This window comes from Bradyrhizobium sp. UBA2491 (assembly GCF_002341725.1).
GTDB lineage: Bacteria > Pseudomonadota > Alphaproteobacteria > Rhizobiales > Xanthobacteraceae > Bradyrhizobium.
The window spans coordinates 1-113,118 of sequence record NZ_DDOP01000078.1; the positions used below are offsets into that span (position 1 = coordinate 1).

A 113,118-nucleotide genomic window follows, 5' to 3' on the forward strand; every position below is an offset into this window, starting at 1 on the left:
ATATTGCAGGCCGAATGACACGGCAATCCTGAACTTGCTTCCCGCACAGGGTTCGGTGGAGTTGCAGCATGATGCGGCCGGCAAGGTGCATCACTTCCATACCCATCCGGTCGACGAAATTCTGATGATCGTCAGCGGCCGGCTGAACTTCTCCTGGGATGGTGGCGAACGCGTGGTCGGTGCCGGCGACACGATCCTGCTGCCTGCCGGCACCCGGCATCAATCCGAGGCGCTCGAGGGCGGCGCAATCTACGTGATCGCGACGCAGCCGCCCGCCAAGCCGATCAAGACCTGATATCCGGGAGAAAACGCGAACACTTCAGGACAGTGAAGGATCGCGTGGCGGCTCAACCGCCAAACGTTCGACCAGCTCGATGACCTCGCAACGCTGGCCGGGCGCAAGTCGAAGGAAAGCCTTCAACAGTCGCAGGCTTTCCAGTGTTTCGCTCGATGGAGCTCCGAGCTTCTTCTGCAGCTCTGCAACGTATGTGGGATTTTTCATCTCGCACCTTAAGTGAGGATCACGAATGGCATACCCAGGTAAACGTGAAGGCTTGGCCCAGAAGGTCGACACCGCAGCACAAGAGGCCGAACGCCTCGGCCTGACCACGGCAACCCTCATACTTCGGATGGCACGCCTCGAGATCGATCGGGCGGAGCCCGAAGAAGTTGAAAGTATGCCAAGGAACAACCTGCGCAGCAAGCCGAACTGAGACCCGGGGCACGGGCCAGTTCCAGCTCCCTGGCCGTCCGTCGGCACGGGTCGGGGAGTTGCCTGCTTGAGCGACATTCCAGCAGGCGAGAGGCATTGCTCTCGTCTGCCGTCAGCTTGTTGTAAGGATGCTGAATTTACGGCGCAGCCCCGACCGCGTTAGCCTGTATTCCCGGCCTTGCCGAATGCGCCTGCCTCGGCCAATGCCGCGAGGCGGCGGTTGTCGTAGCCGAGCGTCCTGCTCAATACATCACGCGTGTGCTGGCCGAGCAGTGGAGCGGCAACCGGGTCGACCGCCGGCGTCAGGCTCATGCTGACCGGCGACTCGATGTTCGGAACCGAGCCTGCGGTCGGATGCGCGATCTTGCTGAGACGATCCCGGTCGCGCACCTCGGGCGCGTTGAAGCCCTCCTCGACCGTTCGCAGATAGCCAACCGGAATGTTGGCCTTCTTCATCTTCGCCATCCAGTTCTCCAGCGTGTCGCTGGCAAACACGCCGGCAATGATGCCGCGCAGCTTCTCCTTGTTGGCGGTCCGCGCCTTGCGTTGAGCAAACTCGGGATCGGTGATGAGATCCGGGCGCTCCAGCACGTCTGTGACAAGCCGGCGATAGAGCCGGTCATTGGCGCAGGCCATGTAGAGCGGACCATCGGACGCCCGGTAGACGCCGACCGTCGGAGAACCATTCGGAGAGTTTCCGAAGCGGCCCGGGTTGTTACCGTTGATGAGATAAGCCATGCCGTAGAAGCCGGTCATTGACACCGCGGTGTCGATCAACGCGACCTCGACCTGCTGGCCTTGACCGAGCCGATCGCGCGCAATCAACGCCATCAGGATGGCATTGCAGGCCGACATGCCCGTTGCCATGTCCACGATCGGCGGACCAGTGCGCACCGGCTCGCCGTCCGCAAAGCCGTTCAGCGACATGAAGCCGCTTTCAGCTTGCGTGATCGGATCGAAGCCGGGGCGGAGCGCGAAATCGCCCTTGCGGCCATAGGCGGAGATCGAGCAATAAATCAGCCGCGGATTGGTCGGCGCCACCGACGCATAGTCGAGACCGAATTTCTTCATGACGCCGCCGGAGAAGTTTTCTACCACGACGTCGGCCTTGGCAATCAGTTCGCGTGCGACCTCGAGCGCAGCGGGATTGTTGAAATCGAGCACAATGCCGCGTTTGTTGCGGTTGAGGCTCAGATAGGCCGCGCTTTCTCCGCCGATTTCGGCGTGTTCGTAAGCGCGCGTGTCGTCACCGCCGTCCGGATTCTCGATCTTGATGACCTCGGCTCCGAAATCGGCCAACGTTTGCGTGCAGGCCGGCCCCGCGACGACGCGAGTGAAGTCGACAACCAGCAGGCCATCGAGCGCCGTCGGAACTCCCTCCCCGCGCGGCGCGCGCCCTGGCAATTCTGGTCCGGTCATGATCCGACGCTTCCTCTGTTATTTTGTCAGGCGAAATACCGCGACCCTGGCAGGACCGCCGCCGCACGCCTTTTAGCGGAAGCCCATCGTTAAGACCAAACCCGGATTTTGCAGGGCGGGACCTTCGCCTGACATGGCTGCGATCGGCAAGGATTGTCCTGGCGGTGCCGGAGCGCCGATGCGAAAGAATGACTTGAACAGGAGAACGGCAGACTGGCGGGCCGGTCAGGGACCTCCACCCGCGGAAGAGTAGCGGGTGACGACGCGCCGTCGTCACCCGCTCCGTCATGAAGCACCGTCGCGCTACTCTGCGATCATTTCCCCGGAGCCACCGAACTCGGCCGGAAAATCCTTCAACTTCGGCAAGCCATCGCGGATCGGCAGCACTGCCTCGGAATAGTTGACGTGGACGCCCGGGCTGAACTTCAGCGTCGGGATCGTTGCCGTGAACACGTCGACGAGCCCAAGCGTCGGGTGGTTGGTCATCAGGTGACCGCCGCATTTGGTGCAATATTTGCGCTGGCTCATCGCGGTCTTCTCGAAGGTCGCGATGTGGTCGGCGCCCTTGGTGACCTCGACTGCTTCAGGCTTCCACAGGCTGAATGCATTCACCGGGCCACCGGACCATGAACGGCACGAACGGCAGTGGCAGTAACCCATCGCCTCCGGTTCGCCCGTGACCTTGAGTTCGACGGCGCCACAAAAGCAGTTTCCTGTGTGATTCATCGGTCGGTTCTCCTTGGGTGAAGTGGTAGGACTCCGCGCCGGCATCGACCCACGTTACTCGTGATGTTCGCGATGCAGGACAGGACGTAAGCGGGCTTAGTCGCTGCGAACTCCCTGGTGGACGTACCAGACCGTTCCCCGCACAAGAGGGCAATCACGTTGCGCTCGGATGCAGGCAGGTCGTCGACGCGAACGAAGTTACATGAGAGTCCGCGCCGCTGTCGACCATCTTCCGCAAGACATGCTCAAGCACGTCGTCCACCACAATCAGGGATCGAGTTCAGTGTGAGGCAGAGCACAGTGCCGTAACACGATGCGATGTGCCGCGCCGGATGCTTGCGTTGCAACCGGCGCGTGAGCACATCACGCTCAATCAGCATTGCCGGTGCTTCGCGGGAACCCGATGCACCGTGACAAGCCCGTACATCAGCGCCAACCGATCCAGGCATTCCTTGAAACGCCGCGCGAAATAGTCCTGCCAGCGCTGCGTGCGTAGTCCGCGTCGTTGCCCGACCTGTTCCATGGTCATCCCGAGGATCAGAACGTCGTGCACCAGTGCAGAGCCATCGGCGCCAAGCTCATGCTCGGCACGATTCAAGCGAAGCGTCGCCTGGCGCTGTCGTTCCGTGATCGGCTCGCGCAGCTCGCCGCCATCGACATATTCGCGGGTCGTATCCACGGCGCGGGGGCCGCGCTCGGCCTTCTCCCAATCGTTCTGAAAAGCCCGGCCGCTCCGATACTGCGTATCGTCGATCTGGCGGTGGGCATGCAGCCGGCCGAGCGGATCGTTACGTATCGAGCGAAATGCAACGATCTTGTCGCCCGGCTCCAGCGCCATCGGATCGTCGACCTCGACGGTCGCCAGCTCGGCGTTGAACGGCAGATCCTGGGCGCGTCGATCGTGCGCTCCAGCGGGGTCGTATGGCTTCCGGCGTTTGGCGCGAGGCATTGCTGATCTCCAAATGTCTGCTGATGAGCGCGCGGAGGCTTCCGCGCGGTTGCGGATGGAAAGTTCGGAGGTCGGGAGATGAACCGTCTCAGCCGGCCCCGACGGCTCGCAGCCAGCCATCGTTGAGTACCGGTTTCGCCGAGGCCTCGAGGTCGCGGCTCAGGCGAAAATGTGGGGTGCAGTAGCTCGCGCCCGGCCGGCAGGGATGACCGCAGAAGGTCATTGTCTCGACGTCGGCGTCTCCGCCATAGGGATAGCGGCAGTCACCGCGTTCGAGCTCGAGCAGGGAGAGGTGCCGCGGCATAACCCCCGCGCAACGAAGCGGTGGCATCTCCACCGTCTCGGTGAATATCCGTGGCGAACCAAGCAGATCGAGCGTCGGCTCGGCCGGGCGCTCGCGCAGGCATTCGCCTCGTGGCAATTCCGGCGGGGGCGGCTTGGGCGGATCCAGTCGCCCCGGCAGGGACGGCTCGGGCCGATCGAGCCCCGCCAGCCCCATGCGCTGTGCCCGGCTGAGCGCCGCGTTACGCGTATAAGCCGTGTTGAATGCTGCGTTAATCGCGTCGGCGATCTCCGAATAGGACAAGCCGCGGGCGCGCAGGTTTTGCAGGGCTGCCGAGTGCTCCGGCAGCCAGTTCGTCATTTCCATTCCAAATTCCCATTTTTGTCATTCTGCCGGCGCCTCACACAGCTTCCGATATTCCGAAGAAAAAGTCAAGCTTGATTTCTGATAATCGTAACGGTAATGATGTATCCGGGTTTGGAGAGGATGAACCATGCTGGATGCAGCACTGATCGAACGAGCACTGGAAAAGACAGGCAAGAGCAAAGGCGGGCTTGCCCGCGCAATGGGAGTTCGGCCCGGAGCGGTGTCCGAAATCCTATCGGGAATACGGTTGATCAAGGCGTCCGAGATCGCCCCGATCGTCGAGTATCTGGAGCTGAACTCGGTGCCGATCGTGGGCCGGGTCGGCGCCGGCGCCTCGATCGAGCCGGAACTGGAGCAGGTACCGCCGGAAGGTCTTGGCGAAGTCGAACTTCCGTTCCCGATGACCGAGGAGACCGTCGCCTTCGAGGTTTCGGGCGATTCGATGCTGCCGAAATATGAGAATGGCGACGTCATCGTGGTCTATCGCGAACAGCGTTATCCGCTGTCGAGCTTCTATGGGGAGGAAGCTGCGGTTCGGTTGAAGAGCGGCGAGCGCTATCTGAAGACGATCGAACGCGGCAGTTCTTCCGGTACGGTCAACCTCAAGAGCTTCAATGCCAAGCCGATCAACGGCGTAAAGCTCGAATGGATCGGCGAGATTTGCGTCACCCTGCCCCGCGGCCAGATCGAACGACTGCGCGGCAAGACGGCGTCGAAGGGCCGCAAGTCCGGCAAGGCACAGGGCGGACGATCGTCCGAGAAGTAACTGCGTCAGAACCGGACGGACCGATTCGCGTGCCTTCACGCCGAATCGGTCCGGCCAGTTGCGCCGAGTCTCGCATGTCGACAATATCGCTTGACAAACTTACGATTATCCGAAATAATCGCCGGTGACAGTGAAACGCACCGAACGATTGGCAATGCAGTATTTTGTCGTGATGATCGACTATGGCCGCAGAGGCCGGGAGGCGATCGTCGACCCCGAACTGACGCGACGCGAGGTCGTCTCGCGGATCGCATCAGGCGAATACGCAAACATCAGCTTCATCCATGAGATCGTCGAATCATCGGTCGAGGACATCACGGACGACATCCTTGCCGAGGCCGCCCTGCCTGAGATCTCCCTCACCGGGGCGAACCTGCAAGCCAATGCACTTGACCACGCCCGCGATCTGCGCAAACACGAACCGGTCTGATGTCCAGGCCGCCCGCGTGGTGATTTCGAAAACGTGATTTTCCCATGACGGCCCACTTGGCCGGAACCGGAAACGAACTAGATAGGGTTCACGCAAAGTCTATTCGGACTGCGTGTGGGTTCCCTTGTAGATTGGCGATCTCGTTTCCCGGGCCGGTGATTTCTGCTTCCGATGAATCCGACAAAAAATGCCGAGATCGCCGCGGCGGATAGCGATCTCAGGATTGCGCTGCTGCTCGGCATCGCGAACTGGTTTCTGTTCCTCGACCATGTCCCGCACAATGTCGTCAACGCGCTGACGATGCGCAATTTCGGCTTCAGCGGCGCCACCGACCTGTTTGTGTTCGTCGGCGGCTATGCGACGACGCTGATCTATACGAGGATGGCGGTGGAACGCGGGATGCTGGTGGCCGCCACCCGGATCTTCAGGCGTGTGTGGCAGCTCTACGCCGCCTATATCGTTCTGTTCGTCATCTATGTCGAATTGATCAGCTATGTTGCGGCCCGGACCGCGGCCCCCGAGATCATCAGCGAATTCAACATCACCGGCTTCATCGATCACGGAATCCGGACGCTGATCTACGGCCTGTTCCTGCAGGCCAAGCCGCTCAATCTCGATGTCCTGCAACTCATTATCGTCCTGATGGCGTTCCAGCCCATCATCGTGTGCGGGTTGTTCTACGTACCGAACGCAACGCTCGCGGGCTCCACCGCCCTTTATGCGACCGCTCGCGTGCTCGACTGGAACCTGACGTCATACCCGGATGGCCGTTGGTACCTGAACCCGTTTTGCTGGCAATTGCTGTTCGTGATGGGTGGCTGGCTTGCGCTCGTCGGCCAGCGATACGCACCTGCGATCCGTTCGTTGCAGAACATTCCGGCGCTGCGCGCCGCGGCATTGCTGTATCTGGTGCTCGCGCTCGCGATTGTCGTGAGCCGCGATATCCCGGCACTCGCCCAGGCGATGCCGGCCGGGTTGACCGATATGCTCCTGCCGAGCGACAGGGAGGATGTCGCGCCACACCGCATCCTGCATTTCCTTACGCTGACGTTCCTGTTCACTTTGCTGGTGCCGCGCAACTGGGCGTATTTACGATCCTACGCCTTGCAGCCGATCATCAAGTGCGGCGAGGAGTGGCTCGCCGTGTTCTGTGCAGGCGTTTTCCTGTCCTTTGCCGCGCATCTGGTCCTCATCACCGGCCCGAACTCGGTGGCGAGACAGGTCGCGGTCAGCATCGCCGGCCTCGCCGCAATGACTGCGGTCGCCTACTACGTCTCATGGTCGAAGCAGCAGGACAACAAATCGGCGGTCGGAGCTCATTCCTGAGACCCGTTCCAATCGGAACGAAAGAGGCTCTAGTCGATCAACGAGGCCCGCCTTAGCCGCGCCTCGCTGTCGTGCAACATGATAGCGTCGAATCCATCTTGTGCAGCCGCGTCGGTCGCGCACGCAAACAGACGATAGAACTGCGCGCCGTCATAGGCCACCAGCAGGAGATCAACGCCGGCGTTCAGCGCCTCGACAACCGCTGTGCAAACGTTGTGTTGATAGATCGCGCCCATCACAAGGTCGTCCGTCATGACGAGGCCCTGGTAGTTCCAGGTCTTCCTGATCAATCCGTCGATGACCGCCTTTGAATGCGACGCGGGCCGTCGAGGATCGAGAGCACTCACTGCCACGTGCCCGACCATCAAGCGTGCGCTGGTCGTCGACAACACGTCGCGGAACGGACGCCAGTCGCTCGCTTCCAGTTCGCTGACCGGCGTATCGAGATCAGCTGTGAAATGGTGCGTGTCGGCACGCACGCGGCCCAATCCTGGAAAGTGCTTTACGGTCGCGTTGACGCCGGCGGACTCGAGGCCGTGGATGTAGGCGTCCGCGATCGCGCTGACCTTGGCGGGATCGTCTGAAATCGCCCGCTGATTGATGAGCGTGTTGAAATCAAGCCGATTGCGCTTTGCTTCCGGTCGAAGGTCGAGCACGGGGGCAAGATTGAGGTTGACACCGAGCGACGCCAGCTCGCTTCCATGGATACGCCCGAACTCCTCTGCTTTTGCCTTTCGCTGGTCTGGCGCCAGATCGACCAATGAGGCGAGCGCAGGCAGCCGCGTCAGCGGCGGTGCCAGATGAGAGACGATGCCGCCCTCCTGATCCGTCGCCACAATCAGCGGTGGCAGCCCCGCCGCCCGCCGCCTCGCCTGCAAGGCAGCGATTTCTGCCTTCAATGCCTCGGCCGTCCGGCCTGCAACATTGCGCCCTGTGACATAGATCCCCCCAATCAATCCCTTTTCTGCCAGCGGAGCGACCTCGTCCAGCGACCGATAGCCAACGATGAAATGCTGCCCGAGCGACCGCGCGAGCGCCGCCTCGGTCCGCAGAACCCGCTGCTTGCGAAATTCGAACACACCGTGCGCTGCCAGCAGCACGAGCGGCGGCATACACCACAGGATGACCAGGAGCCTTCCTGCCCACGGCCGCCCGCGCCATCCGCCGAGGCGGAGCAACATGAACACGACGGCGCCACTTGCGATCACGAGCATCAGATTGCCCATCCCACGCATCGGCACCAGATACGGATCGTTGCTGTTGATGCCCACAAGCACGAATACAAGCCCGACGATCCAGAGCAACGTAGTACGGACGATTTGCATGGAGCCACGCATGACTGAAGAAGCAGACCTGATGCGTCCGTATCAGACGGGATTCACTGGCGCGAGCCGATAAGTCGCGTCTGCACGCAATCTGCATAAGAATCCTGAACTCTTGCAGATCGTGTTCCCGGCATTTGCACATGTACGCCTCAAGGTTCGTCCGAGCGGCACCTCGATCCCAAACCCAGGCAAGCGGATCGAGACGCTGCGGCCGACGCACCCCAGCGATCCCGAGGTCATCATGACAAGCTTTGCGCCACCGGAGATCGAAACCCGGTCAGTCGACAACAAGCTTCTCCCGGTCAAAATCGCGGCAACGCTCGCTCTTGCGGCATTGGCCGATTGGTTGTTCTACGACCAGCGTCTCGGACTTTCCGTCGTCATTTTTGCAGTCGCGTTCGCTTGCGCGTCGCTGTTCGTCAACCTCGGCAATCTCGACCAACATCAGCTACAGACGGGAAGCCTCGGGCAACGGGGTCAACCTGGATATCGACTATCTGGTCCGGCTCGGGCCACAGGCCCTCCCGGCAATCGATCGAGGGCTCGCGCTCCACGCTTTCGATCCCATCCTTGTTTACCACCGCAATTGCCTTGTAAAAGAGCAGCGCGAGCGGATGGTCTCCTGGCGGAGCTGGGGCTTCCGCAACTGGCGGCTCCAGCGCATGCTGGATCGCCAGCAGGGTTCAGCCGCGAGCTAGATGGCTTCGTATCCGGAGTGAACTTGTGACCAACCGCATTCTTGTCGTCGACGATGACCTCCATATCCGGGAGGTCATCCGCGTCGCTCTGAAAAAGGCGGGTATGAACGTCAGCGAGGCGCGCGATGGGAAGGAGGCCCTGGCCCGGTTTTCCGCCGAGCCACCGGACCTGATCGTGCTCGATATCGGCATGCCGGAATTCGACGGCCTCGATGTCTGCCGGGAGATCCGCAAATCATCCGACGTGCCGATCTTGTTCCTGTCCGCCCGCGACGATGAGATCGATCGCGTCCTCGGGCTCGAGATCGGCGGCGACGACTATGTGACTAAGCCCTTCAGCCCGCGCGAACTCGTCGCGCGGGTCAATGTGATTCTGCGACGGCTGGCGCCACGGCCGGGCGTGCCGGAATCGGGTGCCCTCTCCAAGGGGCAGCTCTCGGTCGATCCCGAACAGCACGTCGCAACATTCGGTGATACGCCACTGCATCTGACCGCGATCGAGTTCGGCATCCTGCGCGCGTTCCTGACGCGACCTACCGCGGTGTTCAACCGTGAGCAGATCATGAGCGCAGCCTATCAGCTCAATATCCAGGTCTCCGACCGCACCATCGACAGCCATATCCGCAACATCAGAGCCAAGCTCGCCGCGGTGAAATGCGACAATGTCATCGAGACCGTGCATGGCGTCGGGTTCAAGCTCGGCAGGTGCGAGCCTCCCGCATGACGTCTTTCCGTGCCCGACAGAAGTGGCGCCCTTCGCTCAGCTTCGTCATCTTCGCCGTGCTTGCCCTGGTCGCCGTGCTCCCGTTGCTCGGACTGTTCTTCTTCCGGCTCTATGACAACCAGCTCATTCGCCAGACCCAGGCCGAACTGATCGCGCAGAGCCGCGTGCTGGCCGTGATCTATGCACGGGACGTGCAGGCGCAGCTTGCCAATGGCATCCCGCTCGGCGCCGCAGTTCCACCCGAGGCGCTTCCCGATCCGGGCGATCAGGTGACGCCGATCCGGCCCGAGCTCGATCTTGCCGGCAACGATCTTCTGCGGCGACGACCCGACGCGCTTCCTGCGCCCAAGCCGGCAGATCCGGCTCACATCGCCATCGGCGCGCGGCTCATGCCTCTCGTGCTGGAGACCCAGAAAGTGACGCTGGCGGGTTTCCGGATTCTCGATCCGCAGGGCGTCGTCATCGCGGGACGCCAGGAGGTCGGACAATCCCTCGCCCATATCGAAGAGGTGGCGGCGGCGCTGCGCGGCCAGTATAGCGCCGCGCTGCGCATCCGTATCCCCGACAAGCCTCCGCCGCCGATCTATTCGATCAGCCGCGGCGTCGGTGTCCACGTCTTCTCGGCAATGCCCGTCATCGTCAACGATCGGGTTGCCGGCGTGATCTATGCGTCGCGGACGCCGAGCAACATTTTCGAGCATCTCTATCGGGAACGCGGCAAGTTTCTGCTGGCCGCGATCGTCGTCGTCCTGGCGACAATCGCCATCGGCTTGGTGTTCTCGCGCACCGTCACGCGGCCGATGCGTGAGCTGGTCGACCGCGCCGTGCAGATCGGCCGTGGCGATCGCGATGCATTCAAGGCGCTGGACCATTATGGCACCCGTGAACTCGCGCAACTCTCTGACAGCTTCTTCGGCATGGCGCAGCAATTGTCGCGCCGCTCCGACTATATCGCCACCTTCTCCGCGCACCTGACGCATGAGTTGAAATCGCCGCTGACCTCGATCAAGGGCGCCGCCGAGTTGCTCCTGGACTCGCTGCACAGCAAGACGGCAACGCTCACACGGACCGAGCAGACGAACTTCGTGTCGAACATCCTCGGCGATGCCGAGCGCCTGGAGGCCATGAGCCACCGGCTGCGCGAGCTGGCCCGCGCCCAGGGCGTGCCGGAGAACGAGCAGACACAGCTCGCAGACGTCATCGATCGCCTGAGGAACCAGTTTCCAGCTCTCGCCATCAGCACCGGCGGTTGCCTTGAACGTTCGATCGGCATGTCCACCGAAAAGGCCATGATCGTGTTGGCCCATCTGGCCGACAACGCGATCCGTCACAATGCAAAATCGCTGGCCATCGAGGCGGTCGGCGAGACGTCCGGCATCCGTGTCACTGTCGGCAATGACGGCAATCCGATTTCCGAGCCCAATCGCGACCGGATCTTCGACGCGTTCTTCACCACCCGCCGCGATGCGGGCGGCACCGGCATGGGGCTCGCGATCGCGCAGGCGGTGATGGTGAGCCACGGCGGCTCGATCCGCCTCCTGCCCGCCAGCCGCGGCGTCGCCTTCGAGCTGGAATTCCCCGCTATCTGACCCGTCGCAGAACCAGCGACCACACCCAGGCAATTTCCCGCGTGATGGACAAAGCTGAGATTGATATCCCGGTGCTTCCCCAGGGCTTCGTTGTCATCAGGCATGTGCAACCGAGCCATGCTTGACGCGCAATTTCGTTTATGCGCAGCTGCTCAAAACAACATTGATATTCAGGGGCAGGAGATATGAGCGGGCTTCGGCGCGTATTGGCCGGTTACGGCTTCCTCATCGCATCGGTCAATCTGGCGGCAGCGGCGGAACCGATCAAGCTGCGGGTCGCCGACTCCTTTCCGAAGGGGCACTATCTCGTCCGCCTGGTGCTCGAGCCCTGGATGGCCGAGGTCCAGAAGCGTACCAACAATGCGGTAACGTTCGAACACTATCCGGCGCAGCAGCTCGGCAAGGCCGCCGATATGCTCAAGCTGACGCAAACCGGCGTCGCCGATATCGGTTATGTCGCACCCGCTTACGTCTCCGACAAGATGCCGGTCTCCGAAGTCGCGATGCTCCCCGGCATGTTCGAGCATTCCTGCCAGGGCACACTCGCCTATTGGAAGACCGCGCGGAGCGGCGTAATCGCACAGCAGGATTATACCGCGAACGGCATCCGCCTGCTGCTCGCGGTGAGCCTGCCGCAGTACCGCATCTTCACGGTCAAGCAACCGGTGAAGGAGACCGGCGACGTTACCGGCCTCAAGCTGCGATCGACCGGCGGTGCGCAGGACCTTACCTTGCGTGCCATCGGAGCCGTGCCGGTGCGCATGGCCGCGCCAGATGCCTATGAATCCCTGCAGCGCGGTACCATGGATGGTCTGCTGTTCCCGCTGGAGAGCGTGGTCGCATACGGCGCCGACAAGCTGGTCAAATATTCGACCGACGGGGTCGGCTTTGCCAGCTTCATCGTCGCCTATTCGATCAGCGACACCGTCTGGAAGAAGCTTCCACCCGATGTTCAGAAGGCGATGGCCGACGTTGCCGAGGAGATCATTCCGTCGGCATGCCAGCAGGTCCAGAAATCCGACGATGAGACCAAGAAATCGCTTGAGGCCGCCGGGGTGCGGTTCGAGACCTTGCGGCCGGACGTGAATGCCAAGTTCAAGGATTTGATGAAAGGCGTCGCCAAGACCTGGGCCGACGGCCTCGATGGGCGCGGCAAACACGGCAGCGACGCGCTGAAAGAGTTCGATGCGGCGGTTGCAGCCATTCCCGCCAAGTGATCGAGCAGAGCCACTGGGAGAGCAATTTTGTTTGACGGAGTCTTGAGGGCGCTCGCGGCGATAGAGAAGATCGCCTCCACGATCGCCGCCGTGTTCATGTTCGCGATCATGATCATCGTGTTCGGCGATGTCATCATGCGCTACGCATTCAACAAGCCATTCTCCTGGGCCTACGACCTGATCTCGATCTATCTGATGGCCGGCATCTTCTTCCTGGTGCTGTCCGAGGCCTATGCCAACCACGCTCATGTCAGCGTGGATATCCTGCAACAGAAGTTTTCGCCGGCGATGATCCGCGTTTCGGAGATCGTGACGTGTGTCGTCGGCATCGCGGTGTTTTCGCTGATCGCCTACCTCGGCTTCCTGCGCGCCGTGGACAGCTTCAGGTCCGCCGACGTGATGGCCGGCGCGATCCCATGGCCGATGTGGCCGTCGATCGGACTGGTACCGCTCGGCGCTGGCCTGATCACGATTCGCCTGACGTTGCACCTCATTGGACACCTCATCTCACTCGCCACCGGACGCAGCCTCATTGCTCTGCCGGCCTCCCATGCTGCCGGAGAAACCTTCGAATGACGCTCGTCCTGACGATGCTCGTGCTGTTCGCGCTGCTCGCGATCGGCACGCCGGTTGGTTTCGCAATGGCGGGGTCCGGTGCTCTGGGCCTCTACATGATCGGCGGCATGCCGATCCTGTCGGGTATTCTGCAAACGGCACCGCTCTCGGCGGTCACCTCCTATGAGCTGATCACCATCCCGATGTTCCTGCTGATGGCGGAATTCGTCCTCGTCAGTGGCATTGCCGACGATCTGTTCAAGGCCACCGCGGCCTGGGTCGGACGCATTCCCGGCGGCCTCGGCATGGCAACGGCGCTGGCGGGTGCCGGCTTCGGCGCGATCTGCGGCACCAGCACCGCATCCGCCGCCACGTTGTCGGCGACGAGCTTGCCGGCGATGCTGAAGCAGGGCTACGAGCCGAAGATGGCGGCTGGCGTCGTCGCGATATCCGGCACGCTCGCCATGCTGATCCCGCCATCGGTCGCGCTCGTGATCTACGGCCTGCTCGCCGAGGTGAACATCGGCGCGCTGCTGATCGGCGGGGTCATCCCCGGCATTCTCGTGACCTTCACGATCATGGCCACGGTCTGGTTCCTGGCCTGGCAGGATCCGTCGCGTGCGCCGGCGGCACCTTCGGTCTCGCTCGCGGAAAAGTTTCGTATGCTTCGCGTGGTCGGCCCGATGCTGTTGCTGTTCGGCATGGTCACCGGCGTCATCTACACGGGTGTCGCCACGCCGACCGAGGCGTCCGCGCTCGGTGCTTTCGGAGCGTTCGTGCTCGCCGTGTGGAAAGGCAAGATCAACCGCAAGACACTGCGCAGCGCATTGATTCGCTCGGCACACGGCACCTGCATGATCGCCATGATCCTGTTCGGCGCATCGATCTTCGGTTACTTCTTCACGCTGACGCAGGTGACGCAGAACCTGGTGAGCTGGGTCGGCAGCCTGGCGGTACCGCCGTGGCTGATCCTGACCATCATCCTGTTCGGCTATATCGTGCTCGGCTCGTTCATGGATCAGATCGCGATCCTGGTATTGACCGTTCCGATCGTGCTGCCGCTGATCAAGTCGCTCGGCTACGATCCGCTGTGGTTCGGCGTCATCAAGATCGTCACCGCTGAGGTCGGCATGATCACGCCACCGGTGGGCCTCAACTGCTTTGTCGTAGCGCGCTACTCGGGGCGCCCCGTGGGCGAGGTCTTTCATGGCGTGTTTCCACACTTCGTCGCGCACTTGATTGCAATTGCGATCCTGGTGATCTGGCCGATGATCATTCTCTGGCTGCCGATGAAGATGGGTTACTGACGAACTACAAGGGAGAAGACATAATGTTCGTTCGATTGGGGAAGCCGCTAGCGCTCGCGGCGTTGATGTTCGCTGCGACAGCGGGTGCTGGCAGTGCACAGGAGAAGATCACACTTCGCCTCGTCGACAGCCTGCCGAACGGCCATGTGATTCATGAGCTCGTCGGCAAGCCATTTTCCGAACTCGTCACCAAGCTGACCAACGGCCAGGTCACCTTCCAGCACTTCCCGGCGGAGCAGCTTGGCAAGGCCAAAGACATGGCCCAGCTCACGGCCGTCGGCGTCGCCGACGTCTCCTACATCGTGCCATCCTATTCGTCCGACAAGTTTCCGCTGACGGCGGTCGCCGAACTCCCCGGCATCTTCGACAGCGAATGCCAGGGCTCGCTTGCCTTCTACAAGGTCTCGCACAATGGCGGCATCCTGGAGACCAAGGAGTTCGCGCCGAACCAGCTTCGACCGCTGGTCACGCTGGCGCTGCCGGCCTATCAGATTCAACTGGCGACCAGCCGCGAGGTGAAGACGGCGAAGGACCTCGAGGGGCTGAAGATCCGCACCACCGGCGGCGCCATGGACCTGATGATGCGCTCGATCGGCGGCGTGCCGGTGCGGATGGCCGCGCCCGAAATCTATGAATCGCTGACCCGCGGCACGCTCGACGGGCTGATCTTCTCCTACCAGAGCTCGGCGTCCTACGATTTCGGAAAGATCCTGAAGTCGGGCACCGAGGGGCTGAACTTCGGCACCGCGATCTTCACCTATTCGATCGGCGAGATGAAGTTCAAGTCGCTGCCCGAGAACGTGCGCAAGGCGCTGGTCGAAGCCGGCGAGCAGACCACCCGCGAGGCATGCAAGCGGTTCGAGGACGGCGAGAAGGCCGCGACCGACAAGATCAAGTCGCAGGGCATGAAGGTCATCAACTTCAGCGCCGACGACAAGAAGGTGTTCGACACCGCCTTCAAGTCGGTGGCACAGGATTGGGTGAAGGACGTCGACAAACGCGGCAAGCCAGGCAGCGAAGTCTTCAAAGCCTTCACCGAAGCGCTGGCCGCCACCCATTGAGCAACACGCTGACGAGAAAGACACCAACCAAGCCGGCGGGCCCGCTCGCCGGCGTCAGGATCACCGACCTCACCAGCGTGATGATGGGTCCCTACGCGACCATGATCCTCGGCGACTACGGTGCCGACGTGGTCAAGGTCGAGAGTCCGGATGGCGACGTGATGCGCCACGCCGCCCCGATGCGTCATCCCGGGATGGGCGCGATGTACCTGCAGGGCAACCGCAACAAGCGCTCGATCGTGCTGGACCTCAAGAAGGCGAGTGGCCGTGAGGCATTGCTGCGGCTGGCCGCGACGGCCGACGTATTCGTCCACAACGTCCGTCCCGCCGCGATGGCGCGCCTGAAGCTCGGCACCGACGATCTTCTCGCAGCCAACCCGCAGATCGTCTACGCCAGCCTGCACGGCTTCGGTGAGACCGGCCCCTATGCCGGCCGGCCTGCTTATGACGATCTGATCCAAGGACTGACGGCGCTGCCCGCGCTCACCGGCCAGATCACCGGCGAGCCGCGCTACTCGCCGGCCACCATGGCCGACCGCATCGTCGGCCTCAACGCGGTCCACGCCATCCTGGCGGCGCTGTTCCATCGCGAGCGCACCGGCGAGGGCCAGGCCATCGAAATCCCGATGTTCGAGACCATGGCGCAGTTCGTGCTCGGCGATCACATGGCCGGTCGCAGCTTCGATCCGCCGATCGGACCGCCCGGCTACTCCCGTCTGCTATCGCCCGACCGCCGGCCCTACCAGACCAACGATGGCTACATTTGCGCACTGGTTTACTCCGACAAGCAGTGGAATGCGTTCTTCGCCAAGATCGGCCTTGCCGACGAGGCCGACCGTGATCCGCGGCTGAACAGCATCTCGGCGCGAACCAGGAACTATGACTTCGTCTACGACTGGTTCTCGCAGATGATGAAGACCCGCAGCACCGCCGAATGGATGCGCTTCTTCGCGGAGGCGGACATTCCGCACGCGCCGCTGCATGATCTCGACAGCCTGATCGACGATCCGCATCTGGCCGAGGTCGGATTGATCCAGTCGCTGGACCACCCGACCGAAGGCACGCTGCGGGTTGCCGGCCCGGCGGCGACATGGAGTCGGACGCCGCCGTCGATCCGGACCTATCCGCCGAACCTCGGCGAGCATGGCCGCGAGATTCTGCGCGAAGCCGGCATTGCCGAGACCGAGATCGCCGCCCTCATCGCGGAGGGCGCGCTGATCGAGCCTAACCGCTGATCATTTCCGGCGCGACGCCAGGATCTTCTCGGCGGCGCGCAGATGCGGCTTGTCCAGCATCTTGCCGTCCATCTTGGCGACCCCGGACGGATTGTCGGCGAATGCGGCGATCACCCGCTCCGACCACGCGATCTCCTCGTCGGTCGGCATGAAGGCCGCGTTGACGACATCGACATGCTTGGGATGGATCACGGCCTTGGCCAGGAAGCCGTCCTGCCGCGCGGCGATCGCCTCGGCCTTCAATGCGTCGAGATCGTTGATGTCGGTGGCGATGGTGTCGATCGCGACCACGCCGGCCGCCGCCGCGCCGATCAGGCAGAGATCGCGGGCCAGAATGAACGGAGAATGATAACGGCCATCGGTGCGGTTGCGGGTCGCACCGAGCGAAGCCGCGAGGTCTTCCGCGCCCCACATCATGCCCCAGAGCCGCGGGCTCATACTCTCGAAGTCAAGGATTTTCAGTACCGCTCGCGCCGTCTCGGTCGCGACCGTGACGATCCGCGTCGTCCCCGACGCAATGCCGGAAGCGGCCTCGAACGCGTCGAGATAGAGCGCGAGCTTGTTGACATCGGTGGCGCCGGCGCATTTCGGCAGCACGATGCCGTCGGGCTTCCCGGGCATCACGGCAGCTAAGTCGCCGAGCGTCAGGTCGGTATCAAGCGCGTTGACGCGGATGTAGAGCTTCTGTTCCGGATTGCGCGCGTCGAGCATTTGCCGCGTGATCCCGCGCGCCACCACCTTCTGGTCCGGCGCGATGGAATCCTCGAGATCGAGGATCAGCGCATCGGCCGCGGTCTTCTTGGCGCTCTCATATTTCCGGGGGCTGTCGCCGGGAACGAACAGGAACGATCGCATCGCCTATGCCTTCGGCTTGCAGTGCATTAGCCCGGTGCGCCGGCAGCTTGCCACCACCTCGCCGCGCTGATTGGTCATGGTGTGCTCGAATTCGACGATTCCCTGGGTCGGCCGCGACTTGCTGGCCCGCTTGCCGATGATCTTGGTGTGCGCCTTTAGCGTGTCGCCATGAAACACCGGCTTCGGGAACTTGACGTCGGTCATGCCGAGATTGCCGACCGTCGTGCCCAGCGTCGTGTCGTAGACGCTCATGCCGATCATGATGCCGAGCGTATAGAGGCTGTTGAACAGCCGCTGACCGAATTCGGTCTTCTCCGAGAAATGCGCGTCGAGATGCAACGGCTGCGGGTTCATGGTCAGGAGGCTGAACATGGTGTTGTCCATCTCCGTCACGGTCCGGCTGAACTCGTGATGGAATTCCCGCCCGACCTCGAACTCTTCGAAATACAATCCAGCCATTTACCGTCCCTTGTAGTTGGGCGTCCGCTTTTCGACGAACGCATTCAGCCCTTCCTGGCAGTCCTCCGTCGAGGCAACCACCACGAAGCTTTCCGCGGTGTTCTCCACCGAACGGCGGAAATCGGCATCGACCGCGCGCATAAACGCATCGCGGCCGATCTTCATCACGATCGGTGACTTCGCCGCCAGCTTGCGCGCGATCTCCCGGGCCCGCTCCAGCGCGGTACCCTTCGGCACCACCTCGCTGAGCAGGCCCATCCGATGGGCGGTCGCCGCATCGAAGGGCTCGCCGAGGAACAGCGAGCCGAACGCCTGGTGCTTGCCGACCAGCCGCGGCAACTGCACGAAATGGATCGCCGGGATCAGGCCGACATCGATCTCGGGATAGCCGAAGGTCGAGCCATCGCCCGCGACGATCATGTCGCAGGAGATCGCGATCGTCATGCCGCCGGCGCGCACCGCGCCGTCGATCGCCGCGATGGTCGGCTTGCCCATCCGGTACTGGGTATCGTTGAGGGCGAAGTACAACCGCTCGAGGAACGTCTTGGTCTCGATCGCGGGCTTGCCCCTGACGATATCGAGGTCGAGGCCAGCGCAGAACACCTTGTGGGCGCTGCTGACGATGACGGCGCGCACCGCCTCGTCATCGCGGGCTTTTGCCAACGCCGCGAGCAGCGCGTCGATCAGCGGGATGCTGAGGGCGTTGACCGGCGCGCGGTCAAGCACGATCTCCGCGATCTGCCCGGTGACCGAGTAACGAACGAGGTCCGTGCTCATGATGTCTCCCTTATCTCTTGGCTTGCCGGACCGCGCCTGATTGCAGCAGGCCGTCGATCTCGGCAAAACCAAATCCGGCCTCTGTCAGCACAGCGCGGCTGTCCTGTCCGACATCCGGCGCAGCGCAGAGGTGATCCTCGGACAGGCTTGCGATCCCCGGCGTCCGCGGCGAGTATACAGCGCCGACGCCGGGCGTGTCCTGACGCACCGATGCATTGGTCGCCTCGACATGAGCGTTGCGCAGCCATTCACCGGGATTGAGAATCCTCTCCGCGATGATGTCGGCGGCGTGCAGCCGAGCCAGCCAGGTCTCCGTCGGTTGAGTCAGGAACACCTCGCGCAGCTGCGGAATCAGCGTATCGGCGGCGTCGGCGCGGCGGGCGAAGTCGGCGAAACGCGGATCTCTGGCGAGATCGTCGCGGCCGATCGCAGTGCACAGCCGCCTGTATTGCGGCTCGTTCACCAGCGTCACCATCATCCAGCCGTCCTGTGTCTGGTAGGTGCCGGCCGGCACATTCAGCGCCCGCGGCGCGCCGCCCTCAAGAATGAACTCGGCGACCTTGTGCCCCAGCAGCGCCGACGTCGACTGGCAGAGATTGACGTCGATCCAGCGGCCGGTGCCGACGGTCGCGCGTGCGAACAGCGTCGTCGCGATGGCCTGGAATGCGTACACGCCGGTGACGACGTCGGAAATGGTCGTGCCGACCCGATGCGGCACGCCATCGGTGCCGACATTGACCGAGACCAGCCCGGAAAAGGCCTGCGCCACCGAATCAGAGCCCGGCCGCTTGGAGTACGGCCCACTCTGCCCGAAGCCACTGACTGACAGATAGACCAGGCCTCTGTTGTCGCGCGAGAGGCTCTCATAGCCGAGCCCGAGCCGCTCCGCGACGCCAGGACGAAATCCTTCAATGAGCACGTCGGCCTCGCGCGCCAGCCGCTGGGCGACCGCGATCCCGTCCTTGTTCTTCATGTCGAGACACAGGCTACGCTTGCCGCGGTTGTAGACCGCCGACAGCGTCGTGTGATTGCCGTAGGTCGTGCCGAGATAGCGCGACCAGTCGCCTTCCGGCGGCTCGACCTTGATGACGTCGGCGCCATAGACCCCGAGCAGCATCGCGCAGTAGGGCGAAGCGATTCCCTGGCCGAAATCGAGCACTTTGAGGCCCCGATACGGCGCCTCATGCGTCGGCGTCAGCTTGCGTTCGACCGCCATTTATCCTCCCGTTCTTCCTGACGAGCCGCATCCTTGGCCGTGATCCGACACCTTTCGGAGCATGCCCTACAGCGCCAGATAGCGCTGCCGGATGTTGTCGTTGGCTTTCAACTCTTCGATGGAGGATGTGTAGACGATCTGTCCCTTGTCGATAACCGTCGCGTGGCTCGCAAGGCCCAGGCAAAAATGCATGTTCTGCTCGGCGATCAACACTGTGGCACCGGTGCCACGGAGCTGCCGCAGCAGCTCGCCGATGCGCTGTACGATGATCGGCGCCAGTCCCTCGCTCGGTTCGTCCAGCAGCAGCAGCACCGGATTGCCGATCAGCGTGCGGGCAATTGCGAGCATCTGTTGCTCGCCGCCCGACAGCCGCCCGGCGATCCGGTGCCGCAGCGGCTCCAACAGCGGAAACACGTCGTAGACGCGCCGGATCGACCATTCATCCTGGCCATCAGGCCCCTTCTTCTGGCCGATCACGAGGTTGTCCTCGACCGTGTGCTCGGGAAAGATCTGGCGATCCTCCGGCACGAAGCCGAGCCCGGCCCGCGCGATGTGATGCGGCTTCAGTCCAGACACCAGTTGGCCGCGCAAGGTCACCTTACCGCGGCGCGCCGGCGCCAGCCCCATGATCGCCTTCATCGTGGTCGACTTGCCGGCGCCGTTGCGGCCGAGCAACGCCATGGTCTCGCCCTTCCGCACCGAGAGACCGACGCCGAACAGGATCTGGCTGGTGCCGTAATAGACGTCGAGGTCCTCGACCTGCACCACCGGCTGCGCGCTCATGCCACCGCTCCTGCATGGTCGTCACTGCCGAGATAGGCTTCGATGACGGCTTCATTGCTGCGGATCGCGTCCGGCGTCCCGGTTGCCAGGATTCGGCCGTAGCACAGCACGACGATCTGCGGCGCGATCTTGAACACGATGTCCATGTCATGCTCGATGAACACGACCGTGATCTTCTGCTTCTCCCAGAGCTCGCGCACCTTGTCGATCATGCGCCAGCGTTCCTCGGTGCCCATGCCCGCGGTCGGCTCGTCGAGCAGCAGCACCTTGGGCTCGAGTACCAGCGCGAGCGCGATGTCGAGCAACTTCTGGTCACCATGCGACAGCGTCGCCGCGGTCCGGTTGCGCTTGCTGGCAAGGCCAAGCAGCTCCATCGCATGCTCGGCGCGGTCGCGCGTCTCGGCCAGCGGAAAACGGCGATGCATCACGCTGGCGCGGCGCTGATCGGCACAGACCGCTGCCAGCATCGTCTCCTCCACGGTCAGTGAGGGAAAGATACTCGCGACCTGGAAGGCCCGGCCGATGCCATGGCGCACGATCTCCGGCGGCGCCCGGCCCGCCATGTCGACGCCATTGAGCAGGATCTGCCCGGCATCCGGCCGCAGCGCGCCCGTGATCAGGTTGAAGAAGGTGCTCTTGCCGGCGCCATTGGGACCGATCACGGCGGTGAGCGAGCCATCGGGAAAGTCGAGCGAGACGTTGTCGGTCGCCTTGACGCCGCCGAAGGATTTTGAAAGCCCGCGAATCTCCAGCATGGCTAACCGCGCCCCTCGCCGCGACGCTGCGCGAACCATTCGACGGCAAAGTCCATCAGCCCCTTCCGCAGGCCGATGGCAAAGAACAGGATCACGATGCCGAGCACGATGCCGTGATACTCGGTCAGGCGCGTGACGGTGTCGTTGAGGATCAGGAGCAACACGGTGCCGACCATCGGCCCGAGGAAAGTAGTCACGCCGCCGAGCATGTTGATGAAGATGCCCTCGCCCGAGATCGTCCAATAGGCGAACTCGGGATAGGCGCCGGAGACGAACAGCGCCATGATCATGCCGCCAGTCGCCGCGAACAGCGCCGCCAGCACGAAGATCGTCAGTTTGGCGCGCCAAACGTCGATGCCGATGAAGCTCGCCCGCGTGGCGTTGTCGCGGATCATGCGCAGCGTGTAGCCGAACGGCGACTGTGCGATCTGGCGCATCAGCAGCAGTCCGATCACCAGCAGCGCGCAGCTCGTGATGTAGAGATGCAGATGGTTCGACAGGTCGATGCCGAGAAATGGCGGCCGCGGGATGCCGCCGCGCAGGCCCTGGTCGCCGCCGGTCAGCGATTGCCACGACAGGATGGTCGAATGGATCAGCATCTGGAAGGCCAGCGTGACGAAAGCGAAGTAGATCTCCTTCAGCCGGACGCAGATCGCACCGATGACGGTCGCGACGACCAGCGTCATCGCCAGCGTGGCGACGAAAGCCACCGGGATCGCAACGCCGGTCTTCTGCATCATCAGGCCGAAGCCATAGGCGCCGAGGCCGAAGAACATGCCGTGCCCGAACGAGATCAACCCGGTGTAGCCGACCAGGAGGTTGAGCGACGTCGCGAACAACCCATAGGCCGCGCAGCGGATCACGAAGTCGAGCAGCTGCTTGCTGCCGAACAGCATCGGCAGCAATGCCAGCAAGGCAAAGGCGATCAGCGCGATCAGCACGTCGCGATAGCGTTGCGGCCTGGCATCGATCCGCGGCGGCACCAGGGTTTGCGCGCCCTGCCCGGCCTGCAACTCGGTCATGCAACCTCCTTGCCGAACAGGCCGGTCGGCCGCGACACCAGCACGATCACCATGAATAGATACATCAGCCCCTCGGTGAACAGCGGGAAGCCGAGCGAGCCGAACGAGCGGATCAATCCGATCAGCAGCGCACCGATCAGGGCGCCCAGGATCGACCCCATGCCGCCGATCACGGTCACGATGAAAGACTCGATCAGAACCGAGAATCCCATGCCCGGCGTCAGCGAGCGCACCGGCGCCGCCAGCGCGCCGGCCAGTCCGGCCAGCAGGCCGCCGAGCGCGAACACGCCGCCATAGATCAGCCCGGTGTTGATGCCGAGCGCCGACACCATGCCGGGATTGTGCGCAGCCGCCCGGATCACCTTGCCGATCCTGGAGCGCGCCAGCCCCAGTCCGAGGACCACGGCCGCGGCGAGCGCCACGCCGATCAGCAACAGGTAATACGGCGGCACCACGCCGCCAGCGATGAACAGCGGCGGCACCTGGAATGCGGCCGGCATGCCCATCGACTTGAATTCAGGCCCCCAGATCATGCGGACCACGTCGTCGAAGATCAGCACGAAGGCGTAACAGACCAGGAGCTGCATCAGCACGTCGCGGCCGTAGACCCGGCTCATGAACACGCGCTCGAAGATCAGGCCGAGGATCGCGGTGCCGAGGGCGCCGCTCAGCATCGCCAGTGCGAAACTGCCGGTGAGCTGGTAGGCCGTCATCGCGAAATAGGCGCCGAACATATAGAAGGCGCCGTGGCTGAAATTGACGACCTTGAGCACCCCGAAGATCAAGGTCAGCCCGACGGCAACGAGAAACAGCAGCATGCCGATGATCAGGCCGCTGGTGGTCTGGGTCACCAGGCAAGCGGGGCTGACGAAGCAGCTGGCGAGCGCGTCGAGGTCCACGAGATTCACCCATTACGGCGGGCCGCAACGCCGGCGCGCGACAAACATCAGACAACATCAAGAGAGAGGCGGAGACAGCCAAGCGCGCCTCCGCCCCGCATGCGGATCAGGTGTAGCCCTTGCTCTTCTTCCACTCGGCTTCGAGTTCGAAGATGGTCTTCCAGTCACCGGCCTTCATATCCAGCACGTAAGGCTCCTGCGGGATCGTGGTGCCCCAGCCGATCGCGTAGCCGACCAGCGTGCGGTCGTCGGCACGCATGGTGACGGTGCCGTCGGCGCCGAACGGACACTTGATGGTCAGTCCGGTCAGGACCTCGGCGAGCTTCTTGCCGTCGGTCGAATTGGCTTTCTTGGCCGCCTCATTGAGGAACATGACCGCGGTCGCATTCTGCCACGACCAGTTGGTCGGGTATTCGTTGTACTTCGCCTTGTAGGCATCGCCCCAGGCCGCATTCTCCGGCGTCGGCGGAAATGTCTTGATGTAACGATCGCCGGAATGGATGCCCTTGGGCAGATTCTTCACCACCGTGAGCGCGGTGTAATCGGCCATGTTGACCGCGAACACCTCCATCTGGGTGAACAGCGCGTAGATATTGGCCTGGTCGATGTAAGACGTGAGATCGCCGCCCCACAGGCACGAATAGAGTGCCTGCGGCTTGGCCTGCAGGATCTTGGTCACGACTTCGGTGTAGTCGGGCTGGAACAGCTTTGGCCAGGACTCGCTGATGATCTCGACGTCAGGCGCGAACTTCTTCAGGTACAGCACGAACTCACCGGTGGTATCGCGGCCATAGGCATAGTCGGGCGAGCAGGTCGCCCACTTCTTCAGCCCCTTGGCCTTGGCGATGCCTGCGGCGTAACCCGCGCCGACGATCGAGTCATGAATGCCCTGCCGCACGCAGCGGAAGGCGTTCGGAATGTGCTGCTTGGGATCGGCCGTCAGCGACGACGCCTCCGAGCAGGTGTGGATGCAGAGCACGCCGAGATCGCGCGCCACCTCGTGAACCGCGAACGATCCAGACGACGCCTCGCCGTCGAGCAGCATCTCGCAGCCGTCGGTGTTGACGAGCTCGCGCGCGATCCGCGCGGCTTCCTGCGGCTGCCCTTTGGAATCGCGGATCACCATCTCGATCTGCCGCCCGGCGAGGCCGCCGGCGGCATTGACCTTCTCGACTTCCAGCAGCACGGCATTGCGCGAGGATGTGCCGAGCTGTGCGACGCGGCCCGACAGGATCGTCGGCATGCCGATCTTGATGGTCTTGGCCTGTGCGCGAGCCACCCATGGCGCTGCAAAGGTCACTGCACCGGCGCCCATCAGCGCAAGCGTCGAGCGCCGGCTGATGCCCGGTTTCCGGGTCCTGTCCATATTCCCCTCCCTATCGGGTTTCCGTTCCCAAAATCCCTGTCGGAGATCGTGCCGTCTCCGTGACCACGATGTTTTCAGAGCAAGGGGGGTGACGTCAAGCCAAAGATGAATTACGAGTCATAATTCATCTAGGGAGAGAACCGGCGCCGGAATCGGCCCGACGGACGGCAAATGATCAATCTTTCCAGCTTCATCGCATTCCATGCCAAGCGGACCCCGGACCGCTGTGCGCTGAAATATCGCGGCGAGGACGTCTCCTATGCCGACTTTGATCTGCGTATTCGCCAAATCGGCGGCTGGCTTGAGTCACACGGGATTGCACCGGGCGATGTCGTCGCGGTGCTGATGAAGAACAGCACTGCCTTTCTCGAACTGGTGTTTGCGACGAGCCATATCGGCGCGGTGTTCCTGCCGATCAACTATCGGCTGTCGACCGACGAGGTCGGCTACATCGTCGGCAATTCCGGCGCACGGCTGCTGGTCGCCGATGACGAATTCGCCGCGAGGGCAACCGGCGGCGCGCCGGTGGTGTTGCTCGACGAAGTCGCGCAATCCAGCATCACCAACCTTGCGCCCGACCTCGCGCCGACCCCGATGCATGTACGCCAGCCGCGCGACCTGATGCGGCTGATGTACACCTCGGGGACGACGGATCGCCCGAAGGGCGTGATGCTCACTTACGAGAACATCTACTGGAAATCCGCCGACCAGACGCTGGTGCTCGGGCTGAACGCCGAGACGCGGCTGCTCGTGGTCGGTCCGCTCTATCATGTCGGCGCGCTCGACTTGCCGGGAATCGCCGTGCTTTGGCACGGCGGCATGCTGTGCATTCACCGCACCTTCGAACCTGAACCCGCGCTTGCCGCGATCGAGCGCGAGAAGCTGAACGCGGCGTGGTTCGCACCGGTCATGACCACGGCCCTCCTCACCTGCCCGAACCGCGTGCGCTACGACGTCTCCAGCCTGCGATGGGCGATCGGCGGCGGCGAGAAGACGCCCGAGGCCCGCATCCGCGCCTTCTCGGACCATTTCAGGAATGCGCGCTACATCGATGCCTACGGCCTCACCGAAAGCTGCGGCGGCGACACTTTCATGGATGCCGGCCGCGAGATCGAGAAGATCGGTTCGACCGGCCGTGCCATCGCCCATGTCGAGATCGAAATCCGCGACGACGCCGGCAAACGCCTGCCGGCGGGCCGGAATGGCGAGATCTGCCTCCGCGGACCCAAGGTGACGCAGGGCTACTGGAAGGACCCCGAGAAGACTGCGTCGGCTTTTTTCGGCGACTGGTTTCGCACCGGCGATATCGGCTATCTCGATGAAGATGGCTTCCTCTATCTGACCGATCGCAAGAAGGACATGATCATCTCCGGCGGCGAGAACATCGCCTCCTCCGAGGTCGAGCGCGTCATCTACGAAATACCTGGAGTGCGCGAGGTCGCGGTGATCGGCCTGCCGGACGACCGCTGGGGCGAGAAGCCGGTCGCCATCGTGGTGCTGGCCGATGACGCCAAACTCGATCTGTCCGACCTCACCGATTTCTGCCGCGCCCGACTCGCCGCCTTCAAGGTGCCGAGGCAACTCATCATCCGCGACAGCCTGCCGCGCAATCCGTCCGGCAAGGTGCTCAAACGCGTGCTCCGCGCCGAACTCGAGGCCACCACATGACACAAGCGACATCCGCCAAGGTGACGAAGCTCAACCGGGTCGAGCGCAATGCCTGGACCAAGCAGAAGATCTTCGACGCCGCGACCAAGATCGTCGGCAAATATGGCTATGCCGAAGCCTCGGTGGCTCGCATCACCGAAGCCGCCGGCGTCGCACAGGGCACCTTCTACAATCATTTCGAGAACCGCCAGGAGCTGCTCGACCAGCTGCTGCCGAAGATCGGCCTCGACATGGTCCGCTTCATCCATGCGCGCACCGGCACCGCCAACGAGGCCCGGCAGGAGATCGAGCGCTTCAGCGCCTTCTTCGACTTCATCCGCGAGGTGCCGGAGTTCCTGCGGATCCTCAACGAGGCCGAGTTCTTCGCGCCGATCGGCTACCAGAAGCATTTCGACAATATCTCGAATGCCTATGTCCGGATCCTGCAGCGGGCGCGGGCGGCAGGCGCGACCGAGAAATTCAGCGACGAGGAATTCGAGGCCATCGTCCAGGTCCTGATGGGCGCCCGCGGCTATCTCAGCCGCCGCTACTCCTATTCCGAGCACGGCGTCACCGCGGTGCCCGACTATGTGATCACGGCCTACCAGAAGCTGGTGACCCGCGGCGTGTTCAACGCCAGCAACAAGGGAAACAAGACATGAGCGCTGACGGCACCATCCTCGTCACCGGCGGCAGCCGCGGCATCGGCGCCTCGACCGCAACGCTACTTGCCGATCAGGGCCACCGCGTCGTCATCGTCGACATCGCGCCCGAGCCGATCGTGGGAACGACCGCCATCCTCTGGCCGGCGCCGTTCGACGTCGCAAGCGAGAGCGCCGTGGTCGCCGGCATTGCCGATATCGAGAAGGCGCACGGCCCGATCACCGGCCTCGTCAACGCGGCCGGCGTGTTCGGCAAGATGCACACGATCGACCGGGTGCGGATGGAACAATGGGATCGCGAGGTCAATATCGACCTGCGCGGCACGTTCCTGGTCACGCGCAGCGTCGGCATCGCGATGGCGAAGCGACGGCATGGCGCGATCGTCAACGTCGCCTCGGTGGCCGGCATGACGTCGGGTCCGATCCACGCCTATACCGCGGCGAAGGCCGGTGTCATCCAGATCACGCAGACCCTTGCCGCCGAGTGGGGCCGGACCGGCGTCCGCGTCAATGCGGTGTCGCCAGGCTTCACCCGCACGGCCGCGCTCGAGGCCGGCATCGCGTCGGGCGCGCTGAACAGGGATCTGCTGTCCAGCCCGACGGCGATGAACCGGCTGGTCGAACCGATGGAAGTGGCGCAGGCGATCGCCTGGTTGCTCTCGCCGCAGAGCAGTGGCGTGACCGGCATCAATCTGCCGGTCGATGCCGGCTACATCGCCGGTACCACCTGGGCCGCCTATGGCGGTTTGCCGGACGCACCACGCAGCTGAGGACGACACATGAATATCGAGCTTCCGCGCCAACACCTCGATCTGTCCTCCGCGATCGCCGAGGGTGACATCCGCGTGCTACTGATGGTGCTGGTGCATGTGACTGGCGACGAGAAGTGGCTGGAACCGCCCTACAAGCCGAAGCGCGACGTCCGTCTGATCCCGGATCCGGACGCCGGCGTGCCGAAGGAGATCCAGGACGAGATCCGCGCCGCTGTCCTTAACTTGTTCGCGAACGGCACGCCGAAGCCCGTCATCACCGATCCCGGCGACGAGTTGATGCTGCGGATGATGCGCGCGACGCTCGGCGAGCACGTCGCGCCGGAGTATGCACCGCTGATGCGCGAGGAGATGGGCTTCGTTTCCCGCGATGCCCGCTGGCGCGCGCAGCCGTCCTGCGAGAAGCTGGCGCAGCAGCATGTCCTGATCGTCGGCGCTGGGGTCTGCGCGATCGCACTCGGCGTTGCGCTCGGACGTCTCGGTATTCCCTACACGATCGTCGAGAAGCAGGACGAGATCGGCGGCACCTGGTACGTCAACCGTTATCCTGGCTGCGGCGTCGATACGCCGAACCACTCCTATTCGTTCTCATTCGGCGCACGCAATCCATGGACCCGCTATTTCGCGCAGCGTCAGGAATTGCTGGACTACCTGCTCAACGTCGTGCGCGAACACGACATCCGCAGGCACGTCCGCCTCTCGACCGAGCTGGTCGCATCGCGCTGGGACGAAGGCAAACGCCGCTGGATCTCGACGCTGAGGACCGCGAACGGTGAAGAGACGTTAGAATCCACCGTGCTGGTCAGCGCGATCGGGCAACTCAACGATCCGCTGCCCGCCCGCTTCAAGGGCGACGAGGATTTCAAGGGCCTCAAGGTCCACTCGGCGCTGTGGTCCGACGACATCAAGCTCGATGGCAAGCATGTCGCCGTGATCGGCACCGGCGCGACGGCCATGCAGCTGGTGCCGTCGATCGCCGACCGTGTCGCCTCCGTCACCGTCTATCAGCGCACCGCACAGTGGGCGCGGCCGGTGAAGGGTTATTCCGATCCGATCACCGAAGGCGCGCAGTGGCTGCTGGCGCATCTTCCGTTCTATGTGCAGTGGTACCGCTTCAACATGTTCTGGCGTTACGGCGACGGGCTGCTGCCGTTCCTGCGCAAGGATCCGGCCTGGCCGCATCCCGACCGCGCCGTCAACAAGGGTAACGACCGCCACCGCCAGGAGCTCGCCGACTTCATCCTCTCCGAGCTAAAGGACCGCCCCGACCTGATCGAGAAGTGCATGCCGACCTATCCGCCCTACGGCAAACGCATCCTGCTCGACAACAACTGGTTCAAGACGCTGACCAGGCCGAATGTCGAGCTGGTCACCGACAGGATCGACCACTTCGCAGCCGACGGAATCGTCACAGCCGACGGCACATCGCGGCAGCACGATGTCATCGTAATTTCGACCGGCTTCAAAGTTTCCGAGATGGCGGCGCGTCTCGACCTCACCGGACGCGATGGCAAGAACCTGAAGCAGGTCTGGGAACACGACAATCCGACCGCCTATCTCGGTCTCACGGTACCTGACTTCCCCAACCTGTTTCTGATGCTCGGCCCGAACTCGGGACCCGCGCATGGCGGCAGCGTGATCTTCCAGTCGGAATGCCAGACCCGCTACATCTCAGCGTGTCTGGTCGAGATGATAGAGAACGACATCGCGGCGATCGACGTGCATCCCGCCGCACATGATGCGTACATTCGCGAGGTCGATGCCGAGCACGAGCAGTTGATCTGGACGCATCCGGGCATGACGACCTACTACCGCAACAGTCGCGGCCGGGTGTTCTCCGCGATGCCGTGGCGGTTCGTCGACTACTGGAAAATGACGCATGATCCGGACTTCGCCCAATATCGAACGACCAAGTCGAGACAGGAGACCTGACCTGAATTCTCTTCCGCGTTAACTTGACAGCAGACGATAACTGCCGCAGCATTTCGTTGACTGCACCTGTTGGGGTGCTGGAGCGTCTGCTCCTCGCGTCACAGGAATTGACGGACGATTATGGGATCGGCCGCCAGGCAGCAGAAGCGGACAGAGGTCCGTCGGCCCACCCTTGGAGAGGAGCATGACGCCACCGGCGAATGCCAGCGACCTTGCTCAGCGGCAAGGTCTCGGTGCACGTTGAGGCTGATAGCAGCTGCTAGCCGCGTGTGCCGCCGACAATCTGAAACTATCCGCAGGACGAGAGCGCAAAGGCCAAGCGCTTTTAGGTCCCGAGACACCACTGGTTTGTACCAGACACCCTTCGCTAAAACGAAGTAGCAGGGCCCCGCGATGCTTGAATGCACCGGGGCCCATTCGTTTGCCCGCGATCTCCCTGTCGTCCCGCCACATTGCGGCGCCGCCACGGATCGGAAACAATCATCGTAACGGGATGAGGAACGATGATGGATAAGCCGCGGGTCAGGATCTATACCGACTACAAGTCCCCTTACGCCTACGTCGCCAACAAGCGGCTGTTCGAGCTCGAGGAGACCTATGGCGCCGCGCTGGAATGGCTACCCTACACGCTGCGGATTCCCGAGTTCATGGGCACGGTCGAAGAGCGCACCCCGCATTTCTGGCGCAAGGTGCGCTACTCCTACATGGACGCACGGCGCTTCGCCAACGCGCAGGGGCTGACCATGAAGGGCCCGCGCCGGATCTACGATGCCTTCAACGCCAGCGCCGGAATGCTGTTCGCGCAGCGGCACGGGCTGTTCCGGCCGTACCACGACACGGTGTTTCGCAGGTTCTGGAACCATGAGCTCGAGATCGACGAGCTATCGGAGATTGCCGGCGTGATTGCCGCAATCGGCGGCTCCGCCGAGGCATTCGAAGCCTATGTTCGCGGCCCTGCCCGCGCCGAGCATGATCGCATCACAGACGAAGCCGAGGCGCTCGGCGTGTTCGGCGTTCCCAGCATGGTGTTCAACGGCGAATTGTTCTGGGGCGGCGATCGCATCGACATGCTGATCGAACGAATCAAGCAGCCGGAGACGATCGCCGTCGCGCTCGGCAGCAGGCACCGGACATGAGCTCGCGTGGCTTTTAATCTGCCGGTAGCCTGATTGATCATCCTCCACTCAGGATCGCCCAGCATCCCGTGCGCTCGAGCACGGGCCGCAGCGCCGCGCGATCGCCGGCATCGAGTGCGGCAAACCTCTCGCGCAACTGTAGCAGGCACTTCACCTGATACTTGAACGGCGCCAGCGCGTAAGGCAGACCCCAGACCTTGATCTCGAGGCGTTCGAGGCCTTTCGCGAATGCATCCGCGTTGGCGGCGAGGAACGGCAGATAGAGCTCGCCCACGATCCGCAGCAGCGCCTCGGCGAACCCGCCGAGTGCCTGTTCGCGCGGATGCCACGCCCCCTCGACGCCAGACGCGTCATCGAGCCGCCGCACCCAATGATCGGTGAACGGCGCGCGCTCGCGCATGATCCGCATCGGGGTCGGATCGGTCGCCATCTCGCTGAGTTGGCCGAACCAGGCAAAGTCCGCCAGCGACGGCCGGCTGCCAAACAGGTAATTCGCCATGCCGACATGAGGCTCGAACGCCGCCAGCGTCCGGCGATAGCTCTCTTCGAGCAGCGGTCGGTTCTCATCGGTTGCGCCGAGAATGACCATGCGCGAGATCTGCCGCTGCCGGAACTCCTCGATCTCCTCGCGGCTGCCGGTTGCAGCTTGCGACGTCGACCATTCCTCACCGGCCCAGCGCGACACATAACCTTGGTCTTCCGGATCCCACCAGCGATAGAGGAACAGCGGCTTCACCGCCCACTCGTCGGCGAGATCCTCGAGCAGATCGCAGACGAAAGCAACCGCTCTGTCCTCCGGGATCACCGAGCGTCTCTGATGCCGCGCTTCCAGATCATAGGCCAGCGTCGTGGTCTCGCCGCGATAGCTGCCGTCGGGATATTGCAGCACCGGAATCAGCATCGGCTTCAGATGCGCGGTCGCCTCGCGCAGCGCCTTGGTCATGATCACCCAGTCGTGCGGGATCCGCCGGTAGCGCATCAGCGCCCGCAGCTTGATCGCATAGGGCGACGCCGTCGAACCGATCAGGCGATAGCGGCCCTCTGTCACGACGATGCCTCCGGGAACGCCGGATTGCCGTAAGGGTAGAACCGCGTGAGGTCGACATTCTGGTAAGGCAGCTTGTCGAGACGGGTCGTGCCGAGGAACGGCTGTTCGGGCTCGACCAGCAAGATCGTCTTGGCAAACCCGTTGTCGTCGAAGCCGCGTCGGAAGTGCACCCGCGACTTGATCGCGATCACCTCGAATGCGTCGAGGTCGGGCACCAGCGCCTTGAGCGAGAACGGCTCCATGATCTGCACCAGATAGGTCGAGAGGATCAGCACATTGTTGCGGCCGAACCGCACGCAGACCCAGAACTGGCCATAGCCCTCGGCCGCCGCCGAAATCGTGCCCTGGATACGAACCGGATCGCCCGCCGACTCGTCGGCGAGGCCGCCGATCTCCATGTCGAAGGCATCGCCGGCCTTGGCGCCGGCTGCCTTCAGGCTTGCCGTCGCCTTGGCATCGGCAATGGTCGCGATGACCGTGTTCGCGAGGTCCTTTGCTACGATCTCGCGCAACAGCCAGGTCGCCGATCCCGACCGGTCACTGTGGTCGGCCAACACCACCGGCGTGTTACCTTCAGCGACAGCCCGCTTTGCCAGCGTCACGCCCTCTGCGATGCTAAAAAGCCGGGTCGATTGCAGCAGTGCTTCGCGCAGCCGCCAGATCGTGCCGGCGAGATCGCGCGCGACCTGCTCGGCGAGCTTCGGATTGCCGTTGGTCAGGACCTGCACGGTCATGCCGACGTCGGGAACGTCGGCGAACGGGAAGCCGAAGAAAATATTGACATAGACGTCGACCTCGCGCGCCTCCCAGACCAGCGCGCGCTGCACGAGATCCATCCATGGCCGCGCCCCGGTCCATTGCAGCACGGTCGGCGAGATCACCGGAACCTTGATGGTCTTGTGCGCCGGCTTGTAGTCGCCGCGGATCGCCCGCACCAGCATGCGCGCAGCCCGCTCGCCTTGCAGATGGGCGTCATAATGCGGGAAATATTTCACTGCGAACGCCATGTCCGCCTGTTCGAGGAACGCCTCGTCCTCGTTGCCATGCGGATCGAAGGTCGCGGCAATGAAGGCAGACCGGCCGACCACCTCACGGACCTGCCGGGCCAGGTCGGCCTCGGGCCGCGGCACCTCGCGCACGGCCATCGCGCCATGCAGGCACAGATAGACGCCGTCGAAAGGCCCCTCCTCCTTCAGCCCGGCGATCATCTTGCCGGTGAAGGTCCGATAGGCCTCCTGGGTGACCCAGCCCGATCCAGTGTAGGTCTTCGGCCAGAGCGGGGATTCGATGCCGACCAATTCGACCTCGGAGAACTCGCGCGCCACTTGCACGAAGCCACCCATGTAGTTCCTCGGATCGAACTGGAGCAGCGCCTCGCCTTTGGCTGGTGAGCCCGGATAGATGAAGTCGTCGAGCGTGGTCTCGTTGGGCAGGAACGAGACGGTTTCGTGGGAGAAATGCAGGACGGCGATACGTATCTTGCGACCGCTCATTTTGGCGTGCCTCACCTGTTTTTCCGCAGTGTGGCATCGAACCTGCGACGCGCCAATGGTGCATTCGGTTTTTGCCCGCCAGACCCGCAAATAAGCTGACGCGCCGCCGCTTGCTGGCATGCGGATTCTGCTATGTTCCCCGCCAACAATCCGTCCCGCGGACATCTCAAGGAGACGCCATGAATCCCCCCGTCAGCTCGCCCGCGATCAAGGTCGTGAAATCCGTTCGTGAGCAGGTGAGCGCCGAGGAATGGCAGGCCCGTGTCGATCTCGCCGCCTGCTATCGGCTCACGGCGATGTACGGCATGACCGAGATGATCGCCAACCACATCTCCTGCCGCGTGCCCGGCACCACCGACCAGTTCCTGATCAATGCCTACGGCATGCTCTATGAGGAGATCGACGCCTCCAGCCTGATCAAGGTCGACGTCGAGGGCAATACGCTGCTCAACGCGTCCGACTATGACGTCAATGTCGCAGGCTTCGTCATTCACAGCGCCATCCACATGGCCAAGCACGACATGGACTGCGTCGCCCACACCCACACCCCGGCCGGCATGGCGGTCTCGGCGATGGAATGCGGCCTGCTGCCGCTGGCGCAGACCTCGATGCGTTTCCTGCACATCGCCTATCACGACTTCGAAGGCATCGCCGACAACATCGACGAGCGCGAGCGGTTGGTGCGCGATCTCGGCGATCACGAGGCGATGATCCTGCGCAACCATGGCCTGCTGGTGGTCGGCCGCACCGTGCCTGCCGCCTTCAACGTGCTGTTCCGGCTCGAACGCGCCTGCCAGACCCAGGTAATGGCGATGTCCTGCAACACCAAGCTGATCTACCCGCCGCAGAGCATCCTCGAAGATACCTATGAGCGGATGCTGCCCAAGCCCGGCCGCGCCGCCCGCAACGGCGAGCTTGCCTGGCCGGCGCTGCTGCGCAAGCTCGACCGGGCTGACCCGTCGTATCGGGATTGAGGCGCCAGGCAATTGCTCCGCGCGCGAGTATCGAGCCGGCAGCAGCATCCGTCGCCGGTTGACGACGGATGCCTGAACGGCACATCTGCCGACCAAAACGGTAGAGTTATTGCATTGATCTCTACCCTAGGAGCAACCCGCCGACATTCGATGACACTCCGTTATCGGCGAGGTTGGCGCCATTGGCAGTTGAGCGACCGGTCGCCAATGTCACACTCGCCCCGGCATCGATCTGGACGCCGTTACCGGAGTTGGCGATCGACTTGATATTGGTGAGATCGCAGCGGTTGGAGCTTCCGACCACTTCAAATCCTGTCGTGCAGCCATCAGCCTCGCAGCTCGCCAGCGATATGTATTGGCTTTGTATCGAGTTCGATGGACCAATTGCGTAGCCCCTACCACACACGACCGAAAGACAGTCGGCTGCCCCGCCATACAGCGCTCCGATGAAGTAGAATCCAGCCGTCGGACAGTTGGTAGCGACGCACGAACTGAACCTGTTGTACTGAGGTGTCCCGGTGTTGGCGGCCTGACAAAGGAATCCAATTCCACTCGGATTGGTCAGAGCGCTTGCCGCGCAATGATCGACAATCGTGTAGACTGAAAAGTCGCCTACGGCGATGCCTTGAAAGCCAGAACCAACGACGGTTGTCCCGACAATTTTGTTGCGGAGCTGCCAATTGACCGAACCCGACGCATTCGCCGGGTTGAGGTTGACGCCATAGTCCGTTACCCCGCCTCCGCCGTTTACGTAGCAGCCGTCGATCAGATTGTCGCTGCAACCGCCGTAGAGATATATGCCCCGGTTTTGCACGCTTTCGGTATGGCAATCCCGAAACGCGCAAGCGCTCGTTTGGAGTGAGCCGCCGCTCGATGGATTCCACCCGTCCATCAACAGGCCAACGTACCAGTTTCCGGTAACCCGCACCTTTTCGACGATGCTCTGTGTTACGCCGTGCAACACCATCGGGCACTGATAGACCCCGCCATACGTGATGTTCCAATCAGAATGCGTGCCGGAGCCGCTGGCAGCAAACTGGTCACTTAGGACCAGCGTGGTGCCGCTGTAGGAAACCACCTGGCCTTCATATCGGTTTGCAGGGTTCGCCCGGCTCCAGATGCGAAGAAAGGTCGAAGTCGTCCACGGCAGACCGGCCGGCACCGTAAACGTTCGATTGCCGTCACCGATCGTGACCTGGGTCGTCGAGCTTGCGACAACTGCGGTGTTGTTCAGAACACCGCCGGACCATTGGCAGCGATTGCCAACCGAGACCATCGCCGAGGTGTAAGATCCATACGGTGCGGGACCTGAGATATCCTGCGACCGCCGAAGGACGGCCGCAGGACTGCAAGTCACAATGGTGTCGTCGGGGATGATGATTTGAGAGTTGCCGAGATCGTAGGTTCCGGTGGGAAGGTAGACGGCGTTACCCGCTCCACTTATGGAGTTGATCGCGGTTTGCAGTAGCGCGTGGGTGTCTGACGACCCGGTATTATCAACGCCATATGCGGATACCACGTTGATGAAAGATGCTCCCGATGTATCTGTCAAATTTGTACCCTTCAATCATTGGGATCTGAGACCGGGCGCAAGGGCTCCGGTCGCTTGATTGTCTCCATCATGGTCGCTGCTCGACGTCAGTGACGATCGCAACGTGCCCCTCAATGGGGGGAGACGAGCAGGATTGGACTGCTGATTTGCCCGACGACGGAAGCGGCGATTTGCCCGTCGGGGTGATTTGTCGCAGGCGACCTCTCGATCAGGCTCCGAGATCGAGCGGCGCCCGGCGCCAGCTCAGTTGATCTCTGCCCGCCGCAACTGCGGGATCACTTCTTCGCCGAACAGCGCGAAGGCCTCGCGGCGGCCAGCCGAGACGCCTCTCCCCAGCATCGCCAGGAGATGGCCGGCACTGCATTTGCGGCACTGCTCAATGATCTGCTCCGTAACCTGCGCCGGCGTGCCGGCGATGTAGTCGTCATCGTGCACCGAGAAGCCGGCGCCGCCCCTTGGCGCATCGAGCAGGGAGGACGCACTCGCGGCGACCCTGGGATCGCCGGCCACCACCTTGAGCGTCGCGGCCTTCTCGGCGCGCGATGCCTCACGCGCGGCGGCAGCATCACGCGAAATCGAGACATTGCGCCGGATCGCGAGCTGGTCGGGACCCGCGGGAAACCCAAGCTGCGCCGCTTCGTTGCGATAGGCGTCGAAGATCTCGGTAACCCGACCGACGGATTCGAAACCCGTGCAGATCTTCGAGCGTCGCCGCGCCGACTTCCCGGCTGACACGGGACTGACGACCGTCGTCCATTTCGGCGGCGACGCTTGCAGGAACACGTTCGGCATCAAGGTTAGATTCTCGAACGTCCAGTATTTGCCATGGTGATTGATGACGGGGTTGGCGAGCGCGGCATCGAGGATCTCCAGGCTCTCGTTGAACCGCTCGCGCGCTTCCTCCATGTCAAGCCCGATGCGCGCCAGTTCCTGCGGCACGCCGGCCGCGAAGCCGATCTCGAGCCGCCCGCTGGTCAGATGATCGAGCATCGCAAGCTCCTCGATGATGCGCCACGGTGCGTAGAACGGCACCACCATTCCCATCGTTCCGAGACGCAGGCGGGTGGTGCGGCGTGCGACCGCCGCGATCAGCAGGTTGGGAGACGGGCTGTACGACAGGCCGAAATGGTGCTCGCTGAAAAATATCCCCTCGAAGCCGAGCCGCTCGGCGTCCAGCCAGAGTTCGAACGCCTTGTCGAATACATTGGATGCCTGCTCCCGGCGGACGTCGCCGTCGCCGTCGCCGAGATTCGGGGCCTGCATGAATTCGAAGATCCAGGGCTTGATCACGGGCTCCTCCCAGAGCGGATGGTCTGCTGGCCGGCCCGTTGCCCGGGCCTGTGTGCTGCAGCTTTCTTCGCTACATCGGGTTTTTGAATTTGAAAAATTGATTATCATGATCCCAGACATTGATGATCTGGATATCAGCCCATGCGGTTCGAAGGCCTGGACTTGAATCTGTTGGTGGCACTCGATGCCATCCTCGAGGAAGGCAGCGTGATGCGGGCGAGCCAACGCCTGCATCTCAGCCAGCCGGCGATGAGCGCCGCGATCGCCCGGCTGAGGCAATACTTCAACGATGAGATCTTCACGATATCGCAACGCAAGCTGGTGCCGACGCCGCTGGCGCGCGCGCTCGAACGGCCGACGCGCGACATCCTGCTGCGCGTTCGCGCGAACCTGATCTCGCTCCCGCGTTTCGATCCGCAAAGCTCGCAGCGGCGCTTCCGGATGGTGGTTTCGGACTATGCCAGCATCGTGCTGATGCATCCGGTGATGAAGCGCGTCTATCGCAGCGCGCCCGGCATCTCGCTCGAGCTCATTCCATTCAACGATCGGGTGGACGACCAGTTGCAGCGCGGGGATGTCGATTTCGTCATTATGCCTGACAGCTATGCCGTCGACGATCATCCGCGGCAGCATCTGTTCGACGACGAATTCTGCTGCATCGTCTGGAGCGGAAACCGCAAGATCGGGCGTTCGCTGTCACTCGGCCGCTATCTCGGGCTTGGACACGTCACCGCCCAGTTCGGTCCGATCCGCAGGCCTTCCTTCGAGGAAAGCGCGCTGGTCAAGCTGGGTCACAAGCGGCGCATCGAGGTCATTGCGCCGAACTTCACCACGATGGCCACGATGGTGATCGGAACGGATCGGATCGCGACGGTGCACAAGCGCCTTGCGGTCGTCTTTGCCCGCAGCTTCCCGCTCAAACTGCTACGCTTGCCGGTCCGCATTCCGGCATTTCGCGAAATCCTGCAATGGCCGGTGTCGTTCGATTCCGATCCCGCGCTGATGTGGATGCGCGAGACGATATCCGGCGTCGCGGCCGAAATCGACCGGACGCCGGCCGCGCAGATGAAGTTTGGCTAGCGACCCAAGGGTGCCTGGAGCGCAGCGCGTCCGTCAGCTGGCTAGCTGGATGGTGCGCTCCAGCGCCGCGGCAAAGCCGTTCAGTGGAACCGTGAAGACGACCGCCTGCCCGGTGTTGAGGTTCTGCGCGGCCACCGTCATCGTCTTGGCCCGGCTCATGGTGTCGGTAACCACCGTCGGGAAGGATACCGGAAGCAGGCAGCCTTGCGCTGTGCATGTCGAGAAGCGTGTCTGCTCGAGGTCCTTGCCGTCGAGCTTGACGACGGCCCCGGCGTCGAGCTTCAGCCCAAACGGCATCAGCATATTGCCTTCGGCCTTGCCGTCCCTGGGAATCAGTTCGATGGCGAAGACCTGCTGATTGGTCTCCTTGGAGCTCTGGGTCTGCCCGAGCGTGCACAGCTTGGTACCGCCGTCGAGCAGGCATTTGACGATCCAGTCTCCATAGGTCTCGCTGATCGCGGACGCGCCCCTGGGAAGCTGGACGGTTCGGACCACGCCATCGACCGAGGAGGTCTGGCTCCGCCGCTCGATCGGAATCGAGACGACGCCGCTGCCGGCATCCGACCGATCGGGGGTTCGGGCGGCGTGCGCCGAACCAGGACCGGCAACGACGACGAGCGCGATCACCGCCCGAAGACGTCTGCCTGCCGAGCTTGCTCCCACCATGCATTCGCTCCGTCGCATCACCTCGGGAAACCGATCATCGCCTTACGTGGGTATATTTCCCACGTAAGCAAGATACGTCTACTTGGAGAACCGCGGACATGCAAGAGCTTATCGCCGCCAGCGTGATCGTTGCGATCATTGCATTTTGCAGCGGGTATCTTTGGGCGATTGCCCGCGATGTCAGGTCCTCGAACAAGCGGCAGCGGAAATGATCTGGTCGCGCTTCAGTTTCCCGGACGGCCATGGTCTGCCCGGAAAACCGCTTCGCACTTTTCCGGATCATGGCTTAAGGTCGCCGGATGGACATGCTCGTCAAGCTCTACGCCCTGCCCGATTCCCGGCTCGCCTACGATCGGTTGCAGCAGGCCGGGATTGTCATGCGCCGTGCGCTCGCCCCCGAGAAGCACAAGGTCACGGCCTGGGTGCGGGAGACCTTCAGCGAGGCATGGGCCAGCGAAACCGAGGTCGCATTCAGCCGCCAGCCGGTCTCCTGCTTCATCGCGATCCAGCACAAGAAGATCATGGGGTTTGCCTGCCATGACGCGGCCTGCCGCAACTTCTTCGGTCCAACCGGTGTCGCGCCGAAGTCGCAACAGAACGGGATCGGCAAGGCGCTGCTGTTCGCCTGTCTTGAGGACATGAAGCACCAGGGCTTCGGCTACGCCATCATCGGCGGCGTCGGGCCGGCAGACTTCTATGCGAAAGCCGTCGGCGCGGTGGCCATCGAAGGCTCCGCGCCGGGAATTTATCGGGGACTGCTCTAGTTCGCGGGAATGGTGGGTTTGTTTAACCCCACCCGCCGCGTCGGCCCTCTCAAAATGGACACGGCTTCGCGAATTGAGGGCGGAGCCCAAAATCCGTTCAATCACAACCGTTTACATACACGTAAAAGTTGCGCGTCGGTCCACGCCCCAGCCCGATGCGCTCCGACTGCTGCGCTTCCATGATCCCACGCATCGCATCGCGACCGCGCAAATATTTGGTGCCGGTGGTCATCGACGCGACATCAGGAGCTTGCGCTTGGCATGCTGCCGATGATCAACTCGCTGATCGGAACGCTTCTGCATCGTTGGGGAAACATGATGTTCAGGATGATTGCGATCGCGGCCGGTCTGGGGCTCGCACTCGTCGCTGCGGCGGCGGCCCAGACACCGCGCAAGGGCGGGACCATTCGCATGACGGCGCCTTATGGTTCCAGTTTCACCAGCATGGACATCCACACGACACCGCGTGCGCAGGACGAAATCTACGCCAAAGGCCTGCACCGGTCGCTTTACATCTGGGACTCGACCGAGGGCAAGCCGGTGCTGGAACTTGCCAAGGAGGTCGTCGTTTCGGGCGGGGGTCTCGTCCATACCTTCAAGCTGCGCGACGACGCCTACTTCCACAACGGCCGCAAGATGACGGCGGACGACATCATCTGGTCCTACAATCGCATCATGGACGGCACCAAGGCCTATCCCGGCGCCCGCTTTGTCCGCATCATCGAGGGCGCAGCCGAGGTCGAGAAGGGCCAGGCCAAGGAAATTTCCGGCCTGAAGAAGATCGACGACTTCACCCTCGAGATGAAGTTGACCGAGCGGGTCGATCCCGCCTTCTATTTCTTCACCGCGCTGACTTCGATCTATCCCGCCGACGAGGGCGGCAAGGAAAGCTTCCTCCAGAAGCCGATCGGGCTTGGCCCGTTCAAGTTCGTCGAGCACGTGCCGGGATCGCGCATCGTGCTGGAACGCTGGGACCGGTTCTACAAGCCCGGCAAGCCCTACGCCGACAAGCTCGTGATCTCGCTGATGGGCGAAGCCGCGGCACGCGACGTCGCCTTCCGCAACAAGGAGATCGACACTTCGGTGCTGGGGCCAGCGCAGTATGTCGCCTATCAGGCCGACCCCAACCTCAAGGGCACCATCGTCGAGGTCGCCGAGGTCTTCACGCGCTACATGGGGATGAATCCGGCGTTCAAGCCGTTCGCCGACAAGCGGGTCCGGCAGGCCATCAACTACGCGATCGATGCCGATCTGATCATCAGCAAGCTCGTCAAGGGCAAGGCCTATCGCGCCACGAGCTGGCTGCCTTTGACCTCGCCCGCCTACGACAAGACGATGAAGCCCTACCCCTACGATCCCGCCAAGGCGAAGCAATTGCTCGCCGACGCGGGTTATCCCACCGGCTTCGAATTCGAATGGACCACCAGCCAGAATGAGAGCTGGGGCCTGCCGATCGTCGAGGCCGCGATCCCGATGCTCGACAAGGTGGGCATCAAGGTGAAGGTCAAGCAGGTCGAGACCGCGGTGCTGACGGAGCTCATTCGCAAGGGCGACTTCCAGGCCTTCATCTATTCGCAGGCAACCGGTCCGGATCCGCAGGCCGCGCTGAAATGCTTCCACTCGGCGACGCCGCAATCGGCCTGCAATTATACGACCTTCAAGAACGCCGAGTTCGACAAAGCGATCGATGAAGCCGGGCAGACCGACGATGCCGCAAAGCGCGTCCAGCTGCTGCAAAAGGCCAATGCGCTGCTCCGCGAGGAAGCCCCGATCTGGTTCTTCAACTACAACAAGGCCGTCATGGCGGTGCAGCCCTGGCTCAAGGGAATACAGCTGGACGCGACCGAACTGACCCATCAGAACGTCGAAGACCTCTGGGTCGACGAGACCTCGCCCGCGAAGTGACAAGTGCCATGCTCCTCTATCGCAACAAACGATCGAGGCAGTGAGGAAAGCGACCCATGCTGTCGTTCGCGATCCGTCGAGTCTTGCAGACCATTCCGACCGTGCTGGCCGTCGTGCTGCTGATCTTCGTGCTGTTCAGCGTCGTTCCCGGCAGCATCGCGTCGAGCATGGGCGACGACGGCCGGGGCCCTACGGACCCGCAGGTGGTCGAGCGCATGAAGAAGCAGCTCGGCCTCGACGATCCCATCCACGTGCGGTTCGGCGCCTATATCGCCAAGCTCACGACCGGTGATTTTGGGACCTCGTTCCGGACCCGCGAGCCGGTCACGACGATGATCGCCAAACGGATGTGGCCGACGCTGCAATTGATCTTTGCGGCGCTGGCATTTGCGGTTGCGGTCGGCGTACCGCTCGGCTTCGTCGCGGCGCTGAGGCCAGGCAGCATGGTCGACACCATCTCGATGGTGCTGGCAGTGTCAGGCCTATCGATGGCCAAATTCTGGCTCGGGCTGCTGCTGATGTACCTGTTCGCATTGAAGCTCGGCTGGCTGCCGAGTTTCGGCTATGGCGACGGCGGGCTCAAATATCTGCTGCTGCCCGCCGTGACGCTCGGCGTCTCGCCAATGGCGCTGCTGGCGCGGACGACGCGGGCCGCGGTGCTCGAGATCATGACCGCGGATTTCGTCCGCACCGCGCGCTCGAAAGGCATGAGCGAGACCCGGGTCGTGACCTGGCACGTGATGCGCAATGCCCTCGTCATCATTCTCACGGCGATCGGCCTGCAATTCGGCGTTGTGATGGGGCAAGCGGTCGTCGTCGAGAAACTGTTCTCCTGGCCGGGCATCGGCTCGCTCCTGGTCGACAGCGTCCTGCAACGCGACATTCCCGCCGTCCAGGGCACCATTCTCGTGGTGGTGCTGTTCTTTCTTGCCGTCAATACGCTGGTCGACCTGCTCTACGGCGTGATCGATCCCAGGATCAGATACGCATGAGCGGCAGCCGGTCTCATCACACTCTTGCACGATCGACCGTGCAGCCTGCCCCGGAAAGGCTGCGATGAAGCTTGGGACCAGCGCGATCATCGGCGGGCTGCTGTTCGCACTGGCGATCTTCGTCGGCCTGTTCGCACCTTGGCTGGCGCATACCGATCCGGTCATGGGCGCCAACCTGATGAATGCGGAGGAGCCACCGAGCTGGGTGTGGTGGTTCGGCACCGATGCGCAGGGCCGCGACATCTATTCCCGCGTCGTGCACGGCGCGCGCATCTCACTGACGGTCGGCATCGTCTCGCAGCTCGTCAACAGCGTCATCGGCGTGACGCTGGGCTTGACCGCCGGCTATTGGGGCGGCTGGTGGGACGATTTCGTCAACGGGCTGACCAATGTCATGCTCGCGATCCCCTCGCTGATCTTCGCACTGGCCATCATGGCGGTGCTCGGACCTGGCCTGACCAGCCTGCTGATCGCACTCGGACTGACCAACTGGTCCTTCACCTGCCGGATCGCACGGGCCTCGACGCTGTCCCTCAAGAGCCAGGGCTATGTGCAGGCAGCAAGGGTGCTCGGCTATGGCGATCTGCGCATCATGATCACGCAGCTGCTGCCGAACATGATCGGTCCCATCATCGTCATCGGCACGCTCGGCATGGGCGGCGCGGTGCTGGCCGAAGCCTCGCTCTCGTTCCTCGGCCTCGGCATCCGTCCACCCTATCCGAGCTGGGGCAGCATGCTGTCGGAGGCCCGCGACCAGATCACCACGGCGCCATGGCTGTCGGTATTTCCGGGCCTTGCGATCTTCCTGACGGTGCTCGGCCTCAATTTGCTCGGCGACGGCTTGCGTGACGTGCTCGATCCCCAATCGCGGAGCCGGCGCGCATGACGACCGCTCCGCTGATCGAAGTCGAGGAGCTGCGCATCGATCTCGATGGCGGCGCCGGGCGTGTCGCGGCGGTCGAGGGCGTTTCATTCCGTATCGATCGCGGCGAGACATTCGGACTGGTCGGCGAGTCCGGCTGCGGCAAGAGCATCACGGCGCTCGCCGTTATCGGCCTGCTGCGTCGGCCGCTCTCGATCGCCGCCGGCGTCATCCGCTTCGACGGCCGCGAGATCCAGCGGCTGCCGGCCGCCGAACAGCGCGCACTGCGCGGCAACCGCATCGCCATGATCTTCCAGGAACCGATGACGGCACTCAATCCAGTCTCGCCGGTCGGTCGACAGATCGCGGAAATGTTCGTGCTGCACAAGGGCAAGAGCTGGCGCGAGGCAAACCAGCTCGCCGTCGAAGCGCTGGCGAATGTCCGCGTCCCCGCGCCGGAGCGGCGGGTGAAGGATTACCCGCACCAGCTTTCCGGCGGCATGCGCCAGCGTGTGATGATCGCGATCGCACTGGCCTGCGATCCGGATCTTCTGATCGCCGACGAGCCGACCACCGCGCTCGACGTAACAGTTCAGGCCGAGATCATCGAGCTGATGCGCAATCTGTGCGCCGAGCGCGGCACCGCGATCCTGATGATCAGCCACGATCTCGGGCTGGTCGCCAATGTCTGCCGTCGCGTCGGCGTGATGTATGCCGGTCGCATCGTCGAGGAGCGCCGCTCCGATGACATCTTCCGCGCCGGCGCGCATCCCTACACGCAGGGCCTGGTCGATTCGCTGCCGCGGCTCGGAAGCCGCGCGGCGCTTGGCCGGTCTCGGCTCAAGGAAATCGCTGGAGTCGTGCCGGCGATCGCGGATTTCCCGGCCGGCTGCCGCTTCAATCCGCGTTGCGCCCAGGCGACCGAGATCTGCCGGACCACCGTGCCGGAGACGACGTGGCTCGATGCAGGCGGACTGGTCAGGTGTCACCATCATGCCTGAACCCGCGGTGAAGCCTGACGACGACGTCATCCTCAGCGTGGAGGATCTCGCGGTGCATTTTCCGCTCGGGGGTGGCTTGCTCGGCGGCGGCCGGCGGCTGCTGCGCGCGGTCGACGGCATCGATCTCGAGCTGAAGCGCGGTGAGTGCCTCGGCCTGGTCGGCGAATCCGGCTGCGGCAAGTCGACCGTTGCCCTCTCGCTGCTTGGGCTCCTCGCACCGACGCGGGGCAGGATCGTGCTGGACGGCCACATCGTGACGGAGCGGCGATCGATCGATCGAAAGCGATTGGCCCGTATCGCCCAGATGGTGTTTCAGGATCCCTACGCCTCGCTCAATCCACGCCAGACCGTCCGCCGCACGCTTGAGGACCCGCTGCGCCTGCATGGCGTGACGGCACAGAGCGAGGTCGATGGACGCATTGCCGAGATGCTCCGGCAGGTTGGCCTGCGGCCGGAACAGGCCGGCCGCTACCCGCATGAATTTTCCGGCGGCCAGCGCCAGCGCATCGGTATCGCCCGCGCGCTGATCCTCAATCCGAAGATCGTCATCTGCGACGAACCGGTCTCTGCGCTCGACGTCTCGATCCGTGCCCAGATCATCAATCTGCTGCTGGAATTGAAGGAAAGCCTCGGCCTCTCCTACATCATGATCAGCCACGACCTCGGTGTGGTCGAACATATGAGCGACAGGGTCGCGGTGATGTATCTCGGCCGCATCGTGGAGACCGGCGGCTGGCGCGACATCTTCGAGCGACCGGCGCATCCATATACGCAAACCCTGATCGCCGCGATCCCTGATCCGCTGCGCCGGGCGCCGCTCGCGACGACGAAGGGCGAGCTCCCCAATCCGCTCGATCCACCGGACGGATGCGCATTCAGTCCGCGCTGTCGCCATGCCGAAGCGGTCTGTCAACACGAGCCCCGGCCGTCGCTTGAAACGCGTCCGGACGGCCACGCGGTCCGGTGCTGGCGTGCCGACGAGATCGCCGGTCGGGCGCGCTGACTTCATCGCGCACCGGTTCGCAGCGGAGCCATCCGGTAACAGCACGGACGCCCGCGTCCCCGTTCAGCTCACCTCGACCGGGCACCCGCAGATCACGCCCACCGCCTTCCGCGCAACCTCGCGCAGCTCGGCGCGGCGGGCGCCGGCACGGGCGCGAATGGCAATGCTGTGCATGGTCGCAGACGCGAGGATCGCCAGCGCTGCGGGATCGGCGTCGGGCTCGAGTTCGCCTCGCTCGCGCGCGGTCTGGAAACGTGCCTCGAAGTCGGCGTCGATCGCATGGAGGCCCCGCGCAACATTGCTCCGGATCGCGGCATCTTCAACCGATTCAACGACGGCAGTACCGAGCACAAAACATCCCCGTGCGCTGCCTCTGCCGGAAAAATAGATCGACAGCGCGGCATCGTAGGCCAGCATCAGCGCTTCGGCCAGCGGACGGTTCTCCCCCAGCGCCTCGCGCGTCGCGGCCAGGCTGATCTCCCAATAGCGGTCCAGCGCTTCGAGATAGAGCGCATGCTTGTTGCCGAAGGCGGCGTACAGACTCGGCGGATTCATGCCGGTCGCGGCAGCGATGCTGTCCAGCGAGGTGCCGGAGTAACCGGACCTCCAGAACGTTTCGGTCGCCTGCTTCAGTGCCGCCTGTGCGTCATAGGCCTTCGGCCGCCCTCGGCGGGCCGGACCTGGATTGCCGTCTTTTCCTGCCATAGCGCAAACACCCTGGTTGCCGCGTGCATCACCCGTATTTGTATACATCGTTACAAAAATCAACAGCCAGCCAGCTTGATCGCAGAGCTCGCTTGTTTTATTTTGTATGAATCGTTACAAAATTAGCCAAAGGAAGGGCTCCACGATGCGCTTCGATTTTTCACGGTTTTCCAGGTGGTTAGGCGAACACAAGGCGCTCCGCCCAAACGCGGCGGCGATGCAACTTGTCTCCGTCGCGACAACAGCAGCTGGGACGCGGTTCGATGGCGAGGTCGAGCGCCCGGCTTTCGACCGCGCGACCGTGACGCCCACCTGGCGCTTCAGGGAACGGCTGCGGCGGCCGCTGATGCTTGCGGTGCCGGTGATTGCGGCCGCATTCGGCGCCACCGCGTATCTCGCCGAGGAGTCCTACGTCTCCACGGACAACGCGTTCGTTCGCGCCGCGAAGATCACTGTCAATGCCCGCGTCTCGGGCCAGGCCGTCGAAATCGACGTGCGCGACAATGAGCGCGTCCGTCAGGGCCAAGTGCTGTTCCGGATCGATCCGGAGCCTTATCAAATCGCAGTCGACGAGGCGGAGGCGCGGCTCGGCGGCGCACGCCTCCAGATCGACGCGTTAAAGGCGACCTACCGCCAGCAACAGGCCGAATTGCAGTCGGCCCAAGATACGGCAGCCTTTGACGAGCGCGAGTATGAGCGCAAGAAAGCGCTGGTCAGCTCCGATTTCACGCCCCGCGCGGTCTACGAACGCGCGGAGACCGATCTCAAGGTCGCCCGTCAGCGCGTCGCATCGATCCAGCAGCAGATCGCCAACACGGTGGCTGCGTTGGATGGCGATGCCGACATCGCGATCGATCGCCATCCGACGGTTCGCGCAGCCAGGGCCCAGCTCGACCATGCGAAGCTCGATCTCTCCTATGCGACGGTAACCGCGCCTGACGACGGCGTTGTCACCAGAGTGGACGATCTCCAGATCGGCAGTTTCGTCAACCCTGGCGCGCCGGTGTTCTCGTTGCTGTCGAGCCGGCGGATCTGGATCGAGGCCAATTTCCGCGAGACCGGGCTCACCCACATGCGCCCCGGGCAGGACGCGACGATCGACGTCGATGCCTATCCGGGCCGCAGATTCAGGGCCCATATCGTCAGTATGAGCCCGGGCACCGGGTCCGACTTCTCGGTGCTGCCACCCGAGAATGCGACGGGAAACTGGGTCAAGGTGGTGCAGCGTCTGCCGGTCCGCCTCGAGCTGGACGAGATCGATCCGAGCCGGCCGCTGTTCTCCGGCATCAGTGTGACCGCGCGCGTCGATACCGGTTTTCGCCGCAGCTGGCGCCACCCGCTCCACCTCGCTGACGCAACGGAGGCCGCCAAATGAACACCGCGATCCCCTACGCTGCCGGGCGCGAAAGAAACTACATGCTCCCGCTGGCGGCGCTCACCGCGACCTACATGCAGGCCGTCAACATCTCGCTGCCGAACGCGGCCCTGCCGCACATCCAGGGCGCCCTGTCGATGGGCGATGACGAGGTCGGTTGGGTGTTCTCCTCCTACATCGCGGCGAGTGCGGTCGCGATGTCCATGACGAGCTGGCTCGCCGGACGCTATGGGCGGAAGGCGCTCTATCAGGTGGCACTCGTCCTGTTTGCAGCCGGACTTGTCCTCGATACGCTGGCGACGACATCGCTGCAATTCGTGTTCGCGCGGATCCTGCAGGGAGCTGCGAGCGGGCCGCTCGGCCCACTCTCGCTCGTGGTCCTGCTTGAGACGCAGCCGCCGGCGCAACACGGCCGCGTCAACCTGCTGTGGTCATTGTGCTTCCTGATCGGCATCAGCAGTGGGCCGAGCATCGGCGGCTGGCTCAGCGAATATCACGGCTGGCGCTCGATCTTTGATGTCAGTCTCCCGGTGACCGCCTTCATCTTCGTCGCGATGACCTTGCTGCTCGAGGAGAAGCGTGCGGACCGGCCGCGTCCGTTCGACTTCTTTGGTCTCGCCACCTTCTCGATTGGCATGATCGGCCTGCAGATGTTGCTCGACCGCAGCGAACGGCTGGATTGGTTCGCCTCGACCGAGATCTGGATCGAGGCCAGCGCTTCGGTGCTCGGCTTCTATCTCTTCATCGTGCATGTCCTGACCACGAAGGCGCATTTTCTCCGCACCGCATTGTTCAAGGACCGCAACCTCGTGCTTTCGACGGTGATCTCCTTTGCGCTCGGTTTCGTGCTGCTGCCGACCCTGGCCTTGACCTCGCCGATGCTGGAGGAATTGCTCAACTATCCGGTCGACACCACCGGCTTCATGACCATCCCGCGCGGTGTCACGTTGGTGGGAACGGTCGTGATGACGAGTCTGGCTCCCGTCCAGATGGACTACCGGCCCTTCATGCTCGGCGGAATGGCGCTCGTCGTCTACGCCAACTGGATGATGCTCGGCTATTCGCCGGCGATGGACTGGCAGGCGGTGGTCCAGACCGGTGTTCTTCAGGGTGCCGGTCTCGGTATGCTGATTCCTGCGCTTGGCAGAGCGGCATTCGGCACTCTCGATCCGAAGCTGCGCGCGGAGGGCGGCGCGCTGCTCAACCTGTCGCGGCTCTACGGCAGCACGATCGGCATCGCCGTGGTGCAGATATTCTTCTACAACAACACCCAGGCCATGCACGCAGCCCTCGCCCGTGACCTCACGCCATACCGGGCCGCAGCGCACCTTGCGGGTTCGATCGCGGCGCCAGGCCTTGCCGCGCTCAACGGGTTGGTGACCCAGCAGGCGGCCGTGGTCGCGGTGATCGACCAGTTCGAAATCCTGATGTTTGCCATGCTGGTCGTCAGCCCGCTGGTGCTGTTTCTCCGGAAGCCGCGGCCCGCCAACTAATCCCCATCCACCCTGCTAACAAGGAGCTTGAACATGACGACGCCGAACGCATTTCGCGATACGCGGATTACCCTCAACCACGGCAGCGGTCATATCCCCGCCGTCGGATTTGGTACCCTGATCCCGGATCCTCTCGCAACCCGGCAAGCGACCAAGGCCGCACTGGAGGTCGGGTTCCGACATCTCGATGCAGCCGAACGCTACCGCAACGAAGCAGCGGTTGGCGACGCGATCCAGGACGCCTTCAAGGCCGGAATGGTTCGGCGCGAAGAGCTCTTCGTCACGACGAAGCTGTGGAACACCAATCATCGCCCGGAGCGCGTCAGGCCTGCGTTCGATGCCAGCCGGCAGCGACTGCAACTCGACGATATCGATTGCTATCTGATCCACACGCCGTTTGCCTTCCAGCCCGGCGACGAGCAAGACCCGCGGGACGAGCGCGGTCAGGTGATCTATGATCGCGGCGTGACGTTGGCGGAGACGTGGCAGGCGATGGAACGCCTGGTGGACGACGGCCACTGCAAGGCGATCGGCCTATCAGACATCACGCTGGAGAAGCTGCGCGAGATCGTTGCAGTGGCCCGGATCAAGCCCGCTGTGGTCCAGGTCGAGGCGCATCCCTATTTGCCGGAATGGGAGCTGCTCGAATACTGTCGGCAGAATGGCATCGTGCTGCTGGCGTTTGCCGCGTTGGGACATGCCATGAAGCCAAACCTGCTGGAGGATGCGGTCATTGCCGACATCGCACGTCGCGTCCACAAGACGCCGGCCCAGGTTGCACTGGCCTGGGCGGTACAGCGCGGCACCGCTTTCCTCACCACTTCAACCAATCCGCAACGCATCCAGGCAAACTTCGACATCACGACACTGCCCGAGGACGCGATGCAGGAGATGCGTGACCGCATCACCACGAATGTCCGTTTCAATTCGGTGGTGCGGACCGGCGTGCCCGGATTCATTCCCGCAACACGGTGAAGCGGGTTCTGCGCGACCGAACAGCGGAGCCAAGGGCTGATGGAGGGAGCAAGCAGCGCTCCCCCCGCCTTCTTCCGTGAACCGGTGTCGACTTCGCCTGGGATTTAGCGCAGCTTCCCGAAAAACTCCCGCACCTCGCGCACGAACAGCTCGGGCTGTTCGAATGCCGAGAAATGTCCGCCCTTCGGCATCTCGTTCCAGTGCTGGATGTTGGTGAAATTCGTCTGCATCCATTTGCGGACCGGCGTGACAATTTCCTTGGGGAACACGGCGACGCCGGTCGGCACGTTCACCTTGTGCGGGGTTCGCTTGCCCGGCCCGAAGCTCTCCCAGTAGAGCCGCGCCGACGATGCGGCCGTTTCTGTGACCCAGTACAGCATGACGTTGTCGAGCAACTCGTCGCGGTTCAGGATATTTTCCGGATGACCGTCGCAGTCGGTCCAGGCCCAGAACTTCTCCAGGATCCAGGCCGCCTGCCCGCTCGGCGAATCCGTCAGCGCGTAACCAAGCGTCTGCGGCCGGGTCGACTGCTGCTTGGAATAGCCGGAATCCCAGTCTGCATAATACTTGATGCCGTTGAGCGCGCGAGCCTCCTCCGCCGTCGGCTGCCCCTCGACATTGGGCCGGGTCGACATCGCAAGCGTGATGTGGATGCCGGCGCAGTGTGCCGCGTCCTGCCCGCCGATTGCCGTCGTGACCGCGGAACCCCAATCGCCGCCTTGCGCGAAATAGCTGGTGTAACCCAGCCGCTCCATCAGGACGGCCCAGGCCTTGGCGATGCGATCGACGCCCCAGCCGGTCGCAGTCGGCTTGGCCGAGAAGCCGAAGCCCGGCAATGACGGACACACCACGTGAAAGGCATCCGACGCGCTGCCGCCATGCGCAGTCGGGTCGGTCAGCGGGTCGATCACCTTGTGGAATTCGACCACCGATCCCGGCCAGCCATGGGTGATGATCAGCGGCCGCGCCTCCGGATGCTTCGAGCGGGCATGGATGAAGTGGATGTCGAGCCCGTCGATCCCGGTGATGAACTGGCTGAAGCGATTGAGCCGCGCCTCGCGCTGGCGCCAATCATAGGTTTCCGCCCAATACTGGCAGACGTCCTTGATCCATCGCAGCGGCGCGCCCTGGCTCCAATCGTCGACCAGTTCGGCCTCCGGCCAGCGGGTGCGGCGCAGCCGGGTGCGCAGGTCCTCGAGGACATCGTCGCCGACGGCGATGCGGAACGGGCTGATGGCGGTCGTCATGGCGTCTCCCCGGGACAAAAAGAACATTCCAGGAAGATAGGGCCGCGCGGGTCGCCGATCAAACCCGCGTCGGACCATTTACCGGCGAGCGTTTTGGCCGGGTCCAGGCTACCGCATCGACGCCTGCACGAACCCTGCACGACAAACCTCGAATCCTGCACGACAAAATCGACCATTGGCATCGCCACATTGCTAAGGCAAAGGCGACAATCGATCGACCTGAATATCGCAGGCGATCGAAGCACCCATGTCCCAGCGATGGAGCTTGTTGTGGTATTCTATCTGACGAGCGTCCAGGATACCCAGGATGTGCTGTTGAAGTTGGGATTGCCGCTGATCGTCGCGTTCCTCGCAGGGTGGATCATCACCAAATTTTGGCTGAACAGATCAGGCATCGAATCAGCTGGATTCTCAGCCGCCGCTACCGCCGCTCTATTTGCCCCTGTATTCCTCGCGACCTACTTTTTCATCCTGCAAGCCATCGTGCAGGACAGCTTCGCCGACCGGGTCGGCCTTGCCATACTTTTTGCGGTACTCTTGGCCCCGACCCTTCTGCTCGTTCCGGTTGGCACCATTTCTGTTATTAGGGCCCGACGACGGCAGAGGTCGCTCCACAACTGGTTGGTTCCTTCCGCACTTGCGGCCTGGTCGATCTTGCAGGTCGGATGGCTTTGGTTCGTATTCGAGTACGCCGATTGAACATGCCCTCGCTCTGCACCAGCGCAGGTCCGCCGCGCCGCACTCGACTACCTGCCGATCGCCGTCTCCAGTAGTGACTGCGCCTGTTTGGTGGCTGCGGCGAAGGCCGGCTGCTGTGGCGCCTGCTGGACGAAGCAGCGTTTGAAGGCGTCGTCGCCCTGCTGACGCAGGTCGCCGAGCTTGTCATAGGCGGCCTTGCTGATCTGCTTGCGCTCGAGCTTCCCGGCTGCCACGTCGGCCTTCGTGTTGTAGTCGGCGCGAATCGCGGCGCAGGCCGGCACTTGCACGGCCGGTTCGATCTCACCATAGGCGATATAGAACTTGCCGTTGGCGAGAACAGCGACAAACACCTCGTCAGCTGCCTCGGGGGTCGAATCCTGGGTGCGGCCGGCCAGGAAACCGTAAGTCAGGCTCGCCGCCGACGGCTTGGCGACCGGCAACTCGTTGAAATTGATCACGGCCGCATCGGTCGAGATCGCCTGGGTGTAAAGGCCCTCGAACTTCAGCGCCGGCTCGATCTGCTGCGGCACGTTCTTGCTGCCCTTGTCCCACCAGCTCTTGTGCGCGTGCAGCCAGCGGGTGAACAGCGTCTCGGTGGTGACGACGATATGGGCTTTCGGCTCGACGAAGCTGCCGTCGGCACGCTTCTCCCCGATCTTTGCGCCGTCCCTGCCGCTGTCGGCATCGAAGCGCAGACCGTCGAGCATGCCGAACCCCATATCACCTTTATATAGAGTATCGAGGTTGAGCTGGGCTGGTGCAAAGCCCGGCCGGGCGGTCTCGGACAGGATCGCGGTCAGCTGCCCCTTGAGCTCGTCACGCGCAGCAGCCTCGGCTTTATCGACGGCCTCGTTGATCTTGTCGTCGTTCGACAGTTTGGCGAATTTGGCAATCGCAGCGTCGCGCGCGGCGATGTAGCGGTCCTCCGGCGATGCAGCGCGAGCCGGCGAAAGGATCAGGATCGGGGAAATAACGAGGGCAAGGCGGAAAACAAAATGCATGCCCTGTGGTCGCCCGCAGGGCATGCAAGGTTCAAGGTCACGGGTAAGATCAGCATATCCTTCGCCGGCAGCTCTCTGCCGGCGCAGGATCTCGTTGTGTCAAGCCGCCATTCAGGTGGCCACTCAGGCCGCCTTGGCCTTCGCCACGTGGGTGGCGATCGCATCCATCAGCGGCGGCGACAGGCAGTCGTAAGGTTCGAGCCCAAGCTCCTTCAGGCGCGACCTGATCCCGGCCATGTCGGCCGGCTTGACGCCGGATTCGATCACCGACGAGACGAAGGCGGCAAATCCCGGAGCGGCCGAGCCTTGCTCCTGGAACAGCTCGGGATGGATGAAGTCGAGGCCATAGAACGGATGGCCCTTGTTCTCGATCCGGCCGTACATGTGCGTACCGCAACCGGTGCAGGCGTGGCGCTGGATCACCGCGGCGGCATCCACGATCTTCAGCTTGTCGCCGTTCTCGAGCACGGTGACGTTCTCGCGCGGGACCACCGCCACCACCGAGAAGGTCGCGCCCGACGGCTTCCAGCACTTGGTGCAGCCGCAGGCGTGATTATGGGCGACGTCGCCCTTGATCCCGACCTTGACCTTCTTGTCCGCGCATTTGCAGACCAGCGTGCCACCGGCAAAGTGGCCGGAGCCCTGCTTGACGCCATTGTCGACTGATGGGTGGATATGAACAGTCATTGGTCTATCCTCCTGGTGCTTGGTGTTTTGATCTCAGAATACGACGACGGAGCGGATCGACTTGCCCTCGTGCATCAGGTCGAAGCCCTTGTTGATCTCGTCGAGCTTCAGCACGTGGGTGATCATCGGATCGATCTGGATCTTTCCGCCCATGTACCAGTCGACGATCTTCGGCACGTCGGTGCGGCCGCGCGCGCCGCCGAACGCGGTGCCCTTCCAGACCCGGCCGGTGACCAGTTGGAACGGACGGGTCGCGATCTCCTTGCCGGATTCCGCAACGCCGATCACGACCGAGACGCCCCAGCCGCGATGGCAGGCTTCCAGTGCCTGCCGCATCACATTGGTGTTGCCGGTGCAGTCGAACGTGTAATCGGCACCGCCGTCGGTGAGCCCGACCAGGTGCTGCACGATGTCGCCGCCAACCTTGGTCGGATTGACGAAATGCGTCATGCCGAACTGCTTGCCCCACGCCTCCTTGGAGTCGTTGATGTCGACGCCGATGATCTTGTCGGCGCCGACCATCTTGGCGCCCTGGATCACGTTCAGCCCGATGCCGCCGAGACCGAATACGACGACGTTGGAGCCCGGCGTCACCTTGGCGGTGTTGACGACCGCGCCGACGCCAGTGGTAACGCCGCAGCCGATGTAGCAGCTCTTGTCGAACGGCGCGTCCTCGCGGATCTTCGCCACCGCGATCTCCGGCAGCACGGTGAAGTTCGAGAAGGTCGAGCAACCCATGTAGTGGAACACGGTCTTGCCCTTGTAGCTGAAGCGCGAGGTGCCGTCCGGCATCACGCCCTTGCCCTGGGTGGCGCGGATCGCGGTGCACAGATTGGTCTTCTGGCTCAGGCAGCTTTTGCACTGGCGGCATTCCGGCGTGTAGAGCGGGATCACGTGATCGCCCGGCTTCACCGACGTCACGCCGGCACCGACCTCGCGAACGATCCCGGCGCCTTCGTGCCCGAGGATCGAGGGGAAGATGCCTTCGCTGTCGAAGCCGTCGAGCGTGTAGGCGTCGGTGTGGCAGATGCCGGTCGCCTTGATCTCGACCAGCACTTCGCCGGCCTTCGGGCCTTCCAGATCGAGCTCGACGATCTCAAGCGGCTTCTTTGCTTCGAATGCGACTGCGGCGCGGGTCTTCATCTTGGTCTCCAAAATCCTTCACAGGTTGCCATTCGCGCCGGACCGCTCACTTCTTGTTGCCCATGCAGGCGTCTTCTGCCTTTGCGTAGGCATCCGACTTGTCCTCGTGCTTGGCCGGCCGTACGCGCCCAACCGCATCAGTGGAACGAGCGCGCAGATACACATAGATGTCGTCCATGTAGCAGGCAACATTCGGGTTATCGCCGAACGCCGGCATGACGTTTTCCTGCGACGTAGAGACGTTCTTGCGTCCGCTCGCGACCACGCCGAGGAAGTCGGCGTAGTTCATGCTCTTCAGCGAATCCTTCAGCGCCGGCGCGTAGGTCGAGCCCATGCCATCGGGTCCGTGGCAAACATGGCATTCCGAATGGTAGCGGCGGTAACCGGAGTAGGTGTACCAATCCACGGTCCCATCGGGTGCAACCTTGTAGGTCGGGTTGCCGTCCTTATCGAGATATTTGCCGTCCTCGGACTTGACCGCGGTCGGGTCGCCCGGAGCTTCGGCGGAGGCAACTCCTCCCATTGCCACGACAAAGATCGCGGCAGTCACAAACCAGATCTTACGCAAAGCCTGTCCTCGCATGCGGATTTGAAGACGGACCGGCGCATGGAGATCGCTCCATGCGCCGGAACGAGGTGAGGTCAGCTCACTGCGGCAGCGAGAACACGGTGAGCGTTCCACCGAGCGCGGTGTAGTTGCTCAGCGCGGCATAGCCACCGACTGCACCGAGGCCAGCCGTCGGGTCAGTCAGGCCGGCCGCGAGGCCGATGCCTGCCCAACCGCCCACACCCGACAGCACGGCGATGTACTGCTTGCCGCCATGTTCATAGGTGGTGACGTTGCCGATGATGCCGGACGGGGTCTTGAACTTGTAGAGTTCCTTGCCCGTCTTGGCGTCGACAGCCTTCAGATAACCTTCCAGCGTGCCATAGAACACCACGCCGCCGGCAGTCGCGAGCGCACCCGACCAGACCGAGAACTGCTCCTTGTTCGACCAGACGATCTTGCCGGTCTTGCCGTCCCAGGCGATGAAGTTGCCCATGTTGGTCTCGCCGGGAGGCGGATACATCGACAGCGTCGCGCCGACATAGGGCTGACCTGCGGTGTAGCTCACCTTGAACGGCTCGTAGTCCATGCAGACGTGGTTGGTCGGCACGTAGAACAGTTGCGTCTCCGGCGAGTAGGCTGCCGGCTGCTCGTCCTTCGAACCGAGCGCTGCCGGGCAGATGCCCTTGACGTTGTGGTCCTCACCGGCCTTGTCGGTCGACGCTGCATCGAGAACCTTCGGACGACCATAGGTCGGCGAGTTCTTGTCCATGTCGACGCCGGAGGTCCAGTTCACCTTCGGATCGTACTTCTGGGCGACCAGCAGTTCGCCGGTGGCGCGATCGAGCGTATAGCCGAGGCCGTTGCGATCGAAGTGGGTGAGCAGCTTGCGCGGCTTGCCGTCGATCGACTGATCCGAGAGGATCATCTCGTTGACGCCGTCATAGTCCCATTCGTCATGGGGCGTCATCTGGTAGACCCACTTGGCGACGCCGGTGTCCGGGTTACGCGCCCAGATCGTCATCGACCATTTGTTGTCGCCGGGGCGCTGCTTCGGATTCCAGGTCGAGGGGTTGCCCGATCCGTAGTAGACGAGATTGAGTTCCGGATCATAGGAGATCCAGCCCCAAGTCGCGCCGCCGCCGATCTTCCACTGATCGCCTTGCCAGGTCTTCAGGCTCGAGTCCTTGCCAATCGGCTTGCCGAGCTCGGTGGTCTTGTCGTCGACCAGGATCTGGTCATCCGGACCTTCCGAGAAGCCACGCCAGACCAGCTTGCCGGTCTTGAGGTCGTAGGCCGTCATGTGGGCCTGGACGCCGAACTCACCGCCGGAGATTCCAACCAGGACCTTGTCCTTGATCACCATCGGCGCCGATGTGCCGGTGGCTCCCTTGGCAGGATCACCGTTCTTCACGCTCCACTCCACCTTGCCGGTCTTCGCATCGAGCGCAACCAACGTGGTGTCGGCCTGATGCAGGATGATCTTGCCGTCACCGTAGGCGACGCCGCGGTTGACGGTGTCGCAGCACATCACCGGAATGACGTTCGGATCCTGCTTCGGCTCGTACTTCCAGACGATCTGATTGTCCTTGGAAAGGTCAATAGCATAGACCTTGTTCGGGAACGGCGTGTGGACGTACATCATATTGCCGATGATCAGCGGGCCGCCTTCATGGCCGCGCAGCACGCCGGTCGAAAACGTCCAGGCGACCTGCAACTTTCCGACGTTCGAGGCGTTGATCTGATTCAACTTCGAATAGCGCTGATTGGCGTAGTCTCCAGTCGGCATCACCCAATCTTTCGGGTTCTGCGCCATCTTGTGGAGTTCGTCATTGGCACTGGCGGCTCCGACGGCCAACACCGCCATTGCCCCAACACCGGTCGCGTAAAGCAACTTGCGCATCGTGGATTCCTCCCAGGTTCAAGAGCTCAAGGGTTTCCGCCGAAACGGCCCCACTTCTTCGATTTTGGTTCCCGACTCGTAATCCGATCGGCCCCTGCTGACTTGCCCAAAAGGGAAGAGCCATTTGCTCGAAAGCGAAGCTGCATCAGATTTTTGCGAGCCACGCCCCGATCGGTGGTAATGGTTGCCGCATGTTGCAGGGCATCAATCGCAGGTTGGCGCGATGCGAATGCCGGATTTGACGCGTGCTAAGGTTGCGCTTGACGTGCCCAAAACTAAGTCGGAGGATCACCCGACTTTAACCGGGAAGAAATCCCGCCGGCTCCCTAAGCCGTTCAGAATCAGGGAGAAGGCGCATCATCCCAGGCCAGATTGAGCTCGGTGAGCAGTCACGTTGGGGATCGAATCGGTGGCTGGAAAGATGACCGATACAGTCCATTCACTCAGCACGAACGGATTGACGCCCAAGCGGCAGATCCAGCGCTGGTCGGATGCGCTCACTGACCTGTGTGGTCAGTTCGACGTCGATGCGCTCGAGGGATCTTCGCTCGAGGGCCGGATCAATTTCACCACCGTCTCGCGGTTGAAGCTGTGCCAGATCGAGGCAAGTCAGCACCGGATCGCGCACACCATCTCGCGCATCCGGCTGAGCGAGCACCCCTATATCAAGATCGTTTTCCAGACCCACGGCGTCTCGCATTTCGAGCAGGACGGGCTCCACTTCGACATCGTGCCCGGCGACTGCTTCGCCTACGACGTGTCGTGTCCACATACGATCATCAGCCCGTCCCTGACCCGCCACGAAGTTGTCATCGTGCCGAAGGACCTGCTCAAGGAGCGCGGCTTCCAGCTCTCCAAGATGGCACCGTGCAAGCTGTCGGCGCGCAACGGCACCGGGCGTATCGCCTATGATTTCGTCCACGCTGCCTTTGGCGAGGCGCCAACGTTGACCCCGGTCAACGCGGTCGGCGTCGCCGATGCGCTGATCGACCTGCTGCTGCTGCCGCTGCGCGAGACCGGCGCGATGTTCGATCGCGGCAGCGCCGAGGCAACCTACGTGCGGGCCCAGGGCTTCATCCGTGAACATCTGCGCGATCCCGACCTCTGCATCGACCGCATCTCCGCCGCGCTCGGCTGCTCGAAGCGCTACCTGCACATGCTGTTCAGCGATCGCGGCATGACGGTCAGCGACTACATCTGGAAGGCCCGGCTGCAGAACTGCCGGCAGGAGCTGGAGACGCAGAACGGCAAGACCATCACCGATGTCGCGTTTTCCTGGGGTTTTTCGAGCTCGTCGCATTTCAGCCGCGTGTTCCGGAAGTATTTTGGCATCGCGCCCTCGTCGGTCCACAAGGGCCTGCACGGCGGCGTGCCAGTGGACGTGGTGCTCGAATAGCACCTCCAATCATCGTTGCCGGCATCGCCAGTGACGCTTTCCCGCATCCGGGCCTGGGCCGGTCGCCTGAAACGCGACGGCTATGCGGTTTACCTGGCGTCCCGCGATCCGCGGGTCCCCTGGTACGCGAAGGCCGTTGCCGTCGCCGTGGCCGCCTACGCGCTCTCGCCGATCGACCTGATCCCGGATTTCATTCCCGTTCTCGGCTATCTCGATGATCTGATCCTGGTGCCCGCCGGGCTCTGGCTTGCGATTGCGCTGATCCCCGACGAGGTGATGACCGAGTGTCGCGCACAAGCCGATGCGGCTTTGCAGCGCCCGGCAAGCCGGGCAGGATTGATTGCGATCATCCTGCTGTGGATCGCAGGCGCGGCTGTGCTGGCATGGGCCGTACTCCGCCGCTGGGCGATTGCGTAGAGGGTCTTGACGTCACGTCACGCCGGCTTGGCCGCAGGCACTCAGAATGTCGCCTTCAAGCCGGCATAGATCGCACGCGGCCGCGCCGGACTGAGCGAACGAGGATCGGTGAAGGGCGCGCCACCATTGGCAAAGTTCGGCAACTGACCCGTGTCGAAGAAGGTGCCGTAGGTCGAATAGCGGTTATCGAAGATATTATCGATGCGGCCGAATATCTGGAAGGTCTTGTTGATCTGATACGAGGCGTGGGCGTTGAACACCGCATAGGACGGCAGCTGCGGAGCCTGATTGGATTCGTCACCGACGAGATACTGGCTGCTGACCCAGATCGCATCGCCACCGACCTTGAGCTGATCCGTCACGGCATAGTCGATGCCCGCCTTGACGCGGTGGCGTGGAATCGCCGGGATCACGTTGCCGGGCAAGACCTGGATGTTGCCGTTGGCGTCTGCGAACGGGCTGTTGGAACCGAGCGCCAAGGAATCCAGGAAGCGCGCGTCGATGAAGGAATAGCTGGCATAGACCTGCATCGTCGACGATTTCAGGTTGATCTCGGCCTCGATGCCTTGCCGCCGCGTATCGCCGACATTCTGAAAATAGCCGAACCCTTGCAGCACCGGGCTCGGAATATCGAGGATGTCGTCGGTGTTCTTGGCGCGGAATCCGCCGAGCTTCCAGCTCAGGGTTCCGATATTGAGCTCCTTGGTCCCGCGCAACCCGGCTTCGACGGTGTGCGATACCACCTGCTTGAGGTCGGGATCGGAGACCAGGAAGCTCGCGATGGTGCAGGGATTGGCCGGATCGGCGCACCCCAGTTCCAGCGGCGTCGGCGCGCGGTTCGCCTCCGAATAGCCGGCGTAGAAGGTCAGTTCCGGCGTGATCTTGTAGGTGCCGCCGATCACCGGATTGAACCGGTCGTAGTTGTGGTTGCCGTTGAGCGCGGTGCCAAGCTGGTCTTGCAGGTTGATATTGGCGGTGTTGAACCGACCGCCTCCCGTGATCGAGAAGCGGTCGGTGACGTCGAACGTGTCGAGCGCAAAGACGCCGATATACTGGTTGGTGGCGCGCAGCGAGACCGGTCCATCCGTCACCGGCGAGCCGGACGGTCCGAGGAAGATACCGCTGCCGTTGAGGACGTAATCCGGACCGAAGGTGCCGAGCTCGGCGCTGGCATTGAACCAGGTGACGCTGGTGTCGATGCTGGTGCCGATTGTGAAGTGATTGCCGTGGCCGAACAGTCTGTCGTCGTTGGTCGCCTGCAACGAGAGCCCGGCCGTCGTCGAGCGCGTCGAGGTCCGGTCGTTTTCGCCCAGGAATGAACCGTCGGGGAACGGATTGCCGAGTTGCACGCCGTTCAGGCCGACAGCCGGCGTCGAAGTATCGCCGAAGCAGAGCAGCGTCGGGTCGTCGCAGGGCTGCGTTCCGGTCGGATTGCCGTCCTGGGTGCTCTGCTTGAAGAAGCGCAGATGGGCGGCGCCTTCGATGGTCCAGGTTGGCGTCGCCTCGACCTTGCCGGTCAGGTTGAAATAGCCGACCTGGTTGTGCGACGTCTGCGGCGTAGTGTAGGTCGCGCCCCAATATTGCTGCAACAGTTCCGCCGGCACCGTCGCCGAGGCGCCGAACTTGTTGTCGGCGACGCCCATATTGAGGTGGAATTCGCTGGCGTCGTTCTTGTAGGCGATGTCGCCATAGAAGCGCCTGATGTCGGCCTGCGAGAAGTTGCGGAAGCCGTCGTCGTGCACGCCTTCGAGCGCGCCGTAGACGGCATAGTTGGTGTCGATCGTCTTGCCCCACTGGCCCGAGCCCTGGATGCGGCCGAACGACCCGCCCATCACGCTGAGCTCGGTGCCTTGATAGCTGAAGCCGTCCTTCATCCGAAGATCGACCGCGCCACCGAGCGCATTGAGACCGAAGGCAGGATTGTTGGTCACCACGGTGACCGACTTGATCGCCAAGGTGGGGATCAGGTCCCAATTGACGGTGTCGCCGAAGGCTTCGTTGATGCGGACGCCGTTCTGATAGACCGCAAGCCCCTGCGGAGTGCCCGACACGGGGGACGCAACGAAGCCGCGGAATTCCAGGTTGGGCTGGAACGGATTGCCGGTGACCTCGGAAATGTTGACGGAGGGCACGCTCTGCATCAGCGCGTCGGTGATATTGGGCGATCCGGTCCGTTCGATCTGCCGGCTGTCGACAACGTTGACGCTGGCCGGAACCTTGTCGGCATCGATTTCGGAGGCCGACGAGGGAGAGGCGGATGGCGAGGTCGGTATCACGACCCTTGGCCGGGGACGCGCAACGCGCGCCGCCTCGCGTGAACGACCGCGCTTCTGGCCTTCGCCACCCGGCGATGTCACCTCGACCGGCGGCAGCGCCTGGACCTGCCCGGACGAGCTTTGAGCGAAGGCGACGTCTCTGCCAGCCAGCACACTTGTCGCCGCAATGGATGCGACCACCGCAATTCGCACGCCGCCCATCTGACCCACCCATCACCGACTGGTCTTGTTGATCCCCACCAGTTGGTATTGCGATACTAGGAAGCGAATGACGGACCACGCTACCGTCAATGTTCCCGAAAGACTCGGGAATACTTCCCGAGCACCGTTCCCGCCGGCTCTGCCTAGGGTTGTGCGGCTTTCGGAACGAGCGCCTCGACGGTCACACCATCATCGCCGGACCTGACGTTGAGCGAACCACCCAGCGCGAGGATTCGTTCGCGCATGCCGGTCAATCCGCGTCCATCCTTGTAGCCGGGCCGCAGGCCGCGGCCGTTGTCGCTGACGCGCACCAGTGCGCAGCCACGGCTGTCGCGCACGCCGGTTTGTCGCTCCGCCGGTTCGATCGTGATGCTGACCGCCGTTGCGTCGGCGTGACGGAAGACATTGGTGAGCGCTTCCTGGACGATGCGGTAGATCGTCAAATCGGCGGTCTCTCCGGTCGCACCAAGCGTATGGGAAACGCTGCTCTCGATCTCGACCTCCGGATGGGATTCGCTCCACAATCGCACCAGCGCGCCGAGCGCCTCGCGAAGTCCGAGTTCCGCGAGGCCCGCTGGCCGCAACCGTTCGAGGATGCGCCGCGTGAATTGCTGAAGCGCGTTGACCTGCTCGAGGATGGCGTTGCCATGCTTGCGCAGCGCTGCCGGATCGGGTCGGTCGACATCAGACAATCGCGTCAGGGCGCCGGCGTGCGCGCGCAACGCGAACAGATAGGGCCCGAACTCGTCGTGCAATTCGCGCGCGATCTCCTTGCGCTCGGAATCCTGAAGCGAGACCGCGCGCTCGGCGAGCCGCCGCTTGCCTTCGACTGCTTCACCCAGGGTTGCGGCCAGATGGTTCAGTTTGGCACAGATCGCCGCCAGTTCGGGCGAACCGCCGGGCTCGACGCGCGCATCGTAATACCCTGCCTCGATATTGGTCATGGCCTGTGCCAACGCCTCCAGCGGTGCGAGCGCGCGGCCGACGACCAGCATGGTCACCAGGAAAAGCACGACCGCAATCGCGGAACCGACCTCGAGCTGGGTGACGATGCCATCCCAGATCTCGGCTATTTCGTCATCAGGATGCGAGGTGATGACAAGTGATTGCGGCTTGCCATGGATGGAAATCGGCACCGTCACCGACGTCTGCTCCGGATGCACCAATGCGACGAACCATGCGGGCGGAGCGCGCAGATCATCGGCCTGCTCGGAATGCTCCGCGGTCCTGGGGCCAGCATCGCCCTGCCGCGTGATGCTGACGTGACGCAGCCTGCTCAAGTCCTGGACGATCTGGTCGAGCCGCGCGTCCGGGTCGGGCACATCGCTGAGACCAGCCACCATCGTCTCGACGAACTCGCGGGCCAGCCGGGTCACGCTCTGGTCCTCAGCCTGGACGCGGGGCCCCGCTTCCAGCACGAGCCGCGCGATATTGATGCCCAGTCCGAGCGCCAATATCAGCGCCAGCAAAAGGTTGATCCGTGCGCGCAAGGATAGTCTTCGCCACATTGCGTTGCCCCCGACCGCGGTCGTCCTCCTCCTAGAGGATCGTTGACAGCCAAACTTGCCCGGCTATCTAATCCCACCCTACTGCAATCACGCACGTGGTGCACAAGCTGACCGGAACAGATGTTCCCCAGGACTTGCTCCAGATGATGCGATGATGGATGAATCGAAGCAGGTCGATGGGATAACGCCATGCGCATTCTGATCGTTGACGACCACCCCATCGTGGCTTCGGGCTGTCGCACCGTATTCGCCGACGATCCGGAGGTCGAACTGATCGATGCACCGGACGCCGAAAGCGGCGAGCGGGCCTTCATCGGGGAACGACCCGCGATTTGCGTCATCGACATCAACCTGCCGACGGTCTCGGGCTTCGAGCTGGCGCGCCGTATCCTGGCCCGCGATGCCAACGCACGCATCATCATGTTCAGCATGAACGATGACCCGGTGTTCGCCGCGCGCGCCATCGATATCGGCGCCAAGGGCTACGTCTCGAAGACCGGCGACCCCAATGATCTGGTGGAAGCAGTGCGAGAGGTCGGCAATGGCGGGGTCTATCTGCCGCCCGCGATCGCGCGCAGCGTCGCCTTCGCGCGCCCGAGCTTTGCGCAAAATCCACTCTCCAAGCTGACCTCGCGCGAAATGGAGATCCTGCGCCTGCTCAGCTCCGGCAAGAGCCTGTCGGAGATCGCCTGGCTGGTGCACTCGTCGTACAAGACGGTCGCCAACACCTCCTCGATCATGCGCCAGAAGCTCGGCGTACGCACCTCGGCGGAGCTGGTGCGGCTGGCAATCGAGAGCGGCGTCGCCTGACGCCGCGCGTCAATACAGAGGAATACGGCAATGCAGACGGTTTCCCAGAACAAGTCGCATGGCGGCACGCAAGGCGTTTACCGGCATCCGAGCCGCGAGACCAAGACCGACATGACCTTCTCGGCGTTCGTCCCGGCCCATGCATCCGGCGCCAAACTGCCCGTCGTCACCTATCTGTCGGGCCTGACCTGCACGCACGCCAACGTCACCGAGAAGGGTGAATTCCGCCAGGCCTGCGCCGAGCTTGGCCTGATTTTCGTCGCGCCTGACACCAGCCCGCGCGGCGAAGGCATTCCCGGCGATCCCGCCAATGCCTACGATTTCGGGCTCGGCGCCGGCTTCTATGTCGACGCGACGGAACAGCCGTTCGCGACCAATTACCGGATGTGGAGCTACGTCACCGAGGAATTGCCCAAGCTCGTCGCCGAGCAATTTCCGGTCGACACGACGCGGCAATCGATTCTCGGCCACTCGATGGGCGGTCATGGCGCATTGACGGTGGCGCTGCGCCATCCCGATCGCTATCGCGCGGCGAGCGCGTTCGCGCCGATCGTGGCCCCCTCGCAGGTGCCGTGGGGCAACAAGGCGCTCGGCGGCTATCTCGGCGCCGACAAGCAGGCGTGGCGCAAGCACGATGCGGTCGCTTTGATCGAGGATGGCGCCCGATTCTCCGATCTGCTGGTCGACTATGGCGATGCCGACGGATTTCTCAACGAACAGCTACGGCCCGAATTGCTGAAGGCTGCCTGCGAGAAGGCCAACGTTCCCCTCACCCTGCGCCGTCAGCCCGGCTACGACCACAGTTATTACTTCATCTCGACCTTCATGGCCGATCACCTGCGCTGGCACGCCGCGCGCCTGAAGGCGTGAATCTCTGATTTCCGCTACCGTGCTTGCGGCGCGCCGTAGTTCGGCGCGAGCAGGCGGTTGCGTATGAGGTAGTCGGTGGCGCGCGACCAGGATTCGTCGGTATTGCCGCGCATGTCGGCGCTCGCCGCCGCCACCAATTGCCCGGTGTGCACGTCGCGCAGATAGAGATTGATGTTGAGGATGAGGTTGGAGACCTTCTGCACCACGCCGGTGATGGCAAGATCGGCGCCGAGCTCGCCAGCCAGCTTCACGTCGCAGCCACCGCAGGCCTGAAGATTGCTGCCGTGCGCCGCAGCATTGACCGGCGCAATGTCGAGCACCTGGAACCTGCCCGATTCCGCCAGCTCCTTGCGCACCTGTTCGCCGGTCCGGAGCAGTCGCGCCTGCTCGTCGGCCTGCGGTCCGTTCACCTCCCCTTGCAGGCTGGTGTCGATCATCTCGAGATCGAACACGGCGAGCTTGGGCGGCTCGGCACGCGCTGCCGCCGCGGACATCGCCAGCAAACAAACAACGAAGCTCAGCGTTGATCTCATGATTGTGAACCAATCGGAATATGTAATCTCGCAACGGCAAAAAGCGGGGTTGCAAGCTAGGCCAATTCCGTCATCTTGCACGTCAACGCACGGTCCCACAACGCCGTGCCCAGTGAAGAAAGACCGCGGGAGGATTTATGTTCCGATGGCTGATCGGCACGATCGCGCTCAGCATGATGGCGACCGGCGCGCTGGCGGCTGATCCCGTCGAGATCCATATCGGCTATCTCGGCCATGCCGGCATCAAAGCGACCCTCTCACTGGTCGAGCAACCCGCTGATAACGACGGCGTCGCCGGCGCACGCCTTGCCATCGAGGACAACAATACGACCGGGAAATTCCTCAACCAGCGCTTCGTCCTCGACGAGGTCAAGGTCAAGGACAGCGACGACGTCGCCAAGGTGGCTGGCGATCTCGCTAGCCACAACGACTACATCATCACCGACCTGTCCGCCGATGCCCTGCTCAAGGTCGCCGACGCGCTGCGCGACCGCGGCACCGTGCTGCTCAATGCGGGTGCGATCGACGACCGGCTGCGCGAGCAGGATTGCCGCGCCAATATCATCCATATTGCGCCGACCCGCTCGATGCTGGCGGATGCACTTGGCCAGTATCTGGTGTGGAAGCAGTGGAAGCGCTGGCTGCTGGTGGTCGGCTCGCATGATCAGGACAAGCTCTACGCTGACGCGCTGCGACGCGCCGCGACGCGGTTCGGCGCCAAGATCGTCCAGGAGCGGACATTCGAGGACACCGGTGGCGCACGCCGCACCGACAGCGGCGTGACGCTGATCCAGCGCCAAATGCCGGTGTTCACACAGCAGGCACCAGCCTACGATGTGCTCGTCGCCGCCGACGAGAGCGAGGTGTTCGCGAACTACCTGCCCTACCGGACCTGGGACCCACGGCCCGTGGCGGGCTCGGCCGGCCTGGTGCCGACGAGCTGGGACGCGGCACATGACCAATGGGGCGCGGTCCAGCTCCAGAGCCGCTTCGTCAAGCTGAACATGCGCCGCATGACGGCGCTCGATATGCAGGCCTGGACCGCCGCGCGCATGATCGGGGAAGCCACCTCGCGCACCAATTCCGGGGATCCCAAGAAGGTCGTCGCCTTCCTCAAGAGCAAGGATTTCTCCATCGCGGCTTTCAAAGGCACGCGATTGACCCTGCGCGACTGGAATCTGCAGCTGCGCCAGCCGATCCTGCTGGCCGATGGCCGTATGGTCGTTTCGGTCTCGCCGCAGGAAGGTTTCCTGCATCAGGTCTCCGAACTCGACACGCTCGGTGTTGACCGGCCTGAAACGAAGTGCAAGCTGCAGTGAGGGAGATGAAACGCATGTGGCGCCGCTGTCTGTTGACCGGGATGCTGGTTTGGCTTGCCGCGACACCGGCGTCCGCTTTCGTTGCCTACGTCTCCAACGAGAAGGGCAACACGGTCAGCGTGATCGATACCGACACCTGGACGGTGACGAAGACCATCAAGGTCGGTCAGCGGCCGCGCGGCATCGAGTTCTCGCGCGACGGCAAATTCGTGATGGTCGCGGTCGGTGACGATGACACCATCCAGGTGATCGATACCAAGACCCAGGAGATCGTCGACACCCTGCCCTCCGGACCCGATCCGGAATTGTTCACCCAGGATGCCGCCGGCAAGACACTCTATGTCGCCAACGAGAACGACAACACGGTCACCGTGATCGACCTGAAGACGCGGGCGCGGATCGGCGATATCCAGGTCGGCGTCGAGCCCGAAGGCATGACGGTGAGCCCGGACGGCAAGATCCTGATCAACACCTCCGAAACCACCAACATGGCGCATTTCATCGACACCTCGACGCGCCAGATCGTCGCCAACGTGCTGGTCGATTCACGGCCGCGTTTTGCCCAGTTCAAGCACGACGGCTCCGAATTGTGGGTCTCCTCCGAGATCGGCGGCACGGTGTCGATCATCGATCCGGTCAAGCGCGTGGTGACCGGCAAGGTGACCTTTGAAATTCCGGGCTTACGGAGCGAGGCGATCCAGCCCGTCGGCATCGGCATGACCAAGGACGACAAGACCGCGTTCGTCGCGCTCGGTCCTGCCAATCGCGTCGCAATCGTCGACGCCGCCACCCACAAGGTCATCAAATATCTGCTGGTCGGCCAGCGGGTCTGGCACATGGATTTCACGCCGGACGAAAAATACCTGCTGGTTACCAACGGCGTCTCGAACGACGTCTCGGTGATCGACGTCGCCGCCCAGAAGGTGATCAAGACCATTCAGGTGGGCGAACTGCCCTGGGGAATCACGATCGCGCAGCCATGACCGCAACCGACGCGCATATCGCGAGCCAGCTCGCGCCGGGCGCCGCTCCCGCAGCGGCCGCGGGCGCGGCCGTGCAGCCAGCACTGTCGATCGGCAATGTCAGCCACAGCTACGGCCCGCGCCGCGCCCTGATCGACGTCAATTTCACGGTCCAGCCGGCGAGCTTCACTGCGCTGTTGGGCCTCAACGGCGCTGGCAAGAGCACGTTGTTCTCGCTGGTGACACGGCTGTTCGGCATCCAGAACGGCCGGATCAGCATCTTTGGCCACGACATCAGCCGCACCCCGGGCGAAGCGCTGCGGCTGATGGGCGTCGTGTTCCAGCCGCGCACGCTCGATCTCGATCTGTCGCTGACGCAGAACCTGCTCTATCATGCCGCGCTGCATGGCATCTCGCGGCGCGAGGCGCGGCTACGCAGCGCCGAGGTGCTGGGCCGCATCGACCTTGCCGACCGCGCCGGCAGCAAGGTGCGCGATCTCTCCGGCGGCCAGATGCGGCGGCTCGAGATCGCCCGCGCGCTGCTGCATCGTCCCCGGCTGTTGCTGCTCGACGAGGCCACCGTCGGGCTCGACGTCAAGGCGCGCGCCGACATCCTCGACCACGTCCGGCAGCTCGTCACCGAACAAGGCATCGGCGTACTCTGGGCCACGCATCTGTTCGACGAGATCATGCCGAACGACGACCTCGTCGTGCTGCATCAGGGCCGGATGCTCGCGCATGGGCCGGTGTCGCGCGTGATCGCGGACGCCGGCGCCCAGGACGTCAATACCGCATTCATGCGCCTGACCGGAACGGCAACCCTCACCGGAAAACCGCCACCATGAGCAGCACGACGGTCACGCCTGAGCGAAGCGGCTTCTCGGTGTCGGAATACATCGTCTGCCTGAACGGCATCGTGTGGCGCGAGGCGCTGCGCTTTCTGCATCAGCGCGAGCGCTTCGTCTCGGCGCTGGTCCGGCCGCTGGTCTGGCTGTTCATCTTCGCGGCGGGCTTCCGCCAGGTGCTCGGCATCTCGATCATCCCGCCCTACGAGACCTATATCCTCTACGAGGTCTATATCGCGCCCGGCCTGATGGCGATGATCCAGCTCTTCAACGGCATGCAATCCTCGCTGTCGATGGTCTATGACCGCGAGATGGGCAACATGCGCACGCTGCTGGTCAGCCCGTTGCCACGCGGCTACCTGCTGTTTTGCAAGCTGCTCGCCGGCACCGCCGTGTCGCTACTCCAGGTCTACGCGTTCCTCGCGATCGCGTGGTTCTGGGACATCACGCCGCCGACGATCGGCTACCTCACCGTGCTTCCGGCGCTGGTGCTTTCGGGCCTGATGCTCGGCGCGCTGGGCATGCTGATCTCGGCCAGCATCAAGCAGCTGGAGAATTTCGCCGGCGTGATGAACTTTGTCATCTTCCCGATGTTCTTCGCATCGTCGGCCCTCTACCCGCTGTGGCGGGTGCAGGAAGGCAGTCCGATGCTGTATTATGTCTGCCAGTGCAATCCGTTCACGCACGCGGTGGAGCTGATCCGGTTCGCGCTGTACGGCAAGATGAATTGGGTTTCGCTCGCGGTGGTCGCCGGCTGCACGGTGGTGTTCATGATCGGCGCGATCCTGGCTTACGATCCATCGCGCGGCCTGGTGCGGCGCGGCCCCGGCGGAGGCGAGACATGACAGCTTGGCCTGTGGGAGTGGGCGCCCTGCTCGCGATGGTTCTGTCGAGCCATGTCGCCTCAGCTGCCGACCCGCGCTATCCGGACTGGCCCTGCCAACAGGCCAAGGTGCCCGAGATCTCGCTCGCCGCGGTCTGGGCCGGGCCTCCGCTCGGCGATGCCGAAGCCAAGTGGAAGGACGATCCCAAGATCAACGCACTTGCGACTAAGCTCGCCGCGCGCCGCGTTCCGTTGGAGGAAGCGCAAAAGCAAATCACCGAATTCCTGCAAGCCTCAGCGGCCGACAAGGCCAATGCCGGAAAGCTGCTGTTCGCGGGCCTGTTCGATACGCTCAACGGCCAGCGGGCCTCGGTCATGAACGGGCTCGAGCGCGTGATGCGCAAGCAGCGCGAGGCCGCGGAAAAGATCCGCGACGATACGATCGCGCTGCAAAAGCTACAGGACGCGACGCCGCCGGACCAGGCCAAGGTCGATGAACTCGGCAACCAGTTGGTCTGGGAGACCCGAATCTTCGAGGACCGCGGGCGGGTGGTCAAATTCGTCTGCGAGGTGCCGACCACCATCGATCAGCGCCTGTTCGCGCTGGGCCGCACCATTGTGCAGGAACTGGATTGAGGCCTGCGACGCATCGCCCGGCAATGGCAAAAATGCTGCGGGAACAAACGACGCTGCCTGCTCGTTGACCCCAACTATATCTGAAGTTGGGAGACCTCCATGAGAGCAGCCAAGATCGTCATGACCAGCCTCGCCGCTGCGAGCCTGATCACCTCAGCGGCTCTGGCCCAGCAATCCATGTCGGGAATGGTCACCAAGATTGACCGGCTGCGTGGAACCATCTCGATCCAGCAGATCCCGACCGGCACCGTGGGTGCGGCCGGCGCTGCGGTTCAGGAATACAAGGTGCCCAAGGCACAGTCGCTCGAAGCCTTCCATGCCGGTGACAAGGTGACATTCACCGCGTCGGACAGCGACGGCGGCAAGACCATCGACAAGCTCGACATGGAGAAATAGCGTGCACGTCGCGCGGGGGTCGGCTTCACGGCTCGCCTTCGCGCGGCTCCGGCTGCGCATCCACCAGCGGCAGATTGGCCCGCCCCCAGCCGTCGGTTCCCTCCGGATACCACGCCACGTTGCGGTAGCCGTAAGACAGCACGCGCTTGGCTGCGTTCCACGACATCCAGCAATTTTCCTGGCAGTAGATCACGAGCAATCTGGCCGCGTTGCCTTGCGAGGCGCGGGCCAGCCCGCGCCGAAGATACTCTTCTGTGGATGTGGCGAGCCTGCCGTAACCGGTGTCAGGCAGCCAGATGCTGCCGGGAATGTCGGAATGCGGCCGCTCGCGCCACACCGTGCCGGCGGGCAGGTTCGGCTTCGGCGCACGCGGCAGCACATCGACGAAGGTACCGGACTTGTCGCGCCAGATCGCTGCCGCTTGCTCGGTCGTGAGCACCCGCGCGCCGGCAAGCGTCGTCGGCACCGGCGCGCGATAATCCGCGGTGCGATAGCCCTCGGGCTCAGCCGGTTTGTCTTGCGCGCGGACAGGCGAAGCGGCGATCGATATCACCGCAAACATGGCCACGCACAGCCGGATCACGGCGATTTGGTCGCGGTCTCCGGCCCGATCGGACGGTCGTTCTCGTCGAGCAGTGGAACGCCGTAGTCGAGCAGGATCTTGTTGATCGCCGGCTGATTCTCCTGGATCAGGCGATTGAGCTGCCGCTTCCAGTTCTGATCGGACGCCCGCACGCCCATGCCGATGCGATAGACCAGCTTCGGTCCCGTGGTCTCCTTGACCAGCGGCGTGATATGCAGCGGCGGGGTCGCCTTCTTGGCATAGTACCCCGCCATCGGTCCCCACAGGATGCCGGCGTCGATCTCACCCTTTTCGAGATCGTTCATCATCGCCTCGGCCGACGAATCGTAACGCGTGTCGATCATCAACGGATAGGGCTTGGCGTTGGCCATCAGGCCGTTGATCGCCATGTTGGTCGCGGGCGGCGTTCCCGCCACGATGCCGATATGTTTGCCTTTCAACCGCGCGTCCTCGAGCGTGGTGACCTCGTCGAGCCCGCTGCCCGGCCTCGCGACGATCGCATAGGCCGTGCGGTAATAGGGATTGGTGCCCTGCGCGAGATCATCCCCTTGCGGAAAGCCCATGATCACGTCGCAGCGATGCGAGCCGAGCGTGACGCGCACGAAGCCGGTCGCCTGCGGAAAAAACATGTAGTCGAGCTTCTTCTGCAACTTCTCGGCAAGCAGCTCGCCGATCTTGTTCTCGAAGCCTTCGCCCTTTTCGTTGGAGAACGGCAGGTTGCGCGGGTCGGCGCAAATCCGCAGCACCTTGGGATCGACGAGTTCGATGGAGAGTTCGCCCTGATCATTGATCTGCGCGCGCGCGATGTCGCGGCCGGCGAGACAGGCAATGAAGCCGGCAAGCGCGAACAGGACAGGACGGCATCCGACAAATCTCATCACGCGGTCTCCTCTTGATCAGACGGTTCGCCGTCGTCGAGCAATTGCCCGGCGCGCCATGACGTGCAACAGCAATCATGATTGCGACGGCGCCGCGTTGCTTGTTGCAGCGCAAACTGGAGCGCGACGACATCGATCGCGCGTCGCGACGAAACTGAGGCGGAAAAATGGCTCATGGCGGTTCGGTGCTTGCGCTGCTCCTGATGCTCTGGACGCCGACCATAGCGCGGGCGCAACAGGCGGAATTGCCTGTAAGCGAAGTCGCCCCCGGAATATTCGTTCACACCGGGGTCATCGCATTGATGACGCGCGAGAACGAAGGCGCCATCGCCAATGTGGGGTTCGTGATCGGCGACAGCGCGGTTGCCGTCATCGACACCGGCGGCAGCGTCCGCGAAGGGCAGCAGTTGCTTGCGGCCGTCCGTAGCCACACCGACAAGCCGATCCGTTACGTGATCAACACCCACGCCCATCCCGATCACAGCTTCGGCAATGCTGCATTCACAGGCGATGGCACCAGCTTTGTCGGCCACAAATTGCTGCCGCGGGCGCTGGCGACGCGTGGGCAATTCTATCTCGACGGCTTTCGCCGAACGATGGGCGATGCGTTGATCGACGAAGTCCGGATCATTCCGCCAACCATCCTGGTCGACGACACGCTCAAGCTCGACCTCGGCGGACGGACCCTCACGCTCAAGGCATGGCCGCCCGCCCACAGCGACAACGACCTCACCGTCTTCGACGCGCAGACCGGAACCCTGTTCGCCGGCGATATGGTGTTTATCAACCATATTCCGGTGGTCGACGGCAGCCTCAAGGGCTGGCTGCGCGCGCTCGACGATCTCCAGGCAATTCCGGCCAAGCGCGTGGTTCCCGGTCACGGACCCGTGAGCAAGTGGCCCGCGGCGCTCGCCGATGAACGGCGTTATCTCGATACGCTGGCCGCCGACGTCCGTGCCCTGGTCGCGAGCGGCAAGCCGATCACGGCAGCGGCAGAGCATGCCGTAGCCGCCGAGCGGCCGCGCTGGCAGCTGTTCGACGACTACAATGCCCGCAACGCAACTGCAGCATTCTCGGAAATTGAATGGGAGTAACGGTTCGTCCTATAATGACGCGGCTGCATAGGATCTCGCGAACATGCCCCGACATCGCGCCCGCCTGCTCTGCATCGCCAGCCTCTTCGTGATCGCGCTGGGCGCACCGGCTGCGCTCGCCACCGAGGGCTATGATCCATGGCCCGGCCTGGTCCAGGACATCTTCAGCAACCGCCCGATGAACGATGGCAGCGACGTCATCGGCATCGAGATGCCCGCGCGCGCGGAAGATGCCGCGATCGTCCCGGTGACGCTGCGCACCAAGCTATCGCCCAGCGACAGCCGCCGTGTCGTCGCGATCACGCTCGTGATCGACGAGAACCCGGCGCCGATGGCGGCGAAGTTCACGCTCGGACCGGACGCCAATGTCAGCGAGATATCGACCCGCGTCCGCGTCAACAACTACACCAACGTCCACGCCGTCGCTGAGCTCAGCGACGGCAAGCTCTATGTCAGCAAGATCTACGTCAAGGCATCCGGCGGCTGTTCGGCGCCGGCCGCCAAGAACCTCGAAGAGGCGAAGAACCGACTCGGCCAGATGCGTTACCGGCAGTTCGCAAAGCCCGAACAGGGACCGGCGAGCAGCACGCGGGAAGCCCAGATCATGATCGGCCATCCCAATAACTCGGGCCTGCAAATGGACCAGATCACGCAGCTCTATATTCCGGCCTTCTTCGTCAACGAGCTGCATATCTGGCAGGACGACAGTCCGGTGCTGGCGATGGAAGGCGGCATCTCGATTTCCGAAGATCCCAACATCCGCTTCACCTACGTCTCGAACGGCGCCAAGCACGTTCGTGCCGAAGCCAAGGACACCGACGGGCACGTCTTCGAGCACGAATGGAAGGTCGAGAACCCCGGGACCTGAGGCATTCGCGAACTCACGGTCGACGCTAGAAGCACCTGACTTCGGCTTCGGCCTGGGCGCGCCTGAGGTCGTTGAGCGCATTCGCGGCCTGCTCGGATGAGCGGAACTGGCCACCCAGATTGCCGCGCACCTGCGACATGCTCAGCACGGTCTCGGCGGTGACGTAGCGATCATAGGGGATGATCGAGGCAACGACGTCGATCGAACAGGAGCACTGCTCGATCGATTGCCGGCTTTCACCGTTCGCCTTCATGCAACCGAACACATATTCCGCCCGCGCCGAGGTCGGATAGTCATTGATCTCCTGAGCCCGTGCGCCCATGAAAGACCCGGCCAGCACGGCCAGGACGGCGACAATCGGTCGTAGCATGCCAGCTCCTGCCATGGTCCTGCTTCCTCTTCCCTTCGCGCAAGCTATGCTATGGGTGTTGAACAGAAAAGAAAACATTCGGGGAAGTGGCTCAAGAAACGATGATCATCTCTGTTCGCGCGGTGTTGGCTGCGGCAGTTCTGGCGGTCATGCAGTTCGGCACCTCGTGCAACGCGGAGACCATCCGCGTTGCAGCGCAGAAGACCGGAACGCTGGCTTGGGAACTGGCCGTCATTCGCTCCCATGGTCTCGACAAGAAGGCCAATTTGTCGATCGACGTCGTCGAGCTCGCCAGCCCCGAGGCCGGCAAGATCGCGCTGCGCTCCGGTACGGCAGATGTCATGGTGTCAGACTGGCCCTGGGTGTCGCGCGAGCGATCGCTCGGCGCCAGGCTGCAATTCTATCCCTATTCGAGCGCGCTGGGCGCCGTGATGGTCCCGGCCTCGTCGCCAATGAAGACGCTGTCCGATCTCAGGGGACGCAAGCTTGCCGTCGCCGGCGGACCGATCGACAAGAACTGGCTGCTGTTGCAGGCCGCATTGAAGCAGGACGGCGTCGACCTGAAATCGCAGGCGACCATCGTCTACGGCGCGCCGCCGCTGCTTGCGGCCAAGACGCTCGGCGGCGAGATGGATGCGACGCTCAACTACTGGAATTTCTGCGCCGCGCTCGAAGCCAAGGGCTTTCGGCGGCTCGCCGGCATGGAGGACATCCTGCAGAAGCTCGGCACCAAGGGTCGCATCGCGATGATCGGTTACGTGTTCGACGAGACCTGGGCCAATGCCCACAAGGATCTGGTGGCCCGTTTCATCGCCGTGACTCGCGCCGCCAAGGACATTCTCGCCACCTCGGACGCCGAATGGGACGCGATCGCGCCGCTGACCGGCGCCGGCGATGCAGCAACCCTGCATGCCTATCGCGACCGCTACCGCGAAGGCATTCCACGCCGCCCGATCGCCGACGAGGAAGCGGATGCACGCGTGCTCTACCGGGTGCTGGCGCAGCTCGGCGGCCGCGATCTGGTCGGCACGGCAACCGAGCTCGATCCCGGCACGTTCTACCAAGCGATCCCTGGAGGCTGAGGGTGCTGCGCCTCCTGTCATTCGCGCTGTTCATCGCGACCTGGTGGGTCGCCTCGCTCGTGATCGGCGATGCCAAATTGCCGGCACCGCCGGCGGTGCTCTCGGTGCTCGCTGCCGAGGCCCGCTCGGGCGCGCTGTTCGTCAATCTCGGCGCCACGCTGGCGCGGGTGGTGCTGGCCTTTACGCTGGCAATGGCGCTCGGCTCGGCGATCGGCTACCTGATGGGCCGCGTTTCGCTTGCCAACCGCCTCGGCGATCCTTGGCTGATCCTGCTGCTCAATTTGCCGGCCCTGGTCGTCATCGTGCTGGCCTATATCTGGGCCGGGCTGACCGAGGTCGCCGCGATCGCCGCCATTGCCATCAACAAGCTGCCGACCGCGGTCGTCACGCTGCGTGAGGGGGCACGCGCGCTGGATCCCGCGCTCGACGAGATGGCAACGGCATTCGCGATTCCGCGCGGCCGCGCTTTCCGGCATGTGATCCTGCCACAGCTTGCGCCCTACATCGCGGCGGCGGCGCGCTCGGGGCTTTCGCTGGTCTGGAAGATCGTTCTGGTCGCCGAATATCTGGGCCGGCCGAACGGTGTCGGCTTCGAGATCGGCGTCGCTTTCCAGTTGTTCGACATTCCCTTGCTGCTCGCCTACTCGCTGAGCTTCGCCGCGGTCGTGCTCGTCATCGAGACGGCGCTGGTGCAGCCGTTCGAAACCCGGCTAACGCGGTGGCGGCTCCGTGCAGCTTGAGGTCAATATCACAGGCAAGAGCTTCGAGAACGCGGCCGGCAAGCGGCACGACGTGCTCGACAACGTCACCTTCACGCTGAACGCCGGCGAGGTCGGCGTGCTGTTCGGCCCGTCGGGCTGCGGCAAGAGCACCCTGCTCCGGATTCTCGCAGGCCTCGACGCCAACTACCACGGTCATGTCACGCGCTCACCCGGCATGCGGCTTGGCATGGTGTTCCAGGAGCCACGGCTGCTGCCCTGGCGTTCGGTCGAGGACAACGTCCGGCTCGCCGCACCTGATGTCGACGACGGCACGCTGTCGGCGTTGTTCGAGGTGCTCGAATTGAGCGTGCACCGCAATCATTTTCCTGGTGAATTGTCACTCGGCCTCGCCCGCCGCGTCGCGCTTGCCCGCGCCTTCGCCGTCGAGCCGGATTTCCTGATCCTCGACGAGCCGCTGGCCTCGCTCGACAACGCCCTCGCGGGACGGTTGCGCGACCAGGTCGCCACGCTGGTGGCCAGCCACAAGATGATGACGCTGCTGGTCACGCATGATCTCGACGATGCGGTCCGCCTCGGCGATCGCCTGTTCTTCCTGTCGCCGCGGCCGGCTCGCATCCTTCATGTCGAAACCATCGCCGCGCAGCGCGCGGCGCGCGGCGAGCCCGAAATCGGCGAAATCAAGCAACGGCTCTTGCAGTTGGACCTTGCAAATATGTGATCTGCCGTCATCCTCGGACAAAAGCTCAAGGGAGAGATTGAATGTCACGCGCCTGGATTGTCGTTGGTGTTGGATTGCTGGTGTTGCCCGCCGCGGTGCTTGCCCAGAGCAAGGGCAAGGGCATTCGGCTGTGGAATCTGACCAGCGCCACGATCTCGAGCTTCGAGCTCTCGCCGGCCGGCAAGAACGAGTGGGGTCCGAACCAGACGCTCAACGACAAGGACAAGGAAGTCGATCACGACGAGCGCCTGCGCATCACCGGCGTCGAGCCGGGCCGCTACGACGCCAAGGTCGGCTACAGCGGCGCCAGGCAGTGCTTGGTCCGCGACATCGAGATCAAGGCCGATGCCGTGTTCTCGGTCTCCGACAAGGACCTCAAGAACTGCAACAAATAGCTAACCTGCGGTCGCTTCGCCGTCCGTGCGAGCGCGGTCATTGGAATGCGGATATTCGCAGCGCCAGCGCACCGCAGTCCATTTCGGATGCTGACCGACCCATTGCGCGATGTATGGTGGCGCGGCCATCGCACATTGCTGCAACGAGCCATTCCAGTCGAACAGCAAATGCTGCTCCTCGCAGGTCGCGGGCGACAACACGGCACATACAGTGACGATCAGATCTATCGGGTTCATGTGCGATCCCTAAAGCGTGCTCATGACTAGATAATACGACGAAATACGTAGTCAGCCAGTCGACGGTTTCACAGCCCCGTGAAGCGCTATGGGAACCAGGCCTAGAAGTTCAAGCCATACACCAGCCGCGCCTGATGGCGTTCGAAATTGACCAGGTCGAGAACGGTGTTGCTCCCTGCCCGCTGCCCCCACGCCTGGACGCTCCAGGTCGCAGTCAGCCGCGAGCGGTCGGAGAGCTGGACATAGGCCGTAGGCCCGATGAACAGCGCCTGGCCGGAGAATTCATCCAGGCCAATCCCTTCATATTTTCTGAAATAGCGCACTTCGCCACCGAGCTGAATATTCGGCCTCAACTTGGCCATCAGCCCGAATGCGACGCCGATCGTGGCATCCTGTTCAGCGGCGCCGGTGCTCGGCATCCGAGTCCATTCCGGCTCATAGCTGACATTCAGGGCGGCGACCACGAAATTCGGAATCACCTCGCGGTCGAACGCCACTATGAATTCGGTGCCATAGCTGCGGACCGCGGCAGCGGTCGTCTCGTCGACACGGTCGGCGTGCATCTCCAGCGCCAATGTCATGCCGAACGGCGCCACGTCGCGATCGAGAAAGCGATAGCGGAAGTCCGCCGAGACACCCTGCCACGACAATTGACGGCGATCGTCAAAACCCGGCACGTGGCTGATGTCGAACGCCGAGAACGACGTCCCGAGCTCGACACGAAAGTTCGGCGCCGGAACGAGTTCGATCTCCATTTCCTGATTGAGCGCGCGATAACGGCCGCCATCCTTGACGAAGTGTCCAGTGGTCTGGCTCTGGAATTCGCGCTCGCCGGCATCGCCGACATCGGATCCGATCATGAAGCCGAAGATGTGCTCGGTATCAAACCCCTCGGCGTAGGCAGCAAGCGGTAGCACCGCGGCGATGCCGGCAATTGCCGCGCAGACCACGCCCACCCAACGTGCTCTCCCGATCTCGAGATTCATTGTCCCGAACCACCGCCTCGAACCGCACTGTAGGACGAAGCGATGCGGCCCGCCAATCGCGCAGGCAGGGTCGAGCTCAACGTCTTGTGGGAAGGATCTGGGGAAGCCGCACGAGCGTCGCCAGAGCGTTTTTGGGCGAAGTGGATACCAGTTCGCGCGAAAGAAACGCGAAGACAAGAACCCAGAGCCGCGAAAGACGCCTGCCACGGCTCGACGCAGCAAACTGCATGAGCCGGACAGGCCGTCTCGCGTTGCTTGTCTGAGCTTACTTACGCGCCGCGCAGGCGTACATGTTGATTTCCATGCCCACCGGCACTTCGACGATCTTCGGTGTCTTCCAGGCCATTTCCTTCTCCCAAGTATGAGTTGACGCAAGCCTCGCGTCGCGCAGCAAGCCAGGTCTGGCCTTTCCAGGGCGCAAGCCGGGCGGTGAAGACCCGACTTCACTGCTGGACATGCCGAAACGGACGACAGCTCGCCGACGCCCGCCCCGCACTGAAACGGCCGGGAAACCCCGACACTGTTCTGTCAGGCATTTTCCGGTTGCCGGGCAGCGACGCGCCGTCAAGCAGACCACATTGCTCCGGCCACATCTTGCCCAAGAGCGAAATCGCCATTTTTTGTTGTCCGCAGGGCTTTGGCGGCAAATCCGAAGTTCGCCCGCCAGGAATCCGGCGGCAAGCGCCTATTTGAGCAGGCGCAGCAGGGCCCGGCCGGCGCGTGACTTCAGCTCCTTCGCATCCAGCGTACCGTCATTGTCGGGGTCGGCAGCCTTGAAGCGCTGCTCGACGACCGCGAGGTATTCGTCGAGCGTCAACGTGCCGTCGTGATCCGGGTCCGCCATCTTGAGCTCCTTCGCGGTCAACCGTCCGCGCAATTCGCGCACGTCGAGCGTGCCGTCATGATCAGGATCCAGCTTCGCGAACAGGTCGGCGGCGGCCTTCTTGGCTTCGGCAAGGTCGACCGTGCCGTCATTGTCGGGATCGAGCATCTTGAGCGCGCTGCCCCGGCCGGATGCCGCCAAAGCGGGACCAGACAGAACGGCCACGGCTAAAGTCAAAGCAAGAGATCGGCGCGAAATCATCGTTCGTCTCCTTCGATGTCGCTCCGGCGAACGAGATGGAGCGTGCCCTGCAAATCAGGGTCCAGCATAGCAGCTTCGATGCAGCTTCCTACAACCAGTGCAACCGGCAAGACCATGTCGGGTTTCGGGTGGAAAGAGAGCGTCTCACAGATCATCAGTGATGTCAGGTCGATTGCATTGCGCTTGAACGAGCGAGGTGACGCCATGAATGGCAGATGCAGAAGCGCGTTGGGCTGCCTTGTCGCGCTCACTTTGATCGCGCCGACGTTCGCACAGAATGGAGCTCCGGCGGCGGAGGCAGTGCAGCAGCGCACGCTCACCGGCAAGGAGCGGCTCGGCCGCAAATGGACCGATGAGCAGCGCATCGACAATTGCAATGTGCCGCCGGACAAGCGGGGCACGAAGCCGCGTTCGAGCGTCTGTCCGCACGCGCCGTCGAGCTGATCGAAGCGTGCGCAGTGCGGTATGGCCACCGGCCACGCGTGGTGTTGCGTATTCCACGTGACGGTAAGCTACGGAGGCGCTTACGGAAAACTTGTCCCTCTCGACCAGCCTCCGCGGTCGGCTGGGTTCGTTCACGTTTTCGTATTGACCCGTTTTGGTTTCAGGCCGATGGTTCCGTCCGCAACGTCAGGAATAGGCGTGCAGAAAAGGTTCATTGGGAGGATATGATGAGACGCATTGCGCTGGCCGCAAGCCTCGTGATTCTTGCATCTTATGGTGCAAGCGCTCAGACCACCGAACAGTTGGTCAAGGGTGCGACTGATACATCGAACGTTCTCAATTACGGAATGGGTTACAATCTTCAGCGCTTCTCGACGCTGAACCAGATCAACAAGGACACCGTCAAGAATCTGGTGCCGGTCTGGAACTACAGCCTGAACGACGACCGCAGCGAGGAATCGCAGCCGCTCGTCTATCAGGGTGTCCTCTACGTCACCACGCACAGCGCCACGATCGCGGTCGACGCCAAGACCGGCAAGCAGATCTGGAAGACCAAGGTCGAGTATCCCGCCGAGACGCCGCGTATCGTCTGCTGCGGCATCATCAACCGCGGCGCCGCGCTGTATGACGGCAAGGTGTTCCGCACCACCCTCGACGCCAATGTGATCGCGCTCGATGCCAAGACCGGCAAGGAGCTGTGGCGCCAGAAGGCGGCGGACATCAAGGAAGGCTACTCGATGACGGTAGCTCCGCTGGTCGCCGACGGCGTCGTCATCACCGGCATCTCCGGCGCCGAGTTCGGCACCCGTGGCTTCATCGACGGCTGGGATCCCGCAACCGGCAAGAAGCTCTGGCGGACCTATTCGATTCCGACGCCCGACGAGCCTGGTGGCGATACCTGGAAGGGCGACACCTGGAAGCTCGGCGGCGGGTCGACCTGGATCACCGGCTCCTACGATCCAGAGCTGAACACGGTGTATTGGGGCATCGGCAATCCCGGACCGTTCAACGCCGCCGTACGTCCCGGCGACAACCTCTACACCTGCTCAGTGCTCGCGCTTGATCCGAAGACCGGCAAGATCAAGTGGCATTACCAGTTCTCGCCGAACAACCCGTTCGACTATGACTCGGTGGCCGAGATGGTGCTTGCCGACATGAATGTCGAGGGCAAGCCGACCAAGGTGCTGATGGACGCCAACCGCAACGGCTTCTTCTACGTGCTCGACCGCACCAACGGAAAGCTGCTCGCGGCCAATCCCTATGTGAACGTCAATTGGGCAACCGGTGTCGACATGAAGACCGGGCGTCCGATCGAGACCGACGTCGTCAAGGACGCGCGTGACGGCAAGAAGGTCACGGTCTATCCGTCGATCCTCGGCGGCAAGAACTGGGAGCCGATGTCGTTCAACCCGCAGACTGGCCTCGCCTATGCCAACACGCTGGCGTTCGGCGGCAAGTACAAGTCCGAGCCGGCGACCTACAAGCAGGGCGAATGGTACGTCGGCATGGATCTCACCGATCCCTGGGAATGGGGCACCGGACCTCGCGGCCATCTCAAGGCGATCGATCCGATGACCGGCAAGGCGAAGTGGGAAGCGCCAAGCGACATTCCGCGCTTCTCCGGCGTGCTCTCCACCGCCGGTGGCGTGGTGTTCTCCGGCCAGTTGACCGGCGAATTCGAGGCGTTCGACGCCGATACCGGCAAGAAGCTCTGGCAGTTCCAGACCGGCTCGGGCATCGAGGGGCAACCCATCACCTGGCAGCAGGACGGCGTGCAGTATATCGCCGTCAACTCGGGCTATGGCGGCGTCTACTCGCTGTTCTCCGGCGACGAGCGGCTGGCCAAGGTGCCACCGGGCGGCTCGCTGTGGGTTTTCGCGGTCAAGAACTGAGCGCGGAGCACACGTGACTGAAAGCGTAACCTCGTTGACGGCGGCGATCCTCGCCGCCGTCGCGGCAACCTTGATCATGTTGATCCCGGCGGCCGCACAGCAAGCCAGTGCAATCGACCTTCAGGGACAGGCCGACCAGGGCAAGATCACCTACGCCAAGAACTGCTCGCACTGCCATGGACCCAACATGGTCAACTCCGGCACCATCACGCCGGACCTGCGCGCGTTTCCCGACGACAAGACGCGCTTCGTGACCACCGTGAAGCAAGGCAAGAACGGCAAGATGCCGCCCTGGGCCGACATCCTGACCGAACAGGAGATTGCGGACGTCTGGGCCTTCCTGGCGAGCCGGAGGACGCCATGAAGGCTCTCCTTGCAGGCGCGGCAACAGCACTGCTTCTGGCAATGGCGGGCGTAGCCAATGCCGCCGACGACCCGCTCAAGATCTGCCTCGACGAGGATCTTCCACCGTTGTCGGCACATCACCGCGGCAAGCCGGATTCCGGCTTCGACGTGGCGCTCGCACAAGCCATTGCCGAGCGGCTTGGACGGCCGCTCAAGATCCAGTGGTTCGAGAGCAAGCTCGACGAGGATTCGAGCCCCGCGCTCGAGGCCAACGCGCTGCTGTCGGACGGCCGCTGCTCACTGGTCGGTGGCTACGCCCTGACCAAGGACTCGCTGGTGACGCCCGGCGTCGCCACGGCCAAGCTGCCCGACTTCGACGGCGCCACCCGCGAGGATCGCCGCCGGCGGATTCCAATCGGCGTGCTGGCGCCGAGCCGGCCTTACATCTATTCGCCGATGACGGTCCTGCTCGGCGCCAAGGCCGGGGACAGGATCAAGGACCGCAAGATCAGCGATATCGGCGATCTCGCCGGGCTTCGCCTCACGATCGAAAGCGGCACGCTGGGCGATGCCATTCTGATGACCTTCGACAAGGGAAAGCTGATCGACGACATCACCCACCTCGTTCCGGGGCGCAGCGACCTCCTGGGCGAGCTCGAGCGCGGCGAATACGATGCCACGCTGCTCGACCTGCGCCGCTTCGACGCCTACCGCGCGAGCCATCCCGACACCAAGATCACGGCCTCCGGCTATTATTATCCGATCGGCGCCAACCGCGGTTACGTCGCGCTCGAAACCGACAAGGCACTGCTGGACGCCGTCAATGCGGCGCTCGAGGAGTTGCAGAACAAGGGCATCATCGCTCAGCTCGGCCAAGCCGCTGGTCTCACCTGGCTCGCGCCGCGCGAGCCGGCCGTCCTCGGTGATGTCTGGCTAAAGATCTTGAGCCGGTGATGCGCGAGACCGCAGGTTATCTCAGATAACTCGCCAGATTCAGGCTCTGGATCTTCGAGATCGCCGAATAGGACGCGGTCAGCTGGGCCTGATAGGTCGAAAGCTGCGCCGTCACCGCGGCGACATCGACGCTGGTAAGGTCGGTCGACAGCGTCTTCGCAAAAGACTGGTAGTCGCTCTGGTTCGAGCTGGCGGTCTCGATCTGCGCCGCGTCGGTCGACAGCTTTGCCTGTACGGTTGACGTCGCATCCAACGCACTGTTGGCGAGGTCGAGCGCCTGGGTTATGTCGCTCGATGACAACGTCGTGCTGTTGCCGACGAACTTCAGCAGCCGCATAACCTGCTCGAAGGCGGGATTGTCGGCGGTGACGCCATAGGAGACCGACTGGCTGTCCGAAACGCGCACCGACGCGATCTCGCTGTCGCCCTCGTAGTAGCTGGTATCGGCCGTGGTCAACGAGCCGGTGCCCGTTGCAAAGCTCGACAGGTCGGCCGGTGCGGTGTCAGTGCGGGCGCCGCTGAAGACGTATTCGCCGTCGTACTGGGTGTTGAGCAGCCCCTGCATCTGCGACAACGCCTGCTGGGAATAGTTGATCACCGAGGCCGTCGCCGTGCTGCTGCCTACGGTGGCGGCACTGAGCTGGGTACGCAGCTGGGTGATGATATCGGTCACCGAGCCCACCGCCGAATACATCGCCTGCACCTTGTTGTCAGCGAGCGTGCTTGCATCGATATAGGACTGCGCACGCGTCACCGAGACCTGCAGGTTGATGACACGCCCGGCGCCGGAGCCATACCCGCCGAAGTCCTCCGATTGCAGGCCGGACGACTCCTGCACCTGCTCGTTGGCCATCGCGGCCTGCACCCGCAGCGCGCTTGAGATCATCTGATCCGACTGCGCAAAGGTGGCAACACGCATCATCATGACGACGGCCTCGCCTAGCTCGCGGTCATTGCGGTCATGAGCGCCGAGAACATGGCGTTGATGGCCGTAATGATCTGGGACGCGGCAGCGTACTTGTTCTGCAACGCGCTCAGATTCGCGCTTTCCTGGTCGATGTTGACGCCCGACTGCGACGACAGCGTATTCGCATAGGTCGACTGCGCGGTCTGCTTGGCTGTATAGGTCGCCGACGCTTGGCTTGACTTGCTGGCGACGTTGGCAACGATCGCTGCCGCATAGTCGGTGAACGAGCCGGTGGTGGCGCCGAGCCCGCCGGCCATGGCGAAGTTGGTCGACCCCGTCAGCGCGCTCGAGAGCGCATTCAACACCGTCGCCGAGCCCGGTGACAGCACCGCGTTTCCTGCCGTGAGCGTGGCCGAGCTGTCGAGCGTGGCCGTCGGCAACGCCGATGCCCCGCTGAGGATGTCGCTGCGAACCGCGATGTTCGAAGCGTTGGTGCCCGTGATCAGGTCGTTGAGCCCGAAATAGTCCGAGAAGCCCTGCCCGGAACTTCCGACCGAGCTCGTCATCTCGTTGATGGCGACGCCGTTGCCGGACCCGGTCGCGGAAATCGTCAAATGTCCGTTGGCATCGATCGAGGCCGTCACGCCGGGCACGTTGCTATTGATATCGCTGACGAGCGAGCCAACCGTCGTGTCCGACGAGAGATTGAGGTCCTTGTAGGACACCAGATTGCCGCTCTGGTCGGTCACTGCAATCCGTACCGTTCCGGTCGCTGACAGCGGCGTCGTGCTGCTGACGGTGGCGGTCCCGGTCAGACTGGCAGGCAGCGGCAGGGAGGTGCCCTGGTTCGATACGGCATTCACGCTGGCGGTAAATTGCTGGGCAAGCTCGTCGAGCTGCGCCTGCGCGGCCGGCAGCGTCTGGTCACGCAGGGTGACCAGCGCACTGATGTTGCCAGAGGTGATTTGCGAGGTGATGTCGACCCCGTTGACCGTGATGGCGCTGAAGCCGCTCGACGAAGATCCAGCGACGTACGTCGTCGCGGCCGTGACATTGGACGTCGCCGTATAGCTCAACGGGTGCGCTGTGCTATCGACCAACGCCTGTCCCGACCCGGTATAGACCTGTAGGTCGCCGCTCGACGTCGTGAAATAGCTCACATTCATTTGCGAGGCCAGGTCCTGCAACGCACTGTTGCGCTGGTCCTCGAGATCGGCGGTGGGCTGGCCGGCGGCCGCCTCCTGCTTGATCTGCTTGTTGAGGTCGGAGATCTGCTGCAAGTCGGAATTGATATCGGTGACTGACGACGCAATATCCTGGTCGGCGTTGCCGCGCAGCTTCTGGATTCCGCTGGAGGTCTGCTGCAACTGGGTCGTGACCGCGGAGAGCGCACTGACCGCGTTGGCCTGCAACGACGCACTGCTCGGCGTGCTCGCCAGCGACGACAACGCCGACTGGAATGCCGCGATCGTGTTGGCGAGCGAAGTGCCCGTCGTCGAGCTGTCGCCGCCTGAGGCGCTACCGTAGAGCTGCTCGAGCTGGGTCAGATAGCTGTTGTTGGTGTTAGCGGCGCCAAGATCGGAATCGGCTCCGACCAGCGATTTGAGGAGCAGCTTGTCGACCGAGCTGCTGATCCCCGTGATCGTGACGCCGGTGCCGACGCCGGCGGTGACGCTGCTGCTCTGGTTGGCGGTCTTCTCGGTGTAGCCCTTGGTGTCGGCATTGGAGATATTGGCCGAGGCCACGCTGATCTGGACCTGCGTGGCCGACAACCCGCTGAATGCGATGCTTCGTGCGATATCAAGCGACGACACGGCCAATACCCTCCGGTGCGAGCCCGATCAGGCCCGCACGTTGGTGCCATAGGACATCGCGGGCGTGACGCGACGGCCGGCTGCGCCGTAGGGCGACACGTTGGCGATCTGCTCGCGGATCGCCTGCATGATCGCCTCGATCCTGCGGTTGCTGGCATCGATCGCCGCGCGCAGCCGCATCACGTTCTCGTCCATCGCGACCCGGAGCTTCAGGATCCGCTCCATCAGTTGCTCGCGCAGCACGCGATCCTGGACATTGAGATTGGCCGTCTTGCCGACCGCTTCGGCCACACACTGCTCGAACAGGCTTGCAAGCCGGTTCTTCTCGTCGACCTGCTTCAGCCGCGACGCCGGCAGGCCCTTGGCGAGCTCGACATTCTCCTCGTTCACGATCGCAATCAGGTTGTCGATCAGCGCGATCAACGACCTGGCGCGCTCGTCATTGCCCGCGGGATTGATCTTGATGTTGCGTTCCGGTGTCATGTCATCGCTCCCGTTCAAGCTAGTGGCCGCGACGCATGGCGCGGACCGATTGCGCGCTGCGTCCGTAGGCGGTGATCGCTGTTACCCGGACCTTGGCCCGGTTGAGTTCCTGGTCGACCCGCGCGCATTCGCGCATCAGCAGATCGCGCAATGTTTCGATGTCGTCGAGCAACGCGCAGAGCTGCTTGCGGTCGTGCGGCTGAACCGAATCGGCCTTCGCCTTCAGCCGCCGCAGCCTGATCAGCAGGCGGTCATTGGTTTCCGCTGACATCATCGCGACACCGCCGAGATCAGCGTGTCGAACATCTTGTCGACGGTGGTGATCACCTGCGACGCCGCCGAATAGGCTTGCTGCGCCGAGATCATGTTGGAGAACTGGCCGCTGGTGTCGGTGGTGCTGGACTCCAGCTCGCTGCCGTAAATCGTGCCCGCGCCGTTGGTTCCCGAGGTCTGCAGCGTGGCGTTGCCGGAAGCTGCCGTCGACGAGTACATGCCGTCGCTGGCCGCGTTCAATCCGTTGGGATCGCTGAAGGTCGCGACCGCGATCTTGTAGATCGCGATGGTCTGCCCATTGGAGTAGGTCGCGTCGACCACGCCGCCCTTGCCGATCGAGATGCTGCTCAGCTTGCCGTAAGGCAGGCCGTCCGACGTGATGCCGGTGAGATCGACGGCGGGTGTGGTTTCGCCCGACGAGTATTGCGTCAGGCCGTCGGTCTTGCCTGCCGTGCCGAGATTGAGCGTGATCGCCGTGCCATTGGCGGTCGAGCTGTCGGCCGCGCCGTCCGTCCAGCCAGTCACCGAGATGGTCGGCGGGCTCGGCACCGTCGAATTGAGCGAGCCATCGGCATTGAAGGTAATGGCAACCGTATCGGTGATCGGGTTGGCGCTGGCAGTCGTGGGGGCCGACGCGAGCTTCGGCTGCTCGAAGCTCGCAGTCCATGCATTGTCGGCGGTCTTTTTCCAGTCGATCTGGATCGTGCTCGCCGTGCCGAGCGAATCGTAGACCGTCATCGAGCTGTTGAAGGTCGCGCCGACGGCGGCATCCGCCGGCAGGTTCGCCGCGATCGTCGTCTTGGTGGTGGCGCTGCCGCTGGTGGAGGCGACCTGGGTATTGATCGGCCCGAGGCTCGCAGCCGAGGCATTGCCGATGATGTTGCCCTGGGCGTCGGTGCGCCAGCCCTCGAGGTAGTTGCCGTTGTTGACGAGGTAGCCCGAATTGTCGGTGGTGAACGCGCCGTTGCGCGTATAGGAGGTGGTACCGCCGGTCGTCGCGTTGGTGGTGACGAAGAAGCCGCTGCCCTGGATCGCGACGTCAGTGGCATTGGTGGTCGCGGCCAGCAATCCCTGCTGGGTGATGTTGGCGCGGCCGTTCACCGTGACGCCGCCGGAGGTGTAGGCGGTCGCGCTGTTCGATGCCGTCACCAGATCGTTGAACATCGCCGACGTGGTCTTGTAGCCCGTGGTGTCGGCGTTGGAAATGTTGTCGGAAATCATTGCCAGCGACTGGCTCTGCGCATTGAGCGCCGAGATCGCCGAGGAAAGTGCGCCAGTGAGACTCATGATAAAACTCCGGAAGCAATCAGGACGAGACGCCGATGATGTTGGCGGCGCTGACGGGGACGCCGTTGACGAGCAACGAGGGCGTCGAGCCGGAGGCATCGATCCCGGTCACCGTTCCCGTCATCGTAGTGTAGCTGAGCAGCGAATTGCCGGCTGAATCGGTCGCGGTGACCTGGATCGTGTACTGACCGCCATTGCTGAGCTGGGTGCCGCTCGTGGTCTGCCCGTTCCAGGTGAAGCTGTTCGAGCCGGCGTTGCCGGTGCCCTTGCCGCTCCACACCGTGTTGCCGGAGGAATCCTGGATCGTGATCGCGACGTTGGACGCGGCCGAGGTCAGCGAGTAGCCGAACGTCGCCGAGCCGTTGGTCAGCTCCGCGGTGTTGGTCTTGGCCTCGACCGTGTGACCGATATAGTTGACCGAGTTGAGCGTCACGAGGCTCGAGAACGAGCTCGCCAGCGATGTCATGCTGGTGTTGATCGATTGCTGCTCGTTGAAATTGGCGTACGAGGTGAGCTGGTTGATGAAGTCGGTCGTGCTGGTGGCGTTGAGCGGATCCTGGTTCTGCAACTCGCTGACGAGCAGGTTGAGGAAATCGCTCGAGGTCAGCCCCATCGACGCACTGGACGCCGCGCTCGACGACGAGCTCGAGGCGGCGGAGGTTGCAGCAGAGGTTGCCGAGGAAACGGTCATGACAAGGCTCTCTTCGCCGCGGGTGAAGGCGGCGGAACGCGTGGGAACATTGGGGTCGTGAAGTCGTTCGCAGATAAAACGGACGGCGCGCCGATTTCAGGCGCGGATTCATCCACACGGAATCATTTGATTAATCGGCAGAATTTGCCGCGTTGGCTGCGGCCCGGAGGCGCGCATGCGCGCGAGGCCGCGAAGAACGCTGGAAGGCTTTTAGAGTGACAGGCTGATCGGCCGATCCGGCTCGGCGAGCATCAAGGCCGGCGGCGTCAATGCGGGCAACAGGCAAAGCGCCAGCAACAGCGCGGGCAGCACCTTGCCCTGCGGCGCGGATTCACCGCTACCCTCGGCGTCACTCGGCTGGTCGTCGGGCGCGGCCGGCTCCCTCGGCAATTTCGCCGCCGCGGTCACGATGCGATCCGCCAAGCCATTGGGGGCGCGGACCGGTGGCGCCGTCAGCGCCCGACGGATTGCGCTCGCCTCTTCGTAAAGCGTCCGGGCCTCGGCAGAAGACGCAAGGAGCTGGACGGCGGCAAGACGTTGATCATCGGGCCAGCGGGACAGATCCTCCCCCAGCCGATCGATCAGGTCTTCGAATGTCGCAACGTCCATCCCGCGCGCAGATCCAGCCTCGTCGCCAAGGCTGTCATAAAGCATTCGCGGGACGGCGGAAATCAATTTCCGCCGCCGTAGCGCCAGGTCCAGCATGATGCCCACCGAGCGGCCATTTCCCCGTCAGGACGCCGGCCCGGGCGCCCCGTCCCACCCCGAGAAGCCGCTGCCCCGGGGGCGATTCGTCCGTTCTTCCGCGCTCAGCGGCCGGCGACTGATTCGAGTGCCTTGTCGGGTGTCTTGTCGAGCGCTTTGGCCTTGGCGGCCTGGCCGGCGGTTACGTCGACGAACTTCCAGGCATCCCGGAGTTCCGTCAGGCTGGCGATAATGCGCCGGAAGTTCTCGCGGGCGCCCGGCCGGCCATAGGAACGCAGGCACGCCATGATCAAGGCATTGTAGGTCCGGAACAGACGATCGGCGATCGCGCCGCCGCGGGTGAAGTCGAGATTGTGGCTCAGTCCGCGCAGGATCGCGGTTGCCCGCGTCAGATAGGCATGCCCTTCCTCGAAACGCTTGGCGTCGTGTGCATCCAGCGCCTTCTGCAACAGCGTGATCGCGCCGTCGCACAGCATCACCACCGCCTTCAGCGGCGGCACCGCGACCGCGGCAGATCGGTAAGCATTGTTGGCGTGATAGGCAGTCGCATTTTGGGTCATCAGTTACTCGATGCTGAGTTCAGAAGGGCTTTCAGGTAGCCCAGTGTGTTGTTGGCCGTTTCAATGGCTGCCTGATAGTTGGCGTATTGCGTCTGCAGCTGCGTCTGGTAGGTCGCCGCGTCGCTCTGGATGCTGTTGACCTGGGTCTGCATGTCGTCGTCGGTCGACTGCAAATTGCTGATCAGCGTCTGCAACGACCCGCTGTTCGCGGAATTGGTCTGCGCGATCTGGTAGATCTGCGACGCAAGGCCGGAAGTCGAGGTCACGTTGATCGATTGCGAGGTCGAGCCGGTATAGTTGAATGCCATACCGGCATAGATCGTGCCGGCATTGCCGATGATGGTGTTGCCGACCACCGAAAATCCGGAACTGTCGCCACCGACGGAGGCGCCGGTCAGCGTGCCGGACGAATCCACCGTCAGGTCGAGCGTGAACGATTGCGGCGAGGTGCCCGTGTTGACCACGCTGAGCTGGCTCGACGACGTCGTGGTCTGCGCCGAAAGCAGCGAGGTCACGCCGGCGAGATTCTGCGTCAGCACCGTCGACAACGTGCCGGTGTCGAGCTGCAGCTCGTTGTTCTGGTTGAAGGACAGACCGAGATCGGCCATCGTCATGCTGCCGACGGACCCGCTCAGCACCTGCTGAAGCTGGGTCATGATGTCCCGCATCGTGCTGTCGCCGAACAGCACAGCGCTCGACGAGGCCGTGCCATCGGAATTCTGTGCGGACTGCGCGATGACCTGGTCGCGAAAGGCGTTGTAGTTGGTGACGAAGCTCTGCAGCGCTGACGTGATCTGGCTGGTGTCGGTCTGGATGCTGATATTCAGGCTCGTGCCGCTCGGCGTCGGCTGCAGCAGGTCGAAGGTGACGCCGGAGAGGACGTCGGAGATGTCGTTGGTGTTGCGGGTGAGCGAGATGCCGTCGAGCGTGAACTCCGCGGACTGCGCCGTCTGCAACACGTTGGTGAAAGCCCCGGACGTGCCGGTGACGCCGAGCTTGTTCAGGATGTCGTCGCCGGATGTCGACGAATAGGTGATGTTTGCCGCGTCCTGGGTCCCCGTCAGCACCATCTCGTAGGAACCGCTCGACACCTGGACGATCGAGGCCTGCACATTGGTGGTCGAGGTCTGCGCATTGATGGTGTCGACGATGTCCTGCATCGACATGCCGCTGGTGATCGTAATCGCCGAGCTGGTGCCGCCGGCCAAACCCAGCGAAAACGTGCCGGAAAGGCCGAGTGCGGTGGACGTGCTCGACTGCGAGGAGCCGATCACCTTCTGCGCGGTCGCGAGCTGGGTGATCTGGAGGGTATGGTTGCCGGTCGCCGATCCACTGTTGACGCTCATGTTGAGCGCGGAGGACGCGCTGACGTCGCCGGTGGACGAAATCGTCGCCGCGCGCGTCGCGAATGCGTTGGTGGCGAGCGAATTGACGATCGAGGTGCTCAGTGAAGTCAGGCCCGATGCCAGCGTCGAAAGCTCGGTCTGCAGGTTCGTGTAGGCACTTATCTTGGCCTGGTTCGCAGTGATCTTGGTGGTGATCGCCGTCGCGGAGGCCAGCTTGGCGTTGACTTCGGCCTGGATCAGCTGGGTCCAGTCGATGCTGGTCGAGTTGGTCGTACCGGTGGTCGTCACCGTATCCGCCGAGCTCGGCGAACTGGAGCTCGAAGAGGTCGTTCCGGCCGTGCTCGAGGTGGCGCTGCTTACCGTCATGTCAACACGTCCGCCGTCAAAGGGATCGGGCCGGCGTTAGGCCGGCCCGACACTCGTGAGTCCGAACTAGCCGAGGAGCTTGAGCAGATACTGCGGCATCTGGTTGGCCGCGGTTTCGGCCGACACCGCCGCCTGGGTCTTCACTTCGGCGGAGGACAGCGTCGCCTGTTCGGCGGCGATATCCACGTCCATGATCGCCGAGTTGGCCGACTGTAGGTTCTGGGTCTGGGTCGAAATCGAGTCCGCGCTGAAGTTGAAGCGGGATTCCTGGGCACCGATCGCGGCGCGCGCGGCCGACACGCTATTGATCGCCGTATCCAGGGCGCTCATCGCGCTGGTGGCGCCCGACAGCGTGGAGACGTCGAGCGAGCTCACGCCGAGCGAGGACGAAGTCAGGCTCGTGAGCGTGATGGTGATGGTGTCGCTCGCGGTCGAGCCGACCAGCACGGCAACGCCCGACGAGAACACGCTCGAACCATCGAGCAGGCTCTGGCTGCTGTAGCGGGTGCCGGTCGCGATCGAATCGATTTCGCTCGTGAGCTGCGAGAATTCCGAGTTGATGTAGGCGCGGCTGGAGTCGGTCACGGTGCCGGAGGCGGACTCCGAGGCCAGCGACTTCATGCGGGCGAGAATGTCGGAAATGTTGGACGCGCCGCCGTCGGCGGTCTGCAGGATCGAGGTCGCCTGCGAGGCGTTGGTCGCAGCCTGCTGCAGCGTCGTGATGTCGGACGAGATGCGGGTCGAGATCGCGAGACCGGCGGCGTCGTCGGAAGCCGAGGTGATGCGCGAACCGCTCGACAGTTTCGACAGCGCACTGCTTTCCTGCGCCGAGTTGATGTTGAGGTAACGGACCGCGGCGTTCGCGGCTGTATTGGTGGAAATTGCGGGCATGAGTAGCTCCTGTGCTGATGGGGCATGGCATGCCGCATCGTGAAAGTGAGAGGTGACGCGGATCCAGCCCCCGTCCGCCCGATCAAACGGGTCGGCCGTCGGTGGTCAGGCGCGAAATCTTCAGAAGCCGGAATTTATGGTTAGCAGTCGGTAAACGCGCCGCGCAGGTCCCGCTCGTGCCGCTTGAGCATTTCGCGCAACTGTTGTCGCCCTCGCTTGAGGAGCGATTCCACCGCAGCGACCGTCGTATCCATCACCTCGGCGATCTCGCCGTTGCTCATGTTCTCGTGATAGGAGAGGATCACCGCGACGCGCTGCTGCTCGGGCAGCCGCTGCATCGCGACCTCCAGAAGATTGCCGATCTCGTTGCGCTCGATGACGGTGGAGGCATCGAGCTGGGTGTCGGCCACTTCGGGCACGACATCGACGTTCTCGGTGCGCGGCTTGCGGCGCAGATCAATGCAACGGTTGCTGACCACGCGATACAGCCAGGTCGAGAACTTGGCGCGGCCATGCTGCCAGCGGCCGCGATGCGTCCATACCTTCAGCATGGTGTCCTGCACCACGTCCTCGGCGTCGGCGGCGTTGCCGACGATGCGCAGCGCGATCGCGTAGGCGCGATCGACATGACGTTCGACGAGAGCACGAAACGCCGTCTCGTCGCCGGCGGCGAGGCGATCGAGCAATTCCTTGTCCTCGTCCTGGATCTCGACGGTATCGAGCGGACCTGCATCCGCGACCGTGGGGACGTCGATCCAGGGGGCAGCCGCTTCGAGCGGCGCGACCGCAGCCGTCGTGGCCTCGATCTCGGCCGCTGCCGTCATATCAAGCGCGTAACTCATGCCCCGCTCTCCAACCCGCGCCGCTGGCACACATCCCAGACGGCTTCTGAGCGTTGAACGGAGGCGTCAGGCAAACCAGGCGAAATTTTTTTGTTATTTTTCAAATGCTTAGCTGGATTTTTTTGCCGACCGCCCGGCAAAAGCTGCCGCCGCGCCACTGCGCGTGGAAAAGTTCGCCAGGATTTGGAGCAATCGTTCAGCATCGCCTCGCATTCCCGCGGGAGAGATCGTCGCGCCGGAAAACGCTGTTGTCACATCGACTAACGCTACGCGAACACGTGCATGCGTGGAGCATGCCAGTGACTCATTGCCGCGTGGTCGCCATCTTGCATTCGACGATTGCGACTAGGCAATTTTTTCCGAATCACTGTTTCGACGTTATCGGATTTTTTGAATCTGTCAGTCGCGAAGCGCGCGATTTCGAATCCCACATCAACTTTTTTGAACTGACGCGCCTGATTTGTCTCACGCGCGCGTTGAACGCATGAGGACTGGCGGGAATCTTGCGCATGACGATCGTGACGGTCGACGCGACGCGTCGAGCGCAGAATGTTTCTGCATGTTCATTCGATGTTTTCGATACATTTCTGTTGCGCGCCTGCACGACGCCAGATGGCGTATTTGAAAGGGTTTTTCAGCTTTCCTGCATTGCTGAAAAATTTCCAAATATGTCCAACAGTTTCGTTCAACATCGAATCCAGGCGGAGACGCGCGCGCGCAAGTTGGCGCAGGAGCGCAACGGCTCCACCGAAGTGTGCATCGCCGACATCTATAAGTACTTTCCGTTCAGGCTGTTCGGCCTGAACCGCGACGCATTGCAGGATCTCGCGCGGATCGAGTTCGAGGCCGAGCTCGAGCTGTGCCGCGTCAATCCGGAAATGGTCGAGCAATATCTGGACATGAAGCGCGGCAATCTTCGCGTCGGCTTCATCTCCGACACCTATTGGAACACCGGACAGCTCGCGCAGTTGCTGCGGACCTGCAGCCCCGGGCTGACCTGGGATTTCCTCTATGCGTCCTGTGACCACGGCAGCAGCAAGAGCGAAACGCTGTTCGAGACCTATCTCGCCGAGCAAGGCATCGATGCGGCAAGCTCGTTCCACATCGGCGACAATCACAACGCCGATATCAAGGGCGCGCGCCGTCACGGCATCCGCCCGCGCTACTATCCGCAGGCGAGCGCCGCGCTGGCGTCCAAGTTTCAGCGCGAAACGTCGATCTTCGAATTGCTGTGCCCCGATCGGCCGTCGCGGCTCGATGACGGCGCCCGCACGCTGCGGCGTGTGGTGACTGCGCGAAGCGCGGAACAATCGCCGGCCTTCCACCTCGGCGTCACCGTACTCGGCCCGGTGATGGCGGCGTTCGACGCATTCATCGAAGAGCGGCGCATGGCGCTCACCCGCGAGGGCAAGCGCGTTGCGATCGGATTTCTCGGCCGCGATGGATTACTGCCGTATCGTGTCTGGCAAGAGACCCGTGGCGAGGCCGGTGCCTATGTCGAGATCAATCGCCGTGTCAGTCTGGTCGGATCTGCCGATACGCTCGAGCCGCTCTGCGAGCTGCTGAGCCGGGTCGTCAAGATCGACGCGTCGACCTTCATCGACATCGTCAAGGTGCAGCCCCCCGCGGTGATGAAGTTCTTTGCGCAGTTTCCCGACGGCATCGCGAGCGGACGCGAGCTCGCCGACGCGCTGCCCGATCTGATGGACCCGAGCGAGATCGCCGATATCGCCACCGGCGTTCGTACGCGCCTGCTCGCCTACCTTCGCGCACGGATCGAGGATTTCGACGGCTGCACCGATCTGATCCTCGTCGACCTCGGCTATTCGGCAAGCGTGCAGAAGTCGCTGCGGCGCATCTTCGATTGCGAGGGCATTCGCATTCGCCTGCACGGTGCCTATCTGCTGACGCTGGACGATGCGTTCGACGACATCGCCGATAGCGACACCGCCGAGGGGCTGATTTCGGATCGGGTGGTCACCCCGCACGTCAAGCGCATGCTGATCCGCAATGTCGCCTTGCTGGAGCAGCTCTGCTGTTCCGCCGAAGGATCGGCGCGCGACTACCGCGGTGGCGAGGTGATGCGAGAGGCCGACCAGCGCCCGGCCGCTCAGCTTGCGCTGGCGACCGAGGTGCGAGCAGGCGCGCTGGCCTATGCTTCCCGCGCCCGGGAGCTGGCACCGCGCTACGGCCTGCTGCCGCACGCGAACCCCACCGTCGCGGCGCGCTGGGCCACCGCCGTCCTCGGACGCTTGCTGTTGCTGCCCGACGATGACGAGCTCGTGCTGCTCAGCGGCATCAAGCATGACGTCAATCTCGGCACACAAGCGCTGGCGCCACTGCTCGATGCCAGCTTCATCAATGATTGCATCATCGCCCGCGGCGTCGCGACCGCCTGCATCGCACCAGCACCGCCGATGTGGCTGGCGGGCAGCTTTGCCGCGCTGTCACCTTCGCACGCCTATCTTTACACGCTGTTCGGCACCAATCGTCTTCCGGCCAACGTATTCGGCGAGTCGCCATGCGGGACGTTGCAGGTCGGCCTGTTCGGGCAGGACGGTCAGGCGTCGCTTCAGACCGTCACCGTCTTTCACACCGGGTTCGGCGACCTCCGGCTGCGAATTCCGCTGTCGCGGCGCATGGCGGTCACGACGATCGCGCTGCCGTTGGCGAAGCTCGCCCGCAATGGCCTGCTCCATGGCGTCACCGTCCAGCACGGCGAGAGTGCGGCAAAGGCCACGGACAATTCCGGCATCAAGGCGATCGCCGCGGACCGGCTGACCGACGCCGGCCTCGACAGGAGCGGCCGTCAGTTCCGCGCGTCGAACGACGAGGGCATGCTGCTGATCCCGGTCGACGGTTTCGAGGAAGACGTTGCAGTCTACACGGTCGGGCTGACCGCCCTCGACCATGATCGCATCCTGGCGATCGAAGACCGGAACGATGCCGCAGCCCCCGCGGCTACGCTGACCTGGCGTGCCACGCCGGCCGCCAGCCGCAGCTGATTTGTCCGCCTGATCTCGCTGCCCCGTACGTAGTAGTTAACGAGGGGTAGCGCGGGCATGACATCGGCTGACACGGCGCAAGCAGACGGCTTGCAGACGAATTTTGACCAATTGCTATCGGCAAACGGCATCCGGATGGGCACGGCACAACGCCGCCGGCTGGCATGGCTGTCCGAACGGCTTGGGCGCGCAGCCGTCCATCAACCCGGTTCAGTGCCCGCCCGCGACCATGGCGTCATCGTTCTCGCCGAGCCGCCGAGCGGCCCAGCAGCCGAGATGCTCTACCGATCGCTCCGCACCGATTGCATGGTCGTCGTGCCGTTCGGCGAAAATCCGGCTTTCGATTTCCTGAAGTCCAAGCTGACCGATTTCGGCACGATCGGGCCGAGCGCGGACGGCCCGCACGAGATGTGGTGGGGCGGCCTCACCTGGCGCCCGATCGCGCCCGAGGCAGGCTCCAGGTCCAAGGCTCCGTTACGCGTGGTCTCCTGCTATCCCCGCTCTCGCGGCGACGATCACGCCGACGCGCTCCGGGAGAAGCTGGCCGAATTCCAGATCGCCTGCGACATCGAGCCGATCGACACCGCGGACGGTGAGCAGATGCGCGCGTCCGAGATATCCGCATTCATGCTGCGGATGTGGGAAACACACCCCGAGCCGCTGCTGTTCATCGCGGCCGATGCAACGCTCAGCGAGCCACCCCTGTTGCCGTCCTCGCTCGATTGCGACGTCGCACTCCATAAGTGGAACCGGTGGGAGATGTCGGCGCGCACCCTCTATCTCGGTCGCACCGCGGCGGCAGAAGCACTGCTGCGCGGCTGGCATCATGTCGCGTCCGCCTATCCCGCGGTCTGGGATGGCTACCTGCTCGACCAGGCATGGAGCCTGACGTCGTCGCAGATGGCGCTCGACACCGTCTGGCTGCCGCGCTCGTACCATGCCCCGGCCGAGGACGTCGGCACGCCCCGCCACACCACGGTCGTTCACAACCTGCCCGGCGACAATAGCGACCTTGGTCCCGACGCCGAATTCGGCGTCGCGATGCGGGCCGCGCGGCGCGCCAGCCGCAGCGGCGGCCGCGACGCCATGATCGTGATCCAGTCCCAGGCGGCCTCGAACGACGCGATCACCGTGATCATGCGCGATATCGCAGCCAGTGACGCGCGCGAGATGGCTGCGAGTATCGAGGCCGTGACCGGCGCATTCACCGCCGATTGCGGCGGCTTCGGCCGGCTCGAGCTCGCGCTCTGCCCGTGGCAGGACGATATCCGCGCGGCGAAATCGGCGGCGAAACGCGCCAACAACCGCATCATCGAGATCGCGCCGTGGCAGACGCTGCCGGCCGATCTGTTCCGCACCGTAGGCCAATCCCGCGACGCCGGAAGCGTCGTCGTGATGGCCGGCCAGTTCGGCTGAGACCGCCAGAACAACTGAAACAGGGAAGGATATCCACATCATGAAGACCATCATCCTTCTCACCGGCGTCGCCAGCCAGCAATTCGCGCTCACCGAATTGCTGAAGGCGCACAATCCGGCGCTGTCGTTCCGCTGCGCCGTGACCGCCGAAGACCTCGCCGCGATCGAGCCGGAGGTGCTGCGCGACGCCCGGCTATTGGCATTCACCACCGGCGTCATCGTGCCCGAGAGCATCCTGGCCGCGCTCGGCCACGGCGCCTACAATTTCCACCCCGGCCCCCCGCAATATCCCGGCTGGGCTCCGGCGCATTTCGCACTCTATGACGGTGCCCGCATATTCGGCGCGGTCGCCCATGTGATGGCTGCGCGGGTCGATTCCGGCCCGATCGTCGGGGTCGAATCCTTCATCATTCCTGACAAGATCAGCGTCCGCGGGCTTGAGCAGATCGCCTATGTGCGGCTTGCCCATCTGTTCTGGCGGATGTCACGCGATCTCGCTTGCGATCCCTCGCCGCTCGCCGAACTGCCGATTGCCTGGTGCGGGATCAAGAGCACACGGCAGATGTACCGGGAGATGTGCGAGCTTCCCGCCGGCATCAACGCCGGCGAGCTGGCGCGGCGGATTCGCGCCTTCCACGACGACTTCCGCGGCATCCCGCTGACCGTCTCCGTCCACGGCATCCGCTTCCAGCTGGCGACGACGGCCACGCAAATGCCAGAGGCGCCGCAGGTGGTCTCTCCACCGCTCGCGGCCGCATCCTGACGCGCCACGACGTCGGACCGATCCTCATCCCGCTTTACCGCTCCTTGAGCAGGTAATTCGAGCGCTAACGGCGCAAAAGATTCCCCTGCGAATCGGCCAGCATGGCGTTCAGAGCCGTTTCGGCCCGGTGAAGCAACGGCTTCGCGCCGATATCAGACGCAATTCCGATCGCGGCACGCAACTGGTGAAGAACTGAACTCCGCTCGGCCTCATTCGAGGCCGGCAGCATTGCGGCCTCGCCCAGCAAAGCCTCGGCTTCCAGTCCGGAAAATCCCTGCTGGCGCGCGGTATTCCGAGCTTCGCGCAGCATGCCGAGCGCCGCTGGCACGTCACCGAGCCGGCTCAAGGCTTGCGCCAGATAGATCGAGGTGCGCAGCACGATCGAGGTGTAGCCGACCGACTTCGCCTCCTCTCGGGCATCGGTGAGCGTCTTTCGCGCCTCAGCGAACCGGCCCTGCTCCAGATACGCAATGCCGAGATGGCACTCGACAACGGGCGCGAAGAGACGAATCCCATATTTCTGCGTGACGGCGAAGGCCTCCTCCAGGATGCCCGCTGCTCCCGCCGGATTGCCCTGGCCGAGCATCAGGAAGCCGCCGCTATATCCCGTGCCAACGCGATCGAACGGCCGATTGCTTTCATTGGCGATCGCCATGGCGCGCTGATGAAACTCGATGGCCGTGTCGATCTCTCCCAACGTGGTGTGGGTCACGCTCTTCATCATGCAGCAGAGCAGCAGCAGGGTTTTCGGGGTCGTCCCGGGCGGCGCGCTGGCATCCGGCCCGGAAAGCTGGACGCAGGCCTGGCCGAGCATCTGCTCGGCGTCCCGCAGCCGACCGGCGATGAAATAGGCTTGGCCAAGTGTGTATTGAGCGAGGTTGATCCAGCCCGAATTACCCCATTGCCCGGCCAGGCCCACGACCGCCTCGCCGGTAGCAATCGCCTCGACAGGCGTTCCGTAGAAATTCTGCGTACCCGACCTCATCGTCATGGCCGCAACCTTGCGTCCTATGTCGCCGATTGCATCGGCACGGCGCTCGGCTTCCTTGCCAAGGTCGAACGATTCCGCAACCTTTCCCGACCACATGAATGCCACCCGCGCTTCGATCCTCAGATCGACGGCGTCAGTCTCCCTCAAGCGGGAGAACGGCATCTTGTCGAGTGCCGTCATGGCAGTCTCGAAATAGCTGGCCGCACCGGCGAACGCCGATCGCGTTAGACTTCGTCGTGCCGCGGCTCGCCCATACGTAAACGCCTTCTGCCAATCCTTGGCTCGTGTCGCATGATAACAAAGTCTGTTGGGTTCATCGTGCCAACGTCCGCTGCTCTCCAGGGTTGCGAGAATGCGCGCGTGGACACTTTCACGGACCTTCTCGACCATCGAGTCATACGTCACCTGGCGGATCATCTCGTGCGGGAACTCGAGCATATCATCCGGTTCGGCATCGATCCTCACGAGAAACTCGGCGCGATCGAGAGCCTCCAGGCATCGCTGCATAGCCTCGCCAGGCAAACCTGCAATTTCGCGCAACATGGATTCTGTGGAGTGCGGTCCAATCGCTGCCGCGATCTGCAAAAGTGAGCGTTCCTCCTTCGACACACGATCCAGACGTGTGGCAATAACGCCCTGGATACTGCTCGGAATGCCCAAGTCGCCGACCGGACGAGCAAGCGCGAGATCGCCCCAATGCCCCCGGAGGATTCCGCTGTCCTTGAGGCTGCGACAAACCTCTTCGATGAACAGCGGCACGCTGGCCGTGTGGAGAACGACACGGCTCTTCAGGTCGGTCATGTTCTCCGACAAGCCCAGAATGTCGTCCAGCATTTCTCGTCCCGCATCTTCGCCGAGGGAACGCAGAGCGGCAATCTCGGCGTTGCAACGCTCGATCCAATCCGGAATTCCGTTGGGTCTGCTGGTCAGCAGCATCAGCAGACCGGGAGCCTTGAGAGACGCAAGCGCCGCCATGACGGCCTCACTCGCACGATCGATCCAGTGCAGATCCTCGATCAGGATCACCGTGCGCTGGCGCAGAACGACGCTTTCGACGACGGTGCAACTCGCGTCGATGATCGCGCGGCCGCGCGCGTGGGGCTCCAACTCGGCCCATTCCGGATCAGATATCGGACGATCCAACACCGCGTCGATCGCGGAACGCTGGACCGCCGTCAGATCCGACTGGAGCCCTGTCGAGTCGTCCGCCAGAATTGAAAGCATCAGCGCCTTCAGGGCGCTGAACGGGGCACCTTGAAGATTCGGGCTGCACTCGGCGTGGACGGGACGCCACCCCTCACGTTGGAGCTCGTCAACGAACTCGTGCACCAGCCGCGATTTTCCAATGCCAGGTTCACCAATCAGGAACGCCGTTTGCCGGCCAGGGCCAGCGCTGTGCGCCAGCCGTTTGAGCAGCGCGGTTTCTTCCACGCGGTTGACAAACCGCGCCACACGCCGCGCCCTGCGTACCCGCCAACTGGAGACATCCGCTGCACCAGTGACGCGGTAGACAGGCAAGGGCTCGCTGAAACCTTTGAGTTGCTGTCGTCCCAAATATTCGAACTGAACGTTGCCCTCGGCAAGGTTCTGACAGGCCTCGGACGCGTAGATCTGGTTCGGCCCAGCGACCGCTTCGAGCCTCGCTGCAAGGTGCTGCGCTACCCCGCCGATCTCATAGACCTTGGAATATTCGCTGGCGACCATGTAGGCCACCACCCGTCCGGAATGGAGCCCGACCCGAACCTGGAGCCCGGCGTCGCCGAGGCCGGCGACGCGCCGAACCAACTCGATCGCGGCATGGCAGGCCAGCGGCGCGTGGTTGTCGTCGGCGATCGGTGCGCCGAAAACCGCGGACAACCCGTCACCCAGTTCTTTGCTGACGATGCCGCCGAACTGCCGCACCGCGCTTCGCATGGCGGCCAGGGCCGGCTCCAGACGCGAGACCGCGGCTTCCGGCTCCAGATCCGCAACGAGCCCCGTGGAATCCACCACGTCGGCACGAAGGATCGTCACAAATCGCTGTTCGCTATCGGGATCCACTCGATTCGCGACGGCGGCGCCGCATTTGGCGCACCAACTGTCGTCCGCTCCGATCGCCGATTGGCATGCAAAACAAAGCATTCCCTGCTCTCAAGGCTGCTGCGTTATCGCCAGCTCAGCATCCCGGATGAGCAGCTTGGGGTAGAGATTACCAATCGGGACATGCTTATCAATCCGGACACGGGGTCGAAGCACACCCAAACCTGCACAAGAAGGTTGTTGAACTGGACGAGCCACAGTCTTGAGTGGTAGGTCGGAGCGCGACAGAAATGTGCCCGCGCACGACCCATTTCGTCGGGCGAACCAGCTTTTACAGAAACCTACGCACCACTACAGCAAGCCAAAGTTATACTGAAAGGAAAACGCGATGAGCGGACGTGTCTATAACAACCAGCAATTTAAAGATCATATCAACGCAAACTACTATCCTTTGCAGAACATGATCAAGAGCGTTGCTATACTTAAATCGTCAGAACTGATCGACATAGAGACGCTCGAATACGGCCAGTATCAGCCGATCCTGTCGCCCAGGGACAAATGGCCGAGCGGAAGCGGCAAGTTGTGGCAGCGGGAGATGGGCAAGGCCCGTCTGGACCTCGCAACCCAGCCCAACAGCGCGGCACTCTCCAAGGACCAACCCGGCGTCGTCCCGCTGACCAAGTGCGCACTGCTGGATGCCAGCGTCCGCAAGTGCTTCAACTCCGAACCACCGATCCCGATGCAGATCGACGTGAAGGAGCAGGACAAGACTGCGCCGAACGCCGACCGGCACGACATCCTGCTGACCTGGGAGCATAAGAATGGCGACGACCAGCCGCCGACCCTTCTCCTGCTGACGATGGTCTGCCCGGCCTGATTTCGCTGCGGACCACACGCCATCGTCCGCGATATTTTGGAGGCGAGCAGCAGCCCGGCGACAAGAGCTGGATGCCTCAAGAACGCGGCCAGCCTGCCTCACGAGGCAGGTTGGACTCGGCGCCAACATTCTCCAACCTGCAACAAGCGAAGAGTCCGATTGATACACTCATAGATAGTTTGTCTGCCTAGAACCGTTCCCAGATGCGAAGGAACAGCCATGTCTGATGTTCCTGCCGACAAGATTGCAACCGATGCGGAAAAGCGTCCGCCCTCATCTTCTCAAGCGCGCGTAAAAGCGCTGCTCGAAGGACCGATTCTGCAAACTCTGCTTGGGCTCGCTTGGCCGAACGCGATCGCATTCTCCGCAGGCACCCTCGTGGCAGTCGCAGAGACCTACTATATCGGCCGGCTCGGGGTCGACGCGCTCGCCGGGCTCGCGCTGATATTTCCTTGCGTGATGCTAACCATGAGCATGTCAGGCGGAGCAATGGCCGGTGGCGTGGCATCAGCCATTGCGCGTGCGCTCGGCGCGGACGACCGCGACCGCGCTGCAACTTTGGCGACACATGCCCTTCTGATTGGAATCTCACTCGGCGTCGTCTTTATGCTGGGCATGCTCATGTTCGGCCCATCGCTGCTCAAGTCGCTCGGCGGCAAGGGTCACGCATTGGCACAGGCCGTTGCATACAGCCACGTCTACTTCGGCGGCGCAGTCATACCTTGGCTGCTGAACACGATGGCAGGTATTCTGCGCGGTACCGGCAACATGAAGTTGCCCTCACTCATGATCCTCAATTCCGCTGCTTGCCAGATTGTCCTGGGAGGTGTGCTGGGCCTTGGCTTCGGGCCGGTACCGCAACTTGGCATGCATGGAGTTGCGGCAGGCACACTGATCGCTTATTCAATCAACATCGCGGTCATCGGCTGGTACTTGTTCACCGGGCGCGCTGGCATCGTTCCCAAGTTGCGAGGGCTCCATGTTCAGTCGGCAATGCTTCTGGACATCCTGAAAGTTGGTGCCGTTGCTTGCTTCTCACCGTTACAGTCCGTCCTGACGACCGGGGTCCTTACACACCTTCTAGCGGTGTTTGGGACCGCTGCACTCGCAGCCTACGGCATCGGCGCAAGACTTGAATACGTACTGATCTCGATCGCCTTCTCAGTCGGTGTCGCATCGGTGCCGATGATAGGAATCGCGATTGGTGCGGAGCGCATCTCCAGAGCCAAGCGCATCGCCTGGACGGCAGGGTTCGTCGCGTTCATCGTAATTGGCCTGCCTACAGGACTCATCGCGATGCTCCCGGATCTTTGGATCAATATCTTCACTGAAGACTCGATCGTACGGGCCATCGGCCGCGAATATCTTGCAACCGTCGCACCATTCTATGCCTTTCTTGGACTTGGATCATCGATCTACTTCTCGTCGCAAGGAGCAGCGAAGGTACTGGGGCCAGTGCTGGCGCAGACGGCCCGGTTACTCCTCATCGTGCTCGGAGGCTGGTGGCTATCAAGACAAGGAGCACCGGTCGCGAGATTTTTTGACCTCGCCGCTGTCTCAATGGTCGTGTTGGGCGTTTGGTCCTCCGCCAGCATCGCGCTTTCGCACTGGGCGAAACCCAAGGGCTGCTCCGAGAATAATACCTCAAGGTTGCATTGGTTGACGCGTCGTCGTCTTGGATGATACCTTTCTTTGAGCAGATAGAACCGAGCGTCTCGATCTAGTTGAGACCAAGCTGAACCAGGCCGCTCGCCGACAAGCTTGGATACACTGCAAGTTTTCCAACCCAGGTCGCATCTCACATCGGAGGAAAATCGATGGGCGGAATCTACAACGACGAGCAGTTCAAAGAGCTGATGAACAGTAACTACTATCCTTTGGACAACATGAAGCGGAGCGTCGCGAAGCTCAAGGCATCGGATCAGATCGACATCCACACGATGGAGTACGGTCAATATCAACCGATCCTCACACCGACGGAGACTTGGCCGAGCGGCGTCGGCAAGGCGTGGTACCGGAGCGTTGGTCAGGCCCGGATACAACTGTCAGCGCAGCCCAACACCAAGCCGCTGTCGAACGACGAGCACGTTGTCGTCCCCTCAACAAAATGCGCACTGTTGGACGCCAGTGTCCGGAAGTGCTTCAACTCAGAGCCTCCGATACCGATCTTGATCGACGTGATGGAGCAGAAGGAAGACGCGCCTGACGCCGACCTGCACGACATCAGATTGGTCTGGGAATACGGAGACGGAGACCGCAAGGCTCCGACACTTCTCCGATTGACAATGGTTTGCCCATACAAGCCAGCCGCGCGGAAAGCAGCGAGCCTGGTGGACACCCACCTGCCATCGACGAACAAATAGACAGGCGATAACCCAACCCATCAGGGATAGAACGCTGCAGGCGGCTATGAAACGATAGTTGCCTGCAGCGCCATCTGGACGTCAAGCTCGCGCTAACGTTCACGAGCCCGGCGTCCATTTCCAGACGATATCCGACACGTTGATCGGCTTCGGAATCAGCCCGATCGCCTTGAACCGATCGGCAATCGCCTGCTGGCTCCTGACAATCTCCGCATCGAGCGGCACCACCTGATAGTTCGAACGCGCGACGAAGCGCCTGATCGCCTCGATGTCGACGCCGGTCGCCTCGGCTTGGGCACGGGCCACCTCCTCGCGGTGGTCCGCGGCCCATTTTCCTTCTGCGGCGAAGATCGCGTTGAGCTTCGCGACGGTGGACGGATACTTCGCCACGAAATCCGATCCCGCGATGTAGAACGCGTTCGGCTTGTGCACGTCCTTATCGAAGGCGATGACGCGCACCTTGTCCTTGAGCTCCGCCAAAGCCAGATACGGATCCCAGATCGACCAGGCGTCGACGATCCCCCTGGAGAAGGCCACGGTTGCGTCCGCCGGCGCCAACGGCGTCGGGGTGATGTCGGCCCAGCTGAGGCCGGCCTTGTCGAGCGCCGCGACCAGCAGATTGTGCGCGCTCGAGCCCTTGCCGAACGCAACGCGCTTGCCCTTGAGATCGGCGAGCGTCCGGATCGGCGAGTCCGCCGGCACGATGATCGCCTGGTTGCTGCCGTCGGACGTCACCGCCGCGACGTAGCGGATGCTGGCCGCGCCGGCCTGCGCGAAGATCGGCGGCGTATCACCGACGAAGCCGAAATCGACGCTGCCGACATTGATCGCCTCGAGCAGCGGCGGCCCGAACTGGAAGTCGATCCACTTGACCTCGATGCCGAGCGGCTTGAACGCGTCCTCGACGGTGTGGCGCTGCCGGACGGCGGGGAACAAGCCGCCCTTCTGGGTGCCGATGCGGATCTCGGCCGGCTTGTCTTCGGCGTGAGCTGGCACAACCGCAAGTGCGGAGAACGCCAGCGCGGCGGCAAGGATGATGCGTCGGGTGGTCATGATGGTCCTTTCAGATGTTGCCTGAGATCGATGACGGCCGGCTCCGGCGCCGTTGCAGGTGCGCCCTCACCGCGCGCTCCGCGGCGCGCGCGGAACCGAAATGGCCACCGTCGAGGCCGTCAAAAGCGCGGTCCGAGGAGAAGAAGCAGAAGCCGCCGCTATCGCTGACGACGATGCCCGCGGTTCGATCCGATACTTCGATGACGTAAGCTTGGGATGGTTGAGACTGGGTCTGGGACATGCGTGCTCGATCGCCGAATGACGGCGCTCCTGTCTGATTGTCGAGTGCTCTGGATTTCGAAGCGATCAACAACAGACGCCGGTCGCCGCCGAGACGCAGCGATGCTGCATGCGGTGACGCATGTCGCACATCAGGCTGCGGTGGATATGTCTCATGGCGGTAACCTTGAACGGCACGGATATCGCGCACCAATATCCGGCCGAACCACGCGGCGGTCAATGAAATGACTGACCAAAGATCAGAGCCCGGCGCGATGCCTCATTCGCGGCCGGCGGAAAAACAGCACAGTTTAGGTGATGCCGGGTGCAGCCGGCTCGATCTGGCGCAATCGTGGCCGGGCACCATCTCGTGGTGCCCGGCCCGCATTGCTCAAGGGATGATCGGCGGGTGATACGTGAAGGTCGCCATCAGGATCGCGGCCAGCAGCATCACGATCGGGAAGTGGATGAAGAACTGCACCGACGTGTAGCCGATCAGATCCTTCGACTTCAGGCCGAGAATGCCGAGCAGCGGCAGCATCCAGAACGGGTTGATGAAGTTCGGCAGCGTCTCGGCGATGTTGTAGACCATGACCGTCCAGCCGAGATGCGCACCGATATCGTTGGCCGCCTTCATGATGTAGGGGGCCTCGATGATCCATTTGCCGCCGGCCGACGGCACGAAGAAGCCGAGCAGCGCCGAATAGATGCCGACCAGGAACGAGAACACGGTGGAATTGCTGGAGGCGCCGACGAACCAGTGTGCGATCGTATCCGACAGCGTCGTGCCGCTGCTGTTCGGCACCTTGGTCAGGATCTGCGCGATGCCCGCATAGAACGGAAATTGCAGCAGCACGCCGGAGACGCTCGGCATCGCCTTGGAGAACGACTCGATCAGGCTGCGCGGCCGCCAGTGCAGCACGATGCCGAGAATGAGGAAGACGAAATTGTAGGTGTTGAGCCCCGACAGCGTGATCAGCGGATTGCCCGACTGGAACGTCTGCCACAGCCAGCCGGCGGCAAGCAGCGCGATCAAGATGGTGAGCAGCGGGCTGAATTCGAGCCAGTCGCCCGGCCGCGCCGGCTTCCTGGCCTCGATGCGATCATCGCCGAGCGCGACGCCGAGGTCTTCCGCGGTCTTGGCCTGCTCCGGCGCCGGTGTCGTGAAGTAGCAGATCGCCGCCGACACCACGGTCACCATCACGACGGTGACCATGTTCTGCCAGGTCAGGATGGTTTCCGAGAATCCGATCACGCCGGTGATCGGCAGCAGCGATGCCGGGATGCTGCCAGCATTGGCCTGGAGCTGCGCGGCCGACGACGTGATGCCAAGCGTGAAGCCACAGCCGAGTCCGAGATAGCCGGCCGCGCCGGCTGCGCGGTAGTCGAGCCTGATGTCGGTGCGCCGCGCGATCTCCCGCACCAGAAGGCCGGAGAAGATCAGGCTGAGGCCCCAGTTCAGCAGCGAGAGAAAGATGCTGAGCACGCCCACGAACACCACCGCGCCACGCCCGGTCTTCGGCACGCTGGCGAGCCGCGTCAGCACGGCCGCCACCGGCGGCGACATCGCCACGACATAGCCGCCGATCGCGACCAGCGCCATCTGCATCGTGAACGGAATCAGATTCCAGAACCCGTCGCCGAAGGCGCGGCTGACGGCAAGCGGCGAGCCGCCGTGCAGGATCGCGCCTGCGGCGACCGCGATCACCGCGATCAAAACAAAGACATACGCATCCGGAAACCAGCGCTCCGCGAACGCCACCAAGGCCTGCGAAAATCGCGCCATGATGTTGTCCGCGACAGGTTTTCGCAGGCTCACGGTTTGATCGTGCGTTGCATTCGTCATTAATCTGATCCCCCTTCCGGTGATGCGGTTACGGCCTTCAGTCCCATTGGTTGTCAAAGCGCGAGCGTGAGATCGGTGAGCGGCACGGCCTGGCAGGCGAGGCATCGTCCCTCGCTTGCATCGACGGGACCGAGATGGGCGAACTCCCCATCGACGACCTCGACCGCGCAGCTTTCGCATTGTCCGACGCGGCAACCGCTCGGCAGCGCGACGCCTGCCGCGCTGGCCGCATCGAGCAGCGTCCCCTGCTCAGGTCCCCACGAGAAGCTCTGCTTGCTGCCGGCCAGCCGGATGGTCCGCGGCGCAAGGTTGTCCGGCACCGCCGGCGGCGACACGAAGCTTTCGGCAAAGATATCGAAGCGCGGGATACCGAGCGCCGCCGCGGCCTCGATTTGCGCGGTGACGAAATCCGGCGAACCGCAGATGTAGACCAGCGGCCGGCTTGCCAGCAACGGCTTGGCCTCCGCGAGATCGAGCCGTCCCTGGCACAGCGAAGCCGCGCCGATCGGGTCTTCCGCGAGCGGTGCGGAGTAGAAAGTCAAGCGTTTCAGCCCTGGCGTGCCGGCTTCCAGCTCCGCGAGCCGCTGCGCGAACGGATGCTCGCGGCTGTTGCGGCAACCATGCAGCAGCAAGATCTCGCCAACGCGATCCTGTGGCGCAATGCCTTGCAGCGTCTCGATATGGCTGATGAACGGCGTGATGCCGATGCCGGCGGCGAGGAAGATCAGCGGCCGCGGTCCCTTCAATGGCGGCGTGAAGATGCCGCCTGGCGGCTCCAGCAGCACCTCGTCGCCGATCGCAAGATCATGCAGGCGATCCGGCATGAAGAACGGCGCGTCGTCCCGGCGCGTTTCGCCGAGGAAGCGCCCCTTCACCGCAATCGACAGCGCGTCCGGCAGATCGCCCGCCCCGGTCAGCGAATAGGCGCGCGCCTCCGCGGCACCGGGCAGCGAGATCATCACATGCTGTCCAGGCAGGAAGTCGGGCAGCGGGCCACCGTCACGCGGCCGCAGGCCGAGGGCCACGACGTTATCGGCCTCGATGCGGCGCTCGCCGACCACAAACCGCCGCCCGCCGCTCCAGACGCCGCGACTGGCCACGCCGTCACGCCTGATATCGCAGACGATGGCGCGCAGCGGCACCGAGCCGCTGACCGGATCGCGTGCGTCGTCGCGCAGCACGGCGTTGATATTGCGCGTGTGGATACCCGCCGCCGCGGTGCGGTCGCGGCCGAGCGGCGGGCAGTCCTCCCACCAACCGAATTCGGCGACCACGACACGATCGTCGAGCGCCACATTGAGCCGCACCTTCAGCCGCACCGCGCCGCCTTGCGTCTCCACCACGGCCCAGTCGCCGTCCACCAGCCCACGCTGCGCGGCGAGGTGCGGGCTGATCTCGACCGCCGGGTCCGGCGACTTTCGCCGCAACGAGGCGACATGGCGCCAGGAGGAGTGCACGAACCAGCCGCTCTTGGCGGTCGACAGCACCAACGGAAAGCGCTCGTCCGCGGCTGTCGTGAGCGGGCTTCCGACCGGCTCGACGTGATCGGGCAACGGATCGTGCCCGTGTCCCAGCATCAGCTCCGAATAGATCTCGACACGTCGCGTCGGCGTCGCGAAGCCGGCAACCGTTCCGTCCTCGCGTGCGACCGCGTATTTTTCGTCGCGGAAGGCTTGCGGGAAACGCCGTCCTTCGGGATGCTCGCGCAAATCCTCGACGCCGATCCCGAGCGGCGCCAGCTGGTAATTCCAGCCGGCCTTGATGTCGCCGCCGAAGAACAGCTCGTCCATGCCAAGCTTCAGCGCCAGCTCTGCCGCGATTTCATAGTCGGCCTTGACCGCGCCGACCGGCTCGACCATGCGCGGACGAAACTGCACGGTCTCGACCGCCGCTTGCGTGATCTCGAACCCGATCTTGAGCGCATCGCGCTCCCACGGCGTGCTCGCCGGCAGCACGAAATCGGCGCTCTCCGCGGTCGGGTTCATGAACATGTCGATATGAACCTGGAATTCCAGCGCGTTCAGTGCCGCCTTGTTGCGTTCGGAATGGCCTTGCGAGACCACGAAGTTGGTGCCGAAGGCGACCAGTGCGCGCACTTGATAGGGTTCGCCCTCGAGCACGGCGCGGCTGAAATCGCGCGCCGTGATCCAGCCCTTGGCGGGCGGCCCGAGCGGCAGCTCGGTGATGCCGAGTGCCTTGGCCTGCTGCTCCCGCGACAGGATGTTGTAGTCGTTGAGGGCGCGCGTCGGCGGCGGGACCGGCCAGCGATTGCCGCCGGGCCGATCACAGGCACCGGTCAACGCGTAGAGCGATGCGATGGCACGCTCGATCGCGGTGGCATTGGTGTGCTGGCCGACGCCGGTCCATGAGTGGTAGGCGAGCCGCGGCCGGGCGGCCAGCAACGCGTTGAATGCCTCGATGTCCGCGATGGGCAGCCAGGTCAGTTCCGCCACGCGCGCCGGCGCGTAGGGTGCAGCGCGTTCTGCCAGCAGTTCGAACGCGGTCGCGGCTGCGATCATGCGGCCATCGCGTGCACGCACCGACGGCACGCCGCGCAACCGGCCGCCGCTTGGCTGCGCATAACGGGTATCGCATGACACCGGCGCGCCCGACGCATCGAGGCGAACGAAAGCGTCCGGCGCGCCATCCGGCCACAACGCGTCGGCGCGCAGGAAGCGCCCGGTCGCGCGATCGACCAGCAGCGCTCCGTTGGTCCAGGCGTCGACGAACTCAGCATCGAAGCTGCCGGTCGTGATCAGATGCCGGATCGCACCCATCGCCAACGCACCATCGGCGCCGGGACGGATGCGCAGCCAGAGGTCGGCCTGCTGACCCGAGCCGTTCGGCTTGGGATCGACGACGATGACCTTGGCGCCACGCCGCCGCGCGTCGGCAATCCGCGTCGCCTGCGCCAGCCAGGTGCGCGCGGGGTTGTGGCCCCACAGCACGATCGCATCCGCATTGTCGTAATCGGGAAAGCCGATGCCGCGACCGAAGGTCAAGGCGTGCGCGTAGTCCTTGTGCCAGCCGCAGACCTCGACCGCGTAGATCAGGTTCGGACTGCCAAAGCCGCGGATGAAGCGCTCGACCCACTCGAAGCTGTCGACCATCGGCGTGCCGCTCGGCGTGGTGACACCGAATGCCACCGCCTCGGCGCCGCTTTCGGCGCGGATGCTGGCGAGCCGGCCGGCGATCTCGGTCAACGCCTCGTCCCAGGTGACCTCGACCCAACCCGGATCGGCGGCGCCGCGCGGATGGGTCCGCTTCAGCGGAACGGTCAGCCGGCGCGGGCTGGCGACGATTTCCGGGGCCGCACGCCCCTTGGCGCACAGCGCGCCACCGGTCGGATGGTTATTTAATACCTCTACGCCGACAAGGCGGCCGTCCTCGACCACGGTGACAGCACCGCAGCGCGAACGACAGAGCGTGCAATAGCCGGGTAGCCGCTGTTTCACAGCCGTCTCACAATCCAGTCAGCGCTTGTGACGCATTTTGGTAGCGCGTTACACATTTACGTCATACGCTACCGGTCCCGTCAAGGCTAAGTAATAATCAAGGGACGAATCGGAGTTCCCAACGAGAGGCGGCGACGACCACCCATGGACCAGAATTTGCGCGAACAGGTGCTGCAACGGGTGCGCGCCGAGATCATTTCCGGGCAGAGCCTGCCAGGCACGATGTATTCGGTGCCGAGTCTCGCCGCGAGCCTTGGCGTCTCCTCGACCCCGGTGCGCGAAGCGTTGCTCGAACTGAGCCGCGGTGGCCTGGTCGAGCCGATGCGCAACCGCGGCTTCAAGGTCGTCGAGCCGACGCTGACCGAGTTGCGCAATTTGTTCGACATGCGCGAGGTGCTGGAGCTGCACGCCGCCGTGCTGGTCGCTACCAATCCGCCCAGCGATCTACCAGCGGTGCGCGGCTGGGCCGACCAGATCGCCAAGGCTGTCGAGACCGACGACGTCCAGCTCTATCTCGAAGCCGATCGCAACTATCATCGCGAGTTCATCGCGGCCGCCGGCAACGAGCTCTTGACCGACATGGTGATGGGCCTGCGCGACAAGATGCGGCTCTACGGCATCAGCTCCCGCGCCGGCCTCGAGCGGCAGCAGGCCTCGGTGCCCGAGCACTATCGGCTGATCGAGCTCGCGCTCGCCGGCGAGACCGAAGCGCTGCCGACCTTGCTCCGCAGCCACATCCGCTCCTGGGAGCCGATCTTCGCCGATGCACTGCTGCGTTCGAAGGAGTATGCACGCGAGCCGCTGCGCCAGGCACGCGGCTGACGCCGAGAGCGAGATGGATAGCCGGATCGTGGTAACCGGCTAGTCCAGAATGCTCTTGTACTGCTCCGAGAAGACATCGCGGCCGATGATCAGCCGCATGACTTCGGAGCTTCCGGCCAGGATCCGGTTGACGCGCGCGTCGGTGAACATCCGGCTGATCGGATATTCATCCATGTAGCCCGCGCCGCCGTGCAGCTGCACGCCGAGGTCGAGCATCTTCCACTCGACCTCCGACGACATCATCTTGGCCTTGGCGCCCATGTTGCTGGTCAGCCGTCCCGCATTGTGCTCGGCAACGCAGTGATCGACATAGACCTGCACGAGGTCGATCTCGGCATCCATCTCCGCCATGCGGAACTGGGTGTTTTGCTGTTCGGCGAGCGGCCGGCCGAACAGCTTGCGGTCCATCACGTAGGTGCGCGTGATGTCGAACGCCTTGCGGGCATTGGCGATCGATCCGACCGCGGAGATCAGCCGCTCTTCGGCAAGGCCTTCCATCAGATAGTAGAAGCCCCTGCCCGGCTCTCCCAGCACGTTGGCCTTGGGCACCTTCACATTGTTGAAGAACAGCTCGGCCGTGTCCTGCGCCGGCATGCCCATCTTCTTGAGATTGCGGCCGCGCTCGAAGCCTTCCATGCCGCGTTCGACGATCAAGAGCACCATGGCGTGCTTCTTCTCGGCGCCCGCGAGCTTGGCCGCGACGATCACGACGTCGGAATTGATGCCGTTGGAGATGTAGGTCTTCGAGCCGTTGAGCAGGAAATGATCGCCCTTGTCCTCGGCCGTCGTCCGCATGCCCGCGAGGTCCGAGCCCGCGCCGGGCTCGGTCATCGCGATCGCCAGGATGGTCTCGCCGCTGACGCATTTGGGCAGGAAGCGGTCGCGCTGCTCCTCGGTGCCGAAGCGCTTGAAGTAAGAACCGACCAGGCGGCTGTGCAGCGTGTTGAACCAGCCCTTGCAGCCCGAGCGCGCGGTCTCCTCGATGATGATCTGCTCATAGCGGAAATCCTCGTCGCCCATCCCGCCATATTTTTCCTCGGGCCAGATCATCAGGAAGCCGAGGTCGCCGGCCTTCTTGAACGCGTTGCGATCGACGATCCCAGCCTCT

General features: G+C 63.3%; 112 protein-coding genes (1 of these 112 only partly in view). 56 read left to right on the top strand and 56 right to left on the bottom strand.

All coding sequences use genetic code 11. The features are described from left to right. Positions 1–28: 28 nt before the first annotated feature. Positions 29–295 carry a cupin domain-containing protein gene (locus B2W55_RS25350; protein WP_414631657.1) on the top strand — a complete coding sequence of 89 codons (267 nt, stop codon included), beginning with the start codon at positions 29–31 and terminating at the stop codon, positions 293–295. 24 nt (positions 296–319) lie between these two features. Here the strand turns inward: B2W55_RS25350 and B2W55_RS25355 are convergent, their stop codons facing one another. Next, positions 320–502 (bottom strand): hypothetical protein, encoded by a 183-nt coding sequence (locus tag B2W55_RS25355; RefSeq protein ID WP_080891104.1) that lies wholly within the window; start codon positions 500–502, stop codon positions 320–322. Between the two features lie 25 nt (positions 503–527). On the opposite strand from B2W55_RS25355, the gene B2W55_RS25360 reads away from it, so the two are divergent. Beyond that, positions 528–713: a hypothetical protein gene (locus tag B2W55_RS25360; protein ID WP_016847356.1), complete on the top strand. Its 186-nt coding sequence runs from the start codon at positions 528–530 to the stop codon at positions 711–713. Between the two features lie 158 nt (positions 714–871). Here the strand turns inward: B2W55_RS25360 and B2W55_RS25365 are convergent, their stop codons facing one another. From B2W55_RS25365 to B2W55_RS25380, 4 genes are all read right to left on the bottom strand, one after another. After that, on the bottom strand, positions 872–2,134 hold the full coding sequence (locus tag B2W55_RS25365; protein ID WP_024582031.1) for a CaiB/BaiF CoA transferase family protein: 1,263 nt from the start codon (positions 2,132–2,134) through the stop codon (positions 872–874). Between the two features lie 300 nt (positions 2,135–2,434). Beyond that, positions 2,435–2,857, bottom strand: coding sequence for a GFA family protein (locus tag B2W55_RS25370; protein WP_024582032.1), 423 nt, complete (start codon positions 2,855–2,857; stop codon positions 2,435–2,437). A gap of 373 nt (positions 2,858–3,230) precedes the next feature. Continuing rightward, positions 3,231–3,806: a DUF6456 domain-containing protein gene (locus B2W55_RS25375; RefSeq protein WP_024582033.1), complete on the bottom strand. Its 576-nt coding sequence runs from the start codon at positions 3,804–3,806 to the stop codon at positions 3,231–3,233. 88 nt (positions 3,807–3,894) lie between these two features. Next, on the bottom strand, positions 3,895–4,455 hold the full coding sequence (locus B2W55_RS25380; RefSeq protein WP_024582034.1) for a GcrA family cell cycle regulator: 561 nt from the start codon (positions 4,453–4,455) through the stop codon (positions 3,895–3,897). Between the two features lie 127 nt (positions 4,456–4,582). Here B2W55_RS25380 and B2W55_RS25385 point away from each other — a divergent pair, with 127 nt between their 5' ends. The 3 genes from B2W55_RS25385 (at position 4,583) to B2W55_RS25395 (ending at position 6,977) form a co-directional block, all read left to right on the top strand. Then, positions 4,583–5,221: a LexA family transcriptional regulator gene (locus tag B2W55_RS25385; protein WP_024582035.1), complete on the top strand. Its 639-nt coding sequence runs from the start codon at positions 4,583–4,585 to the stop codon at positions 5,219–5,221. Positions 5,222–5,375: 154 nt separating this feature from the next. Further along, the gene (locus B2W55_RS25390; RefSeq protein ID WP_024582036.1) at positions 5,376–5,651 is read left to right on the top strand and encodes a hypothetical protein; all 276 of its coding nucleotides are present in this window, start codon (positions 5,376–5,378) and stop codon (positions 5,649–5,651) included. 171 nt (positions 5,652–5,822) lie between these two features. Next, complete coding sequence (locus B2W55_RS25395; RefSeq protein ID WP_024582037.1) at positions 5,823–6,977, top strand: OpgC domain-containing protein; 1,155 nt, start codon at positions 5,823–5,825, stop codon at positions 6,975–6,977. A gap of 29 nt (positions 6,978–7,006) precedes the next feature. Here the strand turns inward: B2W55_RS25395 and B2W55_RS25400 are convergent, their stop codons facing one another. Further along, positions 7,007–8,302 (bottom strand): glycoside hydrolase family 3 N-terminal domain-containing protein, encoded by a 1,296-nt coding sequence (locus B2W55_RS25400; protein ID WP_024582038.1) that lies wholly within the window; start codon positions 8,300–8,302, stop codon positions 7,007–7,009. 112 nt (positions 8,303–8,414) lie between these two features. Between B2W55_RS25400 and B2W55_RS25405 the strand changes: the two genes are divergently transcribed. The 8 genes from B2W55_RS25405 to B2W55_RS25440 all read left to right on the top strand — a co-directional run bounded on the left by B2W55_RS25405 (position 8,415) and on the right by B2W55_RS25440 (position 16,688). Next, positions 8,415–9,029, top strand: coding sequence for a hypothetical protein (locus B2W55_RS25405; protein WP_145987248.1), 615 nt, complete (start codon positions 8,415–8,417; stop codon positions 9,027–9,029). Further along, positions 9,026–9,724 (top strand): response regulator transcription factor, encoded by a 699-nt coding sequence (locus B2W55_RS25410; RefSeq protein WP_024582039.1) that lies wholly within the window; start codon positions 9,026–9,028, stop codon positions 9,722–9,724. The genes B2W55_RS25405 and B2W55_RS25410 overlap by 4 nt, the downstream gene beginning before the upstream one ends. Beyond that, a complete protein-coding gene (locus tag B2W55_RS25415; protein WP_024582040.1) occupies positions 9,721–11,313 on the top strand; it encodes an ATP-binding protein in 1,593 nt (530 codons plus the stop codon). Before B2W55_RS25410 ends, B2W55_RS25415 begins: the two co-directional genes overlap by 4 nt. 185 nt (positions 11,314–11,498) lie before the next feature. Then, complete coding sequence (gene dctP, locus B2W55_RS25420; protein WP_024582041.1) at positions 11,499–12,530, top strand: TRAP transporter substrate-binding protein DctP; 1,032 nt, start codon at positions 11,499–11,501, stop codon at positions 12,528–12,530. 27 nt (positions 12,531–12,557) lie between these two features. Further along, complete coding sequence (locus B2W55_RS25425) at positions 12,558–13,106, top strand: TRAP transporter small permease (RefSeq protein WP_024582042.1); 549 nt, start codon at positions 12,558–12,560, stop codon at positions 13,104–13,106. Then, the gene (locus tag B2W55_RS25430) at positions 13,103–14,392 is read left to right on the top strand and encodes a TRAP transporter large permease (RefSeq protein ID WP_024582043.1); all 1,290 of its coding nucleotides are present in this window, start codon (positions 13,103–13,105) and stop codon (positions 14,390–14,392) included. The genes B2W55_RS25425 and B2W55_RS25430 overlap by 4 nt, the downstream gene beginning before the upstream one ends. Before the next feature lie 23 nt (positions 14,393–14,415). Beyond that, positions 14,416–15,453 (top strand): TRAP transporter substrate-binding protein DctP, encoded by a 1,038-nt coding sequence (gene dctP / locus B2W55_RS25435; RefSeq protein WP_029879288.1) that lies wholly within the window; start codon positions 14,416–14,418, stop codon positions 15,451–15,453. After that, positions 15,450–16,688, top strand: a complete 1,239-nt coding sequence (locus B2W55_RS25440) for a CaiB/BaiF CoA transferase family protein (RefSeq protein ID WP_024582045.1) — start codon at positions 15,450–15,452, stop codon at positions 16,686–16,688. Before dctP (B2W55_RS25435) ends, B2W55_RS25440 begins: the two co-directional genes overlap by 4 nt. Here B2W55_RS25440 and B2W55_RS25445 read toward each other — a convergent pair whose 3' ends face one another. From B2W55_RS25445 to B2W55_RS25485, 9 genes are all read right to left on the bottom strand, one after another. Further along, positions 16,689–17,543: an HpcH/HpaI aldolase/citrate lyase family protein gene (locus B2W55_RS25445; protein WP_024582046.1), complete on the bottom strand. Its 855-nt coding sequence runs from the start codon at positions 17,541–17,543 to the stop codon at positions 16,689–16,691. 3 nt (positions 17,544–17,546) lie between these two features. Beyond that, positions 17,547–18,002, bottom strand: a complete 456-nt coding sequence (locus B2W55_RS25450) for a MaoC family dehydratase (protein ID WP_024582047.1) — start codon at positions 18,000–18,002, stop codon at positions 17,547–17,549. After that, positions 18,003–18,779 (bottom strand): enoyl-CoA hydratase/isomerase family protein, encoded by a 777-nt coding sequence (locus tag B2W55_RS25455; protein ID WP_024582048.1) that lies wholly within the window; start codon positions 18,777–18,779, stop codon positions 18,003–18,005. It lies immediately after the preceding gene. A gap of 10 nt (positions 18,780–18,789) precedes the next feature. Then, a complete protein-coding gene (locus B2W55_RS25460; protein ID WP_024582049.1) occupies positions 18,790–19,995 on the bottom strand; it encodes a CaiB/BaiF CoA transferase family protein in 1,206 nt (401 codons plus the stop codon). 66 nt (positions 19,996–20,061) lie between these two features. Further along, complete coding sequence (locus B2W55_RS25465) at positions 20,062–20,778, bottom strand: ABC transporter ATP-binding protein (RefSeq protein WP_024582050.1); 717 nt, start codon at positions 20,776–20,778, stop codon at positions 20,062–20,064. Then, positions 20,775–21,533, bottom strand: coding sequence for an ABC transporter ATP-binding protein (locus tag B2W55_RS25470; RefSeq protein WP_024582051.1), 759 nt, complete (start codon positions 21,531–21,533; stop codon positions 20,775–20,777). The genes B2W55_RS25465 and B2W55_RS25470 overlap by 4 nt, the downstream gene beginning before the upstream one ends. Before the next feature lie 2 nt (positions 21,534–21,535). Further along, positions 21,536–22,555, bottom strand: coding sequence for a branched-chain amino acid ABC transporter permease (locus B2W55_RS25475; RefSeq protein WP_024582052.1), 1,020 nt, complete (start codon positions 22,553–22,555; stop codon positions 21,536–21,538). Next, positions 22,552–23,454, bottom strand: a complete 903-nt coding sequence (locus tag B2W55_RS25480; protein ID WP_024582053.1) for a branched-chain amino acid ABC transporter permease — start codon at positions 23,452–23,454, stop codon at positions 22,552–22,554. The genes B2W55_RS25475 and B2W55_RS25480 overlap by 4 nt, the downstream gene beginning before the upstream one ends. A 106-nt stretch (positions 23,455–23,560) precedes the next feature. Next, the gene (locus B2W55_RS25485; protein ID WP_024582054.1) at positions 23,561–24,820 is read right to left on the bottom strand and encodes an ABC transporter substrate-binding protein; all 1,260 of its coding nucleotides are present in this window, start codon (positions 24,818–24,820) and stop codon (positions 23,561–23,563) included. 171 nt (positions 24,821–24,991) lie between these two features. On the opposite strand from B2W55_RS25485, the gene B2W55_RS25490 reads away from it, so the two are divergent. The 5 genes from B2W55_RS25490 to B2W55_RS25510 all read left to right on the top strand — a co-directional run bounded on the left by B2W55_RS25490 (position 24,992) and on the right by B2W55_RS25510 (position 30,967). Beyond that, positions 24,992–26,488, top strand: coding sequence for an AMP-binding protein (locus tag B2W55_RS25490; RefSeq protein WP_024582055.1), 1,497 nt, complete (start codon positions 24,992–24,994; stop codon positions 26,486–26,488). Next, positions 26,485–27,129 (top strand): TetR/AcrR family transcriptional regulator, encoded by a 645-nt coding sequence (locus B2W55_RS25495; protein WP_024582056.1) that lies wholly within the window; start codon positions 26,485–26,487, stop codon positions 27,127–27,129. Before B2W55_RS25490 ends, B2W55_RS25495 begins: the two co-directional genes overlap by 4 nt. Further along, positions 27,126–27,899 (top strand): SDR family NAD(P)-dependent oxidoreductase, encoded by a 774-nt coding sequence (locus B2W55_RS25500; RefSeq protein WP_024582057.1) that lies wholly within the window; start codon positions 27,126–27,128, stop codon positions 27,897–27,899. The genes B2W55_RS25495 and B2W55_RS25500 overlap by 4 nt, the downstream gene beginning before the upstream one ends. Positions 27,900–27,908: 9 nt before the next feature. Further along, on the top strand, positions 27,909–29,831 hold the full coding sequence (locus B2W55_RS25505; RefSeq protein ID WP_024582058.1) for a flavin-containing monooxygenase: 1,923 nt from the start codon (positions 27,909–27,911) through the stop codon (positions 29,829–29,831). A 506-nt stretch (positions 29,832–30,337) separates the two neighbouring features. Beyond that, positions 30,338–30,967: a 2-hydroxychromene-2-carboxylate isomerase gene (locus B2W55_RS25510; protein ID WP_024582059.1), complete on the top strand. Its 630-nt coding sequence runs from the start codon at positions 30,338–30,340 to the stop codon at positions 30,965–30,967. Between the two features lie 37 nt (positions 30,968–31,004). Here B2W55_RS25510 and B2W55_RS25515 read toward each other — a convergent pair whose 3' ends face one another. Together B2W55_RS25515 and B2W55_RS25520 are read right to left on the bottom strand one after the other, a co-directional pair. Further along, positions 31,005–32,015 (bottom strand): glutathione S-transferase N-terminal domain-containing protein, encoded by a 1,011-nt coding sequence (locus tag B2W55_RS25515; RefSeq protein WP_024582060.1) that lies wholly within the window; start codon positions 32,013–32,015, stop codon positions 31,005–31,007. Then, on the bottom strand, positions 32,012–33,508 hold the full coding sequence (locus B2W55_RS25520) for a M81 family metallopeptidase (RefSeq protein WP_029879293.1): 1,497 nt from the start codon (positions 33,506–33,508) through the stop codon (positions 32,012–32,014). Before B2W55_RS25520 ends, B2W55_RS25515 begins: the two co-directional genes overlap by 4 nt. A 179-nt stretch (positions 33,509–33,687) precedes the next feature. Here B2W55_RS25520 and B2W55_RS25525 point away from each other — a divergent pair, with 179 nt between their 5' ends. Continuing rightward, entirely contained in the window at positions 33,688–34,482 is a 795-nt protein-coding gene (locus B2W55_RS25525) for a class II aldolase/adducin family protein (RefSeq protein ID WP_024582062.1), read from the top strand. 121 nt (positions 34,483–34,603) lie between these two features. Here B2W55_RS25525 and B2W55_RS25530 read toward each other — a convergent pair whose 3' ends face one another. Next, positions 34,604–36,034: a glycosyl hydrolase family 28-related protein gene (locus B2W55_RS25530; protein WP_160306745.1), complete on the bottom strand. Its 1,431-nt coding sequence runs from the start codon at positions 36,032–36,034 to the stop codon at positions 34,604–34,606. A gap of 243 nt (positions 36,035–36,277) precedes the next feature. Beyond that, positions 36,278–37,558, bottom strand: coding sequence for an LLM class flavin-dependent oxidoreductase (locus B2W55_RS25535; RefSeq protein ID WP_080891128.1), 1,281 nt, complete (start codon positions 37,556–37,558; stop codon positions 36,278–36,280). Here B2W55_RS25535 and B2W55_RS25540 point away from each other — a divergent pair. After that, the gene (locus B2W55_RS25540; protein ID WP_291532305.1) at positions 37,499–38,404 is read left to right on the top strand and encodes a LysR family transcriptional regulator; all 906 of its coding nucleotides are present in this window, start codon (positions 37,499–37,501) and stop codon (positions 38,402–38,404) included. The two genes, B2W55_RS25535 and B2W55_RS25540, sit on opposite strands and share 60 nt — an antisense overlap. Before the next feature lie 33 nt (positions 38,405–38,437). On the opposite strand, the gene B2W55_RS25545 is transcribed toward B2W55_RS25540, so the two are convergent. After that, positions 38,438–39,070 (bottom strand): invasion associated locus B family protein, encoded by a 633-nt coding sequence (locus B2W55_RS25545; RefSeq protein WP_029878946.1) that lies wholly within the window; start codon positions 39,068–39,070, stop codon positions 38,438–38,440. Between the two features lie 299 nt (positions 39,071–39,369). Between B2W55_RS25545 and B2W55_RS25550 the strand changes: the two genes are divergently transcribed. Beyond that, positions 39,370–39,834 carry a GNAT family N-acetyltransferase gene (locus B2W55_RS25550; RefSeq protein WP_024580257.1) on the top strand — a complete coding sequence of 155 codons (465 nt, stop codon included), beginning with the start codon at positions 39,370–39,372 and terminating at the stop codon, positions 39,832–39,834. 97 nt (positions 39,835–39,931) lie between these two features. On the opposite strand, the gene B2W55_RS25555 is transcribed toward B2W55_RS25550, so the two are convergent. Continuing rightward, entirely contained in the window at positions 39,932–40,066 is a 135-nt protein-coding gene (locus B2W55_RS25555) for a hypothetical protein (RefSeq protein WP_256372060.1), read from the bottom strand. An 83-nt stretch (positions 40,067–40,149) separates the two neighbouring features. Here B2W55_RS25555 and B2W55_RS25560 point away from each other — a divergent pair, with 83 nt between their 5' ends. The 5 genes from B2W55_RS25560 to B2W55_RS25580 all read left to right on the top strand — a co-directional run bounded on the left by B2W55_RS25560 (position 40,150) and on the right by B2W55_RS25580 (position 45,597). Beyond that, a complete protein-coding gene (locus B2W55_RS25560; RefSeq protein WP_029878945.1) occupies positions 40,150–41,739 on the top strand; it encodes an ABC transporter substrate-binding protein in 1,590 nt (529 codons plus the stop codon). A 56-nt stretch (positions 41,740–41,795) separates the two neighbouring features. After that, complete coding sequence (locus B2W55_RS25565; RefSeq protein WP_024580255.1) at positions 41,796–42,731, top strand: ABC transporter permease; 936 nt, start codon at positions 41,796–41,798, stop codon at positions 42,729–42,731. A 64-nt stretch (positions 42,732–42,795) separates the two neighbouring features. Further along, positions 42,796–43,617, top strand: coding sequence for an ABC transporter permease (locus tag B2W55_RS25570; RefSeq protein ID WP_024580254.1), 822 nt, complete (start codon positions 42,796–42,798; stop codon positions 43,615–43,617). Further along, a complete protein-coding gene (locus B2W55_RS25575; protein ID WP_024580253.1) occupies positions 43,614–44,594 on the top strand; it encodes an ABC transporter ATP-binding protein in 981 nt (326 codons plus the stop codon). The genes B2W55_RS25570 and B2W55_RS25575 overlap by 4 nt, the downstream gene beginning before the upstream one ends. Further along, positions 44,587–45,597, top strand: a complete 1,011-nt coding sequence (locus B2W55_RS25580; RefSeq protein ID WP_024580252.1) for an ABC transporter ATP-binding protein — start codon at positions 44,587–44,589, stop codon at positions 45,595–45,597. Before B2W55_RS25575 ends, B2W55_RS25580 begins: the two co-directional genes overlap by 8 nt. Before the next feature lie 63 nt (positions 45,598–45,660). On the opposite strand, the gene B2W55_RS25585 is transcribed toward B2W55_RS25580, so the two are convergent. Continuing rightward, positions 45,661–46,365, bottom strand: coding sequence for a TetR/AcrR family transcriptional regulator (locus B2W55_RS25585; protein WP_244442166.1), 705 nt, complete (start codon positions 46,363–46,365; stop codon positions 45,661–45,663). A 154-nt stretch (positions 46,366–46,519) separates the two neighbouring features. On the opposite strand from B2W55_RS25585, the gene B2W55_RS25590 reads away from it, so the two are divergent. From B2W55_RS25590 to B2W55_RS25600, 3 genes are read left to right on the top strand one after another with little or no spacing between them, the layout of a single operon-like run. After that, positions 46,520–47,677, top strand: a complete 1,158-nt coding sequence (locus B2W55_RS25590) for an HlyD family secretion protein (protein WP_100555233.1) — start codon at positions 46,520–46,522, stop codon at positions 47,675–47,677. Further along, positions 47,674–49,170, top strand: a complete 1,497-nt coding sequence (locus B2W55_RS25595; protein ID WP_024580249.1) for an MDR family MFS transporter — start codon at positions 47,674–47,676, stop codon at positions 49,168–49,170. Before B2W55_RS25590 ends, B2W55_RS25595 begins: the two co-directional genes overlap by 4 nt. Before the next feature lie 33 nt (positions 49,171–49,203). Beyond that, on the top strand, positions 49,204–50,145 hold the full coding sequence (locus tag B2W55_RS25600; RefSeq protein ID WP_024580248.1) for an aldo/keto reductase: 942 nt from the start codon (positions 49,204–49,206) through the stop codon (positions 50,143–50,145). A 104-nt stretch (positions 50,146–50,249) separates the two neighbouring features. On the opposite strand, the gene B2W55_RS25605 is transcribed toward B2W55_RS25600, so the two are convergent. Next, a complete protein-coding gene (locus B2W55_RS25605) occupies positions 50,250–51,392 on the bottom strand; it encodes an epoxide hydrolase family protein (protein ID WP_024580247.1) in 1,143 nt (380 codons plus the stop codon). Between the two features lie 270 nt (positions 51,393–51,662). Here B2W55_RS25605 and B2W55_RS25610 point away from each other — a divergent pair, with 270 nt between their 5' ends. Further along, a complete protein-coding gene (locus B2W55_RS25610) occupies positions 51,663–52,091 on the top strand; it encodes a hypothetical protein (protein ID WP_145987249.1) in 429 nt (142 codons plus the stop codon). 47 nt (positions 52,092–52,138) lie between these two features. Here the strand turns inward: B2W55_RS25610 and B2W55_RS25615 are convergent, their stop codons facing one another. The 5 genes from B2W55_RS25615 to xoxF5 all read right to left on the bottom strand — a co-directional run bounded on the left by B2W55_RS25615 (position 52,139) and on the right by xoxF5 (position 57,372). After that, positions 52,139–53,092 (bottom strand): hypothetical protein, encoded by a 954-nt coding sequence (locus B2W55_RS25615; RefSeq protein ID WP_024580245.1) that lies wholly within the window; start codon positions 53,090–53,092, stop codon positions 52,139–52,141. Between the two features lie 123 nt (positions 53,093–53,215). Next, positions 53,216–53,779 carry an S-(hydroxymethyl)glutathione synthase gene (gene gfa / locus B2W55_RS25620; protein WP_024580244.1) on the bottom strand — a complete coding sequence of 188 codons (564 nt, stop codon included), beginning with the start codon at positions 53,777–53,779 and terminating at the stop codon, positions 53,216–53,218. A gap of 33 nt (positions 53,780–53,812) precedes the next feature. Then, positions 53,813–54,922 carry an S-(hydroxymethyl)glutathione dehydrogenase/class III alcohol dehydrogenase gene (locus tag B2W55_RS25625; RefSeq protein WP_024580243.1) on the bottom strand — a complete coding sequence of 370 codons (1,110 nt, stop codon included), beginning with the start codon at positions 54,920–54,922 and terminating at the stop codon, positions 53,813–53,815. 46 nt (positions 54,923–54,968) lie between these two features. Further along, positions 54,969–55,445 (bottom strand): c-type cytochrome, methanol metabolism-related, encoded by a 477-nt coding sequence (locus tag B2W55_RS25630; protein ID WP_029878943.1) that lies wholly within the window; start codon positions 55,443–55,445, stop codon positions 54,969–54,971. 124 nt (positions 55,446–55,569) lie between these two features. Then, on the bottom strand, positions 55,570–57,372 hold the full coding sequence (gene xoxF5 / locus B2W55_RS25635) for a lanthanide-dependent methanol dehydrogenase XoxF5 (RefSeq protein ID WP_024580241.1): 1,803 nt from the start codon (positions 57,370–57,372) through the stop codon (positions 55,570–55,572). Positions 57,373–57,793: 421 nt separating this feature from the next. Between xoxF5 and B2W55_RS25640 the strand changes: the two genes are divergently transcribed. Together B2W55_RS25640 and B2W55_RS25645 are read left to right on the top strand one after the other, a co-directional pair. Then, entirely contained in the window at positions 57,794–58,768 is a 975-nt protein-coding gene (locus tag B2W55_RS25640; protein WP_024580240.1) for a helix-turn-helix domain-containing protein, read from the top strand. Positions 58,769–58,798: 30 nt separating this feature from the next. After that, a complete protein-coding gene (locus B2W55_RS25645; RefSeq protein WP_024580239.1) occupies positions 58,799–59,185 on the top strand; it encodes a YkvA family protein in 387 nt (128 codons plus the stop codon). A gap of 41 nt (positions 59,186–59,226) precedes the next feature. Here the strand turns inward: B2W55_RS25645 and B2W55_RS25650 are convergent, their stop codons facing one another. Next, a complete protein-coding gene (locus B2W55_RS25650) occupies positions 59,227–61,662 on the bottom strand; it encodes a TonB-dependent receptor (RefSeq protein ID WP_024580238.1) in 2,436 nt (811 codons plus the stop codon). Between the two features lie 143 nt (positions 61,663–61,805). After that, the gene (locus B2W55_RS25655) at positions 61,806–63,170 is read right to left on the bottom strand and encodes a histidine kinase (RefSeq protein ID WP_024580237.1); all 1,365 of its coding nucleotides are present in this window, start codon (positions 63,168–63,170) and stop codon (positions 61,806–61,808) included. 189 nt (positions 63,171–63,359) lie between these two features. Between B2W55_RS25655 and B2W55_RS25660 the strand changes: the two genes are divergently transcribed. Both B2W55_RS25660 and fghA read left to right on the top strand, forming a co-directional pair. Further along, entirely contained in the window at positions 63,360–63,980 is a 621-nt protein-coding gene (locus tag B2W55_RS25660; RefSeq protein ID WP_024580236.1) for a response regulator transcription factor, read from the top strand. Positions 63,981–64,010: 30 nt separating this feature from the next. Beyond that, positions 64,011–64,850 carry an S-formylglutathione hydrolase gene (fghA, locus tag B2W55_RS25665; RefSeq protein WP_024580235.1) on the top strand — a complete coding sequence of 280 codons (840 nt, stop codon included), beginning with the start codon at positions 64,011–64,013 and terminating at the stop codon, positions 64,848–64,850. A 14-nt stretch (positions 64,851–64,864) separates the two neighbouring features. Here fghA and B2W55_RS25670 read toward each other — a convergent pair whose 3' ends face one another. Then, the gene (locus tag B2W55_RS25670; RefSeq protein ID WP_024580234.1) at positions 64,865–65,344 is read right to left on the bottom strand and encodes a DUF3280 domain-containing protein; all 480 of its coding nucleotides are present in this window, start codon (positions 65,342–65,344) and stop codon (positions 64,865–64,867) included. A gap of 176 nt (positions 65,345–65,520) precedes the next feature. Here B2W55_RS25670 and B2W55_RS25675 point away from each other — a divergent pair, with 176 nt between their 5' ends. From B2W55_RS25675 to B2W55_RS25700, 6 genes are all read left to right on the top strand, one after another. Beyond that, a complete protein-coding gene (locus B2W55_RS25675; RefSeq protein WP_024580233.1) occupies positions 65,521–66,702 on the top strand; it encodes an ABC transporter substrate-binding protein in 1,182 nt (393 codons plus the stop codon). Between the two features lie 5 nt (positions 66,703–66,707). Beyond that, positions 66,708–67,685 (top strand): YVTN family beta-propeller repeat protein, encoded by a 978-nt coding sequence (locus B2W55_RS25680; RefSeq protein WP_024580232.1) that lies wholly within the window; start codon positions 66,708–66,710, stop codon positions 67,683–67,685. Beyond that, positions 67,682–68,509 (top strand): ABC transporter ATP-binding protein, encoded by an 828-nt coding sequence (locus tag B2W55_RS25685; RefSeq protein ID WP_024580231.1) that lies wholly within the window; start codon positions 67,682–67,684, stop codon positions 68,507–68,509. Before B2W55_RS25680 ends, B2W55_RS25685 begins: the two co-directional genes overlap by 4 nt. Then, entirely contained in the window at positions 68,506–69,354 is an 849-nt protein-coding gene (locus B2W55_RS25690; protein ID WP_024580230.1) for an ABC transporter permease, read from the top strand. The genes B2W55_RS25685 and B2W55_RS25690 overlap by 4 nt, the downstream gene beginning before the upstream one ends. Next, positions 69,351–69,968 (top strand): hypothetical protein, encoded by a 618-nt coding sequence (locus tag B2W55_RS25695; protein WP_024580229.1) that lies wholly within the window; start codon positions 69,351–69,353, stop codon positions 69,966–69,968. The genes B2W55_RS25690 and B2W55_RS25695 overlap by 4 nt, the downstream gene beginning before the upstream one ends. A gap of 99 nt (positions 69,969–70,067) precedes the next feature. Then, complete coding sequence (locus B2W55_RS25700) at positions 70,068–70,364, top strand: copper-binding protein (RefSeq protein WP_024580228.1); 297 nt, start codon at positions 70,068–70,070, stop codon at positions 70,362–70,364. A 25-nt stretch (positions 70,365–70,389) separates the two neighbouring features. On the opposite strand, the gene B2W55_RS25705 is transcribed toward B2W55_RS25700, so the two are convergent. After that, the gene (locus tag B2W55_RS25705) at positions 70,390–70,926 is read right to left on the bottom strand and encodes a PQQ-dependent catabolism-associated CXXCW motif protein (protein WP_029878940.1); all 537 of its coding nucleotides are present in this window, start codon (positions 70,924–70,926) and stop codon (positions 70,390–70,392) included. A gap of 17 nt (positions 70,927–70,943) precedes the next feature. Beyond that, positions 70,944–71,825: a substrate-binding domain-containing protein gene (locus tag B2W55_RS25710; protein ID WP_024580226.1), complete on the bottom strand. Its 882-nt coding sequence runs from the start codon at positions 71,823–71,825 to the stop codon at positions 70,944–70,946. Positions 71,826–72,028: 203 nt separating this feature from the next. On the opposite strand from B2W55_RS25710, the gene B2W55_RS25715 reads away from it, so the two are divergent. Then, positions 72,029–72,919 carry a quinoprotein relay system zinc metallohydrolase 2 gene (locus B2W55_RS25715; RefSeq protein ID WP_291532309.1) on the top strand — a complete coding sequence of 297 codons (891 nt, stop codon included), beginning with the start codon at positions 72,029–72,031 and terminating at the stop codon, positions 72,917–72,919. Between the two features lie 43 nt (positions 72,920–72,962). Next, positions 72,963–73,787 (top strand): quinoprotein dehydrogenase-associated SoxYZ-like carrier, encoded by an 825-nt coding sequence (locus B2W55_RS25720; RefSeq protein WP_024580224.1) that lies wholly within the window; start codon positions 72,963–72,965, stop codon positions 73,785–73,787. A 25-nt stretch (positions 73,788–73,812) separates the two neighbouring features. Here B2W55_RS25720 and B2W55_RS25725 read toward each other — a convergent pair whose 3' ends face one another. Further along, complete coding sequence (locus tag B2W55_RS25725; RefSeq protein WP_371412487.1) at positions 73,813–74,157, bottom strand: hypothetical protein; 345 nt, start codon at positions 74,155–74,157, stop codon at positions 73,813–73,815. A gap of 101 nt (positions 74,158–74,258) precedes the next feature. On the opposite strand from B2W55_RS25725, the gene B2W55_RS25730 reads away from it, so the two are divergent. From B2W55_RS25730 to B2W55_RS25745, 4 genes are read left to right on the top strand one after another with little or no spacing between them, the layout of a single operon-like run. After that, positions 74,259–75,239 (top strand): ABC transporter substrate-binding protein, encoded by a 981-nt coding sequence (locus tag B2W55_RS25730; RefSeq protein WP_024580222.1) that lies wholly within the window; start codon positions 74,259–74,261, stop codon positions 75,237–75,239. Between the two features lie 2 nt (positions 75,240–75,241). Then, positions 75,242–75,979: an ABC transporter permease gene (locus tag B2W55_RS25735; RefSeq protein WP_024580221.1), complete on the top strand. Its 738-nt coding sequence runs from the start codon at positions 75,242–75,244 to the stop codon at positions 75,977–75,979. Beyond that, complete coding sequence (locus tag B2W55_RS25740; RefSeq protein WP_024580220.1) at positions 75,969–76,679, top strand: ABC transporter ATP-binding protein; 711 nt, start codon at positions 75,969–75,971, stop codon at positions 76,677–76,679. The genes B2W55_RS25735 and B2W55_RS25740 overlap by 11 nt, the downstream gene beginning before the upstream one ends. A gap of 41 nt (positions 76,680–76,720) precedes the next feature. Then, positions 76,721–77,074 carry a hypothetical protein gene (locus tag B2W55_RS25745; RefSeq protein ID WP_024580219.1) on the top strand — a complete coding sequence of 118 codons (354 nt, stop codon included), beginning with the start codon at positions 76,721–76,723 and terminating at the stop codon, positions 77,072–77,074. Here the strand turns inward: B2W55_RS25745 and B2W55_RS25750 are convergent, their stop codons facing one another. From B2W55_RS25750 to B2W55_RS25770, 5 genes are all read right to left on the bottom strand, one after another. Continuing rightward, positions 77,075–77,311: a hypothetical protein gene (locus tag B2W55_RS25750; protein ID WP_024580218.1), complete on the bottom strand. Its 237-nt coding sequence runs from the start codon at positions 77,309–77,311 to the stop codon at positions 77,075–77,077. Positions 77,312–77,412: 101 nt separating this feature from the next. Then, on the bottom strand, positions 77,413–78,504 hold the full coding sequence (locus tag B2W55_RS25755; RefSeq protein WP_244468639.1) for a hypothetical protein: 1,092 nt from the start codon (positions 78,502–78,504) through the stop codon (positions 77,413–77,415). 58 nt (positions 78,505–78,562) lie between these two features. Then, a complete protein-coding gene (pqqA, locus tag B2W55_RS25760) occupies positions 78,563–78,643 on the bottom strand; it encodes a pyrroloquinoline quinone precursor peptide PqqA (RefSeq protein ID WP_009031067.1) in 81 nt (26 codons plus the stop codon). A gap of 339 nt (positions 78,644–78,982) precedes the next feature. Continuing rightward, the gene (locus B2W55_RS25765) at positions 78,983–79,381 is read right to left on the bottom strand and encodes an EF-hand domain-containing protein (RefSeq protein WP_024580216.1); all 399 of its coding nucleotides are present in this window, start codon (positions 79,379–79,381) and stop codon (positions 78,983–78,985) included. Continuing rightward, positions 79,378–79,854, bottom strand: coding sequence for a hypothetical protein (locus tag B2W55_RS25770; protein ID WP_157817301.1), 477 nt, complete (start codon positions 79,852–79,854; stop codon positions 79,378–79,380). Before B2W55_RS25770 ends, B2W55_RS25765 begins: the two co-directional genes overlap by 4 nt. A gap of 198 nt (positions 79,855–80,052) precedes the next feature. Between B2W55_RS25770 and B2W55_RS25775 the strand changes: the two genes are divergently transcribed. Genes B2W55_RS25775 through B2W55_RS25785 form a run of 3 tightly spaced genes read left to right on the top strand, consistent with a single transcriptional unit; the run spans position 80,053 to position 83,016 of the window. Beyond that, the gene (locus tag B2W55_RS25775) at positions 80,053–81,717 is read left to right on the top strand and encodes a methanol/ethanol family PQQ-dependent dehydrogenase (RefSeq protein WP_024580214.1); all 1,665 of its coding nucleotides are present in this window, start codon (positions 80,053–80,055) and stop codon (positions 81,715–81,717) included. Between the two features lie 13 nt (positions 81,718–81,730). Further along, a complete protein-coding gene (locus B2W55_RS25780) occupies positions 81,731–82,081 on the top strand; it encodes a c-type cytochrome (RefSeq protein ID WP_024580213.1) in 351 nt (116 codons plus the stop codon). Beyond that, positions 82,078–83,016: a substrate-binding periplasmic protein gene (locus tag B2W55_RS25785; protein WP_024580212.1), complete on the top strand. Its 939-nt coding sequence runs from the start codon at positions 82,078–82,080 to the stop codon at positions 83,014–83,016. Before B2W55_RS25780 ends, B2W55_RS25785 begins: the two co-directional genes overlap by 4 nt. A gap of 16 nt (positions 83,017–83,032) precedes the next feature. Here B2W55_RS25785 and B2W55_RS25790 read toward each other — a convergent pair whose 3' ends face one another. From B2W55_RS25790 to B2W55_RS25840, 11 genes are all read right to left on the bottom strand, one after another. Continuing rightward, the gene (locus B2W55_RS25790; protein WP_024580211.1) at positions 83,033–83,941 is read right to left on the bottom strand and encodes a flagellin; all 909 of its coding nucleotides are present in this window, start codon (positions 83,939–83,941) and stop codon (positions 83,033–83,035) included. Between the two features lie 14 nt (positions 83,942–83,955). Beyond that, a complete protein-coding gene (gene flgK, locus B2W55_RS25795) occupies positions 83,956–85,737 on the bottom strand; it encodes a flagellar hook-associated protein FlgK (RefSeq protein ID WP_024580210.1) in 1,782 nt (593 codons plus the stop codon). 27 nt (positions 85,738–85,764) lie between these two features. Further along, entirely contained in the window at positions 85,765–86,220 is a 456-nt protein-coding gene (locus B2W55_RS25800) for a hypothetical protein (protein WP_024580209.1), read from the bottom strand. 19 nt (positions 86,221–86,239) lie between these two features. Beyond that, positions 86,240–86,494: a hypothetical protein gene (locus tag B2W55_RS25805; protein WP_024580208.1), complete on the bottom strand. Its 255-nt coding sequence runs from the start codon at positions 86,492–86,494 to the stop codon at positions 86,240–86,242. Then, positions 86,491–87,780 carry a flagellar hook protein FlgE gene (flgE, locus tag B2W55_RS25810; RefSeq protein WP_024580207.1) on the bottom strand — a complete coding sequence of 430 codons (1,290 nt, stop codon included), beginning with the start codon at positions 87,778–87,780 and terminating at the stop codon, positions 86,491–86,493. Before flgE ends, B2W55_RS25805 begins: the two co-directional genes overlap by 4 nt. Before the next feature lie 19 nt (positions 87,781–87,799). Then, positions 87,800–88,471 (bottom strand): flagellar hook assembly protein FlgD, encoded by a 672-nt coding sequence (locus B2W55_RS25815; RefSeq protein WP_024580206.1) that lies wholly within the window; start codon positions 88,469–88,471, stop codon positions 87,800–87,802. Between the two features lie 210 nt (positions 88,472–88,681). Further along, positions 88,682–89,176, bottom strand: a complete 495-nt coding sequence (locus B2W55_RS34225) for a hypothetical protein (protein WP_343206174.1) — start codon at positions 89,174–89,176, stop codon at positions 88,682–88,684. A gap of 104 nt (positions 89,177–89,280) precedes the next feature. Further along, positions 89,281–89,736, bottom strand: a complete 456-nt coding sequence (gene fliS / locus B2W55_RS25825; protein WP_024580204.1) for a flagellar export chaperone FliS — start codon at positions 89,734–89,736, stop codon at positions 89,281–89,283. Further along, positions 89,736–91,448: a flagellar filament capping protein FliD gene (gene fliD, locus B2W55_RS25830; RefSeq protein WP_024580203.1), complete on the bottom strand. Its 1,713-nt coding sequence runs from the start codon at positions 91,446–91,448 to the stop codon at positions 89,736–89,738. The genes fliS and fliD overlap by 1 nt, the downstream gene beginning before the upstream one ends. Before the next feature lie 66 nt (positions 91,449–91,514). Continuing rightward, a complete protein-coding gene (locus B2W55_RS25835; RefSeq protein ID WP_024580202.1) occupies positions 91,515–92,339 on the bottom strand; it encodes a flagellin in 825 nt (274 codons plus the stop codon). Between the two features lie 140 nt (positions 92,340–92,479). Further along, positions 92,480–93,181, bottom strand: coding sequence for an RNA polymerase sigma factor (locus B2W55_RS25840; protein ID WP_024580201.1), 702 nt, complete (start codon positions 93,179–93,181; stop codon positions 92,480–92,482). Positions 93,182–93,849: 668 nt separating this feature from the next. On the opposite strand from B2W55_RS25840, the gene B2W55_RS25845 reads away from it, so the two are divergent. The 3 genes from B2W55_RS25845 (at position 93,850) to B2W55_RS25855 (ending at position 98,365) form a co-directional block, all read left to right on the top strand. Then, positions 93,850–96,186 carry a hypothetical protein gene (locus tag B2W55_RS25845; RefSeq protein WP_343206173.1) on the top strand — a complete coding sequence of 779 codons (2,337 nt, stop codon included), beginning with the start codon at positions 93,850–93,852 and terminating at the stop codon, positions 96,184–96,186. Positions 96,187–96,276: 90 nt separating this feature from the next. Then, positions 96,277–97,602, top strand: coding sequence for a hypothetical protein (locus B2W55_RS25850; protein WP_035635435.1), 1,326 nt, complete (start codon positions 96,277–96,279; stop codon positions 97,600–97,602). Positions 97,603–97,639: 37 nt separating this feature from the next. Continuing rightward, positions 97,640–98,365 carry a formyltransferase family protein gene (locus tag B2W55_RS25855; protein ID WP_024580198.1) on the top strand — a complete coding sequence of 242 codons (726 nt, stop codon included), beginning with the start codon at positions 97,640–97,642 and terminating at the stop codon, positions 98,363–98,365. Between the two features lie 64 nt (positions 98,366–98,429). Here B2W55_RS25855 and B2W55_RS25860 read toward each other — a convergent pair whose 3' ends face one another. Then, complete coding sequence (locus B2W55_RS25860) at positions 98,430–101,477, bottom strand: ATP-binding protein (RefSeq protein WP_024580197.1); 3,048 nt, start codon at positions 101,475–101,477, stop codon at positions 98,430–98,432. Positions 101,478–101,763: 286 nt separating this feature from the next. Here B2W55_RS25860 and B2W55_RS25865 point away from each other — a divergent pair, with 286 nt between their 5' ends. The 3 genes from B2W55_RS25865 (at position 101,764) to B2W55_RS25875 (ending at position 104,615) form a co-directional block, all read left to right on the top strand. After that, positions 101,764–102,252: a hypothetical protein gene (locus B2W55_RS25865; RefSeq protein WP_024580196.1), complete on the top strand. Its 489-nt coding sequence runs from the start codon at positions 101,764–101,766 to the stop codon at positions 102,250–102,252. Between the two features lie 219 nt (positions 102,253–102,471). Next, a complete protein-coding gene (locus tag B2W55_RS25870) occupies positions 102,472–103,935 on the top strand; it encodes an MATE family efflux transporter (protein ID WP_024580195.1) in 1,464 nt (487 codons plus the stop codon). 134 nt (positions 103,936–104,069) lie between these two features. Then, positions 104,070–104,615, top strand: coding sequence for a hypothetical protein (locus B2W55_RS25875; RefSeq protein ID WP_024580194.1), 546 nt, complete (start codon positions 104,070–104,072; stop codon positions 104,613–104,615). Positions 104,616–104,714: 99 nt separating this feature from the next. Here the strand turns inward: B2W55_RS25875 and B2W55_RS25880 are convergent, their stop codons facing one another. From B2W55_RS25880 to B2W55_RS25895, 4 genes are all read right to left on the bottom strand, one after another. After that, on the bottom strand, positions 104,715–105,668 hold the full coding sequence (locus B2W55_RS25880; protein ID WP_024580193.1) for an aliphatic sulfonate ABC transporter substrate-binding protein: 954 nt from the start codon (positions 105,666–105,668) through the stop codon (positions 104,715–104,717). Positions 105,669–105,678: 10 nt separating this feature from the next. Next, complete coding sequence (locus tag B2W55_RS34270) at positions 105,679–106,128, bottom strand: hypothetical protein (protein ID WP_371412488.1); 450 nt, start codon at positions 106,126–106,128, stop codon at positions 105,679–105,681. Positions 106,129–106,278: 150 nt separating this feature from the next. Continuing rightward, entirely contained in the window at positions 106,279–107,673 is a 1,395-nt protein-coding gene (locus B2W55_RS25890; protein ID WP_244442164.1) for a short-chain fatty acid transporter, read from the bottom strand. A 113-nt stretch (positions 107,674–107,786) separates the two neighbouring features. Continuing rightward, positions 107,787–111,188 (bottom strand): molybdopterin-dependent oxidoreductase, encoded by a 3,402-nt coding sequence (locus B2W55_RS25895; protein WP_024580190.1) that lies wholly within the window; start codon positions 111,186–111,188, stop codon positions 107,787–107,789. A gap of 144 nt (positions 111,189–111,332) precedes the next feature. Here B2W55_RS25895 and B2W55_RS25900 point away from each other — a divergent pair, with 144 nt between their 5' ends. Beyond that, positions 111,333–112,010 (top strand): GntR family transcriptional regulator, encoded by a 678-nt coding sequence (locus tag B2W55_RS25900; RefSeq protein WP_024580189.1) that lies wholly within the window; start codon positions 111,333–111,335, stop codon positions 112,008–112,010. A gap of 39 nt (positions 112,011–112,049) precedes the next feature. Here the strand turns inward: B2W55_RS25900 and B2W55_RS25905 are convergent, their stop codons facing one another. Further along, on the bottom strand, positions 112,050–113,118 hold the 3' portion of the coding sequence (locus tag B2W55_RS25905; RefSeq protein WP_029878933.1) for an acyl-CoA dehydrogenase family protein. Its footprint extends 92 nt past the window's final position; 1,069 of the gene's 1,161 nt are visible here — the last part of the coding sequence; the start codon falls outside the window, past its right edge — the gene reads right to left on this strand; its stop codon occupies positions 112,050–112,052.

Excerpts from the sequence above, each read along its gene's own strand:
- B2W55_RS25880 (WP_024580193.1), bottom strand. The coding sequence starts at position 105,668 with ATGACCACCCGACGCATCATCCTTGCCGCCGCGCTGGCGTTCTCCGCA.
- B2W55_RS25890 (WP_244442164.1), bottom strand. The coding sequence starts at position 107,673 with ATGGCGCGATTTTCGCAGGCCTTGGTGGCGTTCGCGGAGCGCTGGTTT.
- B2W55_RS25580 (WP_024580252.1), top strand. The coding sequence starts at position 44,587 with ATGCCTGAACCCGCGGTGAAGCCTGACGACGACGTCATCCTCAGCGTG.
- B2W55_RS25445 (WP_024582046.1), bottom strand. The coding sequence starts at position 17,543 with ATGCGATCGTTCCTGTTCGTTCCCGGCGACAGCCCCCGGAAATATGAG.
- B2W55_RS25455 (WP_024582048.1), bottom strand. The coding sequence starts at position 18,779 with ATGAGCACGGACCTCGTTCGTTACTCGGTCACCGGGCAGATCGCGGAG.
- B2W55_RS25690 (WP_024580230.1), top strand. The coding sequence starts at position 68,506 with ATGAGCAGCACGACGGTCACGCCTGAGCGAAGCGGCTTCTCGGTGTCG.
- B2W55_RS25520 (WP_029879293.1), bottom strand. The coding sequence starts at position 33,508 with ATGAGCGGTCGCAAGATACGTATCGCCGTCCTGCATTTCTCCCACGAA.
- B2W55_RS25725 (WP_371412487.1), bottom strand. The coding sequence starts at position 74,157 with ATGCTACGACCGATTGTCGCCGTCCTGGCCGTGCTGGCCGGGTCTTTC.
- B2W55_RS25715 (WP_291532309.1), top strand. The coding sequence starts at position 72,029 with ATGCTCTGGACGCCGACCATAGCGCGGGCGCAACAGGCGGAATTGCCT.
- B2W55_RS25470 (WP_024582051.1), bottom strand. The coding sequence starts at position 21,533 with ATGCTGGAGATTCGCGGGCTTTCAAAATCCTTCGGCGGCGTCAAGGCG.
- B2W55_RS25745 (WP_024580219.1), top strand. The coding sequence starts at position 76,721 with ATGTCACGCGCCTGGATTGTCGTTGGTGTTGGATTGCTGGTGTTGCCC.
- B2W55_RS25490 (WP_024582055.1), top strand. The coding sequence starts at position 24,992 with ATGATCAATCTTTCCAGCTTCATCGCATTCCATGCCAAGCGGACCCCG.
- B2W55_RS25545 (WP_029878946.1), bottom strand. The coding sequence starts at position 39,070 with ATGGTGGGAGCAAGCTCGGCAGGCAGACGTCTTCGGGCGGTGATCGCG.
- B2W55_RS25495 (WP_024582056.1), top strand. The coding sequence starts at position 26,485 with ATGACACAAGCGACATCCGCCAAGGTGACGAAGCTCAACCGGGTCGAG.
- B2W55_RS25510 (WP_024582059.1), top strand. The coding sequence starts at position 30,338 with ATGGATAAGCCGCGGGTCAGGATCTATACCGACTACAAGTCCCCTTAC.
- B2W55_RS25600 (WP_024580248.1), top strand. The coding sequence starts at position 49,204 with ATGACGACGCCGAACGCATTTCGCGATACGCGGATTACCCTCAACCAC.
- B2W55_RS25900 (WP_024580189.1), top strand. The coding sequence starts at position 111,333 with ATGGACCAGAATTTGCGCGAACAGGTGCTGCAACGGGTGCGCGCCGAG.
- B2W55_RS25630 (WP_029878943.1), bottom strand. The coding sequence starts at position 55,445 with ATGGGAGGAGTTGCCTCCGCCGAAGCTCCGGGCGACCCGACCGCGGTC.
- fliD (WP_024580203.1), bottom strand. The coding sequence starts at position 91,448 with ATGACGGTAAGCAGCGCCACCTCGAGCACGGCCGGAACGACCTCTTCG.
- B2W55_RS25360 (WP_016847356.1), top strand. The coding sequence starts at position 528 with ATGGCATACCCAGGTAAACGTGAAGGCTTGGCCCAGAAGGTCGACACC.
- B2W55_RS25375 (WP_024582033.1), bottom strand. The coding sequence starts at position 3,806 with ATGCCTCGCGCCAAACGCCGGAAGCCATACGACCCCGCTGGAGCGCAC.
- B2W55_RS25430 (WP_024582043.1), top strand. The coding sequence starts at position 13,103 with ATGACGCTCGTCCTGACGATGCTCGTGCTGTTCGCGCTGCTCGCGATC.
- B2W55_RS25355 (WP_080891104.1), bottom strand. The coding sequence starts at position 502 with ATGAAAAATCCCACATACGTTGCAGAGCTGCAGAAGAAGCTCGGAGCT.
- B2W55_RS25790 (WP_024580211.1), bottom strand. The coding sequence starts at position 83,941 with ATGATGATGCGTGTTGCCACCTTTGCGCAGTCGGATCAGATGATCTCA.
- B2W55_RS25835 (WP_024580202.1), bottom strand. The coding sequence starts at position 92,339 with ATGCCCGCAATTTCCACCAATACAGCCGCGAACGCCGCGGTCCGTTAC.
- B2W55_RS25815 (WP_024580206.1), bottom strand. The coding sequence starts at position 88,471 with ATGACCGTTTCCTCGGCAACCTCTGCTGCAACCTCCGCCGCCTCGAGC.
- fliS (WP_024580204.1), bottom strand. The coding sequence starts at position 89,736 with ATGACCCAAAATGCGACTGCCTATCACGCCAACAATGCTTACCGATCT.
- B2W55_RS25845 (WP_343206173.1), top strand. The coding sequence starts at position 93,850 with ATGTCCAACAGTTTCGTTCAACATCGAATCCAGGCGGAGACGCGCGCG.
- B2W55_RS25570 (WP_024580254.1), top strand. The coding sequence starts at position 42,796 with ATGAAGCTTGGGACCAGCGCGATCATCGGCGGGCTGCTGTTCGCACTG.
- B2W55_RS25875 (WP_024580194.1), top strand. The coding sequence starts at position 104,070 with ATGGGCGGAATCTACAACGACGAGCAGTTCAAAGAGCTGATGAACAGT.
- B2W55_RS25575 (WP_024580253.1), top strand. The coding sequence starts at position 43,614 with ATGACGACCGCTCCGCTGATCGAAGTCGAGGAGCTGCGCATCGATCTC.
- B2W55_RS25870 (WP_024580195.1), top strand. The coding sequence starts at position 102,472 with ATGTCTGATGTTCCTGCCGACAAGATTGCAACCGATGCGGAAAAGCGT.
- B2W55_RS25500 (WP_024582057.1), top strand. The coding sequence starts at position 27,126 with ATGAGCGCTGACGGCACCATCCTCGTCACCGGCGGCAGCCGCGGCATC.
- dctP (WP_024582041.1), top strand. The coding sequence starts at position 11,499 with ATGAGCGGGCTTCGGCGCGTATTGGCCGGTTACGGCTTCCTCATCGCA.
- B2W55_RS25525 (WP_024582062.1), top strand. The coding sequence starts at position 33,688 with ATGAATCCCCCCGTCAGCTCGCCCGCGATCAAGGTCGTGAAATCCGTT.
- B2W55_RS25505 (WP_024582058.1), top strand. The coding sequence starts at position 27,909 with ATGAATATCGAGCTTCCGCGCCAACACCTCGATCTGTCCTCCGCGATC.
- B2W55_RS34225 (WP_343206174.1), bottom strand. The coding sequence starts at position 89,176 with ATGCTGGACCTGGCGCTACGGCGGCGGAAATTGATTTCCGCCGTCCCG.
- B2W55_RS25650 (WP_024580238.1), bottom strand. The coding sequence starts at position 61,662 with ATGGGCGGCGTGCGAATTGCGGTGGTCGCATCCATTGCGGCGACAAGT.
- B2W55_RS25785 (WP_024580212.1), top strand. The coding sequence starts at position 82,078 with ATGAAGGCTCTCCTTGCAGGCGCGGCAACAGCACTGCTTCTGGCAATG.
- B2W55_RS25395 (WP_024582037.1), top strand. The coding sequence starts at position 5,823 with ATGAATCCGACAAAAAATGCCGAGATCGCCGCGGCGGATAGCGATCTC.
- gfa (WP_024580244.1), bottom strand. The coding sequence starts at position 53,779 with ATGACTGTTCATATCCACCCATCAGTCGACAATGGCGTCAAGCAGGGC.
- B2W55_RS25695 (WP_024580229.1), top strand. The coding sequence starts at position 69,351 with ATGACAGCTTGGCCTGTGGGAGTGGGCGCCCTGCTCGCGATGGTTCTG.
- B2W55_RS25550 (WP_024580257.1), top strand. The coding sequence starts at position 39,370 with ATGGACATGCTCGTCAAGCTCTACGCCCTGCCCGATTCCCGGCTCGCC.
- B2W55_RS25805 (WP_024580208.1), bottom strand. The coding sequence starts at position 86,494 with ATGATGTCAGCGGAAACCAATGACCGCCTGCTGATCAGGCTGCGGCGG.
- B2W55_RS25555 (WP_256372060.1), bottom strand. The coding sequence starts at position 40,066 with ATGACCACCGGCACCAAATATTTGCGCGGTCGCGATGCGATGCGTGGG.
- B2W55_RS25605 (WP_024580247.1), bottom strand. The coding sequence starts at position 51,392 with ATGACGACCGCCATCAGCCCGTTCCGCATCGCCGTCGGCGACGATGTC.
- flgE (WP_024580207.1), bottom strand. The coding sequence starts at position 87,780 with ATGAGTCTCACTGGCGCACTTTCCTCGGCGATCTCGGCGCTCAATGCG.
- dctP (WP_029879288.1), top strand. The coding sequence starts at position 14,416 with ATGTTCGTTCGATTGGGGAAGCCGCTAGCGCTCGCGGCGTTGATGTTC.
- B2W55_RS25865 (WP_024580196.1), top strand. The coding sequence starts at position 101,764 with ATGAGCGGACGTGTCTATAACAACCAGCAATTTAAAGATCATATCAAC.
- B2W55_RS25465 (WP_024582050.1), bottom strand. The coding sequence starts at position 20,778 with ATGAGCGCGCAGCCGGTGGTGCAGGTCGAGGACCTCGACGTCTATTAC.
- B2W55_RS25565 (WP_024580255.1), top strand. The coding sequence starts at position 41,796 with ATGCTGTCGTTCGCGATCCGTCGAGTCTTGCAGACCATTCCGACCGTG.
- B2W55_RS25685 (WP_024580231.1), top strand. The coding sequence starts at position 67,682 with ATGACCGCAACCGACGCGCATATCGCGAGCCAGCTCGCGCCGGGCGCC.
- B2W55_RS25840 (WP_024580201.1), bottom strand. The coding sequence starts at position 93,181 with ATGAGTTACGCGCTTGATATGACGGCAGCGGCCGAGATCGAGGCCACG.
- B2W55_RS25370 (WP_024582032.1), bottom strand. The coding sequence starts at position 2,857 with ATGAATCACACAGGAAACTGCTTTTGTGGCGCCGTCGAACTCAAGGTC.
- B2W55_RS25710 (WP_024580226.1), bottom strand. The coding sequence starts at position 71,825 with ATGAGATTTGTCGGATGCCGTCCTGTCCTGTTCGCGCTTGCCGGCTTC.
- B2W55_RS25475 (WP_024582052.1), bottom strand. The coding sequence starts at position 22,555 with ATGACCGAGTTGCAGGCCGGGCAGGGCGCGCAAACCCTGGTGCCGCCG.
- B2W55_RS25380 (WP_024582034.1), bottom strand. The coding sequence starts at position 4,455 with ATGGAAATGACGAACTGGCTGCCGGAGCACTCGGCAGCCCTGCAAAAC.
- xoxF5 (WP_024580241.1), bottom strand. The coding sequence starts at position 57,372 with ATGCGCAAGTTGCTTTACGCGACCGGTGTTGGGGCAATGGCGGTGTTG.
- B2W55_RS25860 (WP_024580197.1), bottom strand. The coding sequence starts at position 101,477 with ATGCTTTGTTTTGCATGCCAATCGGCGATCGGAGCGGACGACAGTTGG.
- B2W55_RS25385 (WP_024582035.1), top strand. The coding sequence starts at position 4,583 with ATGCTGGATGCAGCACTGATCGAACGAGCACTGGAAAAGACAGGCAAG.
- B2W55_RS25560 (WP_029878945.1), top strand. The coding sequence starts at position 40,150 with ATGATGTTCAGGATGATTGCGATCGCGGCCGGTCTGGGGCTCGCACTC.
- B2W55_RS25660 (WP_024580236.1), top strand. The coding sequence starts at position 63,360 with ATGCGCATTCTGATCGTTGACGACCACCCCATCGTGGCTTCGGGCTGT.
- B2W55_RS25670 (WP_024580234.1), bottom strand. The coding sequence starts at position 65,344 with ATGTCCGCGGCGGCAGCGCGTGCCGAGCCGCCCAAGCTCGCCGTGTTC.
- B2W55_RS25730 (WP_024580222.1), top strand. The coding sequence starts at position 74,259 with ATGATCATCTCTGTTCGCGCGGTGTTGGCTGCGGCAGTTCTGGCGGTC.
- B2W55_RS25680 (WP_024580232.1), top strand. The coding sequence starts at position 66,708 with ATGAAACGCATGTGGCGCCGCTGTCTGTTGACCGGGATGCTGGTTTGG.
- B2W55_RS25485 (WP_024582054.1), bottom strand. The coding sequence starts at position 24,820 with ATGGACAGGACCCGGAAACCGGGCATCAGCCGGCGCTCGACGCTTGCG.
- B2W55_RS25700 (WP_024580228.1), top strand. The coding sequence starts at position 70,068 with ATGAGAGCAGCCAAGATCGTCATGACCAGCCTCGCCGCTGCGAGCCTG.
- B2W55_RS25390 (WP_024582036.1), top strand. The coding sequence starts at position 5,376 with ATGCAGTATTTTGTCGTGATGATCGACTATGGCCGCAGAGGCCGGGAG.
- B2W55_RS25720 (WP_024580224.1), top strand. The coding sequence starts at position 72,963 with ATGCCCCGACATCGCGCCCGCCTGCTCTGCATCGCCAGCCTCTTCGTG.
- B2W55_RS25615 (WP_024580245.1), bottom strand. The coding sequence starts at position 53,092 with ATGCATTTTGTTTTCCGCCTTGCCCTCGTTATTTCCCCGATCCTGATC.
- B2W55_RS25675 (WP_024580233.1), top strand. The coding sequence starts at position 65,521 with ATGTTCCGATGGCTGATCGGCACGATCGCGCTCAGCATGATGGCGACC.
- B2W55_RS25595 (WP_024580249.1), top strand. The coding sequence starts at position 47,674 with ATGAACACCGCGATCCCCTACGCTGCCGGGCGCGAAAGAAACTACATG.
- B2W55_RS25400 (WP_024582038.1), bottom strand. The coding sequence starts at position 8,302 with ATGCAAATCGTCCGTACTACGTTGCTCTGGATCGTCGGGCTTGTATTC.
- B2W55_RS25775 (WP_024580214.1), top strand. The coding sequence starts at position 80,053 with ATGAGACGCATTGCGCTGGCCGCAAGCCTCGTGATTCTTGCATCTTAT.
- pqqA (WP_009031067.1), bottom strand. The coding sequence starts at position 78,643 with ATGGCCTGGAAGACACCGAAGATCGTCGAAGTGCCGGTGGGCATGGAA.
- fghA (WP_024580235.1), top strand. The coding sequence starts at position 64,011 with ATGCAGACGGTTTCCCAGAACAAGTCGCATGGCGGCACGCAAGGCGTT.
- B2W55_RS25640 (WP_024580240.1), top strand. The coding sequence starts at position 57,794 with ATGACCGATACAGTCCATTCACTCAGCACGAACGGATTGACGCCCAAG.
- B2W55_RS25460 (WP_024582049.1), bottom strand. The coding sequence starts at position 19,995 with ATGGCGGTCGAACGCAAGCTGACGCCGACGCATGAGGCGCCGTATCGG.
- B2W55_RS25705 (WP_029878940.1), bottom strand. The coding sequence starts at position 70,926 with ATGTTTGCGGTGATATCGATCGCCGCTTCGCCTGTCCGCGCGCAAGAC.
- B2W55_RS25450 (WP_024582047.1), bottom strand. The coding sequence starts at position 18,002 with ATGGCTGGATTGTATTTCGAAGAGTTCGAGGTCGGGCGGGAATTCCAT.
- B2W55_RS25590 (WP_100555233.1), top strand. The coding sequence starts at position 46,520 with ATGCAACTTGTCTCCGTCGCGACAACAGCAGCTGGGACGCGGTTCGAT.
- B2W55_RS25415 (WP_024582040.1), top strand. The coding sequence starts at position 9,721 with ATGACGTCTTTCCGTGCCCGACAGAAGTGGCGCCCTTCGCTCAGCTTC.
- B2W55_RS25765 (WP_024580216.1), bottom strand. The coding sequence starts at position 79,381 with ATGATTTCGCGCCGATCTCTTGCTTTGACTTTAGCCGTGGCCGTTCTG.
- B2W55_RS25750 (WP_024580218.1), bottom strand. The coding sequence starts at position 77,311 with ATGAACCCGATAGATCTGATCGTCACTGTATGTGCCGTGTTGTCGCCC.
- B2W55_RS25655 (WP_024580237.1), bottom strand. The coding sequence starts at position 63,170 with ATGTGGCGAAGACTATCCTTGCGCGCACGGATCAACCTTTTGCTGGCG.
- B2W55_RS25800 (WP_024580209.1), bottom strand. The coding sequence starts at position 86,220 with ATGACACCGGAACGCAACATCAAGATCAATCCCGCGGGCAATGACGAG.
- B2W55_RS25625 (WP_024580243.1), bottom strand. The coding sequence starts at position 54,922 with ATGAAGACCCGCGCCGCAGTCGCATTCGAAGCAAAGAAGCCGCTTGAG.
- B2W55_RS25535 (WP_080891128.1), bottom strand. The coding sequence starts at position 37,558 with ATGCAGGCGTTGGCTCGCCCGCATCACGCTGCCTTCCTCGAGGATGGC.